This window comes from Sulfurivermis sp., assembly GCF_059410345.1.
Genome location: NZ_JBLJDO010000011.1, coordinates 1 through 103,226 on the forward strand (window position 1 = coordinate 1; position 103,226 = coordinate 103,226).

The 103,226-nt window shown below is 63.3% G+C and carries 101 protein-coding genes, 1 tRNA gene and 2 pseudogenes; 40 read left to right on the top strand and 64 right to left on the bottom strand.

Annotated features, from left to right (window positions below):
* Positions 1-104: 104 nt before the first annotated feature.
* Positions 105-914 carry a phosphate/phosphite/phosphonate ABC transporter substrate-binding protein gene (locus ACMV8A_RS09790; protein ID WP_495325596.1) on the bottom strand — a complete coding sequence of 270 codons (810 nt, stop codon included), beginning with the start codon at positions 912-914 and terminating at the stop codon, positions 105-107.
* Between the two features lie 130 nt (positions 915-1,044).
* Here ACMV8A_RS09790 and ACMV8A_RS09795 point away from each other — a divergent pair, with 130 nt between their 5' ends.
* Both ACMV8A_RS09795 and ACMV8A_RS09800 read left to right on the top strand, forming a co-directional pair.
* Positions 1,045-2,100 (top strand): efflux RND transporter periplasmic adaptor subunit, encoded by a 1,056-nt coding sequence (locus tag ACMV8A_RS09795; protein ID WP_495325597.1) that lies wholly within the window; start codon positions 1,045-1,047, stop codon positions 2,098-2,100.
* Positions 2,097-5,195, top strand: a complete 3,099-nt coding sequence (locus ACMV8A_RS09800) for an efflux RND transporter permease subunit (protein ID WP_495325598.1) — start codon at positions 2,097-2,099, stop codon at positions 5,193-5,195. The genes ACMV8A_RS09795 and ACMV8A_RS09800 overlap by 4 nt, the downstream gene beginning before the upstream one ends.
* Here the strand turns inward: ACMV8A_RS09800 and ACMV8A_RS09805 are convergent.
* The 10 genes and pseudogenes from ACMV8A_RS09805 to hisB form a co-directional block, all read right to left on the bottom strand.
* Entirely contained in the window at positions 5,174-7,108 is a 1,935-nt protein-coding gene (locus ACMV8A_RS09805; protein WP_495325599.1) for a thioredoxin domain-containing protein, read from the bottom strand. The two genes, ACMV8A_RS09800 and ACMV8A_RS09805, sit on opposite strands and share 22 nt — an antisense overlap.
* Positions 7,104-7,880 (bottom strand): annotated as a pseudogene (gene tatC / locus ACMV8A_RS09810) (twin-arginine translocase subunit TatC); the annotation flags it as partial. The gene ACMV8A_RS09805 and the pseudogene tatC, both read right to left, overlap by 5 nt.
* Positions 7,877-8,260: a Sec-independent protein translocase protein TatB gene (tatB, locus tag ACMV8A_RS09815; RefSeq protein WP_495325600.1), complete on the bottom strand. Its 384-nt coding sequence runs from the start codon at positions 8,258-8,260 to the stop codon at positions 7,877-7,879. The pseudogene tatC and the gene tatB, both read right to left, overlap by 4 nt.
* A gap of 80 nt (positions 8,261-8,340) precedes the next feature.
* Entirely contained in the window at positions 8,341-8,571 is a 231-nt protein-coding gene (locus ACMV8A_RS09820; RefSeq protein ID WP_495325601.1) for a Sec-independent protein translocase subunit TatA, read from the bottom strand.
* Positions 8,572-8,653: 82 nt separating this feature from the next.
* Positions 8,654-8,971: a phosphoribosyl-ATP diphosphatase gene (locus tag ACMV8A_RS09825; protein ID WP_495325602.1), complete on the bottom strand. Its 318-nt coding sequence runs from the start codon at positions 8,969-8,971 to the stop codon at positions 8,654-8,656.
* Positions 8,968-9,363 (bottom strand): phosphoribosyl-AMP cyclohydrolase, encoded by a 396-nt coding sequence (gene hisI / locus ACMV8A_RS09830; protein ID WP_495325603.1) that lies wholly within the window; start codon positions 9,361-9,363, stop codon positions 8,968-8,970. Before hisI ends, ACMV8A_RS09825 begins: the two co-directional genes overlap by 4 nt.
* Positions 9,360-10,133 (bottom strand): imidazole glycerol phosphate synthase subunit HisF, encoded by a 774-nt coding sequence (hisF, locus tag ACMV8A_RS09835; protein WP_495325604.1) that lies wholly within the window; start codon positions 10,131-10,133, stop codon positions 9,360-9,362. The genes hisI and hisF overlap by 4 nt, the downstream gene beginning before the upstream one ends.
* Before the next feature lie 53 nt (positions 10,134-10,186).
* Positions 10,187-10,927, bottom strand: a complete 741-nt coding sequence (hisA, locus tag ACMV8A_RS09840) for a 1-(5-phosphoribosyl)-5-[(5-phosphoribosylamino)methylideneamino]imidazole-4-carboxamide isomerase (RefSeq protein WP_495325605.1) — start codon at positions 10,925-10,927, stop codon at positions 10,187-10,189.
* Positions 10,928-10,962: 35 nt separating this feature from the next.
* A complete protein-coding gene (hisH, locus tag ACMV8A_RS09845; protein ID WP_495325606.1) occupies positions 10,963-11,607 on the bottom strand; it encodes an imidazole glycerol phosphate synthase subunit HisH in 645 nt (214 codons plus the stop codon).
* A 50-nt stretch (positions 11,608-11,657) separates the two neighbouring features.
* Positions 11,658-12,251 (bottom strand): imidazoleglycerol-phosphate dehydratase HisB, encoded by a 594-nt coding sequence (hisB, locus tag ACMV8A_RS09850; protein ID WP_495325607.1) that lies wholly within the window; start codon positions 12,249-12,251, stop codon positions 11,658-11,660.
* Positions 12,252-12,453: 202 nt separating this feature from the next.
* Here hisB and fnr point away from each other — a divergent pair, with 202 nt between their 5' ends.
* From fnr to ccoS, 9 genes are all read left to right on the top strand, one after another.
* The gene (gene fnr / locus ACMV8A_RS09855; protein ID WP_495325608.1) at positions 12,454-13,221 is read left to right on the top strand and encodes a fumarate/nitrate reduction transcriptional regulator Fnr; all 768 of its coding nucleotides are present in this window, start codon (positions 12,454-12,456) and stop codon (positions 13,219-13,221) included.
* 509 nt (positions 13,222-13,730) lie between these two features.
* Complete coding sequence (gene ccoN, locus ACMV8A_RS09860) at positions 13,731-15,158, top strand: cytochrome-c oxidase, cbb3-type subunit I (protein WP_495325609.1); 1,428 nt, start codon at positions 13,731-13,733, stop codon at positions 15,156-15,158.
* A gap of 22 nt (positions 15,159-15,180) precedes the next feature.
* The gene (gene ccoO, locus ACMV8A_RS09865) at positions 15,181-15,891 is read left to right on the top strand and encodes a cytochrome-c oxidase, cbb3-type subunit II (RefSeq protein ID WP_495325610.1); all 711 of its coding nucleotides are present in this window, start codon (positions 15,181-15,183) and stop codon (positions 15,889-15,891) included.
* The gene (locus tag ACMV8A_RS09870; RefSeq protein WP_495325611.1) at positions 15,884-16,093 is read left to right on the top strand and encodes a cbb3-type cytochrome c oxidase subunit 3; all 210 of its coding nucleotides are present in this window, start codon (positions 15,884-15,886) and stop codon (positions 16,091-16,093) included. The genes ccoO and ACMV8A_RS09870 overlap by 8 nt, the downstream gene beginning before the upstream one ends.
* Entirely contained in the window at positions 16,090-16,929 is an 840-nt protein-coding gene (locus tag ACMV8A_RS09875; protein ID WP_495325612.1) for a c-type cytochrome, read from the top strand. Before ACMV8A_RS09870 ends, ACMV8A_RS09875 begins: the two co-directional genes overlap by 4 nt.
* Positions 16,930-17,337: 408 nt before the next feature.
* The gene (ccoG, locus tag ACMV8A_RS09880; protein WP_495325613.1) at positions 17,338-18,753 is read left to right on the top strand and encodes a cytochrome c oxidase accessory protein CcoG; all 1,416 of its coding nucleotides are present in this window, start codon (positions 17,338-17,340) and stop codon (positions 18,751-18,753) included.
* Between the two features lie 24 nt (positions 18,754-18,777).
* On the top strand, positions 18,778-19,308 hold the full coding sequence (locus ACMV8A_RS09885) for a FixH family protein (RefSeq protein ID WP_495325614.1): 531 nt from the start codon (positions 18,778-18,780) through the stop codon (positions 19,306-19,308).
* A gap of 75 nt (positions 19,309-19,383) precedes the next feature.
* Entirely contained in the window at positions 19,384-21,858 is a 2,475-nt protein-coding gene (locus ACMV8A_RS09890) for a heavy metal translocating P-type ATPase (RefSeq protein WP_495325615.1), read from the top strand.
* Between the two features lie 41 nt (positions 21,859-21,899).
* Positions 21,900-22,124 (top strand): cbb3-type cytochrome oxidase assembly protein CcoS, encoded by a 225-nt coding sequence (ccoS, locus tag ACMV8A_RS09895; RefSeq protein ID WP_495325616.1) that lies wholly within the window; start codon positions 21,900-21,902, stop codon positions 22,122-22,124.
* 37 nt (positions 22,125-22,161) lie between these two features.
* Here ccoS and ACMV8A_RS09900 read toward each other — a convergent pair whose 3' ends face one another.
* Both ACMV8A_RS09900 and ACMV8A_RS09905 read right to left on the bottom strand, forming a co-directional pair.
* The gene (locus ACMV8A_RS09900) at positions 22,162-22,830 is read right to left on the bottom strand and encodes a hypothetical protein (protein WP_495325617.1); all 669 of its coding nucleotides are present in this window, start codon (positions 22,828-22,830) and stop codon (positions 22,162-22,164) included.
* A 5-nt stretch (positions 22,831-22,835) separates the two neighbouring features.
* Complete coding sequence (locus tag ACMV8A_RS09905) at positions 22,836-23,339, bottom strand: hypothetical protein (RefSeq protein ID WP_495325618.1); 504 nt, start codon at positions 23,337-23,339, stop codon at positions 22,836-22,838.
* Positions 23,340-23,440: 101 nt separating this feature from the next.
* Between ACMV8A_RS09905 and ACMV8A_RS09910 the strand changes: the two genes are divergently transcribed.
* A complete protein-coding gene (locus tag ACMV8A_RS09910; protein ID WP_495325619.1) occupies positions 23,441-23,935 on the top strand; it encodes an SHOCT domain-containing protein in 495 nt (164 codons plus the stop codon).
* 98 nt (positions 23,936-24,033) lie between these two features.
* Here ACMV8A_RS09910 and ACMV8A_RS09915 read toward each other — a convergent pair whose 3' ends face one another.
* Both ACMV8A_RS09915 and ACMV8A_RS09920 read right to left on the bottom strand, forming a co-directional pair.
* Positions 24,034-24,690 (bottom strand): c-type cytochrome, encoded by a 657-nt coding sequence (locus tag ACMV8A_RS09915; RefSeq protein WP_495325620.1) that lies wholly within the window; start codon positions 24,688-24,690, stop codon positions 24,034-24,036.
* Between the two features lie 25 nt (positions 24,691-24,715).
* Positions 24,716-26,023, bottom strand: coding sequence for a hypothetical protein (locus tag ACMV8A_RS09920; RefSeq protein ID WP_495325621.1), 1,308 nt, complete (start codon positions 26,021-26,023; stop codon positions 24,716-24,718).
* A 306-nt stretch (positions 26,024-26,329) separates the two neighbouring features.
* Here ACMV8A_RS09920 and ACMV8A_RS09925 point away from each other — a divergent pair, with 306 nt between their 5' ends.
* Entirely contained in the window at positions 26,330-26,878 is a 549-nt protein-coding gene (locus ACMV8A_RS09925; protein WP_495325622.1) for a response regulator transcription factor, read from the top strand.
* 8 nt (positions 26,879-26,886) lie between these two features.
* On the opposite strand, the gene dtd is transcribed toward ACMV8A_RS09925, so the two are convergent.
* The 5 genes from dtd to ACMV8A_RS09950 form a co-directional block, all read right to left on the bottom strand.
* Positions 26,887-27,336: a D-aminoacyl-tRNA deacylase gene (gene dtd / locus ACMV8A_RS09930; protein WP_495325623.1), complete on the bottom strand. Its 450-nt coding sequence runs from the start codon at positions 27,334-27,336 to the stop codon at positions 26,887-26,889.
* Positions 27,333-28,283, bottom strand: coding sequence for a prolyl aminopeptidase (gene pip, locus ACMV8A_RS09935; RefSeq protein WP_495325624.1), 951 nt, complete (start codon positions 28,281-28,283; stop codon positions 27,333-27,335). Before pip ends, dtd begins: the two co-directional genes overlap by 4 nt.
* Before the next feature lie 401 nt (positions 28,284-28,684).
* The gene (gene typA / locus ACMV8A_RS09940; protein ID WP_495325625.1) at positions 28,685-30,565 is read right to left on the bottom strand and encodes a translational GTPase TypA; all 1,881 of its coding nucleotides are present in this window, start codon (positions 30,563-30,565) and stop codon (positions 28,685-28,687) included.
* Between the two features lie 68 nt (positions 30,566-30,633).
* Positions 30,634-30,804, bottom strand: a complete 171-nt coding sequence (locus ACMV8A_RS09945; protein ID WP_495325626.1) for a hypothetical protein — start codon at positions 30,802-30,804, stop codon at positions 30,634-30,636.
* Between the two features lie 171 nt (positions 30,805-30,975).
* Positions 30,976-32,010, bottom strand: coding sequence for a VIT1/CCC1 transporter family protein (locus tag ACMV8A_RS09950; protein WP_495325627.1), 1,035 nt, complete (start codon positions 32,008-32,010; stop codon positions 30,976-30,978).
* Positions 32,011-32,124: 114 nt separating this feature from the next.
* Here ACMV8A_RS09950 and ACMV8A_RS09955 point away from each other — a divergent pair, with 114 nt between their 5' ends.
* From ACMV8A_RS09955 to ACMV8A_RS09970, 4 genes are read left to right on the top strand one after another with little or no spacing between them, the layout of a single operon-like run.
* The gene (locus tag ACMV8A_RS09955) at positions 32,125-32,817 is read left to right on the top strand and encodes an ABC transporter ATP-binding protein (RefSeq protein WP_495325628.1); all 693 of its coding nucleotides are present in this window, start codon (positions 32,125-32,127) and stop codon (positions 32,815-32,817) included.
* A complete protein-coding gene (locus tag ACMV8A_RS09960) occupies positions 32,810-34,057 on the top strand; it encodes an ABC transporter permease (RefSeq protein WP_495325629.1) in 1,248 nt (415 codons plus the stop codon). The genes ACMV8A_RS09955 and ACMV8A_RS09960 overlap by 8 nt, the downstream gene beginning before the upstream one ends.
* A gap of 10 nt (positions 34,058-34,067) precedes the next feature.
* Complete coding sequence (locus ACMV8A_RS09965; RefSeq protein WP_495325630.1) at positions 34,068-34,802, top strand: outer membrane lipoprotein-sorting protein; 735 nt, start codon at positions 34,068-34,070, stop codon at positions 34,800-34,802.
* Between the two features lie 36 nt (positions 34,803-34,838).
* Entirely contained in the window at positions 34,839-36,101 is a 1,263-nt protein-coding gene (locus tag ACMV8A_RS09970) for a hypothetical protein (protein WP_495325631.1), read from the top strand.
* A gap of 146 nt (positions 36,102-36,247) precedes the next feature.
* Here ACMV8A_RS09970 and ACMV8A_RS09975 read toward each other — a convergent pair.
* The 5 genes from ACMV8A_RS09975 to ACMV8A_RS09995 form a co-directional block, all read right to left on the bottom strand.
* A tRNA-Gln gene (locus tag ACMV8A_RS09975) sits at positions 36,248-36,323 on the bottom strand.
* 116 nt (positions 36,324-36,439) lie between these two features.
* Entirely contained in the window at positions 36,440-36,835 is a 396-nt protein-coding gene (rpsI, locus tag ACMV8A_RS09980) for a 30S ribosomal protein S9 (RefSeq protein WP_495325632.1), read from the bottom strand.
* Between the two features lie 19 nt (positions 36,836-36,854).
* The gene (rplM, locus tag ACMV8A_RS09985; protein ID WP_495325633.1) at positions 36,855-37,292 is read right to left on the bottom strand and encodes a 50S ribosomal protein L13; all 438 of its coding nucleotides are present in this window, start codon (positions 37,290-37,292) and stop codon (positions 36,855-36,857) included.
* A 370-nt stretch (positions 37,293-37,662) separates the two neighbouring features.
* A complete protein-coding gene (locus tag ACMV8A_RS09990) occupies positions 37,663-38,346 on the bottom strand; it encodes an alpha/beta hydrolase (protein WP_495325634.1) in 684 nt (227 codons plus the stop codon).
* 83 nt (positions 38,347-38,429) lie between these two features.
* A complete protein-coding gene (locus ACMV8A_RS09995; protein ID WP_495325635.1) occupies positions 38,430-38,735 on the bottom strand; it encodes a (2Fe-2S) ferredoxin domain-containing protein in 306 nt (101 codons plus the stop codon).
* Positions 38,736-38,796: 61 nt separating this feature from the next.
* Between ACMV8A_RS09995 and ACMV8A_RS10000 the strand changes: the two genes are divergently transcribed.
* Together ACMV8A_RS10000 and coq7 are read left to right on the top strand one after the other, a co-directional pair.
* On the top strand, positions 38,797-40,020 hold the full coding sequence (locus ACMV8A_RS10000) for a (Fe-S)-binding protein (RefSeq protein WP_495325636.1): 1,224 nt from the start codon (positions 38,797-38,799) through the stop codon (positions 40,018-40,020).
* Positions 40,021-40,120: 100 nt separating this feature from the next.
* Positions 40,121-40,759: a 2-polyprenyl-3-methyl-6-methoxy-1,4-benzoquinone monooxygenase gene (coq7, locus tag ACMV8A_RS10005; RefSeq protein WP_495325637.1), complete on the top strand. Its 639-nt coding sequence runs from the start codon at positions 40,121-40,123 to the stop codon at positions 40,757-40,759.
* Between the two features lie 33 nt (positions 40,760-40,792).
* Here the strand turns inward: coq7 and speD are convergent, their stop codons facing one another.
* The 6 genes from speD to ACMV8A_RS10035 form a co-directional block, all read right to left on the bottom strand.
* Positions 40,793-41,614 carry an adenosylmethionine decarboxylase gene (gene speD, locus ACMV8A_RS10010; RefSeq protein WP_495325638.1) on the bottom strand — a complete coding sequence of 274 codons (822 nt, stop codon included), beginning with the start codon at positions 41,612-41,614 and terminating at the stop codon, positions 40,793-40,795.
* A gap of 104 nt (positions 41,615-41,718) precedes the next feature.
* Positions 41,719-44,433: an SPOR domain-containing protein gene (locus ACMV8A_RS10015; RefSeq protein ID WP_495325639.1), complete on the bottom strand. Its 2,715-nt coding sequence runs from the start codon at positions 44,431-44,433 to the stop codon at positions 41,719-41,721.
* A gap of 21 nt (positions 44,434-44,454) precedes the next feature.
* Positions 44,455-44,919: a hypothetical protein gene (locus ACMV8A_RS10020; protein ID WP_495325640.1), complete on the bottom strand. Its 465-nt coding sequence runs from the start codon at positions 44,917-44,919 to the stop codon at positions 44,455-44,457.
* A 9-nt stretch (positions 44,920-44,928) separates the two neighbouring features.
* The gene (locus ACMV8A_RS10025) at positions 44,929-46,182 is read right to left on the bottom strand and encodes a cytochrome c3 family protein (RefSeq protein WP_495325641.1); all 1,254 of its coding nucleotides are present in this window, start codon (positions 46,180-46,182) and stop codon (positions 44,929-44,931) included.
* Positions 46,183-46,184: 2 nt separating this feature from the next.
* Positions 46,185-47,696: a cytochrome c3 family protein gene (locus ACMV8A_RS10030; RefSeq protein ID WP_495325642.1), complete on the bottom strand. Its 1,512-nt coding sequence runs from the start codon at positions 47,694-47,696 to the stop codon at positions 46,185-46,187.
* A 94-nt stretch (positions 47,697-47,790) separates the two neighbouring features.
* Complete coding sequence (locus ACMV8A_RS10035) at positions 47,791-48,714, bottom strand: hypothetical protein (protein WP_495325643.1); 924 nt, start codon at positions 48,712-48,714, stop codon at positions 47,791-47,793.
* 182 nt (positions 48,715-48,896) lie between these two features.
* Between ACMV8A_RS10035 and ACMV8A_RS10040 the strand changes: the two genes are divergently transcribed.
* Positions 48,897-50,201: an NAD(P)-binding domain-containing protein gene (locus ACMV8A_RS10040; protein WP_495325644.1), complete on the top strand. Its 1,305-nt coding sequence runs from the start codon at positions 48,897-48,899 to the stop codon at positions 50,199-50,201.
* Positions 50,188-52,170, top strand: coding sequence for an ankyrin repeat domain-containing protein (locus tag ACMV8A_RS10045; protein ID WP_495325645.1), 1,983 nt, complete (start codon positions 50,188-50,190; stop codon positions 52,168-52,170). Before ACMV8A_RS10040 ends, ACMV8A_RS10045 begins: the two co-directional genes overlap by 14 nt.
* A gap of 14 nt (positions 52,171-52,184) precedes the next feature.
* Here the strand turns inward: ACMV8A_RS10045 and ACMV8A_RS10050 are convergent, their stop codons facing one another.
* Positions 52,185-52,601 (bottom strand): OsmC family protein, encoded by a 417-nt coding sequence (locus ACMV8A_RS10050; protein ID WP_495325646.1) that lies wholly within the window; start codon positions 52,599-52,601, stop codon positions 52,185-52,187.
* Positions 52,602-52,712: 111 nt separating this feature from the next.
* On the opposite strand from ACMV8A_RS10050, the gene crp reads away from it, so the two are divergent.
* Entirely contained in the window at positions 52,713-53,348 is a 636-nt protein-coding gene (gene crp, locus ACMV8A_RS10055) for a cAMP-activated global transcriptional regulator CRP (protein WP_495325647.1), read from the top strand.
* 72 nt (positions 53,349-53,420) lie between these two features.
* Here crp and trpC read toward each other — a convergent pair whose 3' ends face one another.
* The 7 genes from trpC to rpe form a co-directional block, all read right to left on the bottom strand.
* Positions 53,421-54,224: an indole-3-glycerol phosphate synthase TrpC gene (gene trpC / locus ACMV8A_RS10060; RefSeq protein WP_495325648.1), complete on the bottom strand. Its 804-nt coding sequence runs from the start codon at positions 54,222-54,224 to the stop codon at positions 53,421-53,423.
* A 1-nt stretch (position 54,225) separates the two neighbouring features.
* Positions 54,226-55,251 (bottom strand): anthranilate phosphoribosyltransferase, encoded by a 1,026-nt coding sequence (gene trpD / locus ACMV8A_RS10065; protein ID WP_495325649.1) that lies wholly within the window; start codon positions 55,249-55,251, stop codon positions 54,226-54,228.
* Between the two features lie 68 nt (positions 55,252-55,319).
* A complete protein-coding gene (locus tag ACMV8A_RS10070; protein WP_495325650.1) occupies positions 55,320-56,534 on the bottom strand; it encodes a multidrug effflux MFS transporter in 1,215 nt (404 codons plus the stop codon).
* A gap of 57 nt (positions 56,535-56,591) precedes the next feature.
* Positions 56,592-57,188 (bottom strand): anthranilate synthase component II, encoded by a 597-nt coding sequence (locus ACMV8A_RS10075; protein WP_495325651.1) that lies wholly within the window; start codon positions 57,186-57,188, stop codon positions 56,592-56,594.
* 10 nt (positions 57,189-57,198) lie between these two features.
* Entirely contained in the window at positions 57,199-58,683 is a 1,485-nt protein-coding gene (gene trpE, locus ACMV8A_RS10080; protein ID WP_495325652.1) for an anthranilate synthase component I, read from the bottom strand.
* Positions 58,684-58,799: 116 nt separating this feature from the next.
* On the bottom strand, positions 58,800-59,477 hold the full coding sequence (locus ACMV8A_RS10085) for a phosphoglycolate phosphatase (RefSeq protein WP_495325653.1): 678 nt from the start codon (positions 59,475-59,477) through the stop codon (positions 58,800-58,802).
* 118 nt (positions 59,478-59,595) lie between these two features.
* Positions 59,596-60,288, bottom strand: coding sequence for a ribulose-phosphate 3-epimerase (gene rpe / locus ACMV8A_RS10090; RefSeq protein ID WP_495325654.1), 693 nt, complete (start codon positions 60,286-60,288; stop codon positions 59,596-59,598).
* A 136-nt stretch (positions 60,289-60,424) separates the two neighbouring features.
* Here rpe and ACMV8A_RS10095 point away from each other — a divergent pair, with 136 nt between their 5' ends.
* Positions 60,425-61,219 carry a DUF3530 family protein gene (locus ACMV8A_RS10095; RefSeq protein ID WP_495325655.1) on the top strand — a complete coding sequence of 265 codons (795 nt, stop codon included), beginning with the start codon at positions 60,425-60,427 and terminating at the stop codon, positions 61,217-61,219.
* A gap of 82 nt (positions 61,220-61,301) precedes the next feature.
* On the top strand, positions 61,302-61,769 hold the full coding sequence (locus ACMV8A_RS10100; protein WP_495325656.1) for a CopD family protein: 468 nt from the start codon (positions 61,302-61,304) through the stop codon (positions 61,767-61,769).
* A gap of 37 nt (positions 61,770-61,806) precedes the next feature.
* On the opposite strand, the gene ACMV8A_RS10105 is transcribed toward ACMV8A_RS10100, so the two are convergent.
* The 4 genes from ACMV8A_RS10105 to ACMV8A_RS10120 all read right to left on the bottom strand — a co-directional run bounded on the left by ACMV8A_RS10105 (position 61,807) and on the right by ACMV8A_RS10120 (position 66,105).
* Positions 61,807-61,995: an acetyltransferase gene (locus ACMV8A_RS10105; RefSeq protein WP_495325657.1), complete on the bottom strand. Its 189-nt coding sequence runs from the start codon at positions 61,993-61,995 to the stop codon at positions 61,807-61,809.
* Positions 61,992-62,681, bottom strand: coding sequence for a hypothetical protein (locus ACMV8A_RS10110; protein ID WP_495325658.1), 690 nt, complete (start codon positions 62,679-62,681; stop codon positions 61,992-61,994). Before ACMV8A_RS10110 ends, ACMV8A_RS10105 begins: the two co-directional genes overlap by 4 nt.
* Before the next feature lie 4 nt (positions 62,682-62,685).
* On the bottom strand, positions 62,686-63,783 hold the full coding sequence (gene tal / locus ACMV8A_RS10115; protein WP_495325659.1) for a transaldolase: 1,098 nt from the start codon (positions 63,781-63,783) through the stop codon (positions 62,686-62,688).
* An 84-nt stretch (positions 63,784-63,867) separates the two neighbouring features.
* Positions 63,868-66,105 (bottom strand): heavy metal translocating P-type ATPase, encoded by a 2,238-nt coding sequence (locus tag ACMV8A_RS10120; protein WP_495325660.1) that lies wholly within the window; start codon positions 66,103-66,105, stop codon positions 63,868-63,870.
* A gap of 135 nt (positions 66,106-66,240) precedes the next feature.
* Here ACMV8A_RS10120 and ubiT point away from each other — a divergent pair, with 135 nt between their 5' ends.
* The gene (gene ubiT / locus ACMV8A_RS10125) at positions 66,241-66,750 is read left to right on the top strand and encodes a ubiquinone anaerobic biosynthesis accessory factor UbiT (protein WP_495325661.1); all 510 of its coding nucleotides are present in this window, start codon (positions 66,241-66,243) and stop codon (positions 66,748-66,750) included.
* 87 nt (positions 66,751-66,837) lie between these two features.
* On the opposite strand, the gene ACMV8A_RS10130 is transcribed toward ubiT, so the two are convergent.
* Genes ACMV8A_RS10130 through ACMV8A_RS10145 form a run of 4 tightly spaced genes read right to left on the bottom strand, consistent with a single transcriptional unit; the run spans position 66,838 to position 70,387 of the window.
* Entirely contained in the window at positions 66,838-67,764 is a 927-nt protein-coding gene (locus ACMV8A_RS10130; protein WP_495325662.1) for a U32 family peptidase, read from the bottom strand.
* Positions 67,765-67,783: 19 nt separating this feature from the next.
* Entirely contained in the window at positions 67,784-68,791 is a 1,008-nt protein-coding gene (ubiU, locus tag ACMV8A_RS10135; RefSeq protein ID WP_495325663.1) for a ubiquinone anaerobic biosynthesis protein UbiU, read from the bottom strand.
* 22 nt (positions 68,792-68,813) lie between these two features.
* Positions 68,814-69,755, bottom strand: a complete 942-nt coding sequence (gene mnmL, locus ACMV8A_RS10140; RefSeq protein ID WP_495325664.1) for a tRNA modification radical SAM protein MnmL/YtqA — start codon at positions 69,753-69,755, stop codon at positions 68,814-68,816.
* Positions 69,755-70,387, bottom strand: coding sequence for a TatD family nuclease-associated radical SAM protein (locus ACMV8A_RS10145; protein WP_495325665.1), 633 nt, complete (start codon positions 70,385-70,387; stop codon positions 69,755-69,757). Before ACMV8A_RS10145 ends, mnmL begins: the two co-directional genes overlap by 1 nt.
* 130 nt (positions 70,388-70,517) lie before the next feature.
* On the opposite strand from ACMV8A_RS10145, the gene ACMV8A_RS10150 reads away from it, so the two are divergent.
* A complete protein-coding gene (locus ACMV8A_RS10150) occupies positions 70,518-71,687 on the top strand; it encodes an NAD(P)H-dependent flavin oxidoreductase (protein ID WP_495325666.1) in 1,170 nt (389 codons plus the stop codon).
* A gap of 323 nt (positions 71,688-72,010) precedes the next feature.
* On the opposite strand, the gene ubiB is transcribed toward ACMV8A_RS10150, so the two are convergent.
* From ubiB to ACMV8A_RS10195, 9 genes are all read right to left on the bottom strand, one after another.
* A complete protein-coding gene (ubiB, locus tag ACMV8A_RS10155; RefSeq protein WP_495325695.1) occupies positions 72,011-73,609 on the bottom strand; it encodes a ubiquinone biosynthesis regulatory protein kinase UbiB in 1,599 nt (532 codons plus the stop codon).
* A 234-nt stretch (positions 73,610-73,843) separates the two neighbouring features.
* A complete protein-coding gene (locus tag ACMV8A_RS10160) occupies positions 73,844-74,464 on the bottom strand; it encodes a ubiquinone biosynthesis accessory factor UbiJ (protein ID WP_495325667.1) in 621 nt (206 codons plus the stop codon).
* Positions 74,461-74,943 carry an RDD family protein gene (locus ACMV8A_RS10165; protein ID WP_495325668.1) on the bottom strand — a complete coding sequence of 161 codons (483 nt, stop codon included), beginning with the start codon at positions 74,941-74,943 and terminating at the stop codon, positions 74,461-74,463. The genes ACMV8A_RS10160 and ACMV8A_RS10165 overlap by 4 nt, the downstream gene beginning before the upstream one ends.
* A 12-nt stretch (positions 74,944-74,955) precedes the next feature.
* A complete protein-coding gene (gene ubiE, locus ACMV8A_RS10170) occupies positions 74,956-75,705 on the bottom strand; it encodes a bifunctional demethylmenaquinone methyltransferase/2-methoxy-6-polyprenyl-1,4-benzoquinol methylase UbiE (RefSeq protein WP_495325669.1) in 750 nt (249 codons plus the stop codon).
* 158 nt (positions 75,706-75,863) lie between these two features.
* Positions 75,864-76,241, bottom strand: coding sequence for a gamma-butyrobetaine hydroxylase family protein (locus ACMV8A_RS10175; RefSeq protein ID WP_495325670.1), 378 nt, complete (start codon positions 76,239-76,241; stop codon positions 75,864-75,866).
* A gap of 85 nt (positions 76,242-76,326) precedes the next feature.
* Entirely contained in the window at positions 76,327-77,652 is a 1,326-nt protein-coding gene (gene hslU, locus ACMV8A_RS10180) for an ATP-dependent protease ATPase subunit HslU (RefSeq protein ID WP_495325671.1), read from the bottom strand.
* Between the two features lie 133 nt (positions 77,653-77,785).
* Positions 77,786-78,325 (bottom strand): ATP-dependent protease subunit HslV, encoded by a 540-nt coding sequence (hslV, locus tag ACMV8A_RS10185; protein WP_495325672.1) that lies wholly within the window; start codon positions 78,323-78,325, stop codon positions 77,786-77,788.
* 40 nt (positions 78,326-78,365) lie between these two features.
* A complete protein-coding gene (locus ACMV8A_RS10190) occupies positions 78,366-79,304 on the bottom strand; it encodes a bile acid:sodium symporter family protein (protein ID WP_495325673.1) in 939 nt (312 codons plus the stop codon).
* A 178-nt stretch (positions 79,305-79,482) separates the two neighbouring features.
* A complete protein-coding gene (locus tag ACMV8A_RS10195) occupies positions 79,483-80,166 on the bottom strand; it encodes an MlaC/ttg2D family ABC transporter substrate-binding protein (RefSeq protein WP_495325674.1) in 684 nt (227 codons plus the stop codon).
* 110 nt (positions 80,167-80,276) lie between these two features.
* Between ACMV8A_RS10195 and trhP the strand changes: the two genes are divergently transcribed.
* Entirely contained in the window at positions 80,277-81,605 is a 1,329-nt protein-coding gene (gene trhP / locus ACMV8A_RS10200; RefSeq protein ID WP_495325675.1) for a prephenate-dependent tRNA uridine(34) hydroxylase TrhP, read from the top strand.
* A gap of 7 nt (positions 81,606-81,612) precedes the next feature.
* On the opposite strand, the gene ACMV8A_RS10205 is transcribed toward trhP, so the two are convergent.
* On the bottom strand, positions 81,613-82,854 hold the full coding sequence (locus tag ACMV8A_RS10205; protein ID WP_495325676.1) for a GGDEF domain-containing protein: 1,242 nt from the start codon (positions 82,852-82,854) through the stop codon (positions 81,613-81,615).
* A 214-nt stretch (positions 82,855-83,068) separates the two neighbouring features.
* Between ACMV8A_RS10205 and hemB the strand changes: the two genes are divergently transcribed.
* From hemB to aroE, 4 genes are all read left to right on the top strand, one after another.
* Positions 83,069-84,040, top strand: a complete 972-nt coding sequence (hemB, locus tag ACMV8A_RS10210; RefSeq protein WP_495325696.1) for a porphobilinogen synthase — start codon at positions 83,069-83,071, stop codon at positions 84,038-84,040.
* Positions 84,041-84,116: 76 nt separating this feature from the next.
* Positions 84,117-84,797 (top strand): TIGR00153 family protein, encoded by a 681-nt coding sequence (locus tag ACMV8A_RS10215; RefSeq protein ID WP_495325677.1) that lies wholly within the window; start codon positions 84,117-84,119, stop codon positions 84,795-84,797.
* 12 nt (positions 84,798-84,809) lie between these two features.
* A complete protein-coding gene (locus ACMV8A_RS10220) occupies positions 84,810-86,063 on the top strand; it encodes an inorganic phosphate transporter (RefSeq protein WP_495325678.1) in 1,254 nt (417 codons plus the stop codon).
* Positions 86,063-86,881, top strand: coding sequence for a shikimate dehydrogenase (aroE, locus tag ACMV8A_RS10225; RefSeq protein ID WP_495325679.1), 819 nt, complete (start codon positions 86,063-86,065; stop codon positions 86,879-86,881). Before ACMV8A_RS10220 ends, aroE begins: the two co-directional genes overlap by 1 nt.
* Positions 86,882-86,920: 39 nt before the next feature.
* Here aroE and ACMV8A_RS10230 read toward each other — a convergent pair whose 3' ends face one another.
* The 4 genes from ACMV8A_RS10230 to gorA are packed head-to-tail and all read right to left on the bottom strand — an operon-like array spanning position 86,921 to position 89,648.
* Complete coding sequence (locus ACMV8A_RS10230; RefSeq protein WP_495325680.1) at positions 86,921-87,229, bottom strand: hypothetical protein; 309 nt, start codon at positions 87,227-87,229, stop codon at positions 86,921-86,923.
* A gap of 26 nt (positions 87,230-87,255) precedes the next feature.
* On the bottom strand, positions 87,256-87,696 hold the full coding sequence (locus tag ACMV8A_RS10235; protein ID WP_495325681.1) for a hypothetical protein: 441 nt from the start codon (positions 87,694-87,696) through the stop codon (positions 87,256-87,258).
* A 26-nt stretch (positions 87,697-87,722) separates the two neighbouring features.
* A complete protein-coding gene (locus tag ACMV8A_RS10240; protein WP_495325682.1) occupies positions 87,723-88,253 on the bottom strand; it encodes a gamma carbonic anhydrase family protein in 531 nt (176 codons plus the stop codon).
* 45 nt (positions 88,254-88,298) lie between these two features.
* On the bottom strand, positions 88,299-89,648 hold the full coding sequence (gene gorA / locus ACMV8A_RS10245) for a glutathione-disulfide reductase (RefSeq protein ID WP_495325683.1): 1,350 nt from the start codon (positions 89,646-89,648) through the stop codon (positions 88,299-88,301).
* A gap of 147 nt (positions 89,649-89,795) precedes the next feature.
* Here gorA and ACMV8A_RS10250 point away from each other — a divergent pair, with 147 nt between their 5' ends.
* Positions 89,796-90,485, top strand: a complete 690-nt coding sequence (locus ACMV8A_RS10250; RefSeq protein WP_495325684.1) for a DUF6901 family protein — start codon at positions 89,796-89,798, stop codon at positions 90,483-90,485.
* 33 nt (positions 90,486-90,518) lie between these two features.
* Positions 90,519-91,673 (top strand): GGDEF domain-containing protein, encoded by a 1,155-nt coding sequence (locus ACMV8A_RS10255; RefSeq protein WP_495325685.1) that lies wholly within the window; start codon positions 90,519-90,521, stop codon positions 91,671-91,673.
* Here the strand turns inward: ACMV8A_RS10255 and ACMV8A_RS10260 are convergent.
* Positions 91,670-91,996, bottom strand: coding sequence for a PilZ domain-containing protein (locus ACMV8A_RS10260; protein ID WP_495325686.1), 327 nt, complete (start codon positions 91,994-91,996; stop codon positions 91,670-91,672). The genes ACMV8A_RS10255 and ACMV8A_RS10260 overlap by 4 nt on opposite strands.
* Positions 91,997-92,385: 389 nt before the next feature.
* Here ACMV8A_RS10260 and ACMV8A_RS10265 point away from each other — a divergent pair, with 389 nt between their 5' ends.
* Entirely contained in the window at positions 92,386-94,161 is a 1,776-nt protein-coding gene (locus ACMV8A_RS10265) for a methyl-accepting chemotaxis protein (protein ID WP_495325687.1), read from the top strand.
* Here ACMV8A_RS10265 and ACMV8A_RS10270 read toward each other — a convergent pair.
* Positions 94,148-95,149, bottom strand: a complete 1,002-nt coding sequence (locus ACMV8A_RS10270; RefSeq protein ID WP_495325688.1) for a serine/threonine protein kinase — start codon at positions 95,147-95,149, stop codon at positions 94,148-94,150. The genes ACMV8A_RS10265 and ACMV8A_RS10270 overlap by 14 nt on opposite strands.
* Positions 95,150-95,276: 127 nt before the next feature.
* Here ACMV8A_RS10270 and prlC point away from each other — a divergent pair, with 127 nt between their 5' ends.
* Together prlC and ACMV8A_RS10280 are read left to right on the top strand one after the other, a co-directional pair.
* Positions 95,277-97,298 (top strand): oligopeptidase A, encoded by a 2,022-nt coding sequence (gene prlC / locus ACMV8A_RS10275; RefSeq protein WP_495325689.1) that lies wholly within the window; start codon positions 95,277-95,279, stop codon positions 97,296-97,298.
* A 32-nt stretch (positions 97,299-97,330) separates the two neighbouring features.
* Positions 97,331-98,995, top strand: coding sequence for a sensor histidine kinase (locus tag ACMV8A_RS10280; RefSeq protein WP_495325690.1), 1,665 nt, complete (start codon positions 97,331-97,333; stop codon positions 98,993-98,995).
* On the opposite strand, the gene ACMV8A_RS10285 is transcribed toward ACMV8A_RS10280, so the two are convergent.
* Positions 98,974-99,882, bottom strand: a complete 909-nt coding sequence (locus tag ACMV8A_RS10285) for a substrate-binding domain-containing protein (RefSeq protein WP_495325691.1) — start codon at positions 99,880-99,882, stop codon at positions 98,974-98,976. The two genes, ACMV8A_RS10280 and ACMV8A_RS10285, sit on opposite strands and share 22 nt — an antisense overlap.
* Positions 99,883-99,956: 74 nt before the next feature.
* On the opposite strand from ACMV8A_RS10285, the gene ACMV8A_RS10290 reads away from it, so the two are divergent.
* From ACMV8A_RS10290 to ACMV8A_RS10305, 4 genes and pseudogenes are all read left to right on the top strand, one after another.
* Positions 99,957-101,330 (top strand): sigma-54-dependent transcriptional regulator, encoded by a 1,374-nt coding sequence (locus ACMV8A_RS10290; RefSeq protein WP_495325692.1) that lies wholly within the window; start codon positions 99,957-99,959, stop codon positions 101,328-101,330.
* 224 nt (positions 101,331-101,554) lie between these two features.
* The gene (gene soxX / locus ACMV8A_RS10295) at positions 101,555-102,097 is read left to right on the top strand and encodes a sulfur oxidation c-type cytochrome SoxX (protein WP_495325693.1); all 543 of its coding nucleotides are present in this window, start codon (positions 101,555-101,557) and stop codon (positions 102,095-102,097) included.
* A 37-nt stretch (positions 102,098-102,134) separates the two neighbouring features.
* Positions 102,135-103,007, top strand: a complete 873-nt coding sequence (gene soxA, locus ACMV8A_RS10300) for a sulfur oxidation c-type cytochrome SoxA (RefSeq protein ID WP_495325694.1) — start codon at positions 102,135-102,137, stop codon at positions 103,005-103,007.
* A 68-nt stretch (positions 103,008-103,075) separates the two neighbouring features.
* A pseudogene (locus ACMV8A_RS10305) lies at positions 103,076-103,226 on the top strand (thiosulfate oxidation carrier protein SoxY); the annotation flags it as partial.

The following is a 103,226-nucleotide window of genomic DNA, read 5'->3' on the forward strand; positions in this document are numbered from 1 at the left end:
CTCATAATCCTTTGGTTCCAGGTTCAAGTCCTGGTGGGCCCACCAAACAAACAGGGGGGCATACGCCCCCCGTCATCACATCCAAAACGGTCTTCCCGCCGGCGCTACTGGAATCCCCATACCGGCGCCAACAGCTCGCCGAGCCCCTCGTAGGTCTTGGGATCGGCGGCAATGAACTTATCCTTCTTGAACTCTTCCAACAGCGGTGCCGCCACCTTCGTGGCTTCCTCGCTGATCAGTGCGGCGGCAATCTTGGCGCGTACTTCCGGCTCGATATTGGCCCCCACCGAGAAGGTGCGCTCGGGATGACTGCGGAACGTCTGCTGAATCAGGCGCAACCCCGTCTGATCCTGTTTGGCCCATACCTGATCGCGCAACACGGCGGCGTCGCCGCGGCCACTCTTGAGGCACTCATTGATTTCCTTGAAGCTGTCCACCCGCAGCATGGTCGGTTGCCGCACCGGGTTACGGAAATGGTTGAGGAAATCCATGGTCAGCATGTTGGGGGAATTGAAGGCGCACACATTGCGCCCGATGAGGTCATCGAGCCGCTGGATGGGACTGTCCTCGCGCACCGCTACCACGATGGTGATTGCGCCGGGCAGGCGCGCCACCGGGACCGCCCCCTGGCGCTCCATGCGCCAACCGGTGTAATGCGGGCCATCGAATACCATGTCATAGGCATTCTGCAAGGTGCCGTTATTGTATTCGAGGTAATTTTTGGCCGGTTTGATGACAAACTGCTTGCCGGTGACCTGCCCCAGGTAATTGAGCAACGGCGTGTAAAGCTTGATGGTCTGCTCGGGCGTCTGGGTCGGCGCCGTCGAGAAAATGATTTCATCCTTGGCATTGGCGGTCCCCAACAACAAACTGCTCAGGCCAATCGCCAACCCCACCTTGATCCACTTGAACATACTTTCCCCCCCCGTCCTGGTTGTTTTATAGGTGTTTTGCGTATGGTGCCCCGCCTGACGCACCCTTGGCAAGGTGTTATCCGCCAGGCATTTCGGCTAATCTTCGCCCATTAATCAGGAATTCCCGTGCATGTACCGCCCCACTACGCTCATTCTGCTTGTCTTCATCGGCCTGTCGGCCGCCTGCTCCCGTCAGGAGCCGCCCGCCGCCGCGGCCGGTGCCGGAACGCCAGCCCATTTGGTGGAGACGGCCCAGGTGCGCACTGAGCACATCGCTCCCACGGCCCTGCGTACCGGCTCATTGCGGGCCCAGCGCGAGATTCAAATCCTCTCCCAGGAGGAGGGGCGCATCATCGCCCTGCCCCACTTCGCCGGTGATGTGGTCCGCCGCGGTGACCTGTTGCTGCAGCTGGACGATGCCCTGCTGGCCGCCGAGCTGCGCAAGAGCGAGGCCCAGCGCCGCCAGATGGAGCTGGACCTGAGCCGGCTCGAGCGGCTGATCCGCAACCAGCTCATCACCGAGGAGGAACTGGCACGGGCGCGTACCGCGCTGGACATCGCCCTGGCTGAAGAGCAACTGTTGCGTACCCGCCTGGGCCATACCCGCATCAGTGCACCGTTCGACGGTGTCATCAGCCTGCGCCGCGCCGAACCGGGCGACGTGGTGCCGCGCTTCACCCATGTACTGACCCTCACCGACCTCACCTCGCTGGTGACGACCACCAGTGTCTCTGAACTGCTGCTGCCCTCGCTGGCCATCGGCGACACAGTGCGCATCCACATCGATGCCCTGGGCGGCGAGGCCCACAGCGGGCGCATCCTGCGCATCCATCCGGCCATCGACGCTGCCACCCGCCAGGGTGTAGTGGAGGTAGCGTTGGACCCGGTGCCTGCCGGGGCGCGGCCGGGCCAGTTGTGCCGGGTACAATTCACCGGCCGGCCTATGCCGCGCCGCGTCATTCCCTTTGCCGCACTACGCCGCGACAACAGCGGCGAGTTCGTCTTCGGTATCGACGCCGAAGGCAAGGTACAGCGCAGCGCCGTGGTCAGCGGCATGCAGCTGGGTGAGGACGTGGAGTTGCTGTCCGGCCCCGAAGTGGGCGCCATCGTCATCACCAAGGGCTTTCTCGGCCTGACGCCGGGTGTCACGGTCAAGGCCGTCAGCGGCACAACACCCGCCTCATGACTCCCATAGCCAACAGCAGCCATGGCGGCATCGCCGCCTGGTCCATCCGCCATCCCATCGGCGTCACCATGCTGGCGCTGACGGTGGTGGTGCTCGGCTTCTTTGCCCTGGGCCGTCTTGCCGTCGATCTGCTGCCGCACATCATCTACCCGGAGATCCAGGTGCGCGTGCTCGATCCGGGCGTGCCAGCCAACATCATGGAGGATCGCATCACTCGCCAATTGGAGGAGCAACTCGCCATCACCGAGGACGCCATCGGCGTGCAGTCACGCACCAGCGAGGGCAACGCCTCGGTGGAGCTGCTGTTCGAATACGGCAAGGACATCGACATCGCCCTGCGCGATGCCAGCACGAGGCTGGATCGCGCCAAGCGCCTGCTGCCCACCACCATCGATCCGCCCATCATCTTCAAGCGCGACCCGTCGCAGATCCCGGTGGCGGAGTTTGTGGTCAGCTCCACCACGCTTGATCCGGTCAAGCTGCGCGACTGGGTCGACTACGACTTCGCCAAGCAGTTCCTCAACCTGCCCGGCGTGGCCGCAGTAGAAGTCGGCGGCGGCCTGGTGCGCGAGATTCAACTACTGCCCGATCAGGAACGCCTCGCCGCCAGCGGCCTCAGCCTCAATGAAGTCGTCAATGCCTTGCAGCGCGGCAACGTCGAGCTACCCGCCGGCCGCCTCACCATGGAGCGCCGCGAACTGGGCGGACGCACCGCAGCACGGTTTCAGAGCGTGCAGGATATCGCCGCGCTGCCGCTGCGCCTGAAGGATGGCACCACCATCCGCCTCGATGAGGTGATGCAGGTGCTGGACACCCACGCCGACGAGCGCATCAAGGTACGCCTCAACGGCATCCCCGGGGTAAAGGTGGCCATCCAGAAACAGCCCACCGCCAACACCATCGCCGTGGTGGACGCGGTGAAGGAGCGCATGGCCTGGCTGCAGCAGAACCGGCTGCTGCTGGAGGATGCCGTGGTGTATGGCGTAGACGATCAGTCCATTTACGTGCGCAATGCCCTGGACAGCGCCGCCCTGGCCGCGCTGTCCGGCACCCTGCTGGCAATGAGCGTGGTGTATCTGTTTCTCGGCAATCTCCGCCGCACCCTGATCATCGGCAGCGCCATTCCCCTCGCCATCATGGTCACCTTCGTGCTGATGGGACTCGGCGGCCTCACCTTCAACATCATGACCCTGGGCGGCCTCGCCCTCGGCGTCGGTATGCTGGTGGACAACACCATCGTGATGCTGGAGAACATCCAGCGTCATCAGCGCGCGGGGGAGGCACCCATCGACGCCGGCACCAACGCTGCCGGTGAGATCCACGGCGCCATCATCGCCGCTACATCCACCAACCTGGCCGCCGTGCTGCCCTTCCTGTTCATCGGCGGCCTGGTGGGCCTGCTGTTCCGCGAACTGATCTTCACCATCTCCGCCGCCATCCTCGCCTCCATGGTAGTAGCCTTGACCCTGGTTCCCGCCCTGGCGGTGCAGGTGCGCAGCATCGACAGCGGCCGCCTGCGCCGTGCGGTGGATGGCCTCATCGTCCGCCTGCAAAACCTCTACGCCGCCACCATCGCCTGGCTGTTGGATCACGCTGCCGCACAGGCCGCCCTGCTGGTGCTTCTCGCTGCGGCACTGGTGCTCGCCCTACCGAGCTTCGGCGGTAAACAGGAGTTCCTTCCCACCATGGACGACGGCCAGGTGCAGGTGTTCCTCACCGCCGACCCCGGTGTGTCGGTGGAGGAAATGGATCGCAGCGTGCAACGCCTGGAACGATTGTTCCGCCGTCAGCCTGAAGTGGTCAGCGTGTTTGCCACCGTCGGCGGCTTCATCTTCGGCCGCACTGAGCGCCAATCCAGCAACAGCAGCTCCATCATGGTGCAGCTGGTGCCGCGCAGCCAGCGGGCCGAGAGCAGCAATGACTGGATCCGCCGTTTACAGAAGGAGGTGGCCAAGGAGGAGCTGGCCGGCGTGCGCATCCGCATGCGCAGCCGCGGCGTGCGCGGCATCCGCGTCGGCAGCGGCGACGACGATCTCAGCATCCGCATTCAGGGCACCGACCTTGCCACTCTGGCCGAGGCCGCCGACGAGGCAGTCAATCGTCTCAAGACCCTACCCGGCATCAGCAACCTGATGCACTCCGCGGAAGAGCAGCGCCAGGAGCTGGCCATTGTGCTGGACCGCGAGCGGGCGGCGGCACTGGGGCTGGATGCGGAGGATGTGGGCCGCGCCCTGCGCCGCGCCCTGGAGGGTGAGGTGGTGACCGATTTCATCGAGCGTGATCGCAGTGTCGACGTGCGCCTGCGTCTGCCGCGGCGCGAGGTGGATACACCACGCGCCCTGGAGGAGCTGGTGCTGTACAGCGGCAGCGGTATGCCGCTGCGCCTGGGCGATATTGCCCGCATCAGCCTGGTGGCCACCCCCTCTGAGATACGCCGCGACAATCAACGCCGCATCGTCGAACTGAGCGCCTCGCTGGTGGGCGGCACCTCACTCAGCGAGGCCTATGAACATATCCACGAGCGCATGACGGCCCTGCCCCTGCCCTCCGGCTACACCTGGTACGACGGCGGCGAACTGAAGGCGTTACAGGAAGGCCGCGCACTGGGCATGCTGCTGCTGGGCTTGGCGATCTTCCTGGTGTTCGTGGTGATGGCAGTACAATACGAGTCGCTGCGCAATCCACTGGTCATTCTCCTGTCCATTCCGTTCGCCGCCGTCGGCGTTGCAGTCGGCCTGAAATTGAGCGGCCTGCCGCTGTCCATGCCCGTATGGCTCGGCATGATCATGCTGGCGGGCATCGTGGTGAACAATGCCATCGTGCTGGTGGAGTATGTGGAGATCATGCGGCGGCGCGGCGCCGCCGTACGCGAAGCGATCATCGAAGCGGCGCGGCTGCGCCTGCGTCCGATCCTGATGACCACCCTCACCACCGTGGCCGGCATGAGTCCGCTGGCGCTGGGGTTGGGCGAGGGCGGCGAGATGCTGCGCCCGTTGGCGGTGGCCATCATCTCCGGCCTGAGTATTTCACTGCTGGTGACGCTGTTCCTGATCCCGGTGGTCTACCGCCTGCTTCATCTGCGCGCCACGATGTAACTGGCGTAATCCAGCGGCGCAGCCAGCAGTTGTGCCGCCGTGTTCTCCCGCGCTGCTTCAACCCGCTGCCTCCACAACTCGCCGTCGCCCTGCGACGCCAGCCGTTCAAGCAGCGCGCCCGGCGACGACAGGACACCGTCAGCAAGCAGCACCTGCGCGCGTCCCAACGGCAACACGCTGCCAACGCCGCTGTCCCATGCGCCACCACGGCGGAAACGACGCCAGGCCACGTCGGCGACAGCGAGCGCCAGTTCCCTGTCCTCCTGCCGTGCGCTCACCCCGGACCAGGCCAGCAGGCCCGCGGCCACCTGCGCATAGTCCTCCAGCACACCATCGCCGGGCAGCCTGCCGCGATGATCGGCGGCACGCACCAGGCGCTGGCCATCCCAGAACGCCGCCACCAGATAAGTGTGCAGGCGCAATCCCGCCTGACGGTAGCGCTCGTCCCCAGCCGTGCGGGCGGCCAGCGCCAACGCCTGTAGCGCCAGCCCATTCCAGGCCGCGATGCGCTTGTCGTCCCGCGGCGCACTACGCTTGGCGCGGGCGGCCAGCAGTTTGCTGCGCGCCGCGGCCAAAATCTGCACCGCCTCTTTGCCGAACCGCTGTACCAACGCCTCCTCGTCCAACACCTTCCGCGGCAAGTGCCCGCCAGCAAACGGAGCCGCACCGGCCAGTCCCCAGGCCCCTGCCGCTACGCGGTACTCCTCCGCCGTGAGCAGGCGGCGCAGTTCATCCTCCGACCACAGGTAATAGCCACCTTCCTCGCCGGTGGCATCCAGCGCCGATAGGCTGGCGGCAAAGCCACCACCGGGCAGAAGCAGTTCGCGCAGCATGAAGTCCAGCGTATCGCGCCCGACCTCTGCCCACTGCGGCTCCCCCAGTAGCGCCGCCGCCTCGAAGTACAGCACGGCCAACTGGGCCGAGTCATACAGCATCTTCTCGAAATGCGGTTCGTGCCAGGAAGGGTCCACGGTATAGCGGAAAAAGCCGCCACCGATATGGTCGCGCAACCCCTGCGTCGCCATTTGCTGCAGGGTCAGACGCAGAAACGCACCCAGGGCAGCATCGCCGCTGTCGTGATAGAGCGTGAGCAGCGCACGCAGACGCGGCATATAGGGGAACTTGGCTGGCGCACCGAAGCCACCTTCCAATTCATCGGCCTGCGCCAGCGCCGCCTGCAGCAGTGCTGCACGTAACTGCTGCGGAGCCGCATGTATCGGCGGTAGTGCTGCCCGCGCTTCCATCAATGCCTCTGCAGCAGCGACCTGGCGCCAGTCCGCGCCTTCGTCACGCCACACCGCCGTCATACGCTGCAGCAGTTGCAGCAATTCCGGTGGCGTTACATAGGACGTACCATAAAGCGGATGGCCATCCGGGGTGAGAAATACGCTCAACGGCCAACCGGCGTTGCCGCGGCTGCGCTGCACGAAGGCCAGCAGATAGGCATCCTCTTCTGGGGAAAGTTCGCGGTCGATCTTTACCGGAATGAAATCACGGTTGAGTACAGTGGCGATGGCGGGGTCGCGGAAGCTCTCCCGCTGCATCACATGACACCAGTGGCAGGCGAAGTAGCCGCTGGATAGGAAGATGGGTTTTTCAGTACGTTGCGCCTCCTGCAGAGCGGCACGATCGAGTAGGCGCCACTGCACTGGATCATCCGCATGCGCGGCGAGATAGCGGGAAGGGTGATCGCGTAACGGACTGGCGTTTGTAACGGATAAAAACGGCAACAACAGCAGGCAGACCAGCATACCGCCGACATGCGGCACGCCGGCGTGCCACCTAATCCTTTGGCTTATCGCCGCCATCCTTGCCGTCATCGCTGTTGGTGTTGCCCTGCCAGACTTCCAATTCCTGGCGCAACGCCTCTTCGTCGCGGATGTAACGGTCGAGGGTTTCGTCCATCTTCTCATCACTGTTCAGATCATCCTCGGCGTCCTCCTTGCGCACGAAACGGCGCGAGAAAAACACGCCGATCTCGAACAGTATCCACATCGGTACGGCAAGCAGAGTCTGCGAGAAGATATCGGGCGGCGTCAGCAACATGCCGATGACGAAGGCGCCGACGATGATGTAGGGGCGCTTCGCCACCAGGGCATCCGGCGTCACTACCCCCATCCACACCAGCAGGATGGTGGCGATGGGCACTTCGAAGGCGACGCCGAAGGCGAAGAACAGCTTGAGCACGAAATCCAGATACTGGTTGATGTCAGTCATCACCGCCACGCCTTCAGGCGCCGCCGCGGTGAAGAAGCCGAATACCAGCGGGAACACCACGAAATAAGCGAAGGCCATGCCGGCATAAAACAGCAAGGTGCTGGAGATGATCAGCGGCATGATCAGACGCCGCTCATGGGCGTACAGGCCGGGGGCGACGAAGGCCCACATCTGATACAGCAGATAGGGGATGGCAACAAAGACTGCAGCCACCAGGGTCAGCTTGAGCGGGGTAAGAAAGGGCGAGGCCACCTCGGTGGCGATCATCGAGCCGCCTTCCGGCAGGTGCGACAACAGCGGCTGCGCCAACAGCGAATAGATATCGTTGGCGAAATAGAACAGTCCGAGAAAGATGACCAACACCACCAGCACTGCGCGCAGCAGGCGGTCACGCAACTCGATCAGGTGCGAGATGAAGGGCTGCTCGACCTCGGAGCCGTTACCGCTGCTATTGGGTTGCTCACTCATGTCGGCGGCGTCGCTTCTTTGTCCGGCTTGATGGGCACAGCGGCATCGCTCGGGGCCGGTTCAACCGGCGCATCGAGGGTCGCCATCTCCACAGACTTGTTGATATCGTTCAAACCACTCTTGATATCCTGCAACGAAGCCTTGGCCTCTTCCATCATGTCGTACAGACCGTCGCTCTTGGCCTGCTGCTCGACGATCCGCTTGAGCTCCTCGGCCTTGATCTCGCGATCAATATCCGCCTTCACCGTACCGACAAAATGGCGCGCCTTGCCATACCACAGCCCCACGGTACGAGCGACCACAGGCAGCCGTTCGGGCCCCAGCACCAATAGGGCGACGATACCGATGACCACCAGCTCCCAGAAGCCGACGTCGAACATGATTTATCCGAATGCGCGTTGTAAGTATTGGGCGACGCGAATCTGCATCGACCGCGCCAGCCCTCTACGAAAGTGCGGGCTCAGGTCTTGTCTTTCTCGCGGGTGGCCTCACCCTCGATGACGCTACCTTCCTTCTTTTCGTCCAGCTTCTCGCCATCCTTCGCCGCTGACTGCTCGCCCTCTTTCACGGAGGAACGGAAGTTCTTGATGGCGCTGCCCAGATCGCCGCCGATATTGCGCAGACGCTTGGTGCCAAACAGCAGGATAACGATTGCCAGTACGATAAGCAGTTGCCAGATACTCGGTGCCATGATTCAACTCTCCGCCTTAGTAGAAATGCCGGCAGCCTGGTGCTGCCGTAGGAATACTGCCCTCAATCCATTTGACCTGTACTTACTTGGTCCGGTTCGCCTTCTCTTCCAGTCCCGACAGGCCAAAGCGCCGTTCCAACTCATTCAACACTGCCTCGGGCTCCAGATTCAGATGCTTGAGCATCACCATGCAGTGGAACCACAGATCGGCCGTTTCGTAGATCACCTGGGCGGGATCACCCCCCTTGGCGGCGATCACCGTTTCAGTGGCTTCTTCGCCAACCTTCTTCAGGATACTGTCCAACCCCTTGGCGTACAGCTTGGCCACATAGGAGCTATCCGGATCGGCGCCCTTGCGCTGTTCCAGTATCTCCGACAATTGTTTAAGAATATCGCTCATGATCCTTTGCTGTATATCTGCTGCGGATCTTGCAGTACCGGGTCAACACTTTTCCATTGCCCACCGTCGAATACCTTGTAAAAGCAACTGTGCCGACCGGTATGGCAGGCGATGCCGCCCACCTGTTCGATGGTCAGCAGGATCACGTCATTGTCGCAGTCCAGGCGCATCTGCTTCACGCGCTGCACGTTACCGGACTCCTCGCCTTTGCGCCACAATTTGCCGCGCGAGCGCGACCAGTACACCGCGCGCCCCTCGCGCACGGTAAGCGCCAGTGATTCGCGGTTCATCCAGGCAAACATCAGCACCCGCCCGCTACCCTCTTCCTGGGCAATCACCGGCACCAGGCCATCGGCCGTCCACTTGACTTCGTCCAGCCAGTCCTCGCTCACAGCCGCACCTCGATGCCGGCGGCCGCCATGCGCTGCTTGGCCTGTTCGATGGTGTATTCGCAGAAGTGAAATATACTGGCAGCCAGCACCGCGTCGGCATGGCCCTGCACGATGCCATCGACCAGATGATCCAGATTGCCCACACCGCCGGAGGCGATTACCGGCACGCGCACGGCCTCGGATACGGCACGCACCAGGGCCAGATCGAAGCCGGATTTGGTGCCATCACGGTCCATGCTGGTGAGCAGAATTTCACCGGCACCAAAATCCACCATGCGCCGCGCCCACTCCACCGCATCGATACCGGTGGCCTTGCGCCCGCCGTGGGTGAAGATTTCCCAGCGCGGTGTCTCCCCTGGCGCGCTCACGCTCTTGGCATCAATGGCAACGACGATGCACTGCGAGCCGAAACGATCGGCTGCCTCCTTGACGAACTCAGGATTGAATACCGCTGCCGTGTTGATGCCCACCTTGTCGGCGCCGGCATTGAGCATACGGCGGATGTCGGTACTGGTGCGGATGCCACCGCCAACGGTCAGCGGAATGAATACCTCACCAGCCACCTTTTCCACCACATGCACCATGGTTTCGCGGTTATCGGAAGAGGCCGTGATGTCGAGGAAGGTGATCTCGTCGGCGCCCTGCTGATCGTAGCGGCGCGCGATCTCCACCGGATCGCCGGCATCGCGGATGTCCAGAAACTTGACGCCCTTGACGACGCGGCCATTGTCCACGTCGAGGCAGGGAATGATGCGTTTGGCTAGGCCCATTGCGATAGATTCGGACTGGTAGGTCGGACGTCAGGCCGACGTGTTATACATAATCATTGCGGACAAAGTTCATCGGCCAGGCGCTGGCCCTCGGCGAAATCCAATGTGCCTTCATAGATGGCGCGGCCGGTAATCGCGCCGGTGATCCCTTCGTCAGCTACTGCGCACAGGGCACGGATATCATCCAGATTGGTGATGCCGCCGGAGGCGATAATGGGAATGGATACCGCCTGCGCCAGTTTCACCGTCGCCTCGACATTGACACCGGACATCATGCCGTCACGGCCGATATCGGTATAGATGATGGCCGATACGCCATCCTGCTCGAAGTGCTGCGCCAGATCGATGACGTCGTGCTTGGACAGTTTGGACCATCCATCCATTGCCACCTTGCCCTCTTTGGCGTCGAGGCCAACGATGACATGGCCGGGGAACTCGGCGCACAGATCGCCGATGAAGCCGGGATGATTCACCGCCTTGGTGCCGATGATCACATACTGTACACCGGCGTCGAGATAGGCCTGCACAGTGTCCTCATCACGGATGCCACCGCCCACCTGGATCGGCAGGTCGGGAAACGCCGCTGCGATGGCATGCACCACATCGCGATTCATCGGCCGGCCCTCGAAGGCGCCATTCAGATCCACCAGATGCAGGCGCCGTGCGCCCGCCTCCACCCAGCGCGCCGCCATGGCCACCGGGTCATCGGAGAACACCGTTGAATCCTCCATTCGTCCCTGACGCAGGCGCACGCACTTGCCGTCTTTGAGATCTATGGCGGGTATGAGCAACATCGATCAGTCCTCTCTACTGCGCGTATGGTGAGTTATTAGGCACCCTGGCCATCCCAGCGCAGGAAGTTGGCGTACAGCGCCAGCCCTGCATGCTGGCTTTTCTCTGGGTGAAACTGCACGGCAAACACGTTATCGCGCGTCACGGCGGCGGCAAACGTCACACCATAAGCAGTGCTGGCAGCCGTCAATGCTGCGTCGGCCGGTTGCACATAATAACTGTGTACGAAATAAAAGCGTTCATCCTGAACGATGCCCCGCCACAGCGGATGGGCACATTCCTGGCGCACCTGATTCCAGCCCATGTGCGGCACCTTGAGGCGCTCGCCATTCTGCGCCAGATCGTCGCCGAAGTACTCGACCCGACCGGGCAGAATGCCCAGACACGCGGTGCCGCCATTCTCCGCGCTGAAGTCCATCAGCGCCTGCATCCCGACACAGACGCCGAGAAAGGGCTTCTCGCGCACCACTTCATGGATCACATCGATCACGCCCTGGCGCGCCATCTCCGCCATGCAGTCGCGGATGGCGCCGACGCCGGGCAACACCACGCGATCAGCCTTACGGATACGTTCCGGGTCATGGGTGACGATGACGTGCTGGCCATCGGCCACGTGCTCCAACGCCTTGGCCACGGAATGCAGATTGCCCATGCCGTAGTCGATGACTGCAACGGTACTCATATATATAGAAGGAAATCCGGCTCGAATCAGATAGGAAGTGAAGTAAGGCGTTACAAGCTGCCCTTGGTAGACGGAGTCATACCCTGCATGCGCGGATCAGCCTCCAGCGCCATACGCAAGGCACGGCCGAAGGCCTTGAACACCGTCTCGGCAATGTGGTGTGCGTTGCGGCCGCGCAGATTGTCGATGTGCAACGTGACTTGGGCGTGGTTGACAAAGCCCTGGAAGAATTCGAGGAACAGATCCACGTCGAACTCGCCGATACGGGCACGCGGAAAGTCCACCTGAAACTCCAGACCGGGGCGGCCGGAAAAGTCCACCACCACGCGCGACAAGGCCTCATCCAGGGGGACATAGGCGTGGCCATAGCGGCGGATACCCTTCTTGTCGCCCACGGCACGGACAAAGGCCTGGCCCAGGGTGATACCGATGTCTTCCACCGTGTGGTGGGCATCGATGTGCAGGTCGCCCTGGGCCTTGACCGTCAGGTCAATCAGGCCGTGGCGCGCCACCTGATCCAGCATGTGGTCGAGAAACGGCACACCGGTCTCGAAACAACCACTGCCGTTGCCATCCAGGTCGACACTTGCCTCAATCCGGGTCTCCAGGGTCTCCCGCGAGACCGTGGCCCTGCGCTCACTCATTGCAACTCCTTAAATATTTGTAAAGCGATAGGCGGCCTCATCGCCGCCCATAGCATACCGACTTCCGCGCCCGGATAGAATAAAGCCATAGCCCGATCATGCCCTTTAAGTTGCAACGACGGGACACATGTACGAGGATACCTCTTTCGACAGCGTAGAGACTGACCCGCTCAGGCGCCTCTGGGCACCGGGCGCACCCGTGATGCAGCAGACAAAATCAAGCAATATCATTGACTTGGCATCGATACGCGTCGCCTGCAAAGACTGTGGGCTGTTCCAGCTGTGCCTGCCGGTGGGCATCGACGGCGCCGACCTGGAACTGCTGGACAGCATCATCAAGCGGCGGCGTCCCATCAAGCGGGGCGAACACCTGTTTCAGGTGGGCGATCCGTTTCAGGCCATATACGCGGTACGTTCCGGCTCCATCAAGACCTACGTACCGACGGAAGACGGCTACGAACAGGTCACCGGCTTCCACCTGCCGGGCGAACTGGTCGGCCTGGACGCCATCCACGCCGACGTCCACCCCTGCGCGGGCAAGGCGCTGGAAACCACCAGCGTATGTGAAATCCCCTTCGATCGCCTGGAGGAACTGTCCGAACGCATACCGACCCTGCGCCATCAGCTGCTCAAGATCATGAGCCGCGAGATTCTGCACGAACAATCGCTGCTGATGCTGTTGGGCAAGAAAAATGCCGAGGAGCGCCTCGCCTCGCTACTGCTCAGTCTTTCCGGCCGCTATCAGCAGCGGGGATTCTCCGCCACCGAGTTCAACCTGAGCATGTCACGCAACGATATAGGCAACTATCTCGGCCTGGTAGTGGAAACCGTCAGCCGGCTCTTCACCCGTTTCCAGGAAGAAGGCCTGCTGACCGTGCAACGCAAACACATCCGCATTCTCGATCTGAACCGCCTTCATGCCATCGCCTGTCAATCGCGCAGCTGCAGCCCCCCTTCCATTCCTGAGTGACCGACTGCGCCATTGTGCATCGATGGCCACCGCGCAAAAAACGCGATAAAAACAGTATGAAATGTACTGTGGGATATAACGCAAACGGTGTGTGCTAATCACCAGTTTGTTTGACAAAAATCAATGTTCTGATATCTTCTCTTCGACTATATTTGGTCGCTAGTTCCGGTAGCAGGGTTCGAGAACGCAGCGATCGGCGCGTCTGGGGGAAAAAAAGAAATTTATAGGCCTATCAGAGTGTTGCCGTCAGAGACAACACTTCCCGCCAATCCTCCCGCCTCCCTCGGAACTATACGGTCACTTACAGATACGGTCAGCTCGACTGGCATTGCGCCAAGTCGCGTTGGTTGGACACAACAACATGGAGTCATGCGTCTGCACACTCCGGATAACAACGGTTTGGGTTTGTTAATGCATGGGGGTTGTCAGAGAAAAAATCAACAACGTTTTTTGGGCGGTAAAAAGTTGGTCTTGGTTTAACCATTGGCTCACACAGAGGAGAGAAACTCGTGGAAGCGACACAAGCGGAACAGAAATATAACTTTGAGGTCGTCAGGTGGTTTTCCATCATGGCGGTGGTCTATCTGGTGGTCGGCACCCTGGTCGGCGTGATCATCGCCTCCCAGCTTGCTTGGCCGGTGCTGAACTTCGACATCGCTGAGCTCACCTTCGGCCGACTGCGCCCGTTGCACACCAACGCAGTAATCTTCGCCTTCGGCGGCTGCGTGCTGATGGCAACCGCCTTCTACTCCGTACAGCGTACCTGCGGCGTGCGTCTATGGAGCGACAAGATGGCGTGGTTCACCTTCTGGGGTTGGAACGTCATCATCGTCTTGGCCGTCATCACCCTGCCGCTGGGCATCACCCAGGGCAAGGAGTACGCCGAGCTGGAGTGGCCCATCGACCTGCTGATCGCAGTGGTATGGCTGTCCTACGCCTTCAACTTCGCCATGACCATCGCCAAGCGCAAGACCAGCCACATCTACGTGTCCAACTGGTTCTTCCTCGGCATGATGGTGATGATCACCTACCTGCACGTGGTCAACAGCCTGGCCATCCCGGTCGAGCTGTTCAAGTCCTACTCCGTATTCTCCGGTGTGCAGGATGCAATGATCCAGTGGTGGTGGGGCCACAACGCCGTAGGTTTCTACCTGACTGCCGGCTTCCTCGGCATCATGTACTACTTCGTACCGAAGCAGGCTGGCCGTCCGGTGTTCTCCTACCGTCTGTCCGTCATCCACTTCTGGGCGCTGATGTTCGGTTACGTCTGGCTGGGTGCGCACCACCTGCAGTACACCGCGCTGCCTGACTGGACCGGCTCCCTGGGCGCCGCCGTTTCCCTGGCCATGATCATCCCGTCCTGGGGTGGTGCCGTGAACGGCATGATGACCCTGTCTGGCGCGTGGGACAAGCTGCGTACCGACTACATCCTGCGCTTCCTGATCATGTCCCTGGCCTTCTACGCCATGTCCACCTTCGAAGGTCCGGTCATGTCCGCGAAGACCGTCAACGCGCTGTCCCACTACACCGACTGGACCGTCGGCCACGTGCACTCCGGTGCCCTGGGCTGGGTGGCCATGGTCGGCGCCGGCGCGCTGTACCACATGGTCGAAAAGCTGTGGAACACCCGCATGTACTCCGCGTCGCTGGTGAACCTGCACTTCTGGATGGCCACCATCGGCACCGTGATCTACATCACCGCCATGTGGGTATCCGGCATCATGCAGGGCCTGATGTGGCGTGACTACGACGAGTTCGGCACCCTGACCTACACCTTCGCCGAATCCGTCGCCGCCATGCATCCCTACTACGCGATGCGCGCCATCGGCGGCCTGATCTTCTGGGCCGGTGGTGTGGTGATGCTCTATAACGTGGTGATGACTGTTCGCCAGGCCGCCGGCCAGCGCAGCAGCTCCGCCGCCGCAGCGACTGCCTAAGCGCGAGAGGAGTTCAATAAAAATGGCTGATCAAATTCATTCGACCAAACTGCAGGACAAGGTAGAGCGCAACGTCTTTACCATGTTCCTGATGCTCGCCGTGCTGCTGTCTGTCGGTGGCCTGGTGGAAATCGTGCCGCTGTTCCTCCTCGACGACACGATGGAGCACAACAAGCGTCCGGAAATCGTCTGGCAGCGCCAGGCCGGCCAGACCCTGGCCGACTGGAAGGCTGGCGATGGCATCCGCCCCTACACCGCTCTGGAACTGGCCGGTCGTGACGTTTACATCCGCGAAGGCTGCTATACCTGTCATTCGCAGATGATTCGTCCGTTCCGCGATGAGAAGGAGCGTTATGGCCACTACTCGCTGGCCTCCGAGTCCATGTACGACCACCCCTTCCAGTGGGGCTCCAAACGTACTGGTCCGGACCTGGCCCGCGTAGGCGGCAAGTACTCCGACGAATGGCACGCTCAGCACCTCCGTGCGCCGCGTTCCGTAGTGCCGGAATCTGTGATGCCCAACTACCCCTGGCTGGACAACAACAAGGTTGACGGCAGCCGTGTGGCCAAGCGCATGCGCGCAATGAAGGCCCTGGGGGTTCCGTACACCGAGGACGACATCTCCGCCGCTTCCGCTGCTACCGGGAAGAGCGAGATGCAGGCCGTTGTTGCCTACCTGCAGGTACTGGGAACCATGGTGAAGTTCGAAGAGGGTGTGGATTACCGTGAGTAATCTGAAGGAGTACTTCCACACAGACTGGGCGGCCATGACCGGCAGTGACTGGATTGGCCTGATCACGACGGTCGGCATTTTCATTCTGTTCGTCGCCCTGTTTGTGTACGTACTCCACCCCAAGAACAAGGCCAGACTGGAATCAAAACGTCACATTCCGATAGACGAAGACGACCGTTTCGATACGGAGGATAAAAAATGAGCGAGCAAAACAATCCGTACGGTGCCCCGACAACCGGGCACGTGTGGGATGACAATCTGGCAGAGCTGACCAACCAGCCCCCCAAGTGGTGGATGATTGGCCTGCATGCCAGCTGGATCCTGGTACTGCTGTACGGCATCGTATACCCGATGTGGCCGTGGTTTGGTGGCGCCACCAGCGGTCTGATGGGCTGGACCTCCATCGGCGAATACAAGCAGGACATGGCCTCCATCCAGGCGGTGCGTGCCAAGTACGAAGACCAGCTGCCGGGCATGAGCGCCTCTGCAATCCTGGCTGACAGCGAGCTGTCCGAGTACGTAGTACGTTCCGCCAAGGTACTGTTCGGCGACAACTGCGCTGCCTGCCACGGCGGCGGTGGCCAGGGCAATCCGGGCTACCCCAACCTGGTGGACGATGACTGGCTGTACGGTGGCGACATCGACACCATCGTGATGAGTATCACCAACGGCCGGATGGGCATGATGCCGGCCAAGGGTGGCGTAGCGATGACCGATGCCGAAATCGATCAGCTGGCCAATGCCATCGCCAAGGGCCAGCCGACCTCCTCCCCGCTGTTCATGGAGAAGGCCTGCTTCGCCTGCCACGGCATGGACGGCAAGGGCATGCACGCCCTGGGCGCACCCAACCTGACCGACAGCATCTGGCGCTTCGGTGACGGTTCGGTGGAAGCGATCAAATACACCATCACTCACGGTGTCAACGATCCTTCCAGCCCGCAGACTCGCAACGCCGTGATGCCGAAGTTCGGTGACCGTCTGAGCGAAACCGATATCAAGAAGCTGGCTGTGTACGTATCCAAGCTGGGCGCCAACTAAGTTATAGCGCCTCACACCTTCCATAACGTAAACAGGTGACCGCGCCCTGGCGCGGTCACCCCAAACAAAAGGGGTGTTGCAATGACTGACTGGGTAGCAATTGCGTCGTATCTGACCGTAGCCGTCGCCACTATCATCGTGGTGTTTCTTGTAGTGAAGGGCTACAACCTGATCTACAAGGATGGCGACAAAAAATAAGCCATTGAACTGGTAATTACCGTGAGGGGGACTGAATAGTCCCCCTCTTTTTTCGTATACTTCGCTGCCAACTTGATATTTTTCAATTACAGCCCAGGTTCCCGGTGAGAAAATCGTCAGTGGCCTGCTGAAAGCCCCCGCTTTCAACAGGGCATTTGCCCAAACTTTTTCGTGACAGCGACCTTTTTTGCTGTCCATCAGGAGGTATCCGTGAACGACCAGGTCGACAAGCAGGCGCATGCCGATGAACTGTATGCCGAATCCCATCATTGGCACGTCAATACCGGCAACGAGACTATCCACGCCAAGCGCATGCCAGGTCGCTTCCGTAACCTGAAATGGGCGGCGGCCGCCGTGTGGTTGGTGTTCTTCATCGGCCCCTACCTGCGTTGGGGCGATCGTCAGGCGGTATTGTTCGACATTCCCGGCCGTCAGTTCCACATCTTCGGTATCACCATCCTGCCGCAGGACGTGTGGATGCTGTCGCTGGTCCTGTTGTTCTTCGCCATCCTGCTCGCAGTAGTCACCTCCATCGCAGGGCGCGTGTTCTGCGGTTATTTCTGTTTCCAGACTGTGTGGACGGATGTGTTCACCTGGATAGAGGAAAAATTGGAAGGTGCGCCACAGAAGCGACGCAAGCTGGATGAGGCGCCGTGGGACTTCACCAAGATCCGCATCAAGGTTATCAAGCACACCCTCTGGATACTGATCGGCGTTCTGACCGGCATCAGCTTCACCCTCTGGTTCGGCGATGCCTTCGAGATGTGGCAGGCCTACTTCACCCTCAGCGCCGGTGCGATGGCCTGGGCTTCCGTAGCCGTATTCACCTTCTTCACCTACCTGTTCGCCGGCCATATGCGCGAGCAGGTGTGTTTCTGGCTCTGTCCCTACGCCCGTATTCAGGGTGTGATGTACGACAAGGAGACCATACTCCCGGCCTATGACTTCAAGCGCGGTGAACCGCGAGGCAAGCTCAAAAAAGGACAGATCGAGGAAGGCAAGGGTGATTGTATCGACTGCGGCCAATGCGTGGCGGTCTGCCCCACCGGCATCGATATCCGCCACGGCCAGCAGGAAGGCTGCATTACCTGCGCGCTCTGCCTGGATGCCTGCGACTCGGTGATGGAAAAGATCAACCGGCCAATCGGCCTGATCCGCTATGCCTCCATGGACGAATTGGAGGGCAAGCCGGCGCTGAATTTGTTCCAGCGCCCGCGCGTACTGGTTTACCTGACCATCCTGACCCTGGCCTTGGCCGGCATCATCTATGGCCTGTTCAATATCTCAGGCCTGGAGGTCAAGGTGCTGCACGAGCGCCAGCCGCTCTATGTACTGCAAAGCGACGGCTCGATCCAGAACAAATACAGCGTTAAAATTCTCAACAAGACTACGCAGGATCAGCACGTAAGCCTTGCGGTCGAAGGCCTGCCGGGCCTGACTATCAGTGGCGGCGAAGGCAGTCTGCTGGCCAACAAGGGACGCATCACCAGCTATACCGTGTTCGTGCGCGTGCCGCGTGAGAACCTCAAAACAGAGAGTACCCCCATCGTATTCCGCGTGCAGGCGGAAACGGATGCAGGACTGGTTTCCAGCTATACGAGCATGTTTATTGGGCCGCGCCCCTAATTCACCACTGACAGGTAACTGGACATGACGACGATCGACACAAGCGACAACCGTATTTCGCAGTCCAACAAACACGCCTTTCGCAATCCTTGGGTGCTGGGCGCAATAGGACTGATCACCGTGGTGCTGGCGGTCAACATCACCATGATTACCTTGGCCATCACCACCAACCCCGGCCTGGTAAGCAAGGACTACTACGAACGCGGCCGCTATAATGAACGCCACTATCTGCAGCGCGTGGCAGAACGTTCTGCTCTGGGCTGGACGGCCAACCTGGAGGTGCCCGCCAGTATCCACCAGGGGGCCACCCAGACCTACCGCATCGTCATCACCGACCCTGTCGGCGAACCACTGCGCGGCGCCCAGGTCGTACTCAACGCCTTCCGCCCCTCCGATGCCAAGGCCGATTTCAACATGCCGTTGGAAGAGGTAGGCGCAGGCATTTACCAGGGCGCCGTTGAGTTCCAGCTGAAAGGTATTTGGGATCTGCTCATCGACGTCAAACGCGACGATAAGACGCTGGAACTGCCGCGCCGCATCACCGTGCAGGGTTGAAGCCCGCCAACAAGGCCTACCCCGCCCGCTCCCTTCCCACACGGGGACGGGCGGCCATGACAAATAACGAAGCCCATGGCCAGTGAACACTCCCACAGCGGCGGCTGCTTTCATTGCGGCCTACCGCTGCCTCCGAAGGAGGATTTCTCCGCCGAGATCGCCGGCGAGAAGCGTCAATTCTGTTGCATCGGCTGCCGCGAGGTATGCCGCGCCATCTACGACGCTGGCCTGGAAGGCTTCTACCAGCGCACCCCCGAGGGCACTCTGCTGGCACCGCCGCCGGACATCCCCAAGGATCTCGCACTCTACGATCTGGACGAGGTGCAGGAAGAGTTCATCGTCCAGCACGGTGAGGAGCGTGAAATCAACCTGTTGGTCGAAGGCATCCACTGCGCCGCCTGCGTCTGGCTCATTGAGCGCACCCTCGCTACCGTACCAGGCATAGCTTCGGCGCAGGTGAATCTGGCCGGCCGCCGCCTATTGGTGCGCTGGGACAACAGTCGTATCAAACTATCCGACATCATCCGGCGCCTGGGGGACATCGGCTACGCCGCCGTACCGTTCGATCCGGAGGTTGCCGAAGGCGCTCTGAAGAGGCAGAACCGTGCCTTCCTGTTCCGCATGGCCTTCGCCGGCTTTGCGATGATGAATCTGATGTGGATATCCATCGCCCTGTATGCCGGAGCCGATCAGAGCGAATTCCGCAGCCTGTTCCACTGGATGGGTTTCGTACTGGCCACCCCCACGCTATTCTATTCCGGCTGGCTCTTCTTCAAGGGCGCCTGGACCGGTCTGCGCCGCCGCCACCTCACCATGGACTTGCCCATCGTGGTGGGTGCGACCACCACTTACCTTTATTCTCTCTACATCACGGTGACTCAGTCCACCGTCGGCGAGGTGTATTGGGATACGGTAGTGAACTTCATGTTCATCATCCTCGTTGGCCGCCACCTGGAGTCGGTGTCCAAGCGCCGCGCCGTGGCCGCCACCCAGCGTCTGCTGGATTTACAGCCGCGCGGTGCCACCGTGCTGCGCGACGGTGAGGAGCAATTGTTGCCGATCCGCGCCGTGAAACCCGACGACGTCGTCTTGGTAAAGGCCGGCGACCGCATCCCCGTGGATGGCATCGTTACGGAAGGCCGTAGTGCAGTGGACGAAGCCATGTTGTCGGGAGAGTCCAAACCGGTCGACAAGGGACCCGGCGACAAGGTTTCCGCCGGCACCATCAACATCCACAGTGCCCTCACGCTAAAGGTGAGCGCCACGCTGAAGAACACCGCCCTAGGGCGCATCATCCGCCTAGTGGAAGAGGCGCAGGCCTCCAAGGCGCCGATTCAATGCACCGCTGATCGTATCGTGCCCTGGTTCGTCGCCATCACCCTGCTACTGGGCACCCTGACTTTTGCCTATTGGTCATTCATCGATATCGAGGTCGCCTTGCTCGCTGCCTGCTCGGTGCTGATCATCACTTGCCCCTGCGCCTTCGGCATGGCCACCCCCATGTCCATCGCCGTCGCCTCCGGCCTTGCCGCACGCCATGGCATTCTGATCAAGAATGGTGCAGTACTGGAAACCCTGTCCAGCATCACCCACTTCGTGTTCGACAAAACCGGGTCGCTCACCGAGGGACGCATGGCGGTGCAGGAGGTGCACCCGGCCGCTGGCATAGACCTCGATACCCTGCTGCTCAAGGCCGCGGCGGTGGAACGCTATTCCGAACACCACATCGCCCGCGCCATCGTCGAGGAGGCGCGTACACGCGGCCTCAACCCGACAGCGCCCGCCATGGAAAATTTCACCAGCACCGCGGGGCTCGGCGTTGCCGGTAGCGTAGATGGCACTACAGTAGTACTGGGCAACGAAACCTGGCTGTCACGCCATGGTGTTTCCGTTGACGACGAAATGCAGGCACCAATCCACCAACTGGAACAGCGCGGCATTACCTGCATCCATGCCGCACTGGATGGAAAATATGCCGGTTTCATCGCCATCGCCGACCGCTTGCGCCCCGATGCCCGTGCCCTGGTCGACAACCTGCGCGCACAGGGCATCCGCATGACCCTGCTGTCCGGCGATCGCCGCCGTGTGGCGGAGGCGGTGGCCGAGCAACTTGGCGGCATGGAAGTGATTGCCGAGGTGCTGCCGGAAGACAAGGACCGCGTCATTGCCGATCTGCAGCGCCGGGGCGAGCAGGTGGCGATGATCGGCGACGGCGTCAACGATGCCCCCGCCCTGATCCGCGCCAACGTCGGCATCGCCATCGGCTCCGGCACTGAGGTTTCGGCAGAGAGCGCCGATATCGTGCTCATCAGCAACGAACTGGAGAAGGTCAACCTGGCCACCCGGCTGTCGCGCCGCACCCTGCGCACCATCCGCCAGAACATCGGTATCTCGCTGACCTACAATGTCATCATGGTGCCGCTAGCCATGGCGGCCTTCATCACGCCGCTGGTGGCCGCCATCTCCATGCCGATCAGCTCGCTGCTGGTGATCGGCAATGCGGCGCGCATCCGCACGCTGTTCGGCAGCCGGCGCGAACTCGGTGACTAGGGCGATTAGACTCTCGGTCAACACAGACAGGGGCGAGAACGATGGAAGTAATTTACAGCCTGATCCCCGCGATGATTTTCCTTGGCCTTGCCATGGTGGTGGTGCTGGTGTGGGCAATCCGGCGCGGACAGTACGAAGACCTGGAAGGCGATGCCCACCGCATTCTGCACGATGATGATGACCCCAACCTACCAACCGAGATGCGGGCCAGGAAAAAAAAGGCACCGCGCAGCGACAAGGTCATGCCGGATGCCGACGACGACTGACCTTTGAGACCACGGCTGCGCGATGCAGCCAGCCGCCTTACTGCTTGTGCTCCAGCAAGGGGGCGATCAGGCGGGAAAAATCGCGCGGTGCGACATACTGCAGCACTTCCTTGCCGCTGGCGCTCACCGCCACATCCAGCCCACGCTCGGGATAGAGCCAGTGCACCACATCACTGCCCGGCTCATTCACCTTGCGCGCCGGCACACCGAAACGTTTTTCCACCAACGCATCATCCAGATGCGCCCGCGGCAGATAGGTCAGGCTGGCAATGGGCGTCACACGCAGCCGGGCAAGATCATCGGGGTGCAGGGTCACCTTGCGGCTGCCGTTGCCCATGGTGGCAATACGCAGGCCGCGCTCGAACATGCCCTGCAGTTCTGCTTCGCTCAGCGCCGCCTCCAACACCAGCTTTGCCGCCAGCCCGCTCAGCGTCACGCCGTCAAAATACCCTTCTGCCACACGGCGCCCCTGCGGCGACTGGAACAGGATCAATTCCAGTTCGGTCTGAAACAACTGCTCGGCCTCGCCCAGAGTACTGTGGCCAAGATGCAGTCCGAAAACCGTGCTGGTGCCATCCTCGTGCAGGGTAATGGCCCAGGGCAGCATCTCCGGCCTATGGTCCTGCCGCCCCGGCACAAACATCGCCACGGCGATCGCCAGCAGCGAAAAGACCAGCACCCCGAGGAATAGATAGCGCTCCCGCATGCGGCTCAGTCCGCCTCCGGCGTCAGGGCGCCCTCCGGGTAACGCTGCACCAGCCAGTCAGGCATCTTGCCGTAACGCGCCAGATGCAAGGCATCCGACTCCATGACTATCAGGACCAGCACCGTAACAAGGGTCGGCATGATGCCGACGCCGAAAAAAGCCCAGTGCTGTGGACGCATATTGCCGCCGGAGATCAGATAGATCACCACCATCACCACCATCATGATACCCAGCATGATGAGGAAGGCGCGGCTGCGCCGCACGGCCAGCTGCCAGTGACACTTCACAAACCAGGGATCGACCTGTAGTGACCTACGCCCGCGCCACAGGCTGTAGCCAAGGATGGCAACAGACAGCACCGGCACGATGAAAACCAGCTTCTGCAGCGAGCTGGCACTGAGAAAGGCCACAAACAACAGCACGTGGTTGAAAATCAGGTTGATGAGAAACAATTCATGGGGCCACTTGGCGGCCTTGGCAACGTCTTCCGATATAGCGTAGCGATTCATAAAAATGCCTTTTGTCGTACTCTCCCCCGGGCGCAACACGTTATCATGCTGTCCTGTCGATTGCCATGCCGCCACGGCGCCATTGACCACAGGAGAACACCATGTCCCGCCGCCTCGCCATTCCCCTCGTATCGTTGCTGTTCGCCGGAGGTTGCAGCAGCAACCTGACCCAGGGCACACCGGAAACCATTGCCGTCCAGTCGACCCCGGCCGCGACCGTGGTGGTGATGGGCCAGGCGTTGGGAACCACCCCCATGGCGGTCCCGGTCAAGGCCGTGTTCCCCTCATCCTACCCGCCGGAACAGGAGGCCCTGTATGGGCGCATTATCCTGAAAAAGGAAGGCTGTGCGGATTACATGACGACGGTAAGCGGCAAGGTATTGAGCCGCGGCATCAAGGCTGAACTCGAGTGCGGCGCCCCCAAGACCCCTGCCGCCGCACCGGCCCAGGCGACCGAACCACCCACCTCCATACCTGCCGCACCCGTGCACTCCCCCAGCCAGCGGCTACGACAGCTGGATGATGTGTACAAGCAGGGATTGATCAGCGACGAGGAGTATCGCCAACTGCGTCAGCGCATTCTGGATACGCTATAAGCGCCACTCCCGGCTATCCATCGCCTCCGCGGCATAAATCCAGCCCTGGACAAAAAAGGCCCGCACCGTCGCCGGTGCGGGCCGTCTTTTGCCTTACATCACTTGCTGTGCGACAGCATGCGCAGGTAGCTGACCAGAGAGTCCACATCCTGCTTGCTCAGGATGCCTTCCCAGGCCGGCATATAGTCTTCCTTGGCATCACCGTACAGAATGATGTTGCTCAGGCGCCGGTTGTCCATGGCGTCCATCTTCGACGCATCGGTGTGATCAATCGGCTTGATGGGCAGTACGCTGGTCATCACACCATGGCCCTTGCCGTCGGCACCGTGACAGGCCACGCAGTAGCGGCCATACAGCTCACGGCCCTGCTCCGGATTGCCCACCAGCGGATGGCGTGAACGGTGCAGGAAGCGCAGATAGGACACCAGGGATTGGATCTGCGGCTCCGGCAGGACGCGGCCCCACTGCGGCATGTCCTTCAACTTGCCGTGCGGCGAGTTGCCCTGGATCAGCAGCAACAGATCACGGTCGGATTTCTTGCCGAGCCGCTCGTCGGAGGTCAGATCCGCCGGGTTGAGCTTCAGGCGCTTGGCCAGCGGTCCGCCACCCTTGCCATTGCTGCCATGGCACAGATAGCAGTAGCTGTTGTACAGCTTCCAACCTTCGTAAGCCTTGACCACTTCGGCCCGGGCCGCGGTGCTCATCAGGACGCCCACCAGGCAGAGTGACAGAACTGCAATCAATTGCTTCTTCATAACTAGTCTCCCGTTGCTGTGGCGCTTAGAAGCCGGCAAAGATCATCAACGTGGTGATGGCATCACCACCCGCCGGCTTGGGCGAATAGGCATTGCCGCTCTTGGCTGTGTGGAACAGCTCCAGCTTCACATTCTGGTACACCATCCAGCTGGCACCCAAGGTCAGCGCATTGTCCTGGCTGTTGCTCGCCTTGCCGTTATCGGCGTTGCGGTAGGCCAGATAGAGATTGCCCTTGTTCGGCAATACGCCCAGTTCCGCCATCAGGCCCAGGGCCTTCTTGTCGCGGGCCGCACTATTGAAATGATTATTGGCCTTGGAGGGTACCGTACCGTAAGAGGCATACAGACCCAAGGGCATGCCGCGCCACTCGCCCTGCGCCTGGGCATCGACCACCCAGCCCTCGGTCTTCTCCATCACACCCTCGCCATCCACGCGTGCGCCGTACTCGCCGCCGTAGTACTGCACACCGAAACCGGTGTCCCAGCCACCCAGATTGGGGGTAATGGCCGCGCGCAGATAGCTGGCCAGTTTAGGCGCCTCGATATTGCCGAAGGCCGGTGCCCAGGCGGAATAGTTGACGAACCAGCCCGGATTGCTCAGCACAACGGCCAGACCGGTGGCCTCACCGTCGCCCATGCCCAGATACTGTGCGGCAGACATGGTGTTGCGATCCTCGATGGGGCGCATGAAGCGCTGCGCGCCGGTATTCAGCATCTCGAAGCCGTAGGGGGCACCGCCGGCATCGGTGCTGAACAGCACGGTGGACAGACGGGTGGCGCCACGTTCGGCCAGATTGAAGTGCACCTTGAAGGAGTTGAACAGGGAGAAGCCGCCGTCACCGGTATCCGCGGTACACGTGGTTGCATCGCTCGGATCAGCGCAGGTCAACTCACCGGAACCGACATTGGCTTGACCGAAGGTGGCATGCTCCAGCAGGAAGCCGACGTTCTCGCCGACGCGACCACCTATGAGCAACGCCGCCTCGTCCGGCCACTGCAATTCACCATGGTTGGTGGCAGTGTCGCCGTCACCATTGCTCTTCTGATAGCGGATCTTGGTGATCAGCGACATATTCAGGTCCACCGGCATGGAGAGGTCGTCCCCCTCCACCATCGGCTGGGCACCGCGCATGGTGTAGCCACTGGCCTTGAAGGCACGGCCGAAGGCATTCAAGGTCGGATAATGCTGGAAGTGGCAAGCCACGCAGGCCATGCCAGTCTGGCGGGCAAAACCCGGTGTGGCCTCGGCAGTGGTGGCGCCCAGGAACGTTCCCCCGGTGACCAGCGCCAGGGCGGCCGCCGCGCCCCTCCATGATGCGATTCTAATATTCATGTTTTCTCCCCCTAGGTTTTCATAGGACAACGCCACGGCTTCGCAGCCGGGCGCCTGGGGGGACTAAAACACAGGGGGGATCATAAGCCCATCCGACATATGCTATAAGGATGGTGTGATAGGCTTCACGAAATAAATCAATTTACCGCCACGCTCCGACAAGTGTTCTATGTCAGGCCCGAAGGGCGCGCGGATAAGACTGGGAGAGGGTAGGGCCCATCCGGCAGATGTTCTGATGCGCCGGAAAATGGACCGAAACCCCAATGATAAGGGTCGACAGGCCCACACAGTGTTCGAGGAGTCACCATGTTATTTCACCATGCTCACTTTCACAGCGTGCTGGCCCTGTTTCTCGTCTCCATCGCCACATTCAGTACCCTCGACTTTATTCTCGACTGGCCGCATGGCATGTCCCTGACCCACATGTTGGTGGAGTTGGGGTTGATCGCTTCCAGCCTGGGCGCAGCCCTCTACCTGGGTTACGGCTGGCACCGGGCCCGCAAGGCGGCGGATGATGCCCAGCAATGTCTGGAGAAATACCTGCTGGGCCTGGGAGAGACGATAAATTGCGAGTTTCAGCGCTGGGCGCTGACCGAGGCAGAGCGCTGTACCGCCATCCTGCTGCTCAAGGGCTTGAGCCACAAGGATATTGCGGATCGCTGCGGGCGTAGCGAGCGTACCGTGCGCCAGCATGCCGTGGCGGTATACCGCAAGTCCGGTCTGGCGGGCCGTGCGGAACTGGCCGCCTTCTTCATGGAAGACCTGCTGCCGCCAGTCCACCCTGGGGACGAAGAGGCCACGCCCCTCGCACAGCCCGCGGCAAGTGAGCACCAACTCCGTGCCGGCCAGATCTGATTCACTAGTTATTTCGTTGGCGTTACCTGCAGCCAGAAGGTCACCGGGCCATCATTGGTCAGGCTGACCTGCATGTCGGCACCGAAACGGCCGCTCTGCACGTCCACGTGGGCTTCCCAGGCCCGCTGCAACAGGTAGTCGAACAGGTGCAACCCCTGTTGCGGCTCGGCGGCCGGGGTGAAACTGGGGCGGGTGCCCTTGCGCGTATCGGCCGCCAGAGTGAATTGCGGCACCAATAGCAGGCCGCCGCCCGTGTCGCGCAGGCTAAGATTCATCTTCCCGTCGCTGTCCGGAAACACCCGATAAGTAAGTATTCGCTCCAGCAACCGTTCCGCCTGCGCCTCGCCGTCGCCACGCTCCACCCCCACCAGCACCAACAGGCCGCGCCCAATGGTACCGACCACCTCACCGGCCACCGTCACCCGCGCCTCGCTCACCCGCTGCAACAAACCAATCATGCGTAGCGTCTCGCCATCGCGTCGGTAGCCTGCAGCAGGGCCTCGGTGGTGCCTCGCTCGCTGGCCGAGTGGCCGGCGTCGGGAACGATGGTGAGTTCGGCCTCGGGCCAGGCCTTGTGCAGCTCCCAGGCGTTTTCGACCGGACAGATCACATCGTAGCGGCCATGGACGATGGCACCGGGGATGCCGTGCAGGCGATGGGCATCCGCCAGGATCTGGTTGGGGCGCAGGAAGCTGTCGTGCTTGAAATAATGGGCCTCGATACGCGCCAGGCTGAGGGCGGTAAAGGGGTTGCCGAAGTGATCGATCACCGCCTGGCTGGGACGCAGGGTGGCGGTGCGCCCTTCCCACAGCGACCAGGCCTTGGCCGCCGCCATGCGCTCCAGTTCGTTGTCGCTGGTGAGGCGGCGGTAATAGGCACCGAGCATGTCGTCGCGCTCGTTCTCCGGAATCGGTGCCAGATAGGACTCCCACAGATCGGGGAACAGGCGGCTGGCCCCTTCCTGGTAGAACCAGTGAATTTCATGGGGCCGGCACAGGAAGATGCCGCGCAGGATCAGCCCCAGCACCCGCTCCGGATGGGTCTCGCCATACACCAGGCTCAGCGTCGAACCCCAGGAGCCACCGAACAGCACCCAGCGCTCGATACCCAGATGCTCACGGATACGCTCCATGTCGGCCACCAGGGCCTGGGTGGTGTTGTTCTCCAGGGAGGCATGCGGCGTCGAGCGGCCGCAGCCGCGCTGGTCGAACAGGATGATGCGGTAGCGCTCCGGGTCGAAGAAGCGGCGGTGATAGTCCTCACAACCCGCCCCCGGGCCGCCATGGACGAACAGCACCGGCAACCCGGCCGGATTGCCGCATTCCTCGACATACAGGGTATGGGGCGGCTCCACCGTCAGGCTGTGGATGACGTAGGGCTGCAGCTCGGGATAGAGAATATGCATGGCGACTACCGCGTGATAGAGGAAGGAATCATTCTAACCCCTCCGGTGACAAAGCGGCCGCCCGGCTGATTTGTAGGAAAAGGCTTACACACACTGTAGTGCGCGGATGACTTACGCCCAACGCGACTTTTGGCAATATAGCCTCGACTTCGCAGGGAGGCGAGGTCTTCGCAAGGACGCTAGATAAGGATTATCGCCGCCTGACGGGATGACAGGCTTCCGGAAACGAATGAGACCAGGACGGTCGCGAACATCGCCCTCCGGACACGGATGAATCAAGGACACTAAACCCCGGCTCTGCCGGGGTTTTTTTTCGCCTGCCGTTTTTCTTTTGCTGCCAAAACCTGCCCACCGCCCCGAGGCCAACCCCTGTCGCCGTCCCCGGGCAGTGTGTGGCGCTGTCAGCCCTCGGCGCTGGCGCGACCGGCGCGCTTGCGTTCGTTCTCGCCCAGCAGCTTCTTGCGCAGGCGGATGGACTTGGGGGTCACCTCCACCAGCTCGTCGTCGTCGATGAACTCCAGCGCCTGCTCCAGCGACATGCGGATCGGCGTGGTGAGCAGGATGTTTTCGTCGGAACCGGCGGCGCGGATGTTGGTGAGCTGCTTGCCCTTGAGCGGGTTCACCACCAGATCGTTGTCACGCGAGTGGATACCGATGATCATGCCCTCGTAGACCTCTTCACCGTGGCCGATGAACAGGCGGCCGCGCTCCTGCAAGGTGAACAGGGCATAGGCCAGAGCCTTACCGGCACCATTGGCGATCAGCACGCCATTGATGCGCTGACCGTAGTCGCCCTTCTTCACTGGGCCGTAGTGATCGAACACACTGTAAATCAGGCCGGAGCCCTGGGTGGCGGTGAGGAATTCGGTGCGGAAGCCGATCAGGCCGCGCGAGGGAATGGTATAATCAAGGCGCACGCGGCCCTTGCCGTCGGGCATCATATTCTTCAGGTCCCCACCGCGCTCGCCCAGCTTCTGCATCACGGCGCCTTGGTGGATTTCTTCCACGTCGACGGTGAGCTGCTCGTAGGGCTCCTGCTTCTCGCCGTTCACCTCGCGCACGATGACCTCGGGGCGCGACACGCCCAGCTCATAGCCCTCGCGGCGCATGTTCTCGATCAGGATGCCGAGGTGCAGTTCGCCGCGGCCGGAGACCCGGAACTTGTCTGGGTCGTTGGTATCAGCCACACGCAGCGCCACGTTGTGCACCAGCTCGCGCTGCAGGCGATCACGGATCTGGCGGCTGGTGACGAACTTGCCTTCCTTGCCGGCGAAGGGCGAGTTGTTCACCTGGAAGGTCATGCTGACCGTCGGCTCGTCCACGGTCAGCGGCGGCAACGCCTCCACGGCCTTGGGATCGCACAGCGTATCGGAGATATTCAGCTCCTCGAGACCGGTAAAGGCGATGATGTCGCCGGCCTGGGCCTGCGGCACCTCCACGCGCTCCAGACCGTGGAAGCCGAGGATCTGCAGCATGCGGCCGTTGCGCTTGTTGCCTTCGCGGTCAACCAGGGTGATCTGGGTGTTGGGTTTGACGGTGCCGCGCTGAATGCGACCGATGCCGATGACGCCGACATAGCTGTTGTAGTCGAGCTGGGACACCTGCATCTGGAACGGGCCATCCACGTCCACCTGCGGCGGCGTGACGTGCTTGATGATGGCGTCGAACAGCGGAGTCATGTCACCGCTGCGCACGCTGGCGTCGAGACCGGCATAACCGTTCAGACCGGAGGCGTAGACCACCGGGAAGTCCAACTGCTCGTCGGTGGCACCGAGACGGTCGAACAGGTCGAAGGTTTGATCCAACACCCAGTCCGGACGCGCGCCGGGGCGATCGACCTTGTTGATGACGACGATGGGCTTGAGGCCGCGGGCAAAGGCCTTCTGCGTCACGAAACGGGTCTGCGGCATGGGGCCGTCCATCGCATCCACCAGCAGCAGCACCGAGTCCACCATGGACAACACACGCTCCACCTCGCCGCCGAAGTCGGCGTGGCCCGGGGTGTCGACGATGTTGATGTGGTAACCATTCCAGTCGATGGCCGTGTTCTTCGCCAGGATGGTGATGCCGCGCTCTTTTTCCAGGTCATTGGAGTCCATCACCCGCTCGCCCAGATTGGCGCGCGCGTCCAGGGTGCCGGACTGCTGCAGCAGCTTGTCGACGAGGGTGGTCTTGCCATGGTCGACGTGGGCGATGATGGCGATATTGCGAAGCTTTTCAATCACGAGGGCGTTACCGGGGTAGGTGCTGTAGGGGACTGCCTGAGGAAAATAGCCGCGCATTCTACCCCAGATGGGGGTTGCTCACCAGTTCGGCGGGAAGAACGAAGGGAATGGGATTACCGGAGCCGTCAGGCCGCCAGGCTCGGGTAATCCCACTCACGCCGCTGTTTCACCTTGTCGCCGCGGCGCTCCGCCTTGCGGCTCTTGCCGTGGGCGGCGCCCTTTTTCAACAGGGGGTGGTCATGCAGGGCATTGCGCCAGCGCCCCAGCGGTACCGGCGGTGCGGGTTTCTTCGCCATGGTGTTATCTCCAGAATCTGTGGGGGGGACGGGCATGAGACAACAGCAGGGACTCTTGGTTGCACGTTGGGAAAGTATGAATGTCCATTCCTGGACTTATGTGGCGAGAGGTCGGGACGCCCCTAGCCGCCCCTGTGCCGCGGGAGCTCTGAACTTAAATTCAGCGCGTCCTTAGGCCAGACTGACGCCCAGCAGCATGCCGATGAGGTAGGTCACCACCCCGGCGCCACCGCCGATGAGCACCATGCGCAGGCCGGAACGCAGGGCACTGCGGCCGGTGAACAGGCTGAGGGCCGCGCCAACGGCAAACAGGCCCAGCACGGCCAGGCCCGCCGCGGCGGGCACAGGAGGCACCCCCAGCGGCAGCAGAAAGGGCAGCAGGGGCAGCACGGCGCCGCCAGTGAAGGCGGCGAAGGACGAGGCGGCGGCGCCCCAGGGGGAGCCGAGGTCGTCGGGGTTGAGGCCCAGTTCCTCCCGCGCCAGGGTGTCGAGGGCGTGCTCCGGCTGCTGCATCAGCGCCGCGGCCAGCTCGCGCGCCCGCTCCAGCGGTACCCCGCGCGCGTGATAGATGAGCGCCAACTCCTCGGTCTCCTCCGCCGGATACTCTGCCAGTTCCTCCCGCTCCAGCCCGATCTGATACTCGAACATCTCGCGCTGGGAGCGCATGGAGACGTATTCGCCCGCCGCCATGGACAGGGCACCGGCCAGCAGGCCGGCCACACCGGAGGTGAGGATGAAGGCGGTGTCGGCGGTGGCGCCGGCCACGCCCATGATCAGCGCGGTGTTGGACACCAGGCCGTCGTTGACGCCGAACACCGCGGCACGCAAGTTGCCGCCGCTGCCCACACCGCGGTGGCGCCCACCCACCTGCTCCACCGAGGTCGGCATGGGATGACCGGGCAGCGCACCGCCATAGACCGAGATACCGCGCACCTTCATCGCCGCCAACACCGGCTTGATGGCGCGCGGCCCGAGCCGGCGCAGCAAGGTCGCCACCACCCGGGCGCGGCGCGATGGCGCAAAACCCGATGGCACCGTTTCACCATCGACCACCATCTGCCGCTGCCAGATACGCGCCTGCGCCTCGGCCGCAGTGGCCAAGGCGGTGAACAGTGCGCGCTTGTGACCATCACGCTCCACCTCGGCCAGCACCCGGTACAGCCAGGCCGACTGCATCTCTTCATGCCAACTGTCGCGTGTCGTCATCCGATAATTCCTGCGAAATGTCCGGTCTTGGCGGCACATGCCGCACGCCACATCGAGTGTGCCACAATAGTGCGCATCACTCCGCCGTAACAGCCGTATGCACAGGAGTACATTATGAGTCTGGTCCACGCCGCCGGCCTGGAAAAGAGCTATCGCCTCGGCGAGATCACCATACCCGCCATCCGCGACGCCGATTTCACCATCGAGCCGGCCTCCTTCGTTTCCTTCGTCGGCCCCTCGGGCAGCGGCAAGAGCACCCTGCTCAATATGATCGGTTGCCTGGACCGGCCCAGCGGCGGAAAACTTACCGTGCTCGATACCGATGTCGCCACACTGGACCGCCACAGCGCGGCGACTTTTCGCGGCAACCACATCGGTTTTGTATTCCAGGACTTCAACCTGGTGCCGGTACTCTCGGTGTATGAAAACGTGGAGTATCCGCTGGTGATGGTGCAAAACTGGCCCACTGCACAGCGCCGTGCCCGCGTGATGGAACTGCTGGAAGCGGTGGGCATGAGCGACCAGGCGCACAAACGGCCGGATCAGTTGTCCGGCGGCCAAAAGCAGCGCGTTGCCGTGGCGCGCGCCCTGGTCACCCGCGCCAAACTGGTTCTGGCCGATGAGCCTACCGCCAACCTGGATCACGCCACCGCCTACCGCGTCATCGAGCTGATGAAGAAGATGCGCGATGAGTTCGGCACTACCTTCCTGTTCTCCACCCACGACCCGAAGATCATGGAGGCCGCCGAGGTGATCTACACCCTGGAAGACGGCCACATCCAGCTGGGAGGGGCGCATCATGGTTAACGTAGTGAAACTCGCCACCCGCAACCTGCTGCGCTACCACCGCCGCACCACCCTCACCGCCAGCCTGATCACCCTGGGCATCGTCGCGGTGTTGATGTTCATCGCCCTGTCCGGCTCGTTCAAGGCGATGATGATCGGCCAGATCACCGACTCCATGCTCGGCCACCTGCAGGTTCACCGCAAGGGCTACGTCGCCTCCATCGACAATCTGCCGCTCAACCTGCTGATGAAACCCGGCGCGGTAAAGAAAATCGAGGAACAACTGCAACAGATGCCGCAGGTGGCGGCGAGTTCACCGCGCCTCAAGTTCAGCGCCATGTTCAGCAATTTCACCGAGACCACCGGCATCCGTCTCAACGGCGTCGATCCGGTGCGCGAGGCCGCCACCTGCCCGCTGTTGCCGGGACGCCTCATTGACGGCAGCGCCGCCGGCGGTCTGGTGGAGCAGGGCAAGCTGCTGATCCCCGACATCATCGCCAAGGGCATGAAGGTAAAGGTAGGCGACACCGTGGTGCTGGTGGCCACCAACCAGGACGGCTCGGTCAACGGCCAGACCTTCGTGGTGCAAGGCGTGCTGGAGAGCGCCACCGGCCCAGGCGGACGCGATGCCTACCTGCACATCGACGACGCACGCAGCCTGCTGCGGCTGGAGGACGCCTCGCTGAGCGAGATCGCGGTGCGTCTGCACGACCCGGCGCAACTGCCGCAGGTCATGCAAGTGTTGCATGGCACCTTGGGGGAGATGAAAAACCAGCAGGGCCAGCCCGCACTGGAGATCCACGATTGGAAAAAGCTGACGCCATTTACCGCCATCGCCAATATGATCGATCTGCTGACCCTGTTCATCAAGGTGATGCTGGTGGCCATTGTGCTGATCAGCATCCTCAACGTGATGATCATGGCGGTGTACGAGCGCATGCGCGAGATTGGCACCCTGGCCGCCATCGGCACCCCGCCGCGACGCATCCTCGGCCTGTTCGTTGCCGAGGGTCTGCTGCTCGGCCTGGCCGGCACCATCATCGGCACGCTGATCAGCTTCGGGGCCGTCGCGCTGCTGCGCCTCTACCCGGTGCATTTCTCTTTCGGTCGCCAGGACAACCTGCAACTGGTGCCGAGCCTCGCCGCCGGCGATGTACTGTTCATCGGCGTACTGGTCACCCTCATCGCCGTGCTCGCCAGCCTGCAACCGGCCTGGAAGGCCGCGCGCATGGACCCGATCACCGCCTTGCGTTCCGTATAGAGGACCCTCCATGAGGCACGTTGCTCTCACCCTTGTGTTGCTCGCCCTCGCGCCGCTGGTACATGCCATCGACGCCAATGAGTTATTGCGCCAGGTGGATCGCAACCTGCAGCCGGAGAGCTACGAGATGTACCGCAAGCTCATCAACATCGAGCCCGACGGCCGGCGCAAGGAATTCGTGCTGTACAGTGTGAAGAAGGGCGGCGACAAGGTGCTGGCCCTGTTCCTCGACCCACCCAGCGAAAAGGGCCGCAGCACCCTACGCCTGGGCGACAACATGTGGCTGTACATTCCCAACGTCGGCAAACCGCTGCGCATCACCTCGCTACAGTCTGTGATCGGCGGCGTGTTCAACAACGCCGACATCCTGCGCGTGGACTACGCGGCGGAGTATGATGCGGAGCACGTGGATGAGACGGCCGACGGTTACACCCTGAAGCTGAAGGCCAAGAACTCCAGCGTGGCCTATGACCGCCTGGTGATGCAGGTGGACAGAAAACACAAGGTGCCGCTGACCATCGAGGCCTATGCCGCCAGCGGCATGCTAATCAAGACCCTGCGTTACAGCGAGGTCAAGGACTTCGGCGGCGGCCTGGTGCGCCCCTCGGTACTGGAAACCGACAGCCCGCTGTACAAAAACCACAAGTCGGTGATGATCTACGCCAACATCAAGGCGCGCGATCTGCCCGACGAGGTATTCAGCCTCAACTACATGGGCCGTGTGGACGATTTGCGGGGGAAGTAAGCGCGAAAATTGGAATCACAAAACATTTTGTTCATCATGAAGCGTCTCGTCCGTCTTCTTCTCCTTTGCGGCCCCCTCCTTGCCCACGCCGCCAGCGACTTCAGCTTTGATCTGTCCGCTTATGCCGCCCCCAACCCGTTCGAACTCCACGGCTATGTGGAACTGAAGCACGAACACCAACACTTGGCCCAGGACAACCCACTGTACCGCCTCAACTTCGCCGACAGCGCGCGCGATACGCTTGACCGCAGCAGCACAGCACTGGAGCTGACCGGCAGCTATCGCAACGGCGATTCGCGCCTGTTCAGCACCTGGCATGGCCAGACCCAACACGACTATCAGGGCGACAGCGCCTCGGGCCGCTTCTACGAGCTGTACCTGAGCCACCAGGCCGATGCGGCCACGACGATGGAGGTAGGCAAACGGGCGATGAAATGGGGCAAGGGCTACGCCTGGAACCCAGTCGGTTTCATCGAACGCCCCAAGGATCCCAATGACCCGGAACTGTCGCGCGAAGGCTTCATCATTGCCGCTGCCGACTTCATTCATATCCGCGGCGGCGACCTGCACACCATCGCCTTTACACCGGTATTGCTGCCGGTCACGGACTCGGTCAACAATGACTTCGGCGCTACGACCGGACTCAATGCCGCCGCCAAACTGTATCTGCTCTATCGCGACATCGACATCGACCTGTTGTGGCTCAGCAATGGCAGCCGGCCGGGCCGCATCGGACTCGACTTCTCCACCAACCTGGCGCCCCACTTCGAAATCCACGGCGAGTACGCCTACAGCGGTGAGCACGAGCAACGGGTACTCGGCGCCGGTGGCCTTGCCACACGCACCTATGCGGCCCACAGCTGGCTGCTTGGCCTGCGTTATCTCACCAAACGCGAGACCACCTGGCTCCTCGAGTACTACCATGATGATCGCGGTTATACCCGCGGCGAAATGGAGACCTACCTCGCGCAGGTGGACAGCGCACCGCCCGCGATGCTGCCGCCACTGCGCAGCATCGGTCAGGCCGGCTACACCCGCCCCAGCGCCATGCAGGACTATGTCTACCTGCGTGTGGCGCAAAAGGACCCGTTCGACATCCTCTATTTCACCCCCGCCTTCACCGCCATCCGCAACATAAACGACGGCAGCTGGTCGCTGACGCCGGAACTGCTCTACACCGGTCTCACCAATCTGGAGCTGCGCCTGCGCGCCACCCTCCTCGGCGGCAGCCGCCTGAGCGAATTCGGTGCCAAGCCCAACGACAGTCGGTTGGAACTACGCCTGCGCTACAGCTTTTAGGATGCCGGCCACACGGCGACCGCGCTGATGATCACTCGGACGGAACACTGTTGGTTACGCAAGGAGGGATAGGGACGTCGCCGTCCTTACAGTCCAGCGACGGACAAAAAAGGGCCACGGCGTCAGGCCGTGACCCATTATTTTATTGGCTGGGGCGCTAGGGGTCGAACCTAGAACCTACGGAGTCAGAGTCCGTCGCTCTGCCAGTTGAGCTACGCCCCAAGAAACCGATCTTCGCAAGTGACAAACACGCGGGCACGGCGCACTCCGCTTCCATGCGACCGGTGTCGCGAAGGCATCCATGCCTTCCTGAAACTTGCGACTTGAAACGTGTGTAATTAACGCTTCGAGTACTGCGGACGCTTACGCGCCTTGTGCAAACCGACCTTCTTGCGCTCGACTTCACGGGCATCGCGGGTCAGGAAGCTGCCACGGCGCAGCGTACCGCGCAGGCCTTCATCGTAGGCCACCAGCGCACGGGCGATGGCGTGACGGATGGCGCCGGCCTGGCCGGTGGTGCCACCGCCGATGACGGTGACTTTGATGTCGAACTTGTCGGTCAGCTCAACGGCTTCCAGCGGCTGACGCACGACCATACGGGCGGTGACACGGCCAAAGTAGGCGTCGAGGTCACGACCGTTGACGGTGATGGCGCCCTTGCCGGGGGCCAGGAAGGCACGGGCAGACGAGGTCTTGCGGCGGCCGGTGGTATTGATAGCTTGGGTCTGTGCCATGGTGCTTGTCCTGAAAAACTCAGATATCCAGCGGCTTCGGCTGCTGGGCGGCGTGGGCGTGCTCAGGGCCGGCATAAACCTTCAGCTTGCTGAACATGGCGCGGCCAAGGGAGTTCTTCGGCAGCATGCCCTTGACGGCGATTTCCAGCACGCGCTGCGGGGCCTTGTCGATCAGCTTGTCGAAGCTGATGCCCTTGATACCGCCGGGGAAGCCGGTGTGGTGGTAGTACATCTTGTCGGTCGCCTTGCGGCCGGAGACGTGCACCTTCTCGGCGTTGACCACAATGATGTAGTCGCCGGTATCCACATGCGGCGTGAACTCAGCCTTGTGCTTGCCACGCAGGCGCGAGGCGATTTCCGAGGCGAGGCGGCCGAGGGTCTTGCCGGCAGCGTCGACGACATACCAGTCGCGCTTCACTTCGGCAGGCTTCGCACTAAAAGTCTTTGTACCAATCATCCCAAATCACTCCAGAAAGAGCGGGTGTCACGAAAAGAGGCGGAATCTTATAGAAAACGCGCCCGGGATACAACCCCCACAAACACAGGCATGGGGGAAACCGGTCCGCAACGCGGACAAGGATCCTAGCTGCCGGAGGCGGATTTTCCAAGCCGCCAATAAAAAAGGCCCGGCAGGGTGTGCCGGGCCAATAAAACCACCAAAGGAGGGTGGAGGAGTCACAGACTTGCTGCGCATTGGGGGCAACAGCAAATCAGTGATTACTAATATACTCATATTTCTACGCACGTCAACACTACGGATTGCGCGGGAATCTGGCGGGGGGAGTCCAGGCGCCTGAACCGGCCCCCGTCTTGGATAGCCGGCGCCCCTACCCCCACGCCTCCATCACCGCATCGCGCAGGCGGTTGAGACGGCCGTGGAAGAAGTGATCGGCATCGGCCATCCAGCGGTAGTCGGGGCGGTGTTCCTGGCCGCTGACCCAGGCCGAAACGGCAGGTGGGGCGACGATTTCATCCTGGCCGCCCTGCACCACCATCCAGGGGATGGTTACCGGCGGCGCCTCCCGGAAGTCAAACATCGTCACCGGGGGGGCGACCAGCAACAGACGCTCGGCGCCGACAGCGACATGACTGCGCGCGGCGACAAAGGCGCCGAAGGAGAATCCCGCCAGCCAGAACGGAGCCTGGGGATGACGGGCACGGAAGAAGGCGGCAACCGCGGCCAGATCGGCGCATTCGCCAAGGCCCTGGCCGTAACGGCCGGCACTCCGGCCGACACCGCGAAAATTAAAGGTGACACTGAGCAGCCCCATGTCATTGAAGGTCTGACTCAGGATGTGCACCACCTTGTTCTTCATGCTGCCGCCGTAGAGCGGATGGGGATGACAGACGATGGCGATGGGCCGGTCCCCGGCATAGCAATCGGGGCAAGAGGTCAGCGCCTCGATAGTGCCGGTGGGGCCATCGATCAGCAGTTCCTCACCGGTGCAGTAGTCTTCCTCTAATCCGTCGTATAGATGTCGGCTGGCCAGCTCCGCATAGTGTTCTGCCATGGGCTCCCTCAGGCGCAGCGACAGGCTGCGCGTGGTGTTTTGACGGGAAGGTTCGTGCCTTCCTCTGTATTTTGGTAAAACCGCTATATCTTCAGTCGCTCGACCACGCGGCCGTGCTGCAGGTGCTGCTCGATGATTTCGTCGATGTCTTCGCGGTCGACATAGGTGTACCAGGTTTCCTGCGGGTAGATGACGATCACCGGCCCCTCGGCGCAACGGTCGAGGCAGCCGGCGCTGTTGACACGCACGCCGCCAGGCCCGGCCAGGCCCAGGGCCTTCACCTTGTCCTTGGCGTAATCACGCAGCGCCTGGGCGTTATGGTCCTGGCAACAGGCCTTGCTCTCGCGCTGATTGGTACAGAAGAAGACGTGGTGTTTGTAGTAGGACATGTCGGTCCGCCACTGTTATTGAGATGGCGCGTAGTCTACCATGAGGTGCTGTTTTCTTGCCGTGACCCCCACTTTGAACCTGCTGCCCCAAATCCTGGCCGACGCCGACCGCTGCGTACTCTGCGGTATGTGCCTGCCTCACTGTCCCACCTATGGCCTGAGCCATAACGAGGCGGAGTCGCCGCGCGGACGCATCGCGCTGATGCTGGCAGTGGCGCGCGGGCAACTGCAGCCCGATGCCGGCCTGCGCGGCCATCTGGAACGTTGCCTGGGCTGCCGCGCCTGCGAGGCCATGTGCCCCTCGCTGGTGCCCTATGGCCGGCTGCTGCGCACTACGCGCGAGTATCTATATAGCCATGAACACTCCCGTTTGGCCGATATGCTCGCCACACCGGCACGGCGCAGCCTGCTGCGCAGCGGGCTGCGCCTGTTCCAGGCCAGCGGCCTGCAACGGGTAACGCAGAAACTGTCTCTGTTCGGCCACAGCGCCGCAGGCCGGCTGATACAGGGTTTGCCGCAGACGAGCGCCGCCCCGGCCGTGCCAGAATTCACGCCGGCGCAGGGTGAAGAGCGCGGCCAGGTGGCACTGTTCGTAGGCTGTACCGGCGATCTGCTGCAACGTCAGCTGTTGCACGATGCCCGGCGGCTGTTGAGTGCGCTGGGTTACGCCGTGCATGTACCGGCACAACAGGGCTGCTGCGGCGCACTGCACGTACAGCAGGGTGACGGCGCAACCGCGCGCCGGCTGGCGCGGCAGAACCTGGCCGCCTTTCCGGCCGCGGCAGAGGCCATCATCAGCGTGACCACCGGCTGCGGCGCCCTCCTGCATGAGTACGACGAGCTATTGGAGGACGTACAGGCCAGCGCGTTTGCCCGGCGCGTGGTCGACATCAATGCCTTTCTTGCCGAGGCCGCATGGCCGGACGATTTGCTGTTGCGCCCGCTGGCGCAAAAGGCGGCGGTCCATGAGTCCTGCACCCTGCGCAACGTGCTGCGCGGGCAGAAATCGTTGTACGCCCTGCTACGCCGCATCCCACAGCTGGCGGTCATTGAGCTGCCGCATAACGAGCGTTGTTGCGGCGCCGCCGGCAGTTACCTGCTTGACCACCCCAGCGAGGCAGATGTCTTGCGGGCCGACAAAGTGGAGGCCGTGGCGGAACTCCAGCCGCAGTGGCTGGTGAGCGCCAACATCGGCTGCGCCATGCATCTCGCGGCGGGGCTGCGTGAAGAGGGATTGGAGGTGGAGGTGGTACACCCGGTGACACTGCTGGCACGGCAGCTGTAGGGCGGGTTCAATCCAGCCCTACCTGCGTCTAAACGCTTGTTGTGTGGTGCTACAATCTGACCAATGTCGCGGCGAAGCCGCTCCTACCGATTTGACGACGATGCGCAACTACTCCCCCATCGACAAGCTATTCCTCAATCTCGACACCGGCCTGCGCACCGTTTTCGGCCAGCCGGTGCTGACCGAGCGCCCCAACCCGGCACAGCACCTGCCCGACGCGGAATTGAGCGAGTCCGAGCGCATGCTGGCCGGACGGCTGATGCGAATCAACCACGCCGGCGAGGTATCGGCGCAGGGTCTGTATCAGGGACAGGCGCTCACCGCCCGGCTGCCGGAGGTGCGCGAAAAAATGGAGCGCGCGGCCCTGGAGGAAAACGACCATCTGGAATGGTGCGAGCGCCGTGCCAAGGAAATGGGTACCCACGTCAGCTATCTCAACCCGGTCTGGTATGTGGGCTCACTGGCCATCGGCGCCATCGCCGGCGCCGCCGGTGACAAGTGGAGCCTGGGCTTCGTGGTGGAGACCGAGCATCAGGTGGTGAAGCATCTGGACGAACACCTGGCGCAGCTGCCGGAACACGATCAGAAAAGCCGGGCGATCCTCGAACAGATGAAGACGGACGAGGCACACCATGCCACCCTCGCCCTGCACGCCGGCGGCGCTCCCCTGCCAGCGCCGGTTAAAACGCTGATGGGCCTGGTATCGAAGGTGATGACGCGGACGGCGTACTGGATTTAAGGCCTGACCGGCTGAAGCCGGCCGCCCTACACATCATTTCTTCGGAATCTTCTTCAGGTTCCTGCCGTAGAAAATCTCCAGCATCTCCCGCTGCAGGCGCCGCCGGATGGTACGCGAATCCGCCGGATCGAGGTCGCGTGCCTGGATGCCGAACAGATAGTTATCCAGATCGAACTCCTTGAGCATCATCTTGGTGTGGAAGATGTTTTCCTGATAGACGTTGACATCGATCATCTGGTAGCGGTCCAGGGTATCGCGGGCGATATAGTTCTGGATCGAGTTGATCTTGTGGTCGATGAAATACTTGCGCCCCTTCACATCGCGGGTGAAGCCACGCACACGATAGTCCATGGTGACGATATCGGATTCGAAGCTGTGGATCAGGTAATTCAAGGCCTTGAGTGGCGAAATGCGGCCGCAGGTGGAGACATCGATATCGGCGCGGAAGGTGCTGATGCCGTTGTCTGGATGGCTCTCCGGATAGGTGTGTACGGTGATGTGGCTCTTGTCCAGGTGCGCCACCACGGCGTCCGGCAGCAATGGCCCCGGCGACTCGGTATTGGACAGGTCCTGCGACAGCACCGGCTCCTCGGAAATCAGCATGGTGACGCTGGCGCCCTGCGGATCGTAGTCCTGGTGGGCAATATTGAGGATGTTGGCGCCGATGATGTCCGCCACATCGGTGAGGATGTTGGTCAGCCGTTCGGCATTGTATTCCTCATCGATGTACTCGATGTACTCGCGCTGCTGGGCATCGGTCTGCGTGTAGCAGATATCGTAGATATTGAAGCTCAGCGTCTTGGTCAGGTTGTTGAACCCGTGCAGCTTGAGCTTGGTTCCGAGTGAGTCAGGCAATTCATGCACCTCCGCAGGCCAGATGTTCAGATAGCCTCCGACCGGCCTGACGACTGGTCGAAACGGTGCATTATCCCAGATTCTGCGGCGAGGACAAACCGCTGTCAGTTGAAATCCCAGCGATACCCCAGGCTGAAGTAGTAGTTCTGCGGCACCTCTTTGCGCGAGGTCAGCGCCGCTCCCACCTCGCCCTCGAGGGAGTGCTGCTGCCAGCGGCGATAGTTGGTCACCAGTGATGGCTTGAGCATCCAATAGTTGAAATCGTTGGATTTGTCGTCGCGGTATTCCAGCTGGATACGGGGATTGAATTGCCAGTGGCCCGTATTGACACGGCTGTTCACGAACATGGCCGCAGTGTCGACGGTCTGGCCTTGCCCCAGACGCAGGCCGAGGATGGTGATGTCTTCCTGCCAAATCAGGTTGCGGCCGATGAGCTGCGCGGAGACATAGTACTCGCCGCCACTGGACGGCGTGGCCATCACCCCGCCCGACTCCGGCGTGGCCCCCACCTCCGTGGTAGTGATGTCGGCGGTGATCTGGTAGCGCTCGCTCAAGGTGTGGGCCACACCGGCCATGATGGTCTGGCTTTCCGCGGTGCGATCCAGCGCCAACTGCTCGATCTGTTCGGTGGTATAGATCTGCGCCAGGGCATCGAGCGTGGACACCGCCTGCCCCTGCAACGCGTTGCTGGTGCTGAGGGTGGGACTCATGCGACGGTCATAGAGCAGGTTCAGGCTGGTGGCCTCGGTCACCGACCAGGTGCCGAGCAGCATCATGGTATTGAGCTTCTTGTAATGGGCATCGTAATCGACCAGACCGAAGAAGGAGCGATCCGGCTGGAAGTAGCGTGCCTCGCCACCCACCGCATTGCGATCGAGATACCCATCGGCGCGCTGCTGGATGCCGTACAACTGGAAATCCCAACTTTCCGCCAGCCCGCTGATGTCGGCACTCACGCCGACAAAGTTTGCCCGATCATTGACAGCGGTGTCGGCGCTGGTCTGCACCGGATAGCCAGCCACCGCATTGAGCTTCAGTTGCGGCGTGAGGCGCATACCGGCGAATACGCCATCGAACCGCCCCAACACGCCGCCGCTGCTGCTACTCTGGCGCCCGAAACGCACGGACCAGTCCTGCTCTTTGTTGAGGACATCCAGATAGAAGGTGCTCAGGCGATTTTCATCACCCGGCCCGTTGTCCATGAAATCCTTGCGGTGGCTGCCGGTAAAGCGCAGGCGGGTATCATAATCGCCGCTGCGAACGCGCCCCGTGACGTCGAAGTAGGAGGTCAGGGCGGAACGCGACAGTTCCGCGCCCTCGGCATCGGTGACATCGGTATCTTGACGGTAAATGGCAGAGAAGCTGCCATACAGCATGTACTGGGACGGCGCGGAACGCTTTTTTGCCGTGCGCAGGCCCGCCTTCAGCTCGGCATGGGCCGTCTCCAGGGCAACCAGCCGCTGGCGCACCCGCTCGGCATCCTCCCCCTCGGGATAGAGGCCCAGAAAACGTTCGTACTCCTTGTGCGCCGCCGCCATGTCGCCGCGCCGCTCCTGCGCCACACCCAGCAACTCCTGCGCCTCACGCGCCGTATCGGCATCGCCCTCGTCGATGGCCTGCTGATAGAGCAGCACCGCCTGATCGTAATTTCCTTGAATCAGGGCCAGGCGTGCCGACTCGAGCACGGCCGAACGGCTGCCGCTGCGCGCGGCCGGCAGCTTGTCCACCGCTGTTACCGATTCACCGCCGGTGGCCTGGGCGAGTTCGTAGCGAGTGATCTTCATGACGCGTGCGTCGGGATAGGTTTGCTGCACCTGGGGCAGCAGGGCCTCGGCGTCACCGCGGCTGGCGAAGAAGCCAGCACGCAGAAAATACCAGCGATCACCACGCCGCTCACTTTCCGTCGCGTAGAGACGCAATCCGGGGAGCGCCGCCACCAAAGCCTCGGCATCGGATGGGTTCAGCGGTTTGGTACTCGCCATCAGGTTGATGACGTAACGCTGTTCCGGATCGATGCCGTCACTGCGCGTGTCGCTACGGGAGGCCAGTTTCTGCACCGGCTTGCTGCGAGTAGCGTCGAGGGTAAGTGACTTGATCGCCGGCGCCTCCACCGGAGCAGGCAGCGGGCGGGCCGTACGCACAACTTCAGGAGCCTCACCCGCTGCTGCAGTACCGTCGATCCAGGCGGAAGGGTAGTCGGCACGCAACTGCGCCAGTGCGGCGGCCGCTTCGCTGCGGTTGGCAAACAGCCCCAGCCGCAGGCGATACCAGCGGCGACCGTCCTTGTCGAACTCGGTGACATAGTACCGGTAGCCGGCCAGTTGCGGCGGCACCGCGTAGCCTGCGAGATCGATGGGCGTAAGCGACGACAACAAATTGATGCTCAAGCCCTCCCCGGAAGGAGGGCCCGCTACGGCCACCGGGGCGACAGCCGGGAAGGGTTCGGGCGGACGCTGCGCCTCCGGTACCTTGACCTCGGCAGCAGGCAATCCGGCAGCGGAGATTTCCCCCACGGAGGCACGATCGATCCATGCGGACGGGTATTGCGCACGCAACCGCGCCATGGCGGCCTTGGCCGCCTTGTTGTCGCTGAATACCCCCAATCGCAGGCGGTACCAACGGGTATTGCCCTTGACGAACTCGGTGGTATAGAGCTGATAGCCGTTCAGTTCCGCCGGCAGTGCATGATCGGCGATGGCGATGGGCGTCACCGACGACAACAGGTTCAGCGCGAGGGGGACGCTCTCGGCGGTAACCGTTCCGCACAGCAAAAGCAACATCGCAAGGCCGCCCAGCGCCCGCGTCAGATTATCCACCATCGCTCGTTCGTTCCTCATCGCTCAGGGGCGGTCACGGAGGATTTCCGGATCACAGGCATCGGCACCCTCCGCCGCAGGGACCGCAATCAGTACGCTGCGAAAATCCCTGCCCTGAAGCACCGTGAACCGTGTGGTGGCGCTGAAGTCCACGTGGAGCACCCCGCGGCCTTGCTGACCGGATTCGAACCCCACCCATTGCACGTTGAACGGCGCCGGCGCAGCAACGCGCACGGCCTCGCGCTGCTCCTGTTGCAGGATATCCGGCGACTGCAACAACTGAACCTCTATGCGCAGCTGCCTGGCTTCGACAACAGGGAAGTGGCTCAGATGTGCCACCGGCATACGGAACCGCACCTCGACCACCGCACAGCCTTCGTGCGCATACCGCTCGACGCCTTCCAGCACTTCATGGCCGGGTGGCTGCGCCAACGCCGCCACCGCAATGGCGGCAACGCCGAAAACGCCACCGATGACTAACTTGCGCATGATTCTTCCTTACCAGTCGCGGTCGCTGACCTTGTGTTCCGGCTTGCTCTTGTGACAGGTGCCGGCGCAATTGCGCAGTGCACTTACCGTCGCATTCTGATGTTTGCTGGGCTTGTAGTCGCTGGCATGGCAACCGGCGCAGTCCGGGGCATAGGCCGGCGCGGACCAGGTCACCGCCTCGCTGTTGCCCTTGTGGCAACTGGTGCAGCCAAGGTTGCGCGCGTGCGTACCCGGATAGGCGGTACCGCTGTGCGAGAAATTGATCGGCACCCAGAAGCTGGTGCTGTGGCAAGTGTCGCACTGGCGCGTGGTGACGAAGTGTCCGGTGGGCTTGCCAGTGGCCTGGCTGCCGTTGTGGCAGGTGGAACAGGTGCCGCTGACATTGCTGTGCGTGAACTTCGCCGGCACCCAGGCGCTGGTGGTATGGCAGGTGTCGCACTGCGCCGTGGTGGCGATATGGCGCGACGGCTTGCCCGACGCCTGGGATCCGTTATGGCAGGAGGAACAGGTGCCGGTGACGCCGCTGTGATTAAAGCGGGTCGGCGTCCAGCCGCCGGTGGTGTGGCAGGTATCACATTGCGCCGTGGTGGTGATGTGGCGTGACGACTTGCCGGTGGCGGTGCTGCCGTTATGGCAGGAGGAACAGGTCCCGGTGGCGGTGCTGTGATCAAAATGCGCCGGCACCCAGCCGCGCACGGAGTGACAGGAGTCGCACTGGGCAACCGTCGGGACATGACGCCCGTGCTTGCCTGTGGCAATGGAACCGTTGTGGCAGGTGGCGCAGCTGCCGCCGACGCCGCGATGATCGAACCGGGCCGGACGCCAGGTGACGTTGTTGTGGCATTCGGAGCAGTCACCCATGGTGGGGATGTGGCGCGCGCCCTTGCCGGGCGCAGAGCTGCCGTTGTGGCACGCACCGCAACGGTCCCCCATATCCGGCGTATGGGTGAAATCCACCATCGACCAATCGGAGGTGACGTGGCAATTGTCGCAGGCGGCGCGCGTCTGGATGTGCTTGCCCGGTACAGTGCTCGCCTGCACCACGCCGCCCTTGGTATGACACTGGGCACACTGCCGCGGCGTGGCCTTGAATACGCCGCGCACGTGGCAGCTGTTGCATTCCACATTGGCATGACTGCCGGTCAGAGGGAAACCGGTGACGAAATGGTCAAAGCGCTTCTCGGCAGCGATGGCCGCACTGCACGCCAGCATTAGCCCGATGACGCCCAGCGCCATCCTGCATCCCCGTGCGACCTTCTCCATGATCACTGCCCCTTCTTAGGTACCGGTTTGCCCATACGCATCGTGGGCCCCAGCAAACTTAAATCATCGAATTTTGTGGTTACGTGACAACGGTTGCAGGCCTGGCCGTAACTGCCACGGTGCACATCATCGTCGCCATGGCAGCTGCCGCAGGCCTGGTTGAGCTTCGGCCCCGCGCCCTTGCGGTGGCATGCGTTACACGCCAGGCTCTTGTGGGCGCCATCCAGTACAAACTTGGTGTCCTTGTCATGATTGAAACGCCACAGGCGCCAGGCGTTCGGCGTATGGCATTGTGCACATGCCTTGCCCAACGCCCCCTTGTGCTCGTCATTTTTAGCGTGACAATCGATGCACTCACGCTTGGTGTCACGGTAACCGGCAGTAACATGACATGCCTCACAGGGCGCGGTGGCATGCAGTCCGATGAGCGGGAAGCGGGTGATGTCATGATCAAATGCGACGTTCTTGCTCCAGCCCTGCTCGTTGTGGCAACGCTCGCAGTTGGTGCCCAGCTGGCCCTTGTGCGCATCGTCCTTGACGTGACACGTACGGCATGCCTGTTCCAGCGCCACTTCGTGCACCGGTCCGCGGTGACAGGCCTGGCAGGAGACCTTTTCATGGCCGCCGCGCAGTGCGTAACCACTGGCGCGCTGGTGGTCGAAGCGGGCCTCCTTCCAGGCTTTTTCCTTGTGACAATCGCCGCATGCTTCACCATTGCGACCTTTGTGCACATCGTCAGCCGCATGGCAGCCGTTGCAGGTGCGCGGCGGCTTGTCCTTGCCGTCGACGGACTTGTGGCAGTCGCGGCAGGGCAATTCGCGGTGGCGCAGCCGCAGAGGGAACTTCGTTTTGCGGTCATGATCGAACGTATTTTCCTTCCATGACTTCTCCCCATGGCAGCTCTTGCATTCGCTACCCAACCGGCCGCCATGGACATCGTTGATGTTATGACAGGCGATACATTGCTGCGGCGTATCCTTGTAGCGCCCATCCGGATGGCAGGTGGCGCATGCCACCTCTCCGTGGCGGTGGCGCAGGGGAAACTTGGTCTTGCCATGGTCGTAGCGTGCATCCTTTTTCCAACCGCTGCTCTTATGGCAATCGGCACATTTGTCGCCCAGATTGCCACCATGAACGTCCTGTCTGCGATGGCACTCAACACACTTGCCGGGGGCCTCGCGGTGTTTCTTGCCTACGCTATGGCACGACACGCAGCGCGCGGCGCGGTGGCGGCCCTCAAGCTTGAAGTCGGTCACATCGTGATCGAATGATTCCGGCACCAGAAGCACGATGTCCGCCTTACGGCCCTTGTGTTCACTGTGGCAGTGCTTGCATTCAAGTTTCGGGTCGACGGCACGGCGGCCGTGCAATCCCTGGCGTTGCTGCACGTCAACGGCCACCTCCTTGTGGCAGTCGAGACACAGCCGGCGCTGCTCCTTCTTGTTGAACGACTCGTGGCAGGAGTCGCACTTCTCCTCGTACTCGGCATGACCTTCAATGACGGGCCCCGGCATCAGCAACTTCTCTATGGAAGCGGCCTGCGCAATCGAAATCCCCCCGGCAATCAGACCGACAAGCATCCACCACCAACGCATAAGCTGATGTCACTCAATACATATGCACAGCGATGACATGCACGATGCCGGCGAGCAGCATCATCATGAACAAGGGCAGATGCAAAATGTGCCACCAGGAAAACATCCGCTCGTAAGCACCAATCTCAGCCACTCGGCGCAGATTTTCGATGTAGCTGGCGACGAAACGCGCGGCCACGCGTTGGGCTCGATGTGTCTTCTCCACAGGCCAATCGGACCTGTCGCCATGGCGCATCAGCTTGCTGTGCATCAGATGGACGATGCGCCTGCGGGTATACCAACAGCGCAGGATCACCCAGGGAAAGTTCAGCAGGCGGACCAGCGCGGAGCGCTCCCGCAACAGCCAGGACTCCAGTTGTGTCAGGGCGTCGGCTGCCTCCGGGATGGAGCGGAATAGATTGGCGAATCCACCCTTGGCTGCAGTGAGACGCTCCTGTAGCCCGCCCAGGCTGCTACGCGCGCCGTACAGGCCGTAGTGAATGCGGGTATAGATGTAGCGACCAACCAGACCGGAGCCGGCAACCAGCAGCATGCTGATCAGGGCCACGTTGCTGTTGATCGCCCCCAGATGAAAATTGGCGTGGAACAGAATCATCACCGGCCCCAACACGCCAAACAGCATGTGTATACGGAACCAGTGGCGGATCGGCCCCCAGCGGAACAGGGGCACCTGCTTCTTGCGCAAGGGATAGAGCAGCAGTAGCGTCATCATCACACCGCCGCCGATACCCAGCGCATAGCCCAGACCATGCTCGGCATTCAGGTAACCGGCGTCGCGCCATTCCCAGCCGAGATAGAGCATGACCAAAACGGCAAGCGCAAACGGCAGCGCGCTACGGCCGCTGCGCAAGGGTTCCTGCACCAAATTGGGGCGAACAGACGCGCGTGCGGGTTCAGCGGTATCAGATTTTGCACGCTCGCTGACGACGGCATTCATGCGTCACTCCTCCTCATAAAACCATATCGTTCTTATTAGGGCGGCAATCATGGTTTCGGCGTTGCGCAATTACATTGAACACAATCACAAACCCCTCAAAGGGGTGTGCATAAACTGCCGAAATATCAAATATTCGTATCCGGCAAATGTTCGGATGGCCTATCTGTAAGGAGAAAATCTAGGTGAGCGACGTCTTTCTATGGTCGTTCTATGGATCACCGGCACTGGCCATCCTCGGCTGGTACATCTACACACACCGTCGCCATGAGCAGCAAAGCATTGCCATCCGTGACGAGGCCATCAATAGCGGACTCACCGAACCGGCGTCATTGCACCCGGTCATCAACCAGGTTCTGTGTATCGGCTGCGGTTCCTGCGTCGCTGCCTGTCCGGAACATAACGTCCTGGGACTGATCAATATGCGGTCGCACCTGATCAATCCCAGCCACTGCATCGGCCATGGCGCCTGCCAGCGCGCCTGTCCAGTGCAGGCCATCACCCTGGTGTTTGGCACTGAAAAGCGCGGTATCGACATTCCCAACGTCAATCCCGATTTCCAGACCAATGTCCCCGGCATGTTCATTGCCGGCGAACTGGGTGGCATGGGGCTGATCCGTAATGCCATCACCCAGGGTGTCCAGGCGATGGAATCGATCCGCACACTGGACGGCATCGGCCGCGGCGATCGTCTGGACGTGGTCATCGTGGGTGCCGGCCCGGCCGGCTTTGCCGCCTCCCTCGGCGCCATGCAACACAAGCTGCGCTTCGCCACCATCGAACAGGAGTCCCTCGGTGGCACCGTGGCCCACTTTCCGCGCGGCAAAGTGGTAATGACGGCGCCGGTACAACTGCCCCTTGTCGGCAAAGTGAAATTCACTGAAACCAGCAAGGAGACACTGCTAGCGTTCTGGCAAAAGGTGGAGCGTGACACCAAACTTAAGATCAACTATCAGGAACGGGTGGAGGACGTGTTGCGGGAGGATGGGGGGTTTACGGTGCGCACCAACAAGGCCAGCTATCGTACCCGTGCCGTCCTGCTCACCATCGGCCGGCGCGGTACGCCGCGCACCCTGGACGTGCCGGGTGAAGAACATTCCAAGGTGGTGTATCGCCTGATCGACGCCGAACAGTATCGGGGCCAGCATGTGCTCGTGGTCGGCGGTGGTGACAGTGCCCTGGAGGCCGCCACCAGCATCGCGGAACAACCGGGGACTACGGTAACCCTGTCCTACCGCAGCGGCTCATTCAACCGCGCCAAGGAAAAGAATCGCCAGAAGATCGACGCCGCTGCGGCCGCCGGCAGGCTGCGGGTAATGTTCAATTCGGGCGTCAAACACATACATGAGAAAACCGTGGATATCGAACAGGACGGCACCTTGCACAGCCTTCCCAACGATGCCGTCATCGTCAGCGCTGGCGGCATCCTGCCCACACCTTTCCTCAAACAGATCGGCATCGAAGTGGAAACCAAGCATGGTACGGCTTAGCGCCATTGTACTGCTGATGTTGGCCATAGGCGCGGCCGGTGCAGCCGAGCTGGATAACTATCAGGGCGCCATCCGCGCCCGCGACTACGATCGCGCCGCTGCCCTCATCAAGCCGCTGGCCGAGCGCGGCAATCCCCAGGCGCAATATGAACTGGCCGGACTCTACCGCAGCGGACGCGGTGTCGAGCGCGACAATACGCGCGCGTTCCGCTGGTTCGGCAAGGCGGCTGCGCAAGGCCATGCCCCCTCCCAGTACAGTCTGGCGCAATGCTATGAACGGGGCTGGGGCACGCCGCGCGATGACAGGAAAGCCATGGAGTGGTATCGCCGCGCCGCGGCACAGGATCACACTGCGGCGAAGGAACGGCTGGCACAGGACAACATCCCGGGGGATGCCACTCCTGCCACGCTCACCCTGGAGCAGCGCCTGCGTCAGGCCGCTGCGGCCGGCAACCCGGTCGAGGTGCGCACGCTGCTAAACAACAGCAAACCAGATGCTGCCGATGCCTACGGCACCACGCCGCTGCACCTGGCGGCGGCTGCCGGCCATGCGCAAGTGATACGCACGTTGCTGGCGGCCGGGGCCAAGCCCGCACTGCGTGACGACTACCAGGAAACACCCCTGTTGCAAGCGATCCGTGGCGGCCACCTCACCACCATGCACGCACTGCTCGACGGCGGCGCCGACATCAACATGCGCGACGCCCACGGCAACACCCCGCTGCTGGTCGCCGTCCAGGCAGGACACGGCGCCATCGCGCAGGCACTGCTCAAACGCAGGCCCGATGTCCACGCGCGCAACCACAAGGATTGGGACGCCTTGCGCTATGCGCAGTCGCGCGGGGACACCATGCTGGCCAATCTATTGGTGCAGGCCGGAGCCAAACCCAGCCAGGAGCGCCGCACCGGCACCCTGGCCGCAACACTGCCGCCGCCGGATACCACCGCGGAGAGCGGCCCCTACCGCGGCTGGTCGCCGCTGATGACGGCGGCCTGGCGCGGCCAGAAAGAGGCCGTCGCGGCCCTGGTCAAGCGCGGCGCCGACGTCAACGAGCAGGACGCCGGCAACCACACCCCTCTCACCCGCGCCCTCAGCCAGGGACACGAGGAGGTGGCCACCTGGCTGCTCGCCCACGGTGCCCTGCCCGACACCGTGCTGGAGGACGGCTCCACGCCGCTGCATCTGGCCACTGCAACAGGCATGACCGCCGTTGCACAACTCCTGGTGCAAACCCGGGGAACCGATGTCAACGCACGCAAAAAAAATGGCGACACGCCGCTGCTCATGGCCGCCGGGATGAAGAGCCAGGAGTTGCTGAATGCGCTGTTGCAGCAAGGCGTCGATCTCGGCCTGGCCGATCGCCAAGGCCGCACCGCCCTGCACCGCGCCGTGGCCGCAGGAAACATCGCGTCCGTCCAACAGTTGCTGCAACAGCTGGCGCCGGTGGACGAGCCCGACGACCACGGCGTAACACCGCTGTGGCTGGCCGCCGATCAGGGCAATGAACCCATCGCCAGGGCACTACTTCTCCATGGCGCCACCCCCGACCGCACCGATCAACGCCGGCAAACGCCGCTGATGCGCGCCGCCGTCAATGGTCACACTGCGCTGGCGCAGGTGCTACTGCGTCACGGTGCGGCCCTCGATGCCCTGGATCTGGACGAGAACACGCCGCTGTTACTGGCGGCGGCCAACGGCCACAACACCCTGGTGCAGCAGTTGCTCGACGCGGGCGCGAAACTCAACCATCGCAACCGGACCGGAGACAGCGCCCTGATGCTGGCCGCCCGCGGCAATGATCGCACCATGGTGGATCTGTTGCTGACCGCCGGCGCCGACTTCCGCCTGGGCAACGCCAATAAGGAAGATGCGGCGACAGCGGCTCGCCGCGCAGGCCATACCGAATTGGCGGCCTACATCGAACAGTACGCCAGGGAGAAAAGCTGGCTGCCGGCACTGTTCAAGTGACGGCACCGCCTGGACTACCCTTCGACGATCTCGTAGTCGTGGGTGACTTCGGCCACCTTGCCCAGCATGATCGAGGCAGAGCAGTACTTCTCTGCCGACAGTTCCACTGCGCGCTTCACCTGGGCCTCTTTCAGTTCGTGGCCGGTGATGATGAAGTGGACATGGATCTTGGTGAACACCTTGGGGTCGGTCTCGGCACGCTCGGCGGTGATTTCCGCCACGCAGTCGCGGATCGGCTGGCGCGCCTTCTTCAGGATGCTGACCACGTCGAAGGAGGTACAGCCGCCCATGCCGAGCAGCAACATCTCCATGGGCCGCGGCCCCAGGTTACGGCCACCGTGGTCGGGCGGGCCGTCCATCACTACCGCGTGGCCGCTGGCCGCCTCGCCGATGAAGGTGGCCTGTTCCACCCATTTGATACGCGCCTTCATTTTAACTTTCCTCCAAGCTGGGTTATTCTGGGGCGATTCTACCCGCTTGCCTGAGCCAGGGCGGGCTGGTATACGTAACACCCACTCAATTCCTAGGGACAAGGGGTAACCATGACGACCAAGGCGCTGACCACCGGCAACCCGGCGATCGATCGCTTCCTGGTCCATTGCCACCGCCGCAAATACGCCTCCAAAAGCACCATCATCCGTGCCGGCGACAAGCCCGACGTGCTGTATTACGTCGTCAAGGGCGGCATGACGGTACTCATCGAGGACGACAACGGCCGCGAGATCGTACTCGCCTATCTCAATCCCGGCGACTTCTTCGGCGAGATGGGGCTGTTCGACGAAAGCGCCGGCCGCAGCGCCTGGGTGCGCTCACGCACCGAGTGCGAACTGGCCGAGATCAGCTACACCCGCTTCCGTCAGGTAGCCCACGACGACCCGGAGATTCTGTTCGCCTTGTCCAGCCAAATGGCGGCGCGCCTACGCACCACCAGCCGCAAGGTGGGCGACCTGGCCTTCCTCGACGTCACCGGCCGCATCGCCCGCACCCTGCTCGACCTGACCAAGGAGCCGGATGCCATGACCCATCCCGACGGCATGCAGATCCGCATCACCCGCCAGGAGATCGGCCGCATCGTCGGCTGCTCACGTGAAATGGCCGGCCGCGTGCTCAAGACCCTGGAAGAACAAGGCCTGATCTCGGTAAAGGGCAAGACCATCGTCGTATTCGGCGCCCGTTGACCCGTCGGCGCCCACAGCGTGGGCGCACGCACCATCTGGCCCGGCCGTCTTTTCGCCGAGAGACTCGAGCGCCTACGCTCCGAAGAACAACTCCGCCAGCTTGTCCCCCGGTTCCGCTGCGCGCATAAACGCCTCCCCCACCAGAAAACTGTGTACACCGTGAGTGCGCATCAGCGCCACGTCGTCGCGGCTCAGGATGCCGCTCTCGGTGACCACGATGCGGTCAGCGGGGATCTGCGCCAGCAGATCGAGAGTGGTTTGCAGGGAAACCTCGAAGGTGCGCAGATTACGGTTGTTGATGCCGACCAGCGGCAAGGGCAGACGCAGGGTGCGCTCCAGTTCCAGCGCATCGTGCACCTCCACCAGCACGTCCAGTCCCAGCTCCGTCGCCACGGCGGTCAATTCCGCCATCTGCGCATCGCTCAGCGCCGCGGCAATGAGCAGGATGCAGTCGGCGCCGATGGCGCGCGCCTCCACCACCTGATAGGGGTCGATGATGAAGTCCTTGCGGATCACCGGCAGGCTGCAGGCGGCGCGCGCCTGTTGCAGGTATTCGTCGCTGCCCTGAAAAAAATCCACGTCGGTGAGTACCGACAGGCAGGCGGCGCCGCCGCGCTCATAGGAAGCGGCGATCGCCGCGGGATGAAAGTCGGGCCGCAACACGCCCTTGCTGGGCGAAGCCTTCTTCACCTCGGCAATCACCGCAGGCAGACCGGCGGCCAGCTTGGCACGCAGGGCGCCGACGAAGGGGCGCAGCGCCGGTGCCGCAGCCGTGCGTGCACGCAGCGCCTCGATGCTGACCTGGGCGCGGCGCGCGGCGATCTCTTCGTCCTTGCGGCGCAGAATCTTCCTCAGGATGTCCGGGGTATCACTCACGTCACGCCACCTTGAAACTGTTGCTCACCTGAACCAGGCGCGTGAGCCGCTCGCGCGCAGCACCGCTGCTGATCGCTGCCCGTGCCTTTTGCACGCCCTCCTCCAGTGTGTCGGCGAGATCGGCGGCATAAATGGCGGCACCGGCATTGAGCACCACGATGTCGCGGGCCGGGCCATCCTTGTCATCCAGCACCTCGCGCATGATCCCGAGGCTCTGCGCCGGCAACTCCACGGCCAGACGCTGCACGTCGGCACGTACCATGCCGAACTGTTCCGGCGTAATGGCGTAGCGTTTGACACTGCCGTTGTGCCATTCGGCCACCTGGGTCGGTGCACCGATGCTGATCTCATCCATGCCGTCCTCGGCATGCACGATCAGCACGTGTCTTGAACCCAGCCGCCCCAGCACCTGCGCCAGCGGCTCCAGCCATTCGCTGCTGTACACGCCGAGCACCTGATGCGGCGCGCCGGCCGGATTGGTCAGCGGCCCCAGCACGTTGAAAATGGTGCGCACGCCCATCTCGCGGCGTGGACCGATGGCGTGCTTCATGGCGCTGTGGTGCTTGGGGGCGAACATGAAACCGACACCGGCCTGCTTGACGCACTCGGCCACCTGTTGCGGTGTCAACTCCAGATTGACGCCGGCCGCCTCCAGCACGTCGGCACTGCCGGACTTGCTCGACACCGAGCGGTTGCCGTGTTTGGCGACATTGGCGCCAGCGGCCGCCACCACGAAGGCGGCGGTGGTGGAGATGTTGAAGGTGTGGGCGCCGTCACCGCCGGTGCCGCAGGTGTCCACCAGATGCGGCAGGTCCACCTCGACCCGCGTCGCCAGCTCGCGCATCACGCCGGCGGCGGCGGCGATCTCGTCCACCGTCTCGCCCTTCATGCGCAGGCCGACGAGGAAACCGCCGATCTGCGCCGGAGTCGCCTCGCCGGTCATGATCAGGCGCATTACCGCCGTCATCTGCTCGGAACTAATGTTGCGGCGCTCGGTAACGGCGCGGATGGCTGTCTGCATGTCCATAATGGAAAACCTTTGGCGTTATGCTCTGCAAAATGTCGGGCGATTGTCCCGTTTCCCCGCCGCAGCGGTCAAGGCGCAACCACTGCACCGTAGCGCTCCTGCCAGCCCCAGACCAGCAGGCCGGCACCCGCCAGGGCCAGCATACCCAGCGCCAGGCTCCACACCTGGTGGGCAAGGAGCGGCACCAGCAAGCCGGCCACCAGTGCGTTGAAACCGACCTGCATGAAAGATTGCACCGCCGCCGCCATGCCGCGGTTGCGCGGGAAACAATCCAGCGCCAGTACGGTGAGGTTGGGCATGCTGAACGATACGGCAAAGGCGTACAGCACCAGCGGCGCCAGCACGCTCAGCGGTGTCGGCGGCAACAACAGGGCCTGCACCACATTGACCAGACTGGCCGCAAGCATCAGCGCATAGCCGATGCGGATGCCGCGCTGTGGCGTCATGCGGCCGGCCAGCCGGCTCATGGTAAAGGAACCCAGCATCAGGCCACCCACCATGGGGACGAACTGCATCCAGAAATCGTTGACGCCCAGGTGCAGGTGGTCGTACAGCAGCGTGGGTGCGGCGGCGATGTAGATGAAGAAGCCACCGAAGTTGAGGGCAAAGGCCGACACCAGGGCCATGAAGCGGCCATGACGCAGGGCCATGGCATAGGCGCCACCCACTTTAACCGGATGGATGGAGTGGCGCCCCTCGGCCGGCAGCGTCTCCGGCGCGCGCCAGGTGATGATACCGAGCACAACGACACCGAGCAGGGCGAGAAACCAGAACACCGCGCGCCAGCCGGACCAGTCCTGCAACACGCCGCCGATCATCGGCGCAATGGCCGGGGCAATGGCGAAGATCAGCATCGCCTGCGACAGCACCTTCTGCGCATGATGACCGCTGAAGGCATCGCGCACCATGGCGCGCCCCACCACCACACCGGCCCCGGCCGACAGCCCCTGCACCACGCGCCAGAACAGCAGACCACCAATGGTGGTGGTCAAGGCGGCACCGATACTAGCGATCACATACAGCGCCAGCGCGCCGATGATCACCGGGCGACGACCGAAGCTGTCGGACAACGGGCCATAGATCAACGTGGTCAGGGCGAAGGCGGCCAGATACAGCCCCATGGTCTGCTGCATCTGCGCATGGCTGGCACCGAGATCGGCGGCAATGGCGGGGAACGACGGCAGATAGGTGTCGATGGTGAACGGCGCCAGCATCGACAGCGCGGCAACCATGAAGGCGATGAACAGCGGATGATGCGCCGGGACGGCGCTGGTATTCGGCACAATAAACTCCAATACAGCCGGGCCCTAACGCGAACAGGCTTCGCGACCCGGCGCCGTCTAGCTGCGCCGGCCGCCCCGCATGGCGAGGAAGTTGCGCAGCATGTCGTGACCGTGCTGCGTGAGGATCGACTCGGGGTGGAACTGCACGCCCTCGATGACGAACTCGCGGTGGCGCACGCCCATGATCGCCTCACGGCTGCCGTCGGCGTTCTGCGTCCACGCCGTCACCTCCAGGCAGTCCGGCAGCGAAGACTGCTCGATCACCAGCGAGTGATAACGTGTGGCCTGGAACGGATTGCTCAGCCCGGCGAACACGCCGACGTTGGCGTGATAAATCGGCGAGGTCTTGCCGTGCATGATCATGCCCGCATGCACGATGTTACCGCCGAAGGCCTGCCCAATGGACTGATGCCCCAGACAGACACCGAGGATCGGCAACTTGCCGGCAAAGTGCTGGATGGCCGCGACGGAAATGCCCGCCTCGCTCGGTGAGCAGGGCCCCGGCGAAATCACCAAGCGCTCCGGCTGCAGACGCTCGATCTCCTCGATGGAAATCTGATCGTTGCGGTGCACCTGCACCTCGGCGCCCAGCTCGGCGAAGTACTGCACCAGGTTGTAGGTGAAGGAGTCGTAGTTGTCGATCATCAGCAACATGATGTGTCCCTCACCGGCGCGGCGTGTCGAGGCCGGCCTCGGCCAGCGTGGCGGCGCGGAAGATGGCGCGGCTCTTGTTCATGGTCTCGTCCCACTCGTTACGCGGGATGGAATCGTAGACGATGCCGGCACCGGCCTGCATGTAGAGCGTGCCTTCCTTGACCACGGCGGTACGAATGGCGATGGCGGTATCCATGTTGCCATTCCAGGCCAGGTAACCGACGGCGCCGGCGTAGACGCCGCGCTTCACCGGTTCCAGTTCGTCGATGATCTCCATGGCGCGGATCTTCGGCGCACCGGAGACGGTGCCGGCGGGGAAGGTGGCGCGCAGGGCATCCATGGCGCTCATGCCCGCCTTCAGTTTGCCTTCGACGTTGGAGACGATGTGCATGACGTGGGAATAGCGCTCGATCACCATCTTCTCGGTGAGCTCGACGCTGCCGGTCTCGGCGATGCGACCCACATCGTTGCGGCCCAGGTCGATGAGCATCAGGTGCTCGGCGATCTCCTTGGGATCGGCCAGCAGATCGGCCTCCAGCGCCTTGTCCTGCTCCTCCGACTTGCCGCGCGGCCGCGTGCCGGCGATGGGACGCACTGTGACCTTGCCATCTTCGCAGCGGGTGAGGATCTCCGGCGAGGAACCCACCACCTGGAAGCCGTTCAGGTCCAGGTAGAACATATAGGGCGAGGGGTTGAGGCTGCGCAGGGAACGGTACAAATCCAGCGCCGGCGCATAGAAGGGGAGCGACAGGCGCTGCGACAGCACAACCTGCATGATATCGCCGTTGACGATATAGTCCTTGGAGCGGCGCACCGCCTCCTCGAAGCCGTGCTGGGTGAAGCCGGAAACGAAATCCTGCTCGGTCACCTGATGCGGTGTCGTCGCCGCACGCGCCGGCAGCGGGCCGCGCAACTGGGCGATGAGCTGATCGAGGCGCTGCTGTGCCGCCACCAGTGCATCCTGCCCTGCCGGATCGGCATGGACGATGACGTGCAGCTTGCCGCTTAAGTTGTCGAACACCACCACCTCGTCCGACACCATCAACATCACGTCGGGCACACCCATCTCGTCGGTGTTGGGACAGGGACCGAGACGCGGCTCGATGTAGCGCACGGTGTCGTAGCCGAAGTAGCCGACCAGGCCGCCGTTGAAGCGCGGCTCGCCGGGCTCGCAGGCCACCTTGTAGCGCTGCTGGAACTGCTCGATCCAGGCCAGCGGGTCGGCGACGGTAATGGACTCCACCGCGGTGCCGTCGTGCTCCACATCGATGTCGTGGCCGCGCACGCGCACGATGGTGCGGCAGGGCAGGCCGATGATGGAGTAGCGGCCCCACTTCTCGCCGCCCTGCACCGACTCGAACAGATAGGAGTACGGCGCGTTGGCCAGCTTGAGGTAGGTGGACAGCGGCGTATCGAGATCGGCGAGGACCTCGCGTGCAACGGGAATGCGGTTATAGCCCTGGGAGGCGAGTTCGGCGAAACGTTGTGGAGTCATGGCAGCGACCTGACAGGCAAAGTTATTACGGAAGCAAGGGGTACACGCGAACGCCTACCAGCGGCGCCATCGCGGCGCGGCCACTTCCGTCTTTGTCTTGTCGGTATGCACCATGTTCATTTCAGCTTGAGCAGGTTTTTCAGTTCGACCAGGGAGTCGATCACGGCGTCCGGCTTGGCCTCGCGGATATCGACGCCATGATTGTAGCCATAGCTCACCGCCACTACCGCGTAGCCTGCGGCCCGCGCCGCCTCCACGTCGTGCATGGAGTCGCCCACCATCATGGCGTGGGCCGGTTCGACTTTAAAGAAATCAGCCGCATGGAGCAAGGGCGCCGGGTGGGGCTTCTTTTGCGGCGTGGTATCACCGCTCACCACGATGCCGAAGAAATCGCGTATCCCCTTGTCCCGCAGCAGCGGCTCGGTGAAGCGCGCCGCCTTATTGGTGACACAGCCTAGCTTCAGACCGGCCGCCTGCAGCGCCGCCAGCCCTTCCCGCACGCCGGGGAACAGACGGCTGCGCTGGCTGGTGTTGACCTGATACAGGTCGTTGAAGATGTGCAGCGCACGCTCGAATTCGGCGGCCTCCGGCTCGGCATACAGGTCGTCGGTCAGGGCGCGCTTGACCAGGCGCTCGACGCCATTGCCGACCCAACCGCGCACCTTGGCCTCGCCCCAAACCGGACGGCCCAGTTGTTTCATCATCTCATCAACGCAATAGGCCAGGTCCGGCACGCTGTCCACCAGCGTGCCGTCCAGGTCGATGAGGATCATTTCTGGTTTGACTAAGGGCATGAATCGCTAACCAATAAAACTTCAAACCCTGCCGCAGAGACGCGGAGACACAGAGAATTTACAGAGGTGTTCTTCTCTGCGGCTCTGCGCCTCTGCGACGGGTGTTGTCTTTAAGGTCTTACTTGCCGACCTTGGCCAGTTCGGCGCGCATTTCGCCGATGATGGTGTTGTAGTGGTTCTTGTCCTTGTCGTTGCGCTTGCCGAACACGGCAGAGCCGGCGACGAAGGTGTCCACACCCGCTTCGGCCACTTCCCTGATGTTGGCCGGGCCGACGCCGCCGTCGATCTCCAGGCGGCAGTTGTAGCCGCCTGCCTTGATCATGGCGCTGACCTTGCGCGCCTTGTCGAGCACGTAGGGGATGAACTTCTGGCCGCCGAAACCGGGGTTCACGCTCATCAGCAGCACCATGTCCAGCTTGGGCAGGGTGTATTCCAGCACGTCCAGCGGGGTGGCCGGATTGAACACCAGGCCGGCCTTGCAGCCGCTTTCCTTGATCAGGCCGATGGTGCGGTCGATGTGCTCGGAGGCCTCCGGGTGGAAGGTGATGTAGGTGGCGCCGGCCTTGGCGAAGTCAGGGATGATGCGATCCACCGGCTTGACCATCAAATGTACGTCGATGGGGGCAGTGACGCCGTGCTTGCGCAGGGCCTCGCACACCAGCGGGCCGATGGTCAGGTTGGGCACGTAGTGGTTGTCCATTACGTCGAAGTGAACGATGTCCGCGCCGGAGGCCAGCACGTTAACAACTTCCTCACCGAGACGGGCAAAGTCCGCCGACAGGATGGAAGGGGCAATCTGATAGTCCGCCATGGTGATCCCTCTGAGCTGATGAATGATGCCCTCTGCGGGGCGTTTCAAAAAATGAGCGCCGATTGTACCGGCTCCGGGCGGCCAATGCGACAAGCACGCTTTACGGGCCGCGGCCCGCCCGATATGCTGCAAGGCCATGAAAACCCTACGTTATGTATTCCTGTTGAGCCTCTGGGCCGCCCTGGCGCAGGCGGCGCCGGAACCTGCACCGGCCCCTGTCGCGGAGAGTCTCCCCGCCCAGGCCGATGCTGAACAGGAGATCGTCGCCCTGTTGCGCGCCAGCCCCGCAGCGGCCGATGTGCAGGAACTGCGCGTCGCCGGCAAGCCGGTATTGGCCCTGTGGCGCAGCGAAACCCTGGGCCGGCCCCAGGGTGCCGTGATCCTGCTGCACGACACCGGCGCCCATGCGGACTGGCCCGGCGTGGTCGGGCCGCTACGTCATGAACTCCCTCTGCACGGCTGGCACACGCTGTCGCTGCAATTGGCCGCCGCGGAGGAAACCCCGGCCCGACTGCGCGCCGCCCTCACCTTCCTCGCCGGCAAGAATATCCGCAACATCGTGCTCATCGGCCACGGCGCGGGCGCCATAGCTGCATTGCGCTATGCCGCAGCCAACAAAGGCAGCATCAACGGTCTGGTGCTGATCGCCATGGGCACAGGCGAGGAGCTCCCCCCCCTGGAGCAGGCCGGCGTCCCCCTCTACGACCTCTACGGCAGCGCCGACAGCCTGGAGGTGCGCACGGCCGGGACGCAGCGCCTCATCGCCGGCCGCCGCCTGGTGCGCCAGGATGGCAACCTGCCGCCGCGCTATCGTCAGTTCGTGGTGGAGGCGGCCGACCATTTCTTCAGCCAGCAGACTGACATTCTGCTGCGCCGCGTCCAGGGCTGGCTGCGAACCCACACCGAAGGCATGGAGATCGGCACGCGCTGAGCGGCGCCTGCCGGGAACGAATCGCCCGCCAGGCACTCTATGATTCCAGTCACAACCACACCAACAACTTAGAGGAAAAATAATGGGCGCTGCCATGCTGCTGCACGTACTGTCCGCTGTCATTTGGGTCGGCGGAATGTTTTTTGCCTATATGGTGCTGCGCCCGGTGGCAGCCAGCCAGTTGGAACCGCCGCAGCGCCTGCCGCTGTGGGCCGGCTGCTTCCAGAGCTTCTTTCTGTGGGTGTGGGGCGCGGTGATCCTGCTGCCGCTCACCGGTTATTGGATGCTGTTCAGCATGTTCAAGGGCATGGCCAACGCACCGCTGTACGTGCACGTCATGCAGGGGCTGGGCCTGCTGATGATCGCCCTGTACCTGTGGCTTTATTTCGGTCCCTACCGCGCCCTGCGTGCCGCGGTGGCACAGCAGGACTGGAAGAGCGGCAGCGCCCGTCTCGCCACCATCCGCCGCATCGTCGGCACCAATCTGCTGCTGGGCCTCGCCACCATCACCATCGCCGTGGCCGGGCACTACCTGATCCCGTCGGGCTAATCTCTCCCTGCACGGGGCACGCCTGTGTGCCCCGTGCTCAGGCCTCGGCTTCGCGCTGTGCCTGCAGCAGCGTATCCAGCTCCAACATGCGCACGGCATCCACCGCCGCCTCGAAGGCCCCCTCGTGACACAGGCCGCTCATCGCAGCCTGCTGATAGCCGTCGAGCACGGCGCGGATACAGGCCTGGCGCACGGCCTCGGCGAGGCGCCGTTCCGCCGCGCTCACTCGCACAGGGCCCCGGCCCACAGCTGCTTGTTGATCATCAGTTCGGTGACGCGCCCGCTGTGGCGCATATTCACCCGTCCGGTCATCTTGCTGCCGTCTTCCAGCTGAATCTGTACGCTGTCGCCGCTAATCTGATAGCGCCCGGGAATACCGCCGCTCTTGCCATAGTAGCCACCGGCCTCACTGCCGAAGGTGGCCTCGTTGCTGTACACCACGCCGCCGGCGCCGTCGAACACCAGGGTGGTGATGCGGTAGTAGCCGCTGCCGCTATAGCTGCTGGAGGAACCGCCCCAGTTGCACATACGCCCCTTGAGCTGGGCATGGCTGCCACCCGCCGCCGGCGGTGTGGCCGGCGCTGCGGGGGCGGCGCGCCGGGCCGTTGCGCGCGTGCAACGCAGCGCATCCCCATCGGGGAACTGTACCGCCAACCTGTCGCCCTGCAGCGCGTAGGGATAGGGCACCGGGCCGAACTCTTCCTCCACCACGATGATGCCGGGCTGCAGACTGTAGGGGCTCGGCTCGCCGTCGAAGATCAGGCGGCTGGCGCTCTGAAACTCCAGCAGCACCTGGCCCTCACCGCTCTGGCATTGCCACTGGCCGAGCAACGGCACCGGCTTTTCCGCCGCCGGCACGGACACGCCACCCAACATCAGGAACAGCCCCGCCATCAGCCTGCGCCGCCACATCACGTCATCCCCCGGAGAGCACCACACGTTTTTGCTGCAACACAGCAATCAATTGATCATAGGCGTCGGCGAACTGCTGTATACCCTCACGCTGCAACTGCCGGCACACGGCATCCAGATCGATGCCCAGGCCCGCCAGCGCGGCCAGCACCGCCTGCGCCTCATCCACCTGTGCGGTGAGGCTGGCGGCAACACGGCCGTGATCGAGATAGGCCTTGAGGGTGGCCGGCGGCAGGGTGTTGACGGTATCGGCGCCGATCAGTTCGTCCACGTACAGCACATCGGAATAGGCCGGATTCTTGGTGCCGGTACTGCCCCACAGCGGGCGCTGCACCCGCGCGCCACGCGCGCGCAGCGGCGCAAATTCGCTGCCGGCAAACACCGTGCGGAACTGCTGATAGATCAGCTTGGCATTGGCAACCGCGCTGCGCCCGCGCAGGGCCAGTGCCTTCTCGGTGCCGATGGACTCCAGCTGCTTGTCCACTGCGGTGTCCACCCGGCTGATGAACAGCGAGGCCACCGAGGCGATGTGCTGCGGCGCCGCACAGCGCGCCAGGCCGCGCAGATAGGCCGCGGCCACCGCCCCATAGTCAGCCAGGGAAAACATCAGCGTGGCATTGATGTTGATGCCGGCGGCGATCAGCGTTTCGATGGCGGGTAGGCCCGCGGCGGTGGCCGGCACCTTGATCATCAGATTGGGCCGGTCCACGGCCTGCCACAGGCGCTGCGCCGCGGCGACGGTCGCCGCGGTATCGTGGGCCAGGTGGGGCGACACCTCCAGGCTGACATAGCCGTCACCACCGGCAGAACCGTCGAACACCGGGCGCAGCACATCGGCCGCCTCGCGGATGTCCTCCACCGCCAGCAGCTCGAACATCGCGTGCGCGTCGATATCGGGCGCCGCCTCCAGAATGGCGCGGATCTGCTCGTCGTAGGCGGCGCTGCCGCCGATGGCCTTCTCGAAGATGCTGGGATTGGAGGTGACGCCGCGCACCCCGGCATCGACCAGCTGCTGCAATGCACCACTGCGCGTCTGGCCGCGCTCGATATAGTCCTGCCACACCGACTGCCCCTGCTGCTGCAACTCATGCAAGATACCCATGACGTTTTCCTTTTTATTTGCTCAACCAGAACCACCAGACGATAAAACCGATCAGCACGATACCCAGCAGATTGATCCACAGCATCATGCCTTGCCCTCCGGTTTGAAAAAACGCAGCCGGTTGGCATTGCTCACCACGGTGAGCGACGAGGCCGCCATGGCGGCGCCGGCAATCATCGGATTGAGCAGCAGGCCCAGGAACGGATACAGCGCGCCGGCTGCCACCGGGATGCCCAACGTGTTGTAGATGAAAGCGCCGAACAGATTCTGCTTGATGTTGCGCACCGTGGCGCGGGACACATGGATGGCGTCGGCCACGCCGTGCAGCGAACCGCGCATCAGGGTCACGTCGGCACTCTCGATGGCGACGTCGGTGCCGCTGCCAATGGCGAAGCCAACCTCGGCGCGGGCCAGGGCGGGGGCATCGTTGATGCCATCGCCCACCATACCCACCACCTCACCCAATTGTTGCAGCGCCGCCACCTGCTGCGCCTTTTCCTCCGGTAGCACCTCGGCGATCACCGCGTCGATGCCCACCTGGCGCGCCACTGCCTCCGCAGTGATGCGCGCATCGCCGGTGAGCAAGACCACCTTGATGCCGAGCCGGTGCAGCCGGGCGATGGCGGCGGCGGAATCGGCCTTGACCGGATCGCTCACTGCGATGATGCCAGCCCCCATGTCATTCAGCGCCAGATACAGCGGGATCCGTCCCTCATCCGCCAGACGCTCGGCCTGCTGTGGCAACTCACCGAGGTCCACACTGTTTTCTTCCATCCAGCGCCGATTGCCGAGCAGCACGCGCTGCTGGTTCATCATGGCGCGCACGCCGCGGCCCACCGCGGCCTCGAAGCCGGTCATCTCCAGCCGGCCCATGCCCTTATCGTCGGCGGCGGCAACGATGGCGGCGGCCAGGGGATGTTCCGATGCCATCTCCACGGTCGCCGCTATCTCCAGCAGTTGATCGGCATCGATCCAGCCGCGTGGCACGATGGCCGTCACGCGCGGCTTGCCCTCGGTCACCGTGCCGGTCTTGTCCAGCACCACGGTGGTGAGACGACCGGCCTGTTGCAGGGCCTCGCCGTTCCTGATCAACACGCCGAACTCCGCCGCCTTGCCCACGCCGACCATGATCGAGATCGGCGTGGCCAGGCCCAGGGCACAGGGACAGGCAATGATCAGCACCGTCATGGTGGTAACGATGGCGAAGGACATCTGTGGGCTGGGACCAAAATTGAGCCAGGCGAGGAAGGTGAGCACGGCGACGATCAGCACGCTGGGCACGAACACCGCCGCCACCCGGTCCACCAAGCGGCCGATGGCCGGTTTGCTCGCCTGCGCATTGCGCACCAGCTCGATGATACGTGCCAGCACGGTATCCTTGCCGATGCGGCCGGCCTGGAACAGGAAAGAGCCGGAGGTATTGATGGTGCCGCCCACCACTTCGTCGCCCACACGCTTCACCACCGGCAGTGGCTCGCCGGTGATCATCGACTCATCCACGTAGGATTCGCCGTCGATCACCCGGCCGTCCACCGCGATGCGCTCGCCGGGCCGCACGCGCAGCGTCTCATGCAGCCCCACCTCGATGATGGGTACATCCATCTCCCTGCCGTCGCGCACCACGCGCGCCGTCTTGGGCTGTAGACCGATGAGGCGGCGGATCGCCTCCGAGGTCTTGCCGCGCGCACGCAACTCCAGCGCCGCACCGAAATTGATCAGGGCGATGATGATCGCTGCCGCCTCGAAGTAGGCATGCTGGGCGAGTGATGGAACGCTGTTGGGCCACAACACGATGGCCATGGAGTAGACCCAGGCCGAACCGGTGCCCATGGCGATGAGGGTGTCCATGTTGGCGTTGTGGTGGGTGAACTGCTTCCACGCGCCAATGAAGAAGTGGCGACCGGCGTAGATCATCACGGCCAGGGTGGCGAGGCCGATCAGCAGCCAGACGGTGCGGCCGGCGCCGCTGTGCAGGTGCGGCAACCAACCCGTCATGTCGCCCAGCATCAGGGGGAAACCCAGCGCCGCCGCTGCTGCCGCGCGCCGCAGCAGGCCGCGGTATTCTGCCTGCTCCCTGGCCTCGCGCTCGACTTGCTCGTCGTCCAACCCCTTCAGTTCGGCGGCCTCATAGCCGGCATCCACCACCGCCTGCACCAGGGTGGCGGCATCCACCTTTCCCTGCACCACCGCCACATGCTCGGCGAAACTGACCGTCGCCTCGCTCACGCCGGGCACCGCACGCAAGGCCTTCTCCACCGTCGCCACGCAGCCGGCGCAGCTCATGCCGCCGATAGACAGTCGATGTACCACAGGTTCGCTCACGTACCACCTCGCTCGCCGTGCCGGAAACCGTACTGCAAGGATAACACCGCACCGTTTGATTGACGCAGATCAACTGGAAGTCATGCGGGAATTGCGATACTTTCCCACCGTCGAGATCCAGCGGAGTTCATACCCATGCGCCTGCAACTGCTGCCCCTGTCCCTGCTGCTCAAGGGTCTGCCCAATGCCGTGCACAGCGAACTGCTGTCACGCCTGTTCAATCATCTGCTCAAGGGGCAGTACATCGTCGACCAGTTGCAGGATTTGGATGGCAAGCGCCTGGCCATCGCCATCAGCGACACCGGCACCGAACTGATCTTCGCCATCAGGAATGGCCGTCTCGCCCGTGCTCCAGGCAAGCAGTGGGATGTGCGCATCAAGGGACGACTGGAGGAGTTTTGGCTGCTCGCCACGCGCAGTGAAGACCCGGATACCCTGTTCTTCGCCCGCCGCCTCAACATCGAAGGCGAGACCGAGACCGGCCTCTACGTGAAGAACCTGCTCGACGGCATGGACTTCGACTGGCGCATGCACGTCCACGCCGTCGCCGGCCCGCGCCTCGCGCCCTTCATCCTGCGCGCCGTGGAGCGCCTGCACCTGGACCGCCGCGTACAGCGCTTCGCCGGCACGCTCCACGCCCGGTAAAACACCTGCCGCAGAGACGCGGAGGCGCGGAGAAATAACTTTCATAATCTCTGCGCCTCCGCGTCTCTGCGGCGAAGATTTGCTGTCTTATCCCTCCGACTGCGCCCGCGCCCCGCTCACTTCGCCCCGATCCAGCCAGGCCAGGCCGGCGTTGCCATACCAGTAACCATTACACGGCTCACCGCGACTCAGACCAACGAGCGCCGCCAAACCCTGCTCCGGAGTCAGACTGCCGTCGATGACGCCATGGAAGGCACGGATAATTTTCTCCATGTGCCGCGACTGCGGCGACAGCCGCAGCACGTCAACCTCCAGTTCCTTCATTTCCGCAATGGCGGCAATGAGGTTGCAGGTGGCGGCGGACTGGGTCTGGATGCCGTTCATGGACAAGAACTGTTCGCCTTCCTGCGAGTTGAGCACCAGACCGTCGCTGAAGTCGGCGCAACGCAGCTGGCAGTCGTCCTTGGGCAGATTGTAGTGACGCGCGGTGAAGCAGCGGGCCGAGAAGGCCAGCGGCATGCGGCCGAAGGCGAACACCTCGGTCTCCAGTCCCGCCGGGCGGCACGCTTGAATGGCCGCCAGCGTATCGCGCGACAACTCCACCGGCATCACCCAGCGCCGCGCGCCGAGGTCGCGGAACAATCCCAGCGTCTCGCCGTTGTAGGCATTGAGATGGGGGCCGGCAACGAAGGGCACCTTGCCGCCGGCGAGGCGTACCGCGCCCATGTCGTTGGTCTCCACCGTAAAGCGGCCATTGTCGACGATACGGCGCAGAGTGAGCAGTTCCGATTCCGCCTCGACCAGCGCCAGGGTGGACAGCACCACCTCCTTGCCGGCGAGAGCGAGTTCGTTGGCAATGGCAAGCCAATCCTCCAGACGCACACCGCGCCGCTTGGAGCACACCACCTCGCCCAGATACACCACATCCACCGGCCAGTCGCGTGCCTGACGATAGAATGCCAGCACGTCATCACGTGACCAGAAATACAACAACGGACCCAGCGCCAGTTTCATCGAACGTGCTCCTAGACGTTTATTGCCAGGCGCGGTCGAGTGCGCCCAGGGTATGGGTGCTGCCCTCGGCCACCTTGTCCAGTGCGGCCACCCAGTCGCTGCGCGGGCTGAAGGTATCGGGACTGCGCTCCGCCGCATCCAGCGCCTCGCGCAACACCTTGGTCACTTGCGCCACGTAGGCCGGGCTGCGTTGGCGCCCCTCCACCTTGATGGCGGAGATCCCCATGCGTACCAGCTCGGGCAGGATGTCCAGCACCGACAGCGAGGTGGGTTCCTCGATGGCGTAGTTCACTTCGCCGTTGACCTCGTAACGCCCCTTGCACAACACCGGATAGCCGGCGGCCTCACCCGGCTTGTAGAGATCGATCAAGACGCCCCCGAGGCGCACTTCGCGTCCCTTGATGGTCTCGCGCCACTCCACCGCCTTGGCCGGTGAACAGGCGCCGCAGGTGTTGGGCGATTCGCCGGTGGCATAGGAAGACAGATAGCAGCGCCCCTCCACCATCACGCACAGCGAACCGAAGGCAAATACCTCGATCTCGGCGTCGGTGTTGTCCATCACGCGCCTGACCTGCGCCAGCGACAGCACGCGGGGCAGCACCACGCGCTGGATGTTGAATTGCTCGCGGTAGAAATTGATCGCCTCATAGCTGGTGGCCGAGCCCTGCACCGACAGGTGCAGGCGCAGACCCGGATGAGTCTTGGCGGCATAACGCATCAGGCCGACATCGGCCAGGATCAACGCATCGACACCCAGCTCCGCCGCCTTGTCCACCGCGCCGGTCCAGATGTTCCAGCCCTGCGGCTGCGGATAGGTGTTGAGGGCGAGCAACACCTTGCGCCCACGCTCCCGTGCATAGCGGATGCCCTCGTGCGCGGCGCGCTCGTCGAAGTTGAGGCCGGGGAAGTTGCGCGCATTGGTGCCGTCGCGAAAGCCCATATACACCGCATCGGCGCCGTTATCCACCGCTGCGCGCAAGGCCGGCAGCGACCCGGCAGGACAGACCAGCTCGACTTTTTTTGCCATCGTTCAGAACCTCAAGAACCGTTTAAGCCTTTACAACCCCCATCTCGCCCGCCCTGAGCTGACCCTGGCGCGTGCCGCGGCGGGCCAGTTCCCGTTCGATACCATTCAACACGCGCCATTTCCAATTACACCAAAGAGGTGTCAGCAGAATATCCAGTGACGCAGTGCCGGTAAGGCGGTGATACAGCACCACGGGCGGCGTCAGCTCGACGAGGTCCGCAGCGGTGCCGACGTACTGTGCCAGCGTCCACGGCTGATACTCGCCGTGGCGCCACTCGTTGGCCAGGCGCGTGCCCTTGACCACGTGCAGCGGATGCAGCTTGAGTCCGTCGACGCCCTCCTCCAGCACGCGCAGGAGACTGGTACGGGCGTGAAAGGCCTCCTCACCGGGCAGGCCGAGGATCAGATGGGTGCACACCGGCAGGCCACGCGCGCGCGCCGCGTGCACCGCGCTGCGATATTCGGCAAAACCGTGGCCGCGATTGACGCGCCGCAAGGTTTCATCGAAGGCCGATTGCAGGCCCAGTTCCAGCCAGATTTCATGCCCCTGGGCGCGGTATTCGGCCAGCAGGTCCAGCACGGCGGGCGGTACGCAGTCAGGGCGCGTGCCGATGGACAGGCCGATGACATCGGGCTCGGCCAACGCCGTGTCATAACGCCGACGTAAAAGATCGATGTCGTCGTAGGTGTTGGTATAGGCCTGGAAATAGGCCAGGTACTTCTGCGCGCCGGTGCGTTTTCTGATCACGGCGCGGCCGGCGACGATCTGCTCGACGATGGGGTCCGGTTCACGGGCATTGGGCGAGAAGGAGCTGTTGTTGCAGAAGGTGCAGCCGCCGATACCCTTGCTGCCGTCGCGGTTGGGGCAGGTGAAACCGGCGTTGATGGCCACCTTGTGCACCCGCGCGCCGTATTTGGCCAGCAGGTGCTGGCCAAAGGTGTTCACATAATCGGCCAGCGCCATCAGCCGACCACGTCCAGCTCGCGCCGGCGAAACTGCACGCCCAGCTCACGAGCAATGTTCTCGCAGGCAGGAATGTCCACACCCTCCAGACCGTTGATCGCGGTGAGGGTCACGGCGATACCGGCAGACTTGGCAGCGCGGGCGAAGTCGAGCATGCCCTGGTAGGCCCCCGGGCGCTTGGAACGGGTATGGCGATCATAGGTGGCCTCATCCTGGGCGGTCAGGGAGATGGACACGCTGTCCACCCAGCGCGCCAGTTCAGGCGTCACGTCGCGGCCGTACACCAGATTGGCCAGACCGTCGGTATTGATGCGGATGTGTTTCGCCCCCATGCCCTTCAATGCCTCCGCCACCGCCAGCAGGGTATCCAGGCGCAGAGTCGGCTCGCCCAGGCCGCAGAACACGATTTCCTTGTAGCGGGTAGGGTCGCCCACCGCCGCCAGCACCTCGTCCGCCGTCGGCTCGCGGGTCAGCAACAAATCGTAGTTCTGCACCTCCCAGCTGCCCTGGAACTTGGGGCAGAAGGCGCAACGCAGGGTGCAGTGGTAGGTGATATTGAGATAAAGATTACCGTGCAGTTCGTAGGCGAGGGTTTCCTCGGCCTGCCGCTGTCGGCGCGAGACTTTAGTCATACCGCGACCTGTTCCTCTTCGAGGGGTGGGAGTGTAAGCGACTTATATGCGCAATTCGATTGACGCAGATCAATATCGCGCCGTGATGTATCATGTAGCGTTACCGGCTTTTGATTCTAACAGGTGATCCATGATCAAGACCCCTTTCCCTCTGTTGAAACTCCGCGGGAAGGAGCTTCTACCCATCATTCAGGGAGGAATGGGGGTCGGCGTGTCCGCCCACCGTCTGGCGGGGGCCGTCGCCAAAGAGGGCGCCATCGGCACCATCGCCAGCATTGATCTGCGGGTACACCATCCGGACCTGATGGAGCGCACCCGCCGCACCAAGGATCGCCAGCTCATCGACGACGCCAACCTGGAAGCCCTGGATCGCGAGATCAAGGCCACCCGCGCCATTGCCCCGCAGGGCATGATCGCCGTCAATGTCATGAAGGCCGTGGACCGCCACCCGGAGATGGTGCGCCAGTCCTGCGAGAGCGGCGCCGATGCCATCATCATGGGTGCCGGCCTGCCCTTCGACCTGCCCGACCTGGTGGGCGAATACAAGGACCGCGTGGCCCTGATCCCCATCCTGTCCGAAGAGCGCGGCGTACGCGCCGTGCTGAAGCGCTGGATGCGCAAGGGCGTGCTGCCCGATGCCATCGTCATCGAACACCCGCGCTACGCCGGCGGCCACCTGGGCGCCCCCAAGCCGGAAGACATCACCAATCCCAAGTTCGACTTCAAGCGCGTGCTGGCAGAGATCTTCAACGTCTTCAAGGAGCTGGACATCCCCCACATCCCGCTGCTGCCCGCCGGCGGCATCAATTCTTTCAGCAAGATCAAGGAGATGTTCGATATGGGCGCCAGCGGCGTGCAGATCGGCACCCCCTTTGCGGTCACCGAGGAGGGCGATGCCCATCCCACCTTCAAGAAGGTGCTGCTGGAGGCCAAACCGGAGGACATCGTCACCTTCATGAGCACCGCCGGCCTGCCGGCCCGCGCCGTGCTCACCCCCTGGCTGAAGAAATACCTGGAGCGCGAGGAAAAGGTGCGTTCCCGCGCCACCCCGGAGAAGGGCACCTGCGCCGTATGGTTCGAGTGCCTGACCCAGTGCGGCCTCAAGGACGGCAACCCTGCCGCCGGCCAGTTCTGCATCGACACCCAGCTGGAGGCCGCGGTCCACGGCAACCTGGAGAAGGGCCTGTTCTTCCGCGGCTCCGAGTCACTGCCCTTCGGCCAGCAGATCCGTTCGGTGCACGACCTGCTGGTGATGCTGCTCACCGGCCAGGACCCCCGCCTCAGCGCCGCCACGGCCTGATCCGGGGCGACACGGCTCAAAGGGCAGGTGCCAGGCGCCTGCCCTTTTTTATTTCCCTGCAAAAATTGCGGATTATCAATGACAGGGTTCGGCCAATAACCCTATGGTTTGTATCGCTATCGTTCCGGAATAGCGAATCTTCTCTATCTGTAAGCGTTCAAGGAGAAAAACCATGGTTGAAACTCTCGTTGCGACCGCCGTCTTCGGCGCCCTGTTCTACCTGGTATACCTGGCCAAAATCTTCTGAGTCACCCGGCCCTGCGCCGGTAAACAAAAGGGGGAAGAGCTACGCTCTTCCCCCTTTTGTTTGCTGGCCCGGTGCGTCAATCCCGCGGCCAGGCGACGAGCCACAACGCGGCGCCGGCCAGCCCCAGCACCCAGGAGACCAGCGGTGCACCGCCGGCCATGGCCGGGGCGTAGCCATCCAGCCCCAGCAGCACGGCGGCGCTGACGATCAGCGCTGCGCCGACGATGGCGGCAAAGCTGCGCCGGTTGGCCTGACGCATCTCACGGCGCAATTGCTGTAGTTCCTCGGTGCTGCCCTGCACCTGCAAGCTGCCGTTGCGGGCGCGCTGCAGCACGTCGTGGATCAGCTGCGGCACCTCGGGCAGGCTCTCGCCCCAGCTGGGGATGTTGTTCTTGATGCGGTTGAAGAAGGAACGCACGCCCACCTGCTCGCTCATCCAGCGCTCCAGGAAGGGCTTGGCGGTGGACCAAAGATTGAGCTGCGGGTCGATCTGCCGGCCCAGGCCCTCGATATTGAGCAGGGTCTTCTGCAGCAGCACCAGCTGCGGCTGCACCTCCATGTTGAAGCGGCGCGCGGTCTGGAACAGGCGCAGCAGTAGATGGCCGAAGGATATCTCGGCGAAGGGACGCTCGAAGATCGGTTCGCACACGGTGCGAATCGCCGCCTCGAACTCATCCACCCGCGTGCCCGGCGGCACCCAGCGCGACTCCACATGCAGCACCGCAACGCGGTTGTAGTCACGCTTGAAGAAGGCCAGCAGGTTCTCCGCCAGATAACGCTGATCCTCGGCGCTGAGCGAACCGACGATGCCGAAATCCACCGCGATGTAGCGCCCGCTCGGCTCGACGAAGATGTTGCCCGGGTGCATGTCGGCATGGAAGAAATTGTGGCGGAACACCTGGGTGAAGAAGATATCCACACCACGCTCGGCCAACGCCTTCATGTCGACGCCAGCGGCACGCACGGCATCCAGGTCGGAGATGGGGATGCCATGGATGCGCTCCATCACCATCACATTGCGCCGGCACAGCGGCCAGTACACCTCGGGGATATAGAGCATAGGCGAATCAGGGAAATTGCGGCGGATCTGCGAGGCATTGGCCGCCTCGCGCATCAGATCCAGCTCATCGAGGATGGTGCGCTCGAATTCCGCCACCACCTCGCGCGGGCGCAGGCGGCGGCCGTCTGCCCAGAACTGCTCCATCTTCTCGGCGAGGATGTACATCAAACTGATATCGCGGCGGATCACCGGGGCGATGTCCGGCCGCAGCACCTTCACCACCACTTCACGGCCATCATGCAAACGGGCAGCGTGCACCTGGGCAATGGAGGCCGAGGCCATGGGCGACTCGTCGAATTCGGCGAACACCTCATCGGTGGACTGGCGATAGGCCTGCTCGACGATGGCGCGCGCCTGCGCGCCGGGAAACGGCGGCACGCGATCCTGCAGGCGCGCCAGCTCCAGAGCGATATCGTCGGGCAGCAGGTCGCGGCGGGTGGACAGGATCTGACCGAACTTGACGAAGATCGGGCCGAGGTCTTCCAGCGCACGGCGGATACGCTCGCCGCGCGGGGCATGGCGGCGGAACCAGTTCCACCACATGAACACACGCAGGAAGCGCAGCGGGCGGAACAGATGGGTGGCCAGGATCAGATCGTCCAGACCATGCCGCATCAACACCCAGCTGATATAGAGCAGGCGCAGCACCTGACTCGGACGTAGCAACACGTTATTGCCCCCTCATGAATTCAGAATCAGTCCGCGAATGCACGCCAATAAACGCGAATACAAGGAACGACATTATTGCGGGTGGTGCAACAAAGCAAAATGACATGGAGTGAACCGATCATGTCGGCAGCGCATCGACGCTCGGATACGCATTCGCGTAGATTCGCGTTCATTGGCGGACTATTCTTTTTCCCGCTCCAGCCGGCGCAGCCGCGCCTCCAGCCGATCCACGGCACTACGTAGTTCGTCGACACCGGCGAGGAACTCGTCCACCTCCCAGCGCGGCGGCACGTCGCGCCGTTCTTCCTGTACGTAATCAGCCAGGTCGCGTTCCAGATTGGCCGCCGCCTGCTCGCCCCAGCGCAGCAGGCCACGCACCATCGCGCCGATCTGGTGTGCGACCACGTCACCGGTCAGACGCGACAGGTGTTCCTCCCAGTCGATGTCGAGGCCGCCGAGGATGCGCTGCACGCGCTGGCCCAGCTCGACGTCGCCTTCGATCTTTACCGCACCGGAGAACATCCCCTCGCCGACCTTGCCGCGGTTGAGGCGCAGCAGCGCCAGCGGCGTACCGCGCAGGCGGGTGTCCGGCGTACCTTCATAATGACCCATGAGGCGAAAACCATCGGCGCCGGGCAACAGAAATAGAGTAACGTCCGGCCCCTGCAGATCCATGGCGATCACCTTGCCCTCCAGCGCGCCGAGACGCGTCTTGGTCTCGGGGTCGAGCGCCAGGGCGGTATTGATGGCCGCTTCCAACAGGGCCAGCCCAACCTGCGGCAGCATCGTCACTGCACTCATCGTGCCTCCTCCATCAGCCGTCGCAGCGATTTTTCCGATTCGTCCGCCGGCGCGTACAGCACCACCGTCCTGGCAATGAGGTCATGAAACCCCTGCCGGCGTTTATCCCAGATGATCCAGAGAAAGCCCAGACCCAGCGGCAGGATGGAAACGAGATAGGCGAAGTAGCGGATCACCGCCTGCTTCACGCTGATGGCCTGCAAGGTATCCGCGTCCACCACCACGCAATCGAGCAGGCGCTTGCCCGGCGTGCCGCGGAACTTCACCCACAGCACCACCGCCGCCAGCAGCGGCAACACCTGGTTCAACAGAAAATCACCTACCCCGGCATAGTGGAAGGCCGGGCGCACCTCAGTGAAATAGGCCGCACCATACAACAGATACAGCAGAGGCGTCAGCACGGCCAGCAGGATCACCGTGTCGACAAGCACGGCAGCGAAACGGCGCCAGAAACCCGCATACTGCACCTGCGCATCCATGGCAGCGACGCGTCAGGCCTTGAAACCGCGATGCAGGGCGGTGATCCCGCCCGACAAATTGAAGTACTCCACGCGATCGAAGCCGGCATTTTCCATCATGCCCTTGAGTGTCTCCTGATCCGGGTGCATACGGATGGATTCGGCCAGATAGCGGTAACTCTCGGAATCACCAGCGATAAGCTTGCCCATCATCGGCAGCATGGTGAAGGAGTACAGGTCGTACAGCGGCGACAGGCCCGGAACCGCCGGCTTGGAGAACTCCAGCACCAGCAGACGGCCACCCGGCTTCAGCACGCGATGCATGGAGGCCAGCGCCTTGTCCTTGTCGGTGACGTTACGCAGGCCGAAGGCGATGGTAATGAGATCGAAGTGATTGTCGGGAAACGGCAGGCACTCGGCATTGACCTGGGCGTACTCGACGTTGCCGACGATGCCCGCGTCCACCAAACGCTTGCGTCCCACCTCCAGCATGGAGGCATTGATGTCGGCCAGCACCACCTGCCCCTCGGGACCGACGATGCGCGCGAACTTCATCGCCAGGTCGCCGGTGCCGCCGGCCAGGTCCAGCACGCGCTGGCCGGCACGCACACCGCTCATTTCAATCGTATAGCGCTTCCACAGACGATGAATGCCGAACGACATCACGTCGTTCATCATGTCGTACTTGGAGGCAACGGAGTGGAACACGTCGGCCACCAGGTGTGCCTTCTCTTCCACCGCCACCTGTTTGTACCCGAAGTGGGTGGTGTCGCGTTCGCTCATTTCAAACTCCGTAATTGATTCCTGGTCCGCGAATAAACGCAAATGAACGCAAATATTGCCCGCTCAAGAGAAAACCACAGCTGGAGCACCCTGAGTGCTGCGACAGGATTTGCGTCCATTCGCGTGCATTTGCGGCTTTAACTTGATCATCCGTCGCATCAGGCCTCGTGCGCCGGCGTCTTGCGCTGCTTGCCGGCGGCGGCCAGGCGCTCCAGGTAGTCCTGCCAATATTTCTGATAATTGACCCCGAGGTCGTACAGGGTATCCCAGGCGTAGATACCACTGTTATGACCATCGTCAAAGTGGGGCTGGATGGCATAGCTGCCCACCTGCTCGATCTGCTCGATGTTCACGTCTTCCTTGCCCACCTGCAGGGTCTCCTCGCCGGGGCCGTGGCCGCGCACCTCGGCGGAAGGGGAGAAAACGCGCAGGTATTCGGTGGGCAACTGGAAGCGCTGGCCGTTGGAATAGGCGATCTCCAGCAGGTGCTTGGCCTTGTGCAGGGTGATTTCGGTAGGAATCGGTTTTTCGTTCATGGTTTGACCTCGTAAATTCAGTTTCAAGTTTCGAATCTGCAACCCACCTTAAGTGGCGCCTGACGCGGACTTTTCAACTCGAAACTTAAAGTATGTATCTGCTCAAATCCTCGTCCCGTGCCAGCTCGCCGAGTTGGGCGTCGACGTAGACGGCATCCACGGTGACCGTACTGCCGCCCTTGTCCGCTGCCTCGAAGGACAAGTTTTCCAGCAGGCGCTCCAGCACGGTGTGCAGGCGGCGCGCACCGATATTTTCTGTGGTCTCGTTCACCTGCCAGGCAATTTCGGCGATACGCGCGATGCCGTCGGCGGCAAAGTCGACGGTGACGCCCTCGGTGGCAAGGAGGGCCTTGTACTGATCGGTGAGCGAGGCATCGGGTTCGGTGAGGATGCGCACAAAATCCTCCACCGACAGCGCATCCAGCTCGACGCGGATGGGGAAGCGCCCCTGCAACTCCGGGATCAGGTCCGACGGCCGCGCCAGATGGAAGGCGCCGGAGGCGATGAACAGAATGTGGTCGGTCTTCACCATGCCGTACTTGGTAGACACGGTGCTGCCTTCCACCAGTGGCAGCAGGTCGCGCTGCACGCCCTCGCGGGAGACATCGGCGCCGGAGGCCGATTCGCTGCCGCGGCGGCAGATCTTGTCCATTTCGTCGAGGAACACGATGCCGTTCTGTTCCACCGAACGCAGGGCGCGGCTCTTCAGTTCATCCTCGTTGACCATCTTGGCCGCCTCTTCGTCGGTGAGCAGGCGCATGGCCTCCTTCACCGGCAGCTTGCGGCGCTTGGTACGGCTGCCGCCCAGGTTCTTGAACAGCCCCTGCAGCTGCGAGGTCATCTCCTCCATGCCGGGCGGCGCCATGATCTCCACGCCCATGGGCGCGGCGCTCAGCTCCAGCTCGATCTCCTTGTCGTCGAGGTCGCCCCCGCGCAGCTTCTTGCGGAATTTCTGCCGCGTGCCGGAATCGGCCTGCTCCTGCTCGAAGCCACGCGCCGGCGGCAGCAGGATGTCGAGCACGCGATCCTCTGCCGCCTCGAAGGCGCGGTGGCGCACCTTGGTCATCTCCTGCTCACGCATCATCTTGATGGCCAGGTCCACCAGATCACGGATGATGGACTCCACGTCGCGGCCCACATAGCCCACCTCGGTAAACTTGGTGGCCTCCACCTTGATGAAGGGCGCGTTGGCCAGCTTGGCCAGACGACGGGCGATCTCGGTCTTGCCCACACCGGTGGGACCGATCATCAGGATGTTCTTCGGTGTGATCTCGTTGCGCAGCAGGTCACTCACCTGGCTGCGGCGCCAGCGGTTGCGCAGCGCCACCGCCACCGAACGCTTGGCGGCGGTCTGGCCGATGATGTGCTTGTCCAGTTCCTGGACGATCTCACGGGGCGTCATTTCAGACATCGGTTCTTAAACCTCAAAATCCACATCTAACGCAAAGGCGCAAAGACGCAAAGGTTCTATTTGAAATAGCATTCATCATTCTTTGCGCCCTTCGCGTCTTTGCGCCTTTGCGTTGGATTTTATTGTTTCCCGGTCAACCACCCAGCTCTTCGATGGTCAGGTTGCCGTTGGTGTAGATGCAGATACCGGCGGCGATGCCGAGGGACTTCTCGACGATGCTGCGCGCATCCAGCTCGGTGTTCTGGTACAGGGCCAGGGCGGCGGACTGGGCGAAGGGGCCGCCGGAGCCGATGGCGATGAGGTCGTGCTCCGGCTCGATGACGTCGCCGTTGCCGGTGATCATCAGGGTGGCCGTGGTGTCGGCGACAATGAGCAGGGCCTCCAGGCGGCGCAGCACGCGATCGGTACGCCAGTCCTTGGCCATCTCCACTGCGGCGCGGGTGAGATTGCCCTGATGTTTCTCCAGCTTGCCCTCGAAACGCTCGAACAGGGTGAAGGCATCCGCCGTGCCGCCGGCGAAACCGGCGATAACGCGGTCCTTGTACAGGCGGCGCACCTTGCGCGCATTGCCCTTCATCACCGTGTTGCCCAGGGTGACCTGACCGTCGCCGCCGATGACCACCTTGCCATGGCGACGCACCGCCAGGATGGTGGTGCCGCGATATTGTTCCAAAGTCGAATCTCCCGATTGCCAGGCGGGTAATGTTACACCATCACGGCGTCAGCACCGCGGCACGGCGTGTGGTACGGCGGAAATAGCTCGCCGCCCCGGCCGAGGTGATGATGCACCATACCGCAAACAGGGCGCCTGGCAGGGCGGTTTCCGGCTCGAAGTGCTTGAGCGCCAGGGCCACGCCGAGGCCGGCGTTCTGCATGCCGATCTCGATGGCCAGGGTGAGTCGGTGGCGGCCGTCGAAGCCGAACCAGCGCGCCGCCTGCCAGCCAAGCACATAGCCCAGGGCATTGATCAGTACCACCAGGCCAAACACCGGCATTCCCACCGCGACCAGCCGCCCCTGGTTGGCGGCCACCGCATAGCTGCAGATGATGACGATGGCGACGGCGGCCACCGCCGGGGCGATCTCCTTCACCAGGGCCAGTTGCCGGCCGAGGATCTGCCGCAGCCCCATGCCGGCGACGAGCGGGGCCACCACGGTCATCAGGATGGTCTGCGTCATGGGCCAGAACGGGATGTCGAGAAAGGCGCTGCCCAGCCATTGCACCAGCAGCGGGGTCAACAAGGGCGACAGCAGGGTGGACAGGGTGGTGAGGGCGATGGAGTAGGCCACCGCGCCGCCGGCCAGGTAGACGATGACATTGCTGGCCATGGCGCCGGGCGCGCAGCCAACGATGACGAAGCCCAGGGCCAGGGCCGGCGGCAGCCCGCCGAACCAGGCGGCGGCAAACCCGAGCAGGGGCATGACAGTGTACTGGGTGGCGACGCCGGCGAGGATGGCGCGCGGCCGCCCCAGGGTAGCCTGCATCTCGGCCGGGTCCAGCACCACGCCGAGGGCGAACATGGTGGCGGCGAACAGCCAGAGGAACACGTCCTTGAATACCAGGAACAGGCCCGGCTCCAGATAGGCGGCGATGGCCCCCGCCAGAGTCAGCGGCGCCAGGCCATTGGCAATCAGGCGCAGCAGGGCGCGCATGGGGTCATCCCGGCAAACCTCACTCAGTCCGCAAATGAACGCAAATAGACTCGAATATTCATGGAGTTACAACAAGCAACCGGCTCACCCCGCATGCGGTGGCACGCCAGCCCAACGGCCTTGATTCTGCCGCCTGAATTGGGTCCATTGGCGTGCATTGCGGATTCCGTTGACAGGATTACTGCGCAGCCTTCTTGCCGTTGACCACCTGCTCCATCAAGGCCTGATTACGTTCTTCCAGGCGGGCGATGAGGCCGTCGATGCCCACCTGGGTGATCTCCTGGGCGAAGGAGGTGCGGTAGTTGGTGACCAGGCTGACGCCCTCCACCGTCACGTCGTAAACCTTCCAGTCGCCGTCGCGGTTGTGCACCGCAAACAGCACCTGCACCACCTTGCCACCATCCAGATGGACCTCGGAACGCACGGTAGTGGTGTCGCCCTCGGCGGGGCGGCCGGGCAGGAAGGTGATCAGATTGTCGTTGCGTGCCAGCAGGTCATCGAGCTGCTTGGGGTCCTCCAGCAGGGCGGCGGTGTAGAAACGCACCATCATCACGCGGAAGGCGGCGATGAAACGCTGGCGCTGCTCCGCCGTGGCCTGGCGCCAGTACTTGCCCAGCACCCAGCCGGACATGCGGGTGAAGTCCACGTGGGGCCCCAGCACCTGATCGACCAGGTCGAACATGTACTGCGGCCGCGCGCGCACCGCGTCGCGCTCGCGTTTGAGGGTCTCGATCATGCGCTGGCTGACCTCGCTCATCAGCGCCTCCGGCGCCTGCGGCACGCTGGCGGCACCGGCCTTGGCGCCCAGCAACAGGCCCAGCGCCAGCAACAGCACCCACAGCGGCTTGCGTGACGAAATCATGGTGTACTCCCTCGTAATGTAGGTCTTTTTGGAATGGCGCAGATTGTCGCCCATCGGCCGCAGAGGGGCAATCGGGGTAGAATAGCCGCCCGTTGACGATCCGCACACCGATGAAGACACCCGAACTCCTCGCCCCCGCGGGCAGCCTGCGCCACCTGCGCATGGCCTACGCCTACGGCGCCGACGCCGTGTATGCCGGCCTGCCGCGCTATTCCCTGCGCGTGCGCAACAATGACTTCGACCTGGATAACCTGACCACCGGCATCACCGAGGCCCACACCCAGGGCAAGCAGTTCTTCCTCGCCAGCAACGTGATGCCGCACAACGCCAAGGTGAAGACCTTCATGGCCGACATGGAGCCGGTCATCGCCCTCCAGCCCGATGCCCTGATCATGGCCGACCCGGGCCTGATCCTGATGGTGCGTGAGCGCTGGCCGGAGATGCCCATCCATCTGTCGGTGCAGGCCAACACCGTCAATTACGCCGACGTGCGCTTCTGGCAAAAACAGGGCATCGCGCGCGTGATCCTGTCGCGCGAGCTGTCGCTGGAGGAGGTGGCGGAGATCCGCCAGCAGTGCCCGGACATGGAGCTGGAGGTGTTCGTGCACGGCGCCCTGTGCATCGCCTACTCCGGCCGCTGCCTGCTGTCCGGCTACTTCAACCACCGTGACCCCAACCAGGGCACCTGCACCAACGCCTGCCGCTGGGACTACCAGGTGCACAATGCGGTCACCGATGCGAGCGGCGACGTCCAGGGAAGGACTGATACCGCGGGCACAGGGATGTGCGGGAGCGGAGATGTGCGCCGTGCCGAGGCGCAGCAGGTGTATCTGCTGGAACAGCGCGAACACGCCGGCGAACTGATGCCCATCGAGGAAGACGAGCACGGTACCTACATCATGAACTCCAGGGACCTGCGCGCCGTGGAGCACATCGCCGAACTGGCGCGCATCGGTGTCGATTCGCTCAAGATCGAAGGCCGCACCAAGTCGCCCTACTACATCGCCCGCACCACCCAGGCCTACCGCCAGGCCATCGACGACGCCATCGCTGGCCGTCCTTTCGACACGCGGCTGCTGGTGGAACTGGAAAACCTGGCCAATCGCGGCTACACCGACGGCTTCTACGTGCGCCACCACACCCAGGATTATCAGAACTACATGAAGGGAGCCTCCAGCGGCGAAAAGCAACAGTACGTCGGTGAGGTGGACAGCTACGACACAGCAACCGGCCTGGCCGAGATCGATGTGAAGAACAAGATCCGCGTCGGCGATCGCCTGGAGCTGATCACCCCGCAGGGCAACCGCCGCTTCGTGCTGGAACACATGGAGGGGCGCAACGGCGCGGCGCTGGACGAAGCACCCGGCGGCGGCCATCGCGTGCGTATCCCGCTACCGGCAGGGGACTACCGCTATGCCCTGCTGGCGAAGGAACTCTGATCGCCTCTTATCCCTCCACCCGATTCCGCCCCGCCGCCTTGCCGCGGTACAGCGCCGCGTCGGCACGCGCCAGCAACTCATCCAGGCAGAGGGTTTCGCCCAATTCACGGGCAGCCACGCCGAGGGTGGCCGTAAGGGTGAGCTCGACACCGGGCAGGCCGATGCGGCAGGCGGCGATACTCTGGCGCAGACGCTCGGCGAACTGACGGGCGCCATCTAGGCGGGTGGCTGGCAACAGGATGGCGAACTCCTCGCCGCCGAGGCGACCCACGATATCGTTGGTGCGCAACACATCACGACAGGCGTCACCCACCGCACGCAACACCTGATCGCCGGCGGCATGGCCGTGGCCGTCGTTGACGTCCTTGAAGTGGTCCAGGTCCAGCATCACCACCGCCAGCGCCTCGTCGTAGCGCTGGGCACGCTCCATCTCCCGCTCGGCCAATTCAAAGAAGCGGCGCCGGTTGGGCAGGCCGGTGAGCTCGTCAGTGCGTGCCTGCACCCGCGCCGCCTCCTCCAGTTCGCGGCGTAGCTTGACCTCCTGTTGCAGTAGCGTGGTCAGATGCCGGCTGTGCACCGAGTCGATGAAGGAAAAGCGGCGCAGGCGCGCATGCTGTACCGAGGTGACCATGCAGAAGATTAGCGTCACGCCGAAGAACAACACCGCCAACGGCAACTGGTGCGGTGGCGGCGGAAAGAACAACCAGGTTTCGATGCCCAGGAAGATGAAGGCGAAGAACGTGGCCAGCAGGCGATGGTTGAGGGTGCTGGGGATAAAGAAGAAGGCGCCCACCATCATCACCAACAGCCCCGGATAGATCTCCAGAAATTCGCGCTGACTCACCGGATAGATGAGCAGGGCATTACCCAGCACGACAAAGAAGAAGATCAGGGTCAGACGATACAGGCGCGGCGGCAGCACCGGGTTGCGCAGCAACCACCAGCCCAGGCCCCAGCAGAATACCAGTACCGCAAAACGCAGCACCGCGTTGAGCCAGAACAGGCCACTGAACTCGAGTAACAGGTGATCGGAGATGACAAAGGAAAAATACAGCGGACCGGTGACGAACAGGGCGATGATGAAGTGGCGCAGCTCGGCGGCGCCCACATGCTCGCCGAAGGCGGTCTCCGCCGCCGGGTCGGTGAATTCGCCGCTCCAGCGGCTCAGCTTCACCGTATAGGGCAAGGCCGCACCGTAACCGTTGCCGTTGCCGTTGCCCGCCGTCACTCCCTTGTCCTGCCCGTTCATGCCACTGCCTGTGCCGACTGCCGTATTGATCTGGTCAACATCATACCGGGCCAGACCGTATTTCTCACCCTCGTTAACGGCCGGACTGCACGGGGCGCTTCTGAGCGCCGGGCGGCCAGTGCTACACTGTGCGCCTTTCAGACGACCCCAAGCGCAGAGGAATCCCCCCGTGAGCCAGCCCGAAACCAGCCATGGCGCCTTTCCCTGGACCCGCATGCGCCGCATGCGCCGCGACGATTTCTCCCGCCGCCTGATGCGGGAATCCACCCTCAGCGCCAATGACCTCATCTGCCCCCTGTTCGTGCTGGAAGGCAGCAACCGCCGCGAGGCCGTCGCCTCCATGCCCGGCGTGGAGCGCCTGTCCATCGACCTGTTGCTGCGCGAGGCCGAGGTCCTGCACACGCTCGGCGTGCCGGCGGTAGCGCTGTTCCCGGTCACCCCGCTGGAGAAAAAATCACTGGATGCCGCCGAGGCCTGGAACCCGGAGGGCCTGGCGCAGCGCAGCGTGCGCGCCCTGAAACAGGAGTTCCCCGAGCTGGGGGTGATCACTGACGTCGCCCTCGACCCCTTCACCACCCACGGCCAGGACGGCCTCATCGACGACACCGGCTATGTGATGAACGACGAGACCGTGGCGGCCCTGGTGCAGCAGGCCCTGTCCCACGCCGCGGCCGGAGCCGACGTGGTGGCCCCGTCGGACATGATGGACGGCCGCATCGGCGACATCCGCGAGGCGCTGGAATCCGCCGGCCACATCCACACCCGCATCCTGGCCTATTCCGCCAAGTACGCCTCCAGCTTCTACGGCCCGTTCCGTGACGCCGTCGGCTCGGCCGGCAACCTGGGCAAGGGCAACAAGTACACCTACCAGATGGACCCGGCCAACACCGACGAGGCCCTGCGCGAGGTGGCGCTGGACCTGGACGAGGGCGCCGACATGGTGATGGTCAAGCCGGGCATGCCTTACCTGGACATCGTGCGCCGGGTGAAGGACCAGTTCGGCGTGCCCACCTTCGCCTATCAGGTGAGCGGCGAGTACGCCATGCTGATGGCAGCGGCGCAGAACGGCTGGCTGGACGAAAAGGCGGTGATCATGGAATCGCTGCTCGCCTTCAAGCGCGCCGGCGCCGACGGCATCCTGACCTATTTCGCGCGCCGGGCAGCGCAGTGGATTAAAGAAGCTTAATTTTCAGGTTCAGTGGCATTGGCAAAAGCTCACCGAAATTCGAAAACATAATTCTCCCCCTTAACGAGAAGAGATCATGGCCCCCAAAAGCTTTGTCTTCAGCATGTTCGGCTCCTCGCCGGTCAGCCCCCTGCAGCAACACATGGGCAAGGTGCAGTCCTGCGTCCAGGAGATCGTCCCATTCCTGGAGGCGGCGCTGGCGCAGGACTGGACCCGCGCCCGTGAGGTGCAGCGGCGCATCGCCGTGCTGGAAGGCGAGGCCGATGCGCTGAAGAAGGAGTTGCGCCTGCACCTGCCGCGCGGCTGGATGATGCCGGTATCGCGCCGCGACGTGCTGGAGGCGCTGCGCATGCAGGACAAGATCGCCAACAAGACCAAGGATATCGCCGGTCTGATCATCGGCCGCCGCATGGTGTTCCCACCGGAAATCGCTGACAAGCTGCTGGAGTTCGCCCGCCGCTGCATCGATGCCACGGCCCAGGCGCAGCTGGCCATCAACGAGCTGGACGAGCTGGTGGAAACCGGCTTCCGCGGCCACGAGGTGGAGCTGGTGGAGAAGATGATCACCGAACTCGACGCCATCGAGGCCGACACCGATGCCCTCCAGGTAGAGGTGCGCGACCTGCTGTTCAGCAAGGAAAAGGAACTCTACGCGGTCGATGTGATGTTCATGTACAACGTCATCGACTGGATCGGCGACCTCGGCGACCTGGCGCAACGCGTAGGCAGCCGCCTGCTGATGATGCTGGCACGCTAAGGAGGGCGCAGGATGGAATACGCAACGATCTATATCGTGCTGGCGATCGCCTTTGGCCTGTTCATGGCCTGGGGCGTGGGCGCCAACGACGTGGCCAACGCCATGGGTACCTCCGTCGGCTCCGGCGCCCTTACTGCGCGCCAGGCCATCATCATCGCCGCCATCTTCGAGTTCACCGGCGCCTATCTCGCCGGCGGCGCCGTCACCGAGACCATCCGCAGCGGCATGATCGACGCCAACCTCCTGGCCGGCCAGCCAGAACTGCTGGTGTATGGCATGCTGGCCTCGCTGCTCGCCGCCGCCATCTGGCTGATGGTGGCCTCTCACTTCGGCTGGCCGGTATCCACCACCCACTCCATCGTCGGTGCCATCGTCGGTTTCGCCGCCGTGGGCCTCGGCATGGAGGCGGTGAAATGGGGCAAGGTCGGTTCCATCGTGATGAGCTGGGTGGTCTCGCCGGCGCTGGCCGGCGTCATCGCCTACTGGCTGTTCATGAGCGTGCAGAAATTCATCCTCGACACCGACAACCCACTCAAAAACGCCAAGCGCTACGTCCCCATCTACATCTTCCTGGTCGGCTTCATCGTTGCCCTGGTGACCCTGACCAAGGGCCTCAAGCATGTCGGCCTGCACATCAGCACGGCGCAGAGCTATCTGTATTCCGTCGTCATCGGTGTAGTGACCATGCTCATCGGCATCTACGCCATTGCGCGCCTGCGCTTCGACCCCAAGGCCGACCGTGACTTCCACTTCGCCAACGTGGAGAAGGTGTTCGGCGTTTTGATGATTGTCACTGCCTGCGCCATGGCCTTCGCCCACGGCTCCAATGACGTGGCCAACGCCGTCGGTCCGCTGGCCGCCATCATCAGCGTCATCCAGAGCGGCGGTGAAGTGGCGCAAAAGGCCGCCATGCCGGCCTGGGTGCTGCTGCTGGGTGGCATCGGCATCGTGTTCGGCCTGGCCACCTTCGGCTACAAGGTGATGGCCACCGTGGGCCGCGGCATCACCGAGCTGACGCCGAGCCGCGGCTTCGCCGCCACCCTGGCTGCCGCCGGCACCGTGGTGCTCGCCTCCGGCACCGGTCTGCCCATCTCCACCACCCACACCTTGGTGGGCGGCGTCCTCGGCGTCGGTCTGGCGCGCGGCATCGCGGCGCTGAACCTGGAGGTGGTGCGCACCATCTTCCTGTCCTGGATCGTCACCCTGCCCGCCGGCGCCATCCTGGCCATCGTGTTCTTCTTCCTGCTGAAGGGGATCTTTGCCTGATGGATCGTTATGCCGTCATGGGCAACCCCATCGGCCACAGCAAATCTCCCCTGATCCACGCACAGTTCGCCGCGCAAACCGGCCAGCAGCTCAGCTACGAGGCGATTCTGGTGGAGCTGGGCGACTTCCCGGCCGCCGTGGCGCGCTTTCGTGCCGACGGTGGCAAGGGGCTTAACGTGACCGTGCCGTTCAAACAGGAGGCCTTTGCCCTGGCCGAAGCGCGCAGCGCCCGCGCCGAACGCGCCGGTGCGGTCAATACCCTGCGCTGGGAGGCCGACGGCCGCTTGTACGGCGACAACACCGACGGCGTCGGACTGGTACGCGATCTGGAGCTCAACCACCATGTGCCGCTGGCCGGCCGCCGCGTGCTGCTGCTCGGCGCCGGCGGTGCAGTGCGCGGCGTGCTGGAACCCCTGCTGGCCAAGGCACCGGCGAAGCTGGTCGTTGCCAACCGCACCGTGACCAAGGCGGACGAGCTGGCGGCGGCCTTCGCCGACCTGGGGCCGGTGCGCGCCAGCAGTTTCACCGCCCTGGCGGGAGGACAATTCGACGTGGTGATCAACGGCACCGCCGCCAGCCTGCAGGGCGACTTGCCGCCCCTGCCCGAGGGCATATTGGCGCCGGGCGCCGCATGCTACGACATGATGTACGGCAAGGAACCAACCCCCTTCATGCACTGGGCCGTTGCGTCAGGCGCGGGAGTGGTACTGGATGGGCTGGGGATGCTGGTGGAACAGGCGGCGGAATCGTTCTGTCTCTGGCGCGGTGTGCGCCCGGCCACGGCGCCGGTGATCACGGCGCTGCGGCAGGCCATGTAACGCCCACCGCCTGTCAGAGGCGTAACTGAGGCCACAAAATCAATACAGACCGCGCCGTTCACGGCAACGGCGCTCTGGCCCCGGCCAGCGCCGCAGGCGGTGGTGACGGCCACGGCGCTCGTTGTCCGGATTGCGCAGGAAAAACTCCCGTACCTCGATGGCGCTGCCGCGCAAGGGAAAACCGTGTAGTTGCTGACGTGCACGCTGCGCCAATCGATCGGGGATGACCGTCGCCACCGCATAGCCCCGCCGTTCCAACTTCAAACGCAAAGGGCGAAAACTCAGAAACAACACGTCAAGATCCGTGGAGGTAATGTCCGGGGGCAAGTTGCCGACAAACAAATCCATGATGAGTTACCTGGCGCTCCATCTCTTCACATATTCTTGGTGGCGAGGTCGCGATACCCCTCGATGACTATACGGTCCTCATCCACCGTTTCCTCGGCCGCCTCGGGAAAGAAATCTGCTTCGGCTGCCAGCGCCGTGCCCTGGCGGCGCTCGCCATCGCGCCGCTCCAGCCCATCCCACGGCCGGTTGCGCCAACCCAGGGCACGGCGCTCATTGCTGTAACTGCGATAGAGGTATTCACGCACGCTGAGGGCGCGGCCGAACAGCAGATATCCGTCCAGCTTCTTGATGGCCTTCCGCGCCAGACGTTCGGAGGAAAAGGTGCAGACGCCGTAGCACACCGCACCGCCCTCCTTATAGCGCTGATTGTTCAGTTTGATCTTGACCTGGCGATCGAACGGCAATAGCAGCCGCTCCAAATCAGCGGCGTTGAGGGTTTCGGGCAGATTACCCATGAACACTTCCATGTAAACCTCCTTGCCTGGCGGGCGGTTCAGTTCTCCCGGTAAGTCTCCTTGAGGCGGACGTAATGCGCGGCCGAATAGGCGAAGCGCTCACGCTCGGCGTCCGTCAGCGGACGCACCTTCTTCACCGGGCTACCCATCCAAAGATAGCCTCCCTGCAGGATTTTGCCCGGCGGCACCAGACTGCCGGCGCCAAGCAGAATATACGGCTCCAGCACCGCCCCGTCCAGCACGATGGAACCCATGCCTATCAAGCAGTTATCGCCAATGGTGCAGCCGTGCAGGGTGACATTGTGGCCGACGGTGACCTCATCGCCGATGAGTAACGGATGCCCCGCGGGCACCTCGCCATGGCCGTGGGTCACATGCAGCACCGAGCCGTCCTGGATATTGCTGCGCGCCCCGATGCGGATGTAATTGACGTCGCCGCGCGCCACCGCCATGGGCCAGAGGGAGCTGTCTGCGCCGACAACCACATCGCCAATCACCACCGCCTGGGGATCAATATAGGCCGACGCATGGAGCGTCGGTTCAACGTGGCGAAAGGGCCGGATAGCCATAATGGGCGGTTTTCCTTGGCTGGTGCGTGTTATCTGCCTGTGTTGTTACCGCATCGTCACCAGTTCTTCCGCGCTGGTGGGATGCAGCGCGACGGTGTTGTCGAAGTCACGCTTGGTGGCGCCCATCTTCACCGCCACGGCAAAGCCCTGCAACATTTCGTCGGCGCCATTGCCGATGATGTGCACACCGACCACCTTCTCCTGCACACCGACGCACACCAGTTTCATCGCCGTCTTCGAGCCGTGGCGGGTGAAGGCGTGGTACATGGGGGTGAAACGGGTCTGATATACTTTCACCGCCTCGCCGTGCTGGGCGCGCGCCTCCTCCTCCGACAGGCCAACGGTGCCGATGGGCGGATGGCTGAAGACCACCGTAGGGATGTTGTCGTAGTCCAGCTTGCGCTCAGGTTGGCCACCGAACAGGCGGTCCCCCAAACGGCGGGCGGCGGCGATGGCTACCGGAGTGAGTTGCGCGCGGCCGGTGACATCGCCCACCGCATAGAGGCCGGGCACGTTGGTGTTCTGGTATTCGTCGGTGGGGATATAGCCATGGGCATCGCACTGCACGCCCGCGGCAGAGAGATTCAGGTCGGCGGTATGGGGGGCGCGGCCGATGGCCCAGATCAGGGTATCGAAGCCGCTCAGCGTATGACCGCCGGAGCAGTGCAGGGTAAGGCGGCCATCACCGTCCTTTTCCACGCGCTCGACATTGATATTGGGCAGGATGTTGACGCCGTGGTTGACCATCTCTTCCATCAACGTCTCGCGCAGCATGGCGTCGAAGTGGCCGAGGAAGTGCTGGCGACGCAGCAACAGGTCCACCTCGCTGCCCAGGGCGTTGAGCAGGCCGGCAAGCTCCACCGCGATGTAACCGCCGCCCACCACCGCCACACGCTTGGGCTGCTCGCGCAGGGCGAAGAAACCATTGGAGTCGATGCCAAGCTCGGCCCCGGGGATCGCAGGGATCATCGGTACGCCGCCCGGCGACACCACGATGTGATCGGCGCTGTAGCGCTTGCCGTCCACCTCCAGGGTGCGCTGATCGACGAAGCGGCCATAGCCCTGGATCAGGTCGATGCCGGACTCCTTGAGATAGCCGCCATACCAGTCGTTGATATTCTGTATGTAGCGCTCGCGCGAGTTGACCAGTTGCTCCCAGTCGAAGTCGTTGACCAGCACATCGAAACCGTAGTCGGTGGCATCGCGCAAGGCGCCGGCGATACCGGCCGCGTTCCACATCACCTTTTTCGGCACGCAGCCGACGTTGACGCAAGTGCCGCCGATGCGCCCCGCCTCGATGATGGCAGCCTTCTTGCCGTGCAAGGCCGCGCGCTCGGCGGCAGACAGACCACCGCTGCCGGCGCCTATGGCGATCAGATCGTAGTGCTTGGTCATGATGAGTCCTTGGGTTGTTTCCGGAAGAGGGCGCATCGGGGCGCGGATAAGGGCTTCCCCTACGATGTATGCGCTCGATTCTACAGCCTGCGGTATCTTAGAGCACCCATGATATCCTTGCCCTCTGCACAGGGCAGGAGGCCGGTCATGGCGTTGGAGATACAATACATTTTCCGCTTTGCCGATGGGCGGGAACTCAGCTTTCCCCTGCACCTGGATGCGACGACGCTGGATCCGAGCGTCCCGCCAACCCTCTCCCCGCCGGAGTGGACCCGGCTCGGCTTTCATCGCTGCCCCCACTGCCCGCTGCACGAGGAAGAACATCCCCACTGCCCGTTGGCACGCTCCCTGGTCGGGACGGTATCGCTGCTGGGTGATGTCCTCTCCTATGCCGAGGTCGATGCGGAGGTGATCACTCCAGAACGACGCATCCAGCGCCACACCTCGGCGCAGAATGGCATCAGCGCCATGATGGGCTTGATCATCGCCACCAGCGGCTGCCCCCACATGGCCTTTTTCAAGCCGATGGCGCGCTTCCACCTGCCCTTCGCCACCGAAGAGGAAACCATGTACCGTGCAGCCAGCATGTATCTGCTCGGGCAGTATTTCCGCCAGCAACAGGGATTGCCGGCAGAAATGGGCTTCGACGGCTTGTTGCAGCTCTACCGCCATGTCGAGGTCGTCAACCGGGCCATGGCCAACCGGCTGCGCGCCGCCGCGCGCGAGGACGGCACGGTGAATGCGCTGGTGCTGCTCGACATGTATGCCAAGACCCTGCCTATCGTGGTGGAAGAAACGCTGCAAGAGCTGCAGCCGCTGTATACTGCATACTTATAACGACAATAACCGAGACGGACAGTGGACAATTCGGTGGAAGAGTTCAATGAGCAGGAGTTGATGGCGGACGAGCCGCGCTCCGGGCTGCGCGAATGGCTGCTGCGTACCACGCTGCAGGACATGGTGGTGTCGCACAACCACTCGCGCGATTTCAACGGTTCCCGCGCCGAATACATCTACCTGCGCGTGCGCCTGCTCAGCTTCGTCTTCGCCCTGCTGGCGCCGCTGTGGATCCCCATCGACCTGCTACTGCTCTCCGGCGCCAGCTTCCAGCAGATGCTGCTGCTGCGCTTGTCTTTCAGCGGACTGTTCCTGGCCTTGGGGCTATGGACCACACAACCCCACAGCCTAGCGCTGGCACGGCTGCGGGTAGCACTGTTTATCAGCATTCCCGGCTTGTTTTATATCGGCTCGCGTCTCGTGCTCGGCGGCGAAGCGCCCGATACCGGCGTCCTGATGGGCTACAGCTTCCTGCCCTACCTGGTCGTCTCGCTGCTGGCCCTGTTCCCCTTCACCCTGATCGAAGGATTGGCCTATGCCATCGCCATCGGCCTGGTGGTGATCGGCACCGAGCTGCTGTTCGGGACGCTGTTCACGGTGCGCGCCTTCGGTGAAATCTGGCTGCTCGGCCTGTTGGCCGGCATCGCCATGTGGGCCGAGCTGGCACAGCTGCACATGCTGCTGCAACTCTACCGCGAGGCTACCCGCGATGCCCTCACCGGCCTGGTCAATCGCGCCGTGCTCACCAAGTGGCTCGATCTGGAGGTGGAACGCGCCCGTGACACACAGCGTCCCCTGTCGGTACTGCTGCTCGACCTGGACATGTTCAAGCGCATCAACGATACCTATGGCCACCTGGCGGGGGATCTGGTATTGCAGGTATTTGCCCGCCTGATGATCCGCGAGCTGCCCGGCATCAATCTCATTGGCCGCTATGGCGGCGAGGAATTCCTTGCCATCCTGCCCGGCAAGGGTGAACAGCAGGCACTGGAGCTGGCCAACCGTATCCGTGCCGCCTGCCACAAGGCTCGGGTACGCGGCCCGGATGAGCAGAGCATCGGTTTTACCGTCAGCATCGGCGTCGCAACACTGCAACCGCAGGAAGACACCGATACACTCCTGCAACGGGTCGACAAGGGGCTGTACCGCGCCAAGGAGGCCGGGCGCGATTTGGCGGTGGTGGCTTAACCGCCACCTTCTCTGCGCAGCGACTGCAAGTAGCCGCGCAACATCTGCAAGGCCTCCGGCTCGGCCACCTCGTCGAATACCAGACCGACCCCCTCATGGCCGCAATGGGCGACCATTGCCGGCAGCCGCAACCTGCCGGCGTGCTCCGCCGTCAGAATTTCCACCTCCACCAGCGCGTTGCGGACCAGGCATGCCGGATCGATCAGCACGAACATGCCATCACGGCTTATATCACGACAGATGCCACGCGCCACCAGGGCACCACGCGCATACAGTGCCACCTGCAACATAATGGGGAGGCGGGATGAAAAACGATGCTCCATGATGGGACAGCGCCTACAGCAGGGGAGTGTTGCGATTCTAGCGCTATTCGGCGCATGGCAAAAAAGTTCTTGACTAATTTAATCGAGATTAATAGACTCACTCTACCCAGACATTGTTACACCCCTTAAATGGAAGGCTCCGGCCTTCCATTTTTTTTGATTACCGGGATTGGCGCTTGCCTGTCATAACCTCGATCCTCATCCATCCCCTCCGTGCATAAGAACATCTTTCTTTTGCCATAAGTCATTTTCCTGGACTATAACCGCAAAAGGAAAAGGCAATCCGATCCCACACGCCGGTTTGCCGCGTTCCTTGCATACAAAAGCACTATGCCTGCACGCCGCACGCCCCGGCGCGACCAAGAACAATAAAATTTCAAGGAGGAGTCATGAAGATCAACACGCCCGTCACCCAGCGGGAACGCACCTATGGCGACGATGTCACCATCACCTCGCTCACCGATCTCAAGGGCATCATCACCTACGCCAACCGCGACTTCGTCGATATCAGCGGCTTCAGCGAAGACGAGCTGATCGGCAAGAATCACAACATCGTTCGCCACCCGGACATGCCGCCCATCGCCTTCCAGGATCTGTGGGACACCATGAAGAAGGGCCACAGCTGGCGCGGCATCGTCAAAAACCGCTGCAAGAACGGGGATCATTACTGGGTGGATGCCTATGTGACGCCGGTATACGAGGGTGACCAAGTGGTGGGTTACCAGTCGGTACGCAGTCGCCCCGCACGTCATCAGGTGGAGGCGGCAGAACAGCTGTATGCCAAGCTGCGCAGCGATCCCAAAGCAAAGCTTCCCAAACGACGCAAGGCACTCGACATCAGCCTGCAACTGCGCATTCTGGCCAGCCTGGTCATGCTGGCCAGCCTGGCCGTGCTGGTGGCCGTGGTGAGCAACTACAGCGCCACACAGCAGCAACATCTTCTGGCTAAGCACATGGCCCAGGTCAGCGAGGTGCAGCGGCTATGGCAGGAAAGCCGCATCAGCAGCGACAACGCCCTCGGTAAAAAGATCAGCACACTGAATACCACGCCCGGAGGAATACCGTTGGCAGATGCGCTGACGGCACTCAATCAGAACGGTACCCGCCTGATCGTTGCCATCTGCCTGACGGGCTTGGTACTGATGGTCGTCATCGGGCTGCTGCTCAATCACACCGTCATCAAACCCATGTCCCAGGTCGTCACCCTGGCCAAGGAAATGGCCAGCGGCAATCTGGCACGCCGTATCGAGGTGACTCATAACGACGAGGTAGGCCAGATGCTACAGGCCATGAAGCTGCTGCAGGCCCGCCTGCGTACCTGCTTCGGCCAGTTCCTCGAGTCCGCCAACGAACTGTCATCGGCTGCCGAACAGTTTTCCGTCACCGGCCGCGCAACCGTGCAGCACATGCAGCAGCAACAAGCGGAAACCGAACAGGTAGCCACCGCCATGAATCAAATGGCCGCCACTGTCCAGGAGGTCGTGCGCAACACGGCCCAGGCGGCACAATCGGCGCGGCAGGCGGAACAGGCCAGCGGCGATGGCCGGCGTGTGGTCAACTCGGCGCGGGCGGCGATCCATCGCTTGGCCGAAGAGGTGGAGCGCAGTGCCCAGGTCATCCACCGCCTGCAACAGGACGGCGATCGGATCAGCAACATCACCGAGGTCATCAGTGGCATCGCCGAGCAGACCAATCTGCTGGCACTCAACGCCGCCATCGAGGCCGCGCGGGCCGGTGAAAGCGGCCGCGGCTTTGCGGTGGTGGCCGATGAGGTGCGTACCCTGGCCGGGCGCACCCAAACGGCCACCGGCGAAATCCGTGCCATGCTTGACAATCTGCGCAGCGGCATCGGCGAGGCGGTGGCAGTGATGCAGCAGGGACAAACGCAAGCCGCCTCGGCGGTGGAGCAGTCACGCCAGACCGAACACTCCCTGGAGAGTATCGGCAGCGCCGTTTCCGCCATCAGCGACATGAACACCCAGATCGCCACCGCGGCGGAACAGCAGAGTGCCGTGGCCGAAGAGATGAATCACAACGTGGTCACCATCCGCGACCTCGCCGGCACCACCACCTCCCACGCCGAGGAGATCAGTACCGCCGGTGTGCGCCTGGCACAGCTGTCGGCGCAGCTGCACGCGATGATGCGGCAGTTCAAGTTGAATTGAAGGAAAGCGGTGCCTCGTCCAGACGCTGACGCTGCTCCTGCAGCGTCATGATGTGTTCCTCCCAATAGCGCGGCGTGCCGAACCAGGGGAAGGCCAGCACGAAGGCTGGATCATCACGGCGCCGCGCCAGCCAGGCGGCATAGTGCATCAGGCGCAGGGTGCGCAGCGGCTCGATCAGGCGCAGCTCGCGCCGGTCGAAATCAAAGAACTCCTCGTAACCGCCGAGGAGTTCGTCCAGCTGCATCAGCTGCTCGTGGCGCTCACCGGACAGCAGCATCCACAGATCCTGCACCGCCGGAGCGCTGCGGCAATCATCCAGATCGACGATGTGAGCGCCGTTGTCGGTCCACAGGATGTTGCCGGGGTGAAAATCGCCATGGATACGCTGCCATTGCAAGGACGGCAGTGTGGCGAAGGCCGCCGTCACCGTGTCCAGCAGTTCCGCGCTGAGATCGGCATAGCGCGACTGATATTCACGCGGCAGCAGCTCGCTTTGCAACAGGTACTCGCGCGACTCGACGCCGAAGCTGGCGATATCCAATCGCGGCCGTGCGATAAATGGCTGGGCCCCACCCACCGCATGCAAACGGCCGAGAAAGCGGCCCAGCCGCCACAACACGTCCGGCACATCAAGGTCCGGCCAGCGGCCGCCGCGGCGCGGAAATAGCGCATAGCGGAAGCCCATGTGCTCGTGCAGCGTCTCCCCCGCCGCGTCGGCCAGCGGCACCACCACCGGAACCTCCGCCTCCAGCAGCTCCAGGGCAAAGGCGTGTTCCTCCCGGATCGCCGCGTCACTCCAACGATCGGGACGGTAAAACTTTGCCACCACATAGCCGCCCTCATCGAGTGCCACCTGGTAGACGCGGTTTTCGTAACTGTTCAGCGCCAGCAGGCCGCCGGCAGCGCGCAGACCACAGCGCTCGACGGCGTCGAGCACCACGTCGGGGGTGAGGGCATCGTAAGGATGGGACTGGATTTCGTTTAACATGCCCCCACTGTACAACAAATCGGAGACCACAAATGAACGCAAATACACGCGAATATCTAGTGCGATTTATTTGCGTACATTCGCGTTCATTTGCGGGCTTTCTTTGATTTGAGTGGAGTTTGTATCTATGCCCAATCCCCTGCTGGAAATGAACGGCCTGCCGCCGTTCCACGCCATCCGCCCGGAACATGTGGAGCCAGCCATCGACGCGGTACTGGCGGACAACCGCGCCGCCGTCGCCCGCCTGCTGCAACACGCCAATCACTCCTGGGACACCCTGCTCGCCCCGTTGGAGGAACTGGATGACCGCCTGAGCCGCACCTGGTCGCCGGTGAGCCACCTCAACGCAGTGATGAACTCCGAGGAGCTGCGCGCCGCCTACAACGCCTGCCTGCCCAAGCTGAGCGCCTACGCCACCGAACTGGGGCAGAACGAAACGCTGTACCATGCCCTGCAATCGATTCGCGACGGTGCAGAATACGCCACCCTGTCCACCGCCCAGCGCAAGCACCTGGACAATCTGCTGCGCGACTTCCGCCTCTCCGGCGTGGCACTGCCGCCGGACCAGAAGGCACGCTTCAAGGCCGCCAGCGAGGAGTTGAGCCAGGCCACCGCCCGTTTCGAGGAACACCTGCTCGACGCCACCAACGGCTGGCATGTGCTCATCACCGACGCTGCGCGCCTAGCCGGCATCCCGGACAGCAGCCAGGGCATGATGCGCCAGGCGGCGCAGCGCGAGGGCCAGGAGGGCTGGCGCATCGGCCTGGACTTTCCCAGCTATTTCGCCGTGATGACCTATGCCGACGACCGCGCCCTGCGCGAAGAACTCTATACCGCCTACAGCACCCGCGCCTCCGATCAGGGCCCCCAGGCCGGGCGCTGGGACAACGGCCCGGTGATGGAACAGATCCTCGCCCTGCGTCACGAGCTGGCGCAGTTGCTCGGCTTTCCCAGCCACGCCGAGCACTCTCTCGCCACCAAGATGGCCGAGTCGCCGCAGCAGGTGCTTGGCTTCCTGCGCGACCTCGCCGCGCGCTCCCTCCAGCTCGCGCAGGGCGAACTGGACGAGATCGCGGCTTTCGCCCGCGACCAGCATGACCTCAAAAAACTCGAGGTGTGGGACATCAACTACTACGCGGAGAAACTGCGCCAGCACAAGTACGCCGTCTCGCAGGAAGACCTCAAGCCCTGGTTCCCCGCCGACCGGGTGGTGACCGGCATGTTCGAGGTGGTGCAGCGCCTGTTCGGGCTGGACATCCGCCCGGTGGGCGGCGTGCAGACCTGGCATGATGATGTGCAGTTCTACGACATCTTCGACAGTGCAGGTAGCCTGCGCGGTCGCTTCTATCTCGACCTCTACGCGCGGCCGAAAAAGCGCGGCGGCGCCTGGATGGACGAGTGTATCCGCGCCCGCACCGGGCAGACGCCGGTGGCCTATCTCACCTGCAACTTCACCCCGCCGCTGGATGGCAAGCCGGCCCTGCTCAGCCACGACGAGGTGCAGACCCTGTTCCACGAGTTCGGCCACGGCCTGCACCACATGCTCACCCGGGTCGGCGTGGCCGGCGTCGCCGGCATCAGCGGCGTGCCCTGGGATGCGGTGGAGCTGCCCAGCCAGTTCCTGGAAAATTGGTGCTGGCAGCGCGAGGCGCTGGACCTGTTCGCACGCCATCACGAGACCGGCGCGCCGCTGCCGCAAGACCTGTTCGACAAACTATGGGCAGCGCGCAACTTCCAGGCCGGCATGCAGATGGTGCGGCAGTTGGAGTTCGCCCTGTTCGACTTCCGGCTGTATCTGGAATACGACCCGCAACAGGGCGGCCGCATCCAGCAGATCCTCGATGAGGTGCGCGCCGAGGTGGCGGTGGTGCGCCCGCCCCACTACAACCGCTTTCAGCACGGCTTCGCCCATATCTTCTCCGGCGGCTACTCGGCCGGCTACTACAGCTACAAGTGGGCCGAGGTTCTCTCCAGCGACGCCTTCGCCCGCTTCGAGGAAGAAGGCGTGTTCAACCGCGCCACCGGCGTCGCCTTCATGGAGGCGATCCTGGAACAGGGCGGCGCGCGCGAGCCGATGGAGTTATTCGTCGAGTTTCGCGGCAGAGAACCATCGATCGATGCCCTGCTGCGTCATAGCGGTATCAGATAGACTGCGCCTCATCGCCCTAAGGGAGCCGCACCATGTCCCAGCAACACCTGGCGGCGGCCGAGTCTGCCCCGCCGGCCCCGACCGTGCCACCGCCGCGCCGCCCGCCGTTCCTGGGCGACCACCTGCGCGACTCGCTACTGCTGCGGGTGGCTCTGATCCTGACGGTGGCGGTGATCGCCAGCATCGTCGCGCTGTTCGTCGGCATCGACCACCTGGTCAGCGAACAGTTCCGTACCGTACATGCCGAGCGTCAGCAGCGCCTGGCGACGCAGGCCGAGCGGCTGGTGGCACAGGAACAGGTGGCGCTGGAGCGCGTGGCGGAACTGCTCGCCAATGACGCCGAGTTGGCCAATGCCGTGTACTACCACCTCTACCTGGAAGGCGAGCGCAGCCATCCCCTGGCGGCGCTGGAACGCCTATCCCAGGCCTTCAACGTCCCGTCGCTGACATTGTTCGACCGCGACGAGCGCGACGTCGCCGGCATCGGCAACGAGCTACCGCTGCAGCCGTTCGACCCGGCAGCGCCTGGCACCAAGAAAACTCATCTCGTCTGGCACGAAGGCCGCGTATGGGCGGTGAGTGTCGCACCGCTGCTGCGCAATGCCGCGCTGCTGGCCTGGCTGCAACTGGCACGCCCGCTGAATGCCGTGCTCGAACCGGCCTTCGGCAGCGATGCCGAGGTCAGTATCGTCGCCGAACGAACCAGCGGCAGACACAGCGGCGTCTATGTCCCGCTGAACATGACCGGCGCCAGCGCCTGGCTGTCGGTGGCGCTGCCGGACACGGTGGGGCAGGCACTGTCCAAGGTGCAGGCCCTGCTGGTACTGACGCTGCTGGTGGCGGGCGGACTGCTGCTGCTGGCCCTGCTTGCCGTGCTGTACCGCGAACTGCGGCCGTTGCGCAGCCTGGCCCAGGCCGCCGGCGCCGTGGGCCGCGGCGAATTCGGCAGCCGCCGCCTGGCAGTGCAGGGCAGCCACGAGGTGGCACAACTGGTCCAGGCCTTCAACGCCATGCTGGGCGACCTGGAGCGCATGCAGGAAATGGAACGGCTGTCGGGCATCGGCCGCATGGCGGCGCGCGTCGCTCACGATATCAACAACCCCATCACCGTCATCGACAACATGGCGCGGCTGATGCTGCGCGAGGTCCCCGCCGATAGCCCGCTGGCGGAGGACGTGCAGCGCATCCTGCATCACTGCGGGCGCTGCCGCACCACGGTGGAACTGCTGCTGCAATACGGCCGCCCCATCCGCCTACGCCGGCAGCGCCTGGAACTGGGCGCGCTGGTGCGCGGCTGCGTCGAACGCTGGCGCGTGGGCCGGCCCGAGGCGCTCTCCCCGCACGTGTCCACCCCGGATGATATCTGGGTCGATGCCGACCCCTACCACCTGGAACAGGCCCTGGCCAATCTGTTCAACAACGGCCAGGAGGCGGCGCCGCAGGGCCGGCTGCACATCACCGTGCGGCCGGTGCATGGCTATGGCGAGATCGAGATCCGGGACGAGGGAGCGGGCTTCTCGCCGGAGGCGCGGGAGCACCTGTTCGAACCGTTCTACACCAGCAAGCGCGGCGGCAGCGGTCTCGGTCTGGCCAGTTGCCGCGCGGTGTTCCATGCCCACGGCGGCCGAGTGAGCGTGGGCGACGGTCCCGGTGGCATCATCCGGGTGGAGCTGCCTCAGACGGCAACGGCGCCGTAACCGGCCTCACGCGCGCTTACCGGTACCAGGGCCTGGCCGATGATGGCGGCGCCAAGCGGACTGTAGAGAAAATCGAAGAAGCCGCGCATGCGCGCCTCATCCCACTCCCGGAAGACGATATTGAGCGGCCCCATCAGAGGATAGGCACCGCTTTCCGCCGCCTCCCGTTCGGGGGCGACACCATTCACGGTCACCGCGCGCAGCTGGCCGCTCTTGAGATAGGGCAGCGCCAGGGCGCGGCTGACCACGCCCACCGCCCCCGGGTAGCGTGCCACCGTCTCCACCAGCTGCTGATCGGTTTCGATGAACAAGGCATGGGACGACCAGTCGGGACGGTTGTCCAACAGCAGATCACGCACCGGCTCCATGTAGTCGGGGCAGTGATTGCGCACCACCAGGACGATGGCCCGATCCGCATCGCCCAGTTCAGACCAGCGGCGGATCCCGCCGCGCGCCACCTGGCGCAACGCCCCCATGGAAATGTCCGGCAACGCCACCGACGGGTGGGCGACCACCACCTTGATGTCACGGGCCACCAGCAGCGACGGCAGATGGGCAGCGCGCGATCCCTCCACCGGGCAACACATCCCGCCCAGCTCGGCTTCGCCGCGCAGCACGCCGGTGATGCCGTCATCGCAGCCACCACCGGTGACATCCACCGGCCCGCGGCCGAGACGGTTGTAGCTGGCGGACAGTTCGCGCAGGGCGCCATAGGTGAGGATATGGGTGCCCTGATAGCGCAACCCGCCCGGTGTCGGCGCCATGACGGCGGCTCGGCGGATGGGGCTGATGCAATAGCTTTCCGCCCACGGATTCAGTGCCGGCGGCGCGGCGCGCGACAGCAAGGGCAGGCCGGCCAGGGCGAAGAGGAAGTTACGGCGCTTCATACAGTGGATTGCTCCTTGACAACCATGCGCACAGAATAACGCTCAATCCACGACCTTGCACACTGCACGCCTCCATGCCCGCAACAACTGACGACCCCACCCTGTCGGTCCTCCTCATCGAGGACGAGCCCGACGTCGCCCACACCCTCAAACGTGTCATCGAGTCCCTCGGCAACTACCGCGTCGCGATCCAGCTCGATGCGCGCCAGCTGGAACAGTCCCTGTCCGGCGGCCTGCCGGACCTGGTGGTGACCGACCTGATGATGGGCACCATCGACGGTTTCGAGGTGATCCGCCAGGTCAAGGCCCTGGCCCCCGACCTGCCGGTGGTGGTGGTGAGCGCCTACGCCACCCTGGAAAATGCCGTGGAGGCGGTGCGGGTGGGCGCCTTCGACTTCCTGCCCAAACCCTTCAGCCCCGACTCGGTGGAGCTGCTGCTGGCCAAGGTGCGGCGCGAACTGGAACTGCGCGGACGCCTGGCAGCCATGTGCCGTCAGGCTCAGGCGCAGGACCCCTACACCACAGCGCTCAAGGGCAACAGTCCTGCCATGGCGGAACTGCGCGCCTGGATCTGCCGCGTGCGCGGCACCTCGGCCAGTGTGCTCATCGAAGGCGAGACCGGCACGGGCAAGGAGCTGGTGGCACGCGCCATCCACGCCGGCAAGGGACCGTTCGTGGCGGTGAACGTGGCCTCCATTCCCATGGAACTGGCCGAATCGGAACTGTTCGGCCACACCCGGGGCGCCTTCAGCGGCGCTACCCACGAGCGCCAGGGCCTGCTCCAGGAGGCCGACGGCGGCGTGCTGTTCCTGGACGAGGTCAATGCCCTGCCGGCGGCGCTGCAGGCCAAGCTGCTGCGCGCCCTGCAGGAGCGGCGCGTGCGGCCAGTGGGCGCCGACCGCGAGGTGACGGTGGACTTCCGGCTGATCTCGGCCAGCAACCAGCCGCTGGAGGTACTGCTGGAATCCGGCGCCTTCCGCCGCGATCTCTACCACCGCCTCAACGTGCTCCAGGTGCGGTTGGCCCCCCTGCGCGAGCGGCGCGAGGACATCCCACTGCTCGCCGGCCATTTCCTCGAACACTACGCCCGCGCCCACGGCCGCCCGGTACGGCGCCTGGCGCCGGACTTCGTCACCGCCCTGCAACGCTACGGCTGGCCCGGCAACGTGCGCGAGCTGGAAAATGTCATCGAGCAGGCAGTGATCCTCTGCCCGGAAGGCGTCCAGGCCCTGGAGGTGGCACTGCTGCCCCCCGCCGTGCTGGGGCTGGCCGCCATCCCGACCGCTGCCACCACGCCCATGCCGGACGGCGCATTGACCCTGGCCGAGGCGGAGCGCCGCCACATCCTCCAGGTGGTGCAGCAGACCGGCGGCAACAAGGCCGAGGCGGCGCGCACCCTGGACATCGACTACAAGACCCTGCTGCGTAAGCTCAACCAGTACCAATAGGGCATTTTGCCCCACCCCTTTTTCCCCCACTGGGGCGTATTGCCCCAGCCGTGGTCTGTCATGCGCTTGCCGCAGCGACACCCATTCCCAAAAAAAATCTTCGCCCATTCAACCCATTGGGCATCAGTCCGTTCCTCCCGCCGGCGGCTGGCCCGTCCCTTGCTCTGTAGCGGTCAGGCGTGTACGCGCGCCGTTGACCAGAATCCACACAGCAGGAGAGAACAATGTTCAAGAAAATAACCACGGTGGGTGCGATCGCGCTGCTCGTTGCGGGCACCGGCGCCATCGCCGCCGACAGAACGCTGCCGTCCAATCTGCTCTATGACGCCGCGAATCCCAACAAAACCATTTGGCCCAAACCCGTCCCCAACAGCGGCGAACTGAAATATGAAGGCCACCGCCAAGACCTGTCACGCTGGCCCAGCCTGAGCTACGAAGAGACCTTGCCCACCCGCCGTCCCGAGCCGGTACAGGCGCCGCAACCACTGAACGGCGATCCGGCGCGCGGCAAAGAGATTGCCACCACCACCCAGAAAGGCAACTGCCACGCCTGCCATCTGCTGCCCGGCGACGCCCAGGGCGGCACCGCCGGCCCCCCGCTGTTGCGCTACTCCCAGCACGGCCGCGACACCGTCTGGACCTATCAGCAGGTATTCGATCCGCGCATCAACAATGCGAACACCGCCATGCCGCCCTATGGCACCAACCAGGTGCTGAGTCAGCAGGAGATCGCCGACGTGGTGGCCTACCTGATGTCTCTGCAGTAAGCGGCCGCAGACCGAAGAATTCCGAGGAGAGAACACTATGCGCTTTGCCAAAACCACCGCCCTGACGCTGCTGCTGACGTCCACGGCAACCCTGGCCAATCCGGCACCGTACCGCGAGTACACACCGATGCCGTTCTACGAGGCGAACGTCGCCGCCGACACCACCAACACCTATCGCCACTGGCGCGATCCGGAGCGGCTGGATGAGTCGCAGATGTCCGGCGACAATCAGTGGAAGCTGAACTGGAAGTTCAAGGACGAGCCGTACAACGACTCGCTGCACGGCGGCCATATCGCGCTGGATCGCGGCGAGACGGTGTACAAGCAGCTCAACGCCAAGGGTCGCTTCGCCAAATGCATCGGCGCCAAGAACAACGACCTGCGCGGCCTGCGCGCCAACCACTACCCGCAGTACAACAGCGAGCAAAAGCAGGTGGTAAACCTGGAGATGATGATCGAACACTGCGCCGCCAAGGAGGGCATGACCCTGCTCCACGGCAGCTACGACAACAGCGCGGTATCGGTGTACATTGCCAGCTTCAGTGCCGGCATGCCGCTGAAGGTGGACGTGAGCAAAGGTCCGCTGAAGGAGTCCTTCGACAAGGGCATGAAGCTGTTCCACACCCGCGGCGGCTGGACCAACTTCTCCTGTGCCACCTGCCACACCCAGATCGTGGGCATGAACCTGCGCGGTCAGACACCGACCTCCCACTTCGGCGACGCGGCCCACTGGCCCACCTGGCGCACCAAGGATGAACTGCAGGCCCTGCACGTGCGCTTCACCGAATGCAACCGCAACGCCGGCGTGCAGCCGCTGAAGATCGGCAGCAAGGAATACGTGGATATCGAGGTGTTCCTGAACGGACTGTCCAACGGCTATCCGGTGGTCTCCCCGTCCACCCGCGACTAATACCGCAGCGTGGGGCGGCACTGCGCCGCCCCCCTTGCCCCCATCACAGATACTGAGGTGAACGATTTATGAACGCTTTCCGTCAACGCCGGATCTTTCTCAAGGGCACCCTGGCCGGCAGCGCCGTTGCCGTTGCCGTCAGCGCCGGCCTGCTTTCTCCCCGTCAGGTGCTGGCTGCCTGGCCCAAGGACGCCTTCGAGGCCAAGGACATCGCCTCCG

What these genes read in the sequence shown, in the direction of transcription:
- ACMV8A_RS10020 (WP_495325640.1), bottom strand. Translation starts at nt 44,919, where the DNA reads ATGCGCAAGTTAGTCATCGGTGGCGTTTTCGGCGTTGCCGCCATTGCG.
- ACMV8A_RS10145 (WP_495325665.1), bottom strand. Translation starts at nt 70,387, where the DNA reads ATGACTAAAGTCTCGCGCCGACAGCGGCAGGCCGAGGAAACCCTCGCC.
- ACMV8A_RS09790 (WP_495325596.1), bottom strand. Translation starts at nt 914, where the DNA reads ATGTTCAAGTGGATCAAGGTGGGGTTGGCGATTGGCCTGAGCAGTTTG.
- hslU (WP_495325671.1), bottom strand. Translation starts at nt 77,652, where the DNA reads ATGTCTGAAATGACGCCCCGTGAGATCGTCCAGGAACTGGACAAGCAC.
- ACMV8A_RS10240 (WP_495325682.1), bottom strand. Translation starts at nt 88,253, where the DNA reads ATGGCTATCCGGCCCTTTCGCCACGTTGAACCGACGCTCCATGCGTCG.
- ACMV8A_RS09965 (WP_495325630.1), top strand. Translation starts at nt 34,068, where the DNA reads ATGAGGCACGTTGCTCTCACCCTTGTGTTGCTCGCCCTCGCGCCGCTG.
- ACMV8A_RS09800 (WP_495325598.1), top strand. Translation starts at nt 2,097, where the DNA reads ATGACTCCCATAGCCAACAGCAGCCATGGCGGCATCGCCGCCTGGTCC.
- ACMV8A_RS09960 (WP_495325629.1), top strand. Translation starts at nt 32,810, where the DNA reads ATGGTTAACGTAGTGAAACTCGCCACCCGCAACCTGCTGCGCTACCAC.
- ACMV8A_RS09795 (WP_495325597.1), top strand. Translation starts at nt 1,045, where the DNA reads ATGTACCGCCCCACTACGCTCATTCTGCTTGTCTTCATCGGCCTGTCG.
- tal (WP_495325659.1), bottom strand. Translation starts at nt 63,783, where the DNA reads ATGGGTATCTTGCATGAGTTGCAGCAGCAGGGGCAGTCGGTGTGGCAG.
- soxA (WP_495325694.1), top strand. Translation starts at nt 102,135, where the DNA reads ATGCGCTTTGCCAAAACCACCGCCCTGACGCTGCTGCTGACGTCCACG.
- ACMV8A_RS09820 (WP_495325601.1), bottom strand. Translation starts at nt 8,571, where the DNA reads ATGGCACCGAGTATCTGGCAACTGCTTATCGTACTGGCAATCGTTATC.
- ubiT (WP_495325661.1), top strand. Translation starts at nt 66,241, where the DNA reads ATGCGCCTGCAACTGCTGCCCCTGTCCCTGCTGCTCAAGGGTCTGCCC.
- ACMV8A_RS10285 (WP_495325691.1), bottom strand. Translation starts at nt 99,882, where the DNA reads ATGAAGCGCCGTAACTTCCTCTTCGCCCTGGCCGGCCTGCCCTTGCTG.
- ACMV8A_RS09925 (WP_495325622.1), top strand. Translation starts at nt 26,330, where the DNA reads ATGTTATTTCACCATGCTCACTTTCACAGCGTGCTGGCCCTGTTTCTC.
- ACMV8A_RS09890 (WP_495325615.1), top strand. Translation starts at nt 19,384, where the DNA reads ATGGCCAGTGAACACTCCCACAGCGGCGGCTGCTTTCATTGCGGCCTA.
- ACMV8A_RS10280 (WP_495325690.1), top strand. Translation starts at nt 97,331, where the DNA reads ATGTCCCAGCAACACCTGGCGGCGGCCGAGTCTGCCCCGCCGGCCCCG.
- ACMV8A_RS09875 (WP_495325612.1), top strand. Translation starts at nt 16,090, where the DNA reads ATGAGCGAGCAAAACAATCCGTACGGTGCCCCGACAACCGGGCACGTG.
- gorA (WP_495325683.1), bottom strand. Translation starts at nt 89,648, where the DNA reads ATGACCAAGCACTACGATCTGATCGCCATAGGCGCCGGCAGCGGTGGT.
- ACMV8A_RS10095 (WP_495325655.1), top strand. Translation starts at nt 60,425, where the DNA reads ATGAAAACCCTACGTTATGTATTCCTGTTGAGCCTCTGGGCCGCCCTG.
- dtd (WP_495325623.1), bottom strand. Translation starts at nt 27,336, where the DNA reads ATGATTGGTTTGTTGCAGCGGGTGAGCGAGGCGCGGGTGACGGTGGCC.
- ubiB (WP_495325695.1), bottom strand. Translation starts at nt 73,609, where the DNA reads ATGCGGCATGGTCTGGACGATCTGATCCTGGCCACCCATCTGTTCCGC.
- ACMV8A_RS10175 (WP_495325670.1), bottom strand. Translation starts at nt 76,241, where the DNA reads ATGAACGAAAAACCGATTCCTACCGAAATCACCCTGCACAAGGCCAAG.
- ACMV8A_RS10100 (WP_495325656.1), top strand. Translation starts at nt 61,302, where the DNA reads ATGGGCGCTGCCATGCTGCTGCACGTACTGTCCGCTGTCATTTGGGTC.
- trpD (WP_495325649.1), bottom strand. Translation starts at nt 55,251, where the DNA reads ATGGACATGCAGACAGCCATCCGCGCCGTTACCGAGCGCCGCAACATT.
- hisB (WP_495325607.1), bottom strand. Translation starts at nt 12,251, where the DNA reads ATGAGTGAGCGCAGGGCCACGGTCTCGCGGGAGACCCTGGAGACCCGG.
- ACMV8A_RS10160 (WP_495325667.1), bottom strand. Translation starts at nt 74,464, where the DNA reads ATGAGTGCAGTGACGATGCTGCCGCAGGTTGGGCTGGCCCTGTTGGAA.
- ACMV8A_RS09990 (WP_495325634.1), bottom strand. Translation starts at nt 38,346, where the DNA reads ATGGCAGAACACTATGCGGAGCTGGCCAGCCGACATCTATACGACGGA.
- ACMV8A_RS10190 (WP_495325673.1), bottom strand. Translation starts at nt 79,304, where the DNA reads ATGCGCGCCCTGCTGCGCCTGATTGCCAATGGCCTGGCGCCGCTGACT.
- hisF (WP_495325604.1), bottom strand. Translation starts at nt 10,133, where the DNA reads ATGGGCCTAGCCAAACGCATCATTCCCTGCCTCGACGTGGACAATGGC.
- fnr (WP_495325608.1), top strand. Translation starts at nt 12,454, where the DNA reads ATGCAGCAGACAAAATCAAGCAATATCATTGACTTGGCATCGATACGC.
- ACMV8A_RS09915 (WP_495325620.1), bottom strand. Translation starts at nt 24,690, where the DNA reads ATGAAGAAGCAATTGATTGCAGTTCTGTCACTCTGCCTGGTGGGCGTC.
- ACMV8A_RS10290 (WP_495325692.1), top strand. Translation starts at nt 99,957, where the DNA reads ATGCCCGCAACAACTGACGACCCCACCCTGTCGGTCCTCCTCATCGAG.
- ACMV8A_RS10265 (WP_495325687.1), top strand. Translation starts at nt 92,386, where the DNA reads ATGAAGATCAACACGCCCGTCACCCAGCGGGAACGCACCTATGGCGAC.
- prlC (WP_495325689.1), top strand. Translation starts at nt 95,277, where the DNA reads ATGCCCAATCCCCTGCTGGAAATGAACGGCCTGCCGCCGTTCCACGCC.
- ccoS (WP_495325616.1), top strand. Translation starts at nt 21,900, where the DNA reads ATGGAAGTAATTTACAGCCTGATCCCCGCGATGATTTTCCTTGGCCTT.
- ACMV8A_RS10235 (WP_495325681.1), bottom strand. Translation starts at nt 87,696, where the DNA reads ATGGAAGTGTTCATGGGTAATCTGCCCGAAACCCTCAACGCCGCTGAT.
- coq7 (WP_495325637.1), top strand. Translation starts at nt 40,121, where the DNA reads ATGCGCAACTACTCCCCCATCGACAAGCTATTCCTCAATCTCGACACC.
- ACMV8A_RS10195 (WP_495325674.1), bottom strand. Translation starts at nt 80,166, where the DNA reads ATGATTTCGTCACGCAAGCCGCTGTGGGTGCTGTTGCTGGCGCTGGGC.
- ACMV8A_RS10215 (WP_495325677.1), top strand. Translation starts at nt 84,117, where the DNA reads ATGGCCCCCAAAAGCTTTGTCTTCAGCATGTTCGGCTCCTCGCCGGTC.
- ACMV8A_RS09900 (WP_495325617.1), bottom strand. Translation starts at nt 22,830, where the DNA reads ATGCGGGAGCGCTATCTATTCCTCGGGGTGCTGGTCTTTTCGCTGCTG.
- ACMV8A_RS09945 (WP_495325626.1), bottom strand. Translation starts at nt 30,804, where the DNA reads ATGGCGAAGAAACCCGCACCGCCGGTACCGCTGGGGCGCTGGCGCAAT.
- ACMV8A_RS09905 (WP_495325618.1), bottom strand. Translation starts at nt 23,339, where the DNA reads ATGAATCGCTACGCTATATCGGAAGACGTTGCCAAGGCCGCCAAGTGG.
- rpsI (WP_495325632.1), bottom strand. Translation starts at nt 36,835, where the DNA reads ATGGCACAGACCCAAGCTATCAATACCACCGGCCGCCGCAAGACCTCG.
- ACMV8A_RS09995 (WP_495325635.1), bottom strand. Translation starts at nt 38,735, where the DNA reads ATGTCCTACTACAAACACCACGTCTTCTTCTGTACCAATCAGCGCGAG.
- aroE (WP_495325679.1), top strand. Translation starts at nt 86,063, where the DNA reads ATGGATCGTTATGCCGTCATGGGCAACCCCATCGGCCACAGCAAATCT.
- ACMV8A_RS10130 (WP_495325662.1), bottom strand. Translation starts at nt 67,764, where the DNA reads ATGAAACTGGCGCTGGGTCCGTTGTTGTATTTCTGGTCACGTGATGAC.
- ACMV8A_RS10270 (WP_495325688.1), bottom strand. Translation starts at nt 95,149, where the DNA reads ATGTTAAACGAAATCCAGTCCCATCCTTACGATGCCCTCACCCCCGAC.
- ACMV8A_RS10260 (WP_495325686.1), bottom strand. Translation starts at nt 91,996, where the DNA reads ATGGAGCATCGTTTTTCATCCCGCCTCCCCATTATGTTGCAGGTGGCA.
- ubiU (WP_495325663.1), bottom strand. Translation starts at nt 68,791, where the DNA reads ATGGCAAAAAAAGTCGAGCTGGTCTGTCCTGCCGGGTCGCTGCCGGCC.
- ACMV8A_RS09950 (WP_495325627.1), bottom strand. Translation starts at nt 32,010, where the DNA reads ATGACGACACGCGACAGTTGGCATGAAGAGATGCAGTCGGCCTGGCTG.
- ACMV8A_RS09910 (WP_495325619.1), top strand. Translation starts at nt 23,441, where the DNA reads ATGTCCCGCCGCCTCGCCATTCCCCTCGTATCGTTGCTGTTCGCCGGA.
- ACMV8A_RS09885 (WP_495325614.1), top strand. Translation starts at nt 18,778, where the DNA reads ATGACGACGATCGACACAAGCGACAACCGTATTTCGCAGTCCAACAAA.
- ACMV8A_RS10230 (WP_495325680.1), bottom strand. Translation starts at nt 87,229, where the DNA reads ATGGATTTGTTTGTCGGCAACTTGCCCCCGGACATTACCTCCACGGAT.
- ACMV8A_RS09920 (WP_495325621.1), bottom strand. Translation starts at nt 26,023, where the DNA reads ATGAATATTAGAATCGCATCATGGAGGGGCGCGGCGGCCGCCCTGGCG.
- ACMV8A_RS10035 (WP_495325643.1), bottom strand. Translation starts at nt 48,714, where the DNA reads ATGAATGCCGTCGTCAGCGAGCGTGCAAAATCTGATACCGCTGAACCC.
- ACMV8A_RS10110 (WP_495325658.1), bottom strand. Translation starts at nt 62,681, where the DNA reads ATGTGGCGGCGCAGGCTGATGGCGGGGCTGTTCCTGATGTTGGGTGGC.
- hisA (WP_495325605.1), bottom strand. Translation starts at nt 10,927, where the DNA reads ATGTTGCTCATACCCGCCATAGATCTCAAAGACGGCAAGTGCGTGCGC.
- ACMV8A_RS09805 (WP_495325599.1), bottom strand. Translation starts at nt 7,108, where the DNA reads ATGAGAAGATGGACGAAACCCTCGACCGTTACATCCGCGACGAAGAGG.
- rpe (WP_495325654.1), bottom strand. Translation starts at nt 60,288, where the DNA reads ATGGCGGACTATCAGATTGCCCCTTCCATCCTGTCGGCGGACTTTGCC.
- ACMV8A_RS10165 (WP_495325668.1), bottom strand. Translation starts at nt 74,943, where the DNA reads ATGGATGCGCAGGTGCAGTATGCGGGTTTCTGGCGCCGTTTCGCTGCC.
- crp (WP_495325647.1), top strand. Translation starts at nt 52,713, where the DNA reads ATGACGACCAAGGCGCTGACCACCGGCAACCCGGCGATCGATCGCTTC.
- hemB (WP_495325696.1), top strand. Translation starts at nt 83,069, where the DNA reads ATGCGCCGCATGCGCCGCGACGATTTCTCCCGCCGCCTGATGCGGGAA.
- rplM (WP_495325633.1), bottom strand. Translation starts at nt 37,292, where the DNA reads ATGATTGGTACAAAGACTTTTAGTGCGAAGCCTGCCGAAGTGAAGCGC.
- ubiE (WP_495325669.1), bottom strand. Translation starts at nt 75,705, where the DNA reads ATGAGCGAACGCGACACCACCCACTTCGGGTACAAACAGGTGGCGGTG.
- hisH (WP_495325606.1), bottom strand. Translation starts at nt 11,607, where the DNA reads ATGAGTACCGTTGCAGTCATCGACTACGGCATGGGCAATCTGCATTCC.
- soxX (WP_495325693.1), top strand. Translation starts at nt 101,555, where the DNA reads ATGTTCAAGAAAATAACCACGGTGGGTGCGATCGCGCTGCTCGTTGCG.
- ACMV8A_RS10220 (WP_495325678.1), top strand. Translation starts at nt 84,810, where the DNA reads ATGGAATACGCAACGATCTATATCGTGCTGGCGATCGCCTTTGGCCTG.
- ccoO (WP_495325610.1), top strand. Translation starts at nt 15,181, where the DNA reads ATGGCTGATCAAATTCATTCGACCAAACTGCAGGACAAGGTAGAGCGC.
- trhP (WP_495325675.1), top strand. Translation starts at nt 80,277, where the DNA reads ATGAAGACACCCGAACTCCTCGCCCCCGCGGGCAGCCTGCGCCACCTG.
- ACMV8A_RS10015 (WP_495325639.1), bottom strand. Translation starts at nt 44,433, where the DNA reads ATGGTGGATAATCTGACGCGGGCGCTGGGCGGCCTTGCGATGTTGCTT.
- ACMV8A_RS10085 (WP_495325653.1), bottom strand. Translation starts at nt 59,477, where the DNA reads ATGCCCTTAGTCAAACCAGAAATGATCCTCATCGACCTGGACGGCACG.
- ACMV8A_RS10250 (WP_495325684.1), top strand. Translation starts at nt 89,796, where the DNA reads ATGGCGTTGGAGATACAATACATTTTCCGCTTTGCCGATGGGCGGGAA.
- mnmL (WP_495325664.1), bottom strand. Translation starts at nt 69,755, where the DNA reads ATGGCGCTGGCCGATTATGTGAACACCTTTGGCCAGCACCTGCTGGCC.
- ACMV8A_RS09955 (WP_495325628.1), top strand. Translation starts at nt 32,125, where the DNA reads ATGAGTCTGGTCCACGCCGCCGGCCTGGAAAAGAGCTATCGCCTCGGC.
- ACMV8A_RS10045 (WP_495325645.1), top strand. Translation starts at nt 50,188, where the DNA reads ATGGTACGGCTTAGCGCCATTGTACTGCTGATGTTGGCCATAGGCGCG.
- tatB (WP_495325600.1), bottom strand. Translation starts at nt 8,260, where the DNA reads ATGTTCGACGTCGGCTTCTGGGAGCTGGTGGTCATCGGTATCGTCGCC.
- ACMV8A_RS10025 (WP_495325641.1), bottom strand. Translation starts at nt 46,182, where the DNA reads ATGGAGAAGGTCGCACGGGGATGCAGGATGGCGCTGGGCGTCATCGGG.
- ACMV8A_RS10150 (WP_495325666.1), top strand. Translation starts at nt 70,518, where the DNA reads ATGATCAAGACCCCTTTCCCTCTGTTGAAACTCCGCGGGAAGGAGCTT.
- trpE (WP_495325652.1), bottom strand. Translation starts at nt 58,683, where the DNA reads ATGACTCCACAACGTTTCGCCGAACTCGCCTCCCAGGGCTATAACCGC.
- typA (WP_495325625.1), bottom strand. Translation starts at nt 30,565, where the DNA reads ATGCGCGGCTATTTTCCTCAGGCAGTCCCCTACAGCACCTACCCCGGT.
- ACMV8A_RS10050 (WP_495325646.1), bottom strand. Translation starts at nt 52,601, where the DNA reads ATGAAGGCGCGTATCAAATGGGTGGAACAGGCCACCTTCATCGGCGAG.
- ACMV8A_RS10205 (WP_495325676.1), bottom strand. Translation starts at nt 82,854, where the DNA reads ATGAACGGGCAGGACAAGGGAGTGACGGCGGGCAACGGCAACGGCAAC.
- ACMV8A_RS09970 (WP_495325631.1), top strand. Translation starts at nt 34,839, where the DNA reads ATGAAGCGTCTCGTCCGTCTTCTTCTCCTTTGCGGCCCCCTCCTTGCC.
- pip (WP_495325624.1), bottom strand. Translation starts at nt 28,283, where the DNA reads ATGCATATTCTCTATCCCGAGCTGCAGCCCTACGTCATCCACAGCCTG.
- ACMV8A_RS10030 (WP_495325642.1), bottom strand. Translation starts at nt 47,696, where the DNA reads ATGCCGGGGCCCGTCATTGAAGGTCATGCCGAGTACGAGGAGAAGTGC.
- ACMV8A_RS10075 (WP_495325651.1), bottom strand. Translation starts at nt 57,188, where the DNA reads ATGTTGCTGATGATCGACAACTACGACTCCTTCACCTACAACCTGGTG.
- ACMV8A_RS09825 (WP_495325602.1), bottom strand. Translation starts at nt 8,971, where the DNA reads ATGAGCGATATTCTTAAACAATTGTCGGAGATACTGGAACAGCGCAAG.